This window comes from Streptomyces sp. A2-16 (assembly GCF_018128905.1).
In the GTDB taxonomy this organism is placed as follows: Bacteria; Actinomycetota; Actinomycetes; order Streptomycetales; family Streptomycetaceae; genus Streptomyces.
This window is the reverse complement of the sequence record NZ_CP063808.1, coordinates 4,215,153-4,330,495: the sequence shown is the minus strand read 5'-3', so window position 1 is coordinate 4,330,495 and position 115,343 is coordinate 4,215,153. Positions and strand designations below refer to the sequence as shown.

Here is a 115,343-nt window from a genome sequence, read left to right as displayed (position 1 = left end):
CGGGATTCGCCGCCGGCGGCGCTGCGGTCGTGGCCCGGGGCGAACCGGTCGTACCCGACGACCTCGGCGCCGCGGGCGGCCAGCCGCCAGGCGGCCTGGCTGCCCATCGTTCCCACGCCGACCACGGCGACGCGCTTCCTGGCAGCTGACACGGGGGTTTCCTTTCGTATCACCGAGGCGCATGCTGAGCCCCCGGCGTGAGGCTGTTCGATTCGAGATGATTTAGGCGGGAGCCGTGCCCTGTCGTGGGGCCTGCGGCTCACACCGCCGCTTCTCGCAGTCCGGCTCGCTTCGTCGGAACCCTTCGAAGGGCCGTGCCACATTGTGGAATGCTGTGCTAGAATCTGGCACAGAGAATGGCAGTGGCTTCAGAGGGAGTCAAGAGGGTGTCCAGCAGAAATTTCAGGGATTAACAGGGGGAAACCGGATGGAAATGAAGAGCGTCACCAGATCGCTGCGGGTCCTGGAGGCGGTCGCCCAGCATCAGCCCGTCACCGTCGGGGAGTTGACGAAACTGTTCGGCCTCCCGAAGTCCACGGTGCAGCGCACGCTGGTCACACTGGCCGAGGCCGGCTGGCTGCGCGCCAACCGCAGGGACACCACCCGCTGGGAGATCGGCGCCCGCGTCCTGGCCGTACGACCCGCCGCCCTCCAGGGCTCCAGCCTCTTCGCCGCCGCCCGGGAACCCATGGTTCGCCTGCGCGACGCAGTGAACGAGACCATCCACCTGTCCGTGCCGGACGCCCTCGACGGCATGGTCGTCGTCGACCGCGTCGACTGCGACCACCCCGTCCGCACCTTCCACACGATCGGCGACATCTCACCCCTGCACGCGACCGCCGTCGGGCGCGCCGTGCTCGCCCACCTGCCGAGACGGGACGTCGAGGAACTCATCACGGCGGGACTGGAGCGCTTCAGCGACACGACCCCCGTCGACCCCGCCGGGCTGCGCGCCGAACTGGACCGGGTCCGGACCGACGGCTACGCGGTCAACCGCAATCAGTTCCGGCCGGGCGTCTGCGCCCTGGCCGCCGCCATCCTCGACGAGGACGGCACACCGCTGGCCGCCGTGGCCATCTCCATGCCCGACTCCCGGTTCGACGCACAACAGGCCCCCAAGTGGGGTCGCCTCGTCGCCGACACGGCCGCGGAGATCACCCAGCGGCGCCTGGGCGCCTGAGGCGCGGGGCACCTCCGGATCCGCCACCACCGAGGGCCGGCTCACACGCATCGCCGCGAGAGCCGGCCCTCGGTGCGTCCGCCCAGTCATAGCGTATGCCGTATTGTGGAACGGCATGCTAGATTCCGGCACACCGATGTCTGCGGCTTCGAGCGGAGTCAAGAAGCGGGGACGACGAGTCCACCGAACCGAGGGGGCCACCCGATGGAAATGAAGAGCGTCACCAGGTCACTGCGGGTCCTGGAGGCGGTCGCCCAGCATCAGCCCGTCACCGTCGGGGAGTTGACGAAACTGTTCGGCCTCCCGAAGTCCACGGTGCAGCGCACGCTGGTCACACTGGCCGAGGCCGGCTGGCTGCGCGCCAACCGCAGGGACACCACCCGCTGGGAGATCGGCGCCCGCGTCCTGGCCGTACGACCCGCCGCCCTCCAGGGCTCCAGCCTCTTCGCCGCCGCCCGGGAACCCATGGTTCGCCTGCGCGACGCAGTGAACGAGACCATCCACCTGTCCGTGCCGGACGCCCTCGACGGCATGGTCGTCGTCGACCGCGTCGACTGCGACCACCCCGTCCGCACCTTCCACACGATCGGCGACACCACACCGCTGCACGCCACCGCCGCCGGCCACGCGGTCCTCGCCCACCTGCCGGCGTCCGAGGTCGACGAGGTCGCCGCGGGCACGCTGGAGGGGTACGGCGAGGAGACCATCACCGACCCGGAGAAGCTGCGCACGGAACTCGACCGCGTCAGAAGGCGTGGCTACGCGGTCAACCACAACCAGTACCTGCAGGGTGTCTGCGCCATCGCGGCGCCCGTGCTGGACGGCGAGGGCATCCCGTTGGCGGCCGTGGCCGTCTCCCTGCCCGACTCACGCTTCGAGCCGGACCGGCTCGACGAGCTGGGGAAGCTCGTGACCGACACCGCAGCGGAGATCACCGCGCGCCACCTGGGCTGACGAGGCCAGGGCGGCACCGAGGCCAGGGCCGAGCAGGGGCCCGCCGTCACCCCACCGGCACCGCGAGGTACTGGTACTCCAGGAACTCGTCGATGCCGACCCGGCCGCCCTCGCGGCCCAGCCCGGACTGCTTGACGCCGCCGAAGGGCGCGGCCGGGTTGGAGACGAGGCCGGTGTTGAGGCCGACCATGCCGGCCTCCAGGCGTTCGCTGACGCGCAGGGCGCGGTCCAGGCCCTCGGTGAAGACGTAGCCGACCAGGCCCCAGGGGGTGTCGTTGGCCCGCCGGAGCACCTCGTCCTCGTCGTCGAAGGTGAGGATCGCGGCGACGGGACCGAAGATCTCCGTGTCCATGAGGCGGCTCTCCGGGGACACGTCCGTGAGCACGGTCGGCGGGTAGAAGCAGCCCGGACCCTCCGGCGTACGGCCACCGACGAGGACGCGGGCACCGCGCTCCACCGCGTCGGCGACCAGCGCCTCCACCTTGGCACGCCCGGTCCTGTCGATCAGCGGGCCGACGTCGACGCCGTCCCGCGTGCCGGGGCCCACGACGAGCGCGCCCATGCGTTCGGCCAGGCGCCGCCCGAACTCCTCCGCCACCGAGCGGTGCACGAAGAAGCGGTTGGCGGCGGTGCACGCCTCGCCCATGTTGCGCATCTTGGCGACCATCGCGCCGTCCACGGCCTTGTCCAGGTCGGCGTCCTCGAAGACGATGAACGGCGCGTTGCCGCCCAGCTCCATCGAGGTCCGTACGACCGCCTCCGCGCTCTGGGCGAGCAGCAGCTGCCCGACGGCCGTGGAGCCGGTGAAGGAGAGCTTGCGAATCCGCCCGCCGCGCAGGAGCGGTTCGCAGACCTCCCCCGCACGGGAGGTCGTGACGACGTTCAGCACGCCGTCGGGCAGCCCGGCCTCCTTGAGGATCGCGGCGAGCGCCAGGCTGGAGAGGGGGGTCTGCGGGGCCGGCTTGAGCACCATCGTGCAGCCGGCCGCGACCGCCGGGCCGATCTTGCGGGTGCCCATGGCCAGCGGGAAGTTCCACGGGGTGATCAGCAGACAGGGTCCGACCGGGCGGCGGGAGAGCAGCATCCGGTTGCGGCCGTCGGGCAGGGTGCCGTAGCCGCCGTCGATACGGACGGCCTCCTCGGAGAACCAGCGGAAGAACTCGGCCGCGTACGCCACCTCTCCCCTGGCCTCGGCCAGCGGCTTGCCCATCTCGGACGTCATCAGGTGGGCGAGCTCGTCGGTGCGCTCGACAATGATCTCGTAGGCGCGGCGCAGGATCTCGCTGCGCACGCGGGGTGCCGTACGCGCCCACTCCTCCTGCGCCTGCACGGCCGCTTCCTCGGCGAGCTTCGCGTCCTTGGCGCCGGCGTCGGCGACATGGCACAGGACCTCACCGGTGGCGGGGTCGTCCACGGGCATGGTGGCGCCGTCCGCGGCGTCCACCCAGACGCCGCCGATGAACAGTTGCGTGGGTGTGTCGGTCATGAGTTCTCTCCTGGCTGTCCGGGCCGGTCGGCGGCGGGGTCGAGCAGTTCGGCCAGGTGCAGGGCGCGGATGCCCCGGTCACCGGCGAGGTGGTCGATCTGGGTGGCACAGCTGAAGCCGTCCGCCACGACCACGGCGGGCGCGTCCTGGTCGATGGCGTCGAGGCGCGGCTTCAGCGCCAGGTCGGCGACGGCCATCGAGGTGTCGTAGTGCTCTGCCTCGAAACCGAAGTTGCCGGCGAGTCCGCAGCAGCCCTCGGCCTCGTCGACGTTCGTCACGCCGAGGCGGCGCAGCAGGTCGCGGGGGTGGCGGCCCTTGAAGCCGGCGTACTCGTGGCAGTGGGTCTGGAGTACGACGTCGTCCGGCAGCTCGGGAGGCGTCCAGCCGGGCACGGCGAGGTCGGTGAGGGCCCCGGTGAGGGTGTGGACCCTGGCCGCGACGCGCCGGGCGGCGTCGGTGCCGAGGAGTTCGGGCACGTCCCGCTTCAAGGCGGCCGCGCAGCTGGGCTCGGCCACGACGACGGGCCGGTCGTCACCGTTGTCCAGGCGGGCGACGGTACGGGCCATGACGCGGCGCGCGACGGACAGCTGGCCGGTGCTGACCCAGGTCAGGCCGCAGCACAGGCCGTCCTCGGTCGTGCAGGGGAGGCCGGCGTCGGCGAGGACACGGCTCACCGATCCCGCCACGTCGGGGCGGAAAGCGCGGGTGAAGCTGTCCACGAACAGTACGGTCCTCGCCGGTTCACCGCTCCTCGCCGTGCGCAGGGCGCGGCGCAACGCCTGTCGGGAGGCGAAGGCCGGGATGCGGCGCCTGGTGGTCACGCCTCCGAGGCGGGCGAGCAGCTTGCCGAGCGGGCCGCGCAGCAGTGCGTTGACCGGGCGGGCGACGTGTCCGACGAGTGCGGAGGTCAGGGGCAGCCAGCCGAGCGAGTAGTGGGAACGGGGGCGGAGCCTGCCCTTGTAGTGGTGGTGCAGGAACTCCGCCTTGTACGTGGCCATGTCGACGCCGACCGGGCAGTCGCTGGAGCAGGCCTTGCAGGACAGGCACAGGTCGAGGGCGTCGCGCACCTCGGTGGAGCGCCAGCCGTCCTGCACGAGCTCGCCGCGCACCATCTCCTGGAGCAGGCGGGCCCGGCCGCGCGTGGAGTCGCTCTCCGCGCCCGTGGCCCGGTAGCTGGGACACATCACACCGCCCGCGTCGCTGCGGCAGCGGCCGACACCGACGCAGCGGCGTACCGCGCCCGCGAAGCCGTCCTCGTCGTGCGGGAAGGTGAACTCCGTCGCCAGGGGCTGGATCTGGTGCAGCGCGAGATCGGCGTCGAGCGGGGCCGGAGCCACGATGACCCCCGGGTTCAACAAACCCTCGGGATCGAAGACCTCCTTGAAGTCGGCGAACACCCGGATCAGCCGGTGGCTGTACATGACCTCCAGCAGCTCACCGCGCGCCCGCCCGTCACCGTGTTCGCCGGACAGGGTCCCGCCATGCGCGACGACCAGGGCGGCGGCCTCGTGCAGGAAGCTACGGGCGGCTGCCCGGCCGGCGTCCGTGGCGAGGTCGAAGTCGATGCGCACGTGGACGCATCCCGCGCCGAAGTGCCCGTACATCACGCCCGTCAGCCCGTGGTCGGCCAGCAGCTTGCGGAAGTCCCGCAGGTAGCCGGCGAGGTTCTCGGGCGCGACCGCCGAGTCCTCCCAGCCCGGCCACGACTCTCCGCCGTCGACGAGGCGGGCGGCCAGGCCGGCCCCGTCCTCGCGGACCCGCCACAGGGAGCGCCGTTCGGCCGCGCTCTCCACGACCCGCCCGCCGGTCGTCCGGCCCTGTGCCGTGAGCACGTCGAGGAGCTCGGTCGCGCGTGTGTCGACCGTGGCCTGGTCGTCGCCGTCCAGCTCGACGTACAACCAGGCGCGTCCCTGAGGGAGGCCGGTGACGGAGTCGGGGCCCCGCCGTGCGCGCATGGTGGCGACGATCGCCTCGTCCATGCCCTCCACGGCGGTGGGGTTCCAGCGCAGGATCTCCGGCACGTCCTCGGCCGCGTCGACGACGTCGTCGTAGCCGAGAGTGAGCAGTGCCGAAGCCTGTGCGGTCGCCACCAGGCGGACCGTCGCGGCGGTGACGACCGCACAGGAGCCCTCGGTGCCGACCAGGGCGCGGGCCATGTCGAAGCCGCGCTCGGGCAGCAGGTGGTGCAGTTGGTAGCCGGAGACCTGACGGGGGATCTGGCCCAGCTCGGTCCTGATCGGCTCCAGGTTTTCGCCGATCAGGCGTCGTACGTCCGCTTCGAGGCGGGCCACCTGGTCCGCGTCCGCAGGGTCCACCGGGTGCAGGCCGGTGCGGTCGGCGACGGCCCTCACGCCGTCGGCCGTAACGATCTCCAGCGCCTCGATGTGCGAGCTGGTGCGCCCGTGCCGCACGGACCGGTTGCCGCACGCGTCGTTGCCGATCATTCCGCCGAGGGTGCATCGGCTGTGCGAGGAGGGGTCGGGGCCGAAGGTGAGCCCGTGCATGGCGGTCGCGGAACGCAGCGCGTCCAGGATCACCCCCGCCTCCACGCGCGCGGTGCGGGCCACCGGGTCGATGTCCAGGATCCGGTTCAGATACCGGGAGAGGTCCAGGACGACACCGGGTCCGACGGCGTTGCCGGCCATGCTGGTGCCGCCGCCGCGCGCGGTGACGGGGATGCCGGTGTCCCGGCAGGCCCGCAGCACCGCGACGACGTCGTCGGCGCTGCGGGGGAAGACCACGGCCCGTGGGGGGACCCGGTAGTTGGAGGCGTCGTAGGCGTAGGGGCCGGTGGAGCCGGGGCCGGTCTCCACCCGCAGGCCGGGAGCGGTCTCGGTGAGCCGTGCGGCCAGCGACTCCAGGGCCGTGGTCGTGTCCGTCATCGCCGTGCCGCTCCCGATGTGCCGGCCTCGACCGCGCTCGCCCACGCCCGGAGCCCCTCGTCCACCGCCGACTCGTCGATGACGAGGGCCGGGATCATGCGGACGACCTGGTTCCAGGCCCCGCACAGCAGCAGGAGCAGGCCCTCGTCGACGGCGGCGCGCTGGACGCGGGCGGCGGTCTCCGGGTCGGGGCCACCGTCCTCGGTGACGAACTCGGTGGCCAGCATGAGGCCGAGGCCGCGGACGTCGCCGATGCCCGGGGTCCGGTCGGCCACCGTTTGCAGGCCGGCGCGCAGCCGCTCACCCATCGCCTCGGCGTTCTCGACGAGCTTCTCGTCGCGTACGACGTCCAGGGTGGCGCAGGCCGCGGCGCAGGCGACGGCGTTCGCGCCGTACGTGCCGCCCTGCGAACCGGGCCACGCCTTGGCCATCAGCTCCTCGGACGCGGCGATGCCCGACAGCGGGAAACCGCTGGCCAGGCCCTTGGCGGTGACGAGGATGTCCGGCGTGACGCCGAAGTGGTCGTGCCCCCAGAAGCGGCCGGTGCGGCCGACGCCGGTCTGCACCTCGTCGAGGATGAGCAGGAAGCCGTGCCGGTCCGCGCGCTCCCGCAGTCCCTCGAGGAAGGCACGGGTGGCGGGGACGTACCCGCCCTCGCCGAGTACCGGCTCGACGATGATCGCGGCCGTGTCGGCGGGCGAGGAGATCGTCTGGAGGGTGTAGTCCAGCTCCTGCAGCGCGAAGCGGGTCGCGGTCTCCTCGTCCCAGCCGTAGCGGTAGGCCGACGGGAACGGGGTGACGACGACACCGCTCATCAGCGGGGAGAAGCCGGAGCGGAAGCGGGTGCCGGACGTCGTCATGGATGCGGCGGCCACCGTGCGGCCGTGGAAGCCGCCGTGACAGACGATGACGTTGGGACGGCCTGTGGCCTGGCGGGCCAGCCGCAGTGCGGCCTCGACGGCCTCACTGCCGGAGTTGGTGAAGAACAGGCTGTCCAGACCGGCCGGAAGAACCTCGCCCAGCTTGTCGACGAGCCGCCGCAGGGGCTGGTGCATGACGGTCGTGTACTGGCCGTGGACGAGCGTGCCGACCTGCTCCTGTGCCGCTGCCACGACCTTGGGGTGGCAGTGCCCGGTGCTGGTGACGCCGATGCCGGCGGTGAAGTCGAGGTAGCGGCGGCCGTCCTCGCCATAGAGATGGACGCCCTCGCCTCGGACCGCCACGACGGGCGTGGCCTGGCGAAGGTGCGGCGACAGTGCGGTCATGTTCGTCTCCCGGCCGTTGTGTCGTGGTCTGTGCGACCCCTGCGGTTTTCCTCCGGCATCCCGAGCATCCCGGCCGTCCAGGAGTGCGACAACGCGTGATGTGTCCAGCCGGGACGCGATGTTCGGACGTTGTGTCAACGGCGCGGCCCGGGAATGAGGCGTTCACTCCCCCGTCGGACGGTGTGGATCACCTCTTGCGCAGGCCACAAGGGCTTGTCACAGTGACCGGGCACGCAGGGAGACCTCATGAACGACGACCACCCGACGGCGCGAGCGCTGGACGCGGGCGACCGGGACAGCAGCGCGCCCGGCCACGCCCTCACCATCGCCGACGTCCTGGCCCTGCCCGTGCTGGCCGCCGGCCAGCCCCAGGTCGTCACCGGCGTCACCCACCTCGACCGGCCCGTGCGGTGGGTGCACATCACCGAGCTGACAGACCCCGCTTCCTTCCTCAAGGGCGGCGAACTCGTCCTGACCACAGGCATGCCGCTGCCCGACGACACGACGGGCGTGCGCCGGTACGTCGACGAACTCGCCGGCATCGGAGCGGCGGCCCTGGTCATCGAACTCGTACGGCGCTACCACCGCCCGCCCGACGCCCTCGTCCATGCCTGCCGCGCCCGCGGTCTTCCCCTGATCACCCTCGCCAAGGACGTCAACTTCCTGGAGGTCACCCAGGTCGTCCACGCCCTCATCCTCGGCAACCAGGCGGAGGCGATGCGCCGGACGCAGCGGATCCACGAGGCGTTCACCGCGCTGACGCTGCGCGGCGCGGGAACGGAGGACGTGGTGCGCGCGGCGGCGGACATGAGCGGCCGCACGGTCGTCCTGGAGAACATGGTGCACCAGGCGCTGATCTGCGAACCGTCCGGAACCACGCTGGAAGAGGCACTCACCGACTGGGAGCAGCGATCCCGAGCGACGCCTCCCGGCGACCGCACGGACCTGCGCGGTCCGGAAGGCTGGCTGACCGCGCCCGTCGAGTACCAGGGCGAGCGCTGGGGCCGCGTGGCCATGCTGCCCGCCCCCACCGACAAGACGTTCGGCCCGGAGCACATCACCGTCCTGGAGAGAACGGCGATGGCCCTGACCGTGGCCCGCCTCATCCATTCCACCCCCTGGGAGCGCATCGCCCACCGCAACGCCCTCCGCGACCTCGTCGAGCAGCGCCACCGCTCCCCCCAGGACGCCCTCGCCCGTCTGACCGCGCTGGGCCTGCCCACGGAGAACAGCCGCTTCCTCGCGGTCGTGGTGGACCTCCCTGCGGCGGACACCACAGCGCAGCCGGAAATCCGGCTGTCCCAGGAACTGCGCACGACTGGAATCCCGGCACTCGTCGGAGAGCTGGCACCCGCCCGTCTGGGGGCCCTGCTCGCCCTGGGCCCGTCCCATCCGTGGAGGCCCACGGTCGAACAGCTGAGCCGCGCCATGCTCGACCTGGTCCCCCAGGCCGTCGTGAGCGTCGGCACCGAGGTCGACGACCTCACCGACGCCCCCCGTTCCTTCCACCAGGCAACACGCGTCGCCGAGGCCACCCCGCCCGACCAGCCTCTCCCCCAGGGCCGTTCCTTCCACGAACTCACCGACGTGGGCCTGCGCCGCCTGCTGTACGCGCTCCGCCAGGACACCCGGATCCAGGACTACACCGAACGACAACTCGGCCGGCTCATCGATCACGACACCCGCCACGGCACCGACCTGCTGACGACCCTTCGCCACTATCTGGACGCCGCCGGCAACAAGACCAGCGCCGCACGCCGCGGCGGTCTGTCCCGCGAGACGTTCTACCAACGCCTGCGCACGATCGAGCGCCTGCTGGGCTGCGACTTCGAGTCCGGCGAACAGCGCACCGCGCTGCATGTGGCGCTGACGGCGCTGGACGTCCTGAGGGTCCGCTGACGATTCGTGCGGGCACTTCTCAGCCGCCCCGGGTTGACGGCGTCGGCCCGAGTTGACGGCGTCGGCCCGGGTCGGGCGAGAGGCAGGCGCTCACCACGGTCTGCCGGCACAACCCACAGCGCCGCCGGCTTCTCCGTGGGAGGAAGCACTACGGCGCTGACGGTTCGGATCTGTGGACCTGTTCCCTACTCGGGTTCAGTGCCCGAATTCAGTGACCGAGTTCAGTGGCCGAGGGAAACAGGCGTGGGCGTCAACTCCTGGCCCACTGCTGGTTGGTGCCCCCGTTGCAGTACCAGACGTCGACCGACGTGCCGTTGCCGGTGCCCGCTCCGGCCGCGTCCAGGCAGAGCGCCGGGTTCGCGACACTGGTCACGGAGAGGTCCGCGTTCACGTTCCACTGCTGGGCCGCCGCGCCGGTGCAGTCGGTGATGATCACGGGGTCGCCCGCCGTGGCTCCGCTGCCGCCGACCGTCATGCACTTGTTGCCGTAGACGGTGAGCTGCTTGTCCGCGTTCCAGTTCCAGGACTGGTTGCCGCCGGCGTTGCAGTCCCAGAGGTCGAGCTGGGTCCCGTTGGCCGTGCTGAAACCGGGCACGTCGACGCAGCGATTGGAAGCCACTCCGCGCAGGACCTCACCGGGAGGTGCCGGCGGCAGGTTGTTGACGGGCGGGGTCTTGCCGAAGCCGTAGCCCCAGCGCAGCAGTGCGACGCCGGTGGCGCTGTTGTCGACCAGGTTGCCCTGGGAGTCCAGCGACTCGATCGAGTAGGCGTCACCGAAGCGCAGCCCCGGCCAGTACACCAGTCCCATTCCCTTGCTGCGGGCGGTGTTGGCGACCGCCGCGAGGTAGGAGGTGTAGATGTTGCCGTTCCACGCGCCGTAGTTCAGACCGATGGTCATCGGGGAACCGGCCTCGTCGATGATCGTCCGCCCGGCGTACTTGCCGATCCTGGCCTCGAGGTCGGCGGTCCAGTCCGACTGCTGGGTGTAGCTGTTCCAGAAGCCGTAGAAGTGCAGGGACAGCAGTGTTCCCCGCAGGGCGGGCGCCGCGCCGACACCGGTGACGTTGTCGTTGTAGCCGGTGCCGCTGATCACGACACGGCCGCGCGGGACGTCCTTGTGCTGGGCCAGCCAGCCGCTGGTGACGGACACCCACTGGTCCAGGGTGTAGCCGTGCGGCTCGTTCATGGGCTCGAAGTAGACCCGCGGGTTGTGCTTGTACTCCCGCACAACCGTGTTCCACATCTTCGTCCAGGCCGCCGTGTCGTCGACGAAGCCGTCCTTGCTCGAGTCGGCCTCCCAGTAGCTGACGATGACCTTGTCACCCTGGGCCGTGGCCGCGTCGATCGTCGCGCGGTACGACTTCCACCAAGTGGTGCCCACGCTTGCCGGGTTGATCGGCAGGCGCAGCGTGTTGGCGCCCAGGTTCTTCCTGAAGCCGCTCACCATCTTCTGCGTGGTGCGGTACACGGAGCGGTAGCTGTCGTTCACCGACAGCCCGCTGGGCACCACGGCGTCACTGGCGTAGTTGTCGCGCGGGTCCGCCCAGTTCACCCCGCGGAAGTCACTCGTACGCCCCTTCGTGGCAGGCTTCTCCGCCGCGTGTGAGGTGGTGGACGCCTCACCGGCCGACCGGTCGAGGGCGGGAGCGGGGGCGGCGGCACCCAGGAACATCAGCGTCGCGCCGAATCCGGCCAGGAGCACACTGGCCAGTCTTCTCGACCTCGTCGGGGTTTTCGTCATGTCGTCTCCAGTGACGGGGAAATCGTGGAGGGCGGAGTGCGGGTTCGTCACCTGAGCCGAGGCACTGATGAACCAGGGTCCGTATACAGCCACTTGGACCCTTTTTGTCGGGCCATGGTTACGTAACCATGGCCGGACATTGGCACGGCACCCGCACTGGTGACAAGACCCGTGACGCTTCTGAAATACGCCAGACCCATTCGCTGGACACTGTGGGACACGGGCGGCGGTCCTGCACGGGGGTGAAGATCGACGTGGCCGGATCGGCTCCTATGCCTGCCGCCTTGCCAGTCCGGTGAGTTGGCCACTTGGACGTAGGTTCTCGACTACGTTGATCGGCATGTCGTGGATCAGGCGCGCGGGACATGAGATTCGCCGAGGAGAGAACCTCGACGCCTACTTGACGATCACGGTTTCGATCGCCCTCGCTGTGCTCAACCTCGCGGGCATCGTCTCGACGGAGAAGGTCCTCGGCGCACTGCTCGCGGTGCTCGCGCTTCTGGCCACCGGGACCCTGGTCACCCGGGCAAGACTGGACGCACTCGCCGGTGCGAGGGAGTCCGCGCGGAGTCCCGTACTCCTCACGACGTTTCCGCCCTCCCATGAAGAGGATCTTCAGGGTGACGGCGACCTGTACTTGGGCGGCGTCTCCCTCACCAGCACGGTCCCCTCAATTCTTCACGCTTTGGAGAGGCGGCTGCGCTTCGGCAGTGTCGTGCGCATCCTTGTGGTTCAGCCGGCCTCGCCCGCCGAGGAGCTGGCTGAGAACCGGCTCGGCATCCAAGCGGACCATGCCCGTCGCACCGCGCAGACCCGTGGGACTCTCACGCACCTCGAACGGCTTCACTCCTCGGTGGGTGGACGCTTGGAGGTGCGGGTGACCACGGAGGAACTGAGCTTCGGATGGACACACATCGCGCCGGGAACTTCCCGGGCGTCGCTCTATCTTCAGTACTACGCGTACAAGATCCAAAGGTTGGAGAACATGAAGATGGTTCTTCGGCCCGCGGACGGGCAGTGGTACGACTTTCACGTGGACCAGTTGGAGGCGTTCTGGGACAACGCCGCATCCTGGGACACGGCTGCGTAGACAGCATTGCTCGATCTTGCAGGTCGGCCGCTTCGCCGGTTGGGTTGACCACGACAATCCGTAACCCGGCCGGATATGGTGTCGGTTCGTGTTCGGGGGCTGTGGGGGTCAGCGGTGACTGGTGGTTATGACGCCGTCCGCGAGGTGGCGGTGCCATCGCGCTTGGGAGCGGTCGCCGATCTGGCAGCGGTGAGCGACGGCGAGCAGCCGGTGTGGCTGGCGCTGGGCGAGGACGGCACGATCAGCCGTTGGGACATGGCAACCGGTCACCACGAGGCCGTCGCGACCACGACTGTTCCGGATGAACCCGACCATGATCCCTGGAACGACCGTCCGCTGCGCAGGCGCCTGCACGCCTCCCACGACGGCATGTTCGCCGCGGTGGTCAACGACTACGGTCGGTTCGGAGAGGTGATCGACCTGCGGACCGGCGAGGTCACGCTGGACCTGGAGAACGAGGGCTACGAGACGGAGACCGTGCCGTTCTCCCTGGCGTTCGGACAGAGCCAGGGGCGCTGCGTCGTGATCCACCGCACGGACTGGAACCGGCTGGACGTGTCGGACCCGCAAACCGGCTTGCTGCTGACCGATCGGTCCATTCCTGTGCCTCCAGAGGAAGGTCCCTTGCCGGAGCACTACCTCGACTACTTCCACGGCGCACTGTATGTGAGCCCTGATGGCAAGCGGATCCTGGACGACGGCTGGATATGGCATCCGATCGGCGTCCCCTCCGTGTGGGATCTGAGCCCATGGTTCGAGACCAACGTGTGGGAGTCCGAGGACGGTCCGAGCCGGGTCGATGTGTGCGACCGGGGGTACTACTGGAACAGCGCCATGACCTGGATCGACTCCGTCAGGGTCGCCGTGGAGGGAATCGGCGAGGACGACTCCGTCATGCGGCCCGGGGCACGGATCTTCGACACGAGTCGCACCGGCCAGTACGAGATGGCCGTAGAACTCCTCGCCATCGCAGGCCCGACCGGGCCTTTCTTCAGCGACGGCAGCCGCCTGTTCAGTTGCGGCGACGCGGGGCTGTCGATCTGGGATCCCGTCGAGGGGAAACTCCTGGGCGAAGTTCCCGGCCTCTCCCCCACACATCACCACCCAGACGCACGGCAGTTCCTGCAGCTGGGTGACGGCGTGGTCCGCCTGTGGACTGCGTGAACGGTTGAGACGCGACGGTCGACGGGGATCACATTCTGGCTGCGGCTGCGGCTGCGGCTGCGGCTGATCACGATGTCCAGCCGTTGTGCCAGCGCGATCGGGCGCCCGTCCGACGACCGCGGGCCACAAGCCGCAAGCCGCAAGCCGGGATGGACGGAACCCGGGCGCCGGAGAAGCCGCAGGCGCCCGACCTGGAAGCGATGCCCCTTGGCGTCACCCACTGAATGCCGCTGACGGGTCAGGGCGCCCGCGGTGTACACGACTTGCACGGAATCTGATGTCCGAGGGCTTGCCGAACCGCTGAGGTCAACATTTAAATCAAGACGTGAACTAAGCCGTGAAACAGCTTGGTTGCATGTTCGACGACCTCCCGCACCGCACGACGCTCACAGCACGGCCTTTCGTGACCATCCTTCATCCACCCCCAGGGGAACATGGCATGGGCCTCAGATCTCTCATTGCCGCGCTCGCCAGTACAGCGGCGCTGATCACTCTTCCTGTCGTCGCACCACCGTCGGCCCAAGCGGCCGACGCCAACCTGTCCCAGGGCAGGACAGCCACGTCGTCCTCGACGGAGAACGCGGCAACGCCCGCAGCCGCCGCGGTTGACGGCAACACGGGCACCCGCTGGTCCTCGGCCGCGACCGACGACCAGTGGTTCCAGGTCGACCTGGGAGCCACGGCCTCGATCAGCCAGGTCGTCCTCAACTGGGAAGCGGCCTACGCCGCGGACTACAAGATCCAGGTCTCGCCGGACGGCGGTTCCTGGAGCGATCTTCGGACCGTCACCGGCGGGGACGGCGGCACCGACACCCTCACCGTCTCGGGCCAGGGCCGCTACGTCCGTATGCAGGGCGTCCACAGGGCCACGCCATGGGGTTACTCGCTCTGGGAGTTCCAGGTGTTCGGGACCCCGGGCACGTCCCAGCCCGCCACCTGCTCCACCGCCAACTCGGCGCAGGGCAAGCCCACTTCGGCTTCCTCGACGGAGAACGCCGGCACCCCGGCGTCCGCGGCGTTCGACGGCAACGACTCCACCCGCTGGTCCAGCCAGGCCGCGGACCCGCAATGGCTGCGCGTCGATCTGGGCTCGTCCCAGGACATCTGCCGGATCGACCTGAACTGGGAGGCCGCGTACGGCAAGGACTTCCAGCTCCAGGCCTCCGCCGACGGCCAGACCTGGAACACCCTCAAGACCGTCACCGGCGCGACCGGCGGCCGCGCCTCCTATGACGTGAGCGGCACGGGTCGCTACGTACGCATGCTCGGGACGGCCCGCGGGACGGTCTACGGCTACTCGCTGTGGGAATTCGCCGTCCACACCACGTCCGGCGGCACCGGTGACCCGGTCGAGGGCGGCGGCGACCTGGGCCCGAACGTGATCGTCGTCGACCCCTCCACGCCCAACCTCCAGCAGAAGTTCGACCAGGTCTTCACCCAGCAGGAGTCCGCCCAGTTCGGCTCCGGTCGCTACCAGTTCCTCCTCAAGCCGGGCACCTACAACGGCATCAACGCCCAACTGGGCTTCTACACATCGATCTCAGGACTCGGGCTCAACCCCGACGACACCCAGATCAACGGCGACATCACCGTGGATGCAGGATGGTTCAACGGCAACGCCACGCAGAACTTCTGGCGTTCGGCGGAGAACCTCGCGATCACCCCGTCCAACGGCACCGACCGCTGGGCCGTCGCCCAGGCAGCGCCCTTCCGGCGCATCCACGTCAAGGGTGGCCTCAACCTGGCCCCCAACGGCTACGGTTGGGCCTCCGGAGGCTACATCGCCGACTCGAAGATCGACGGCACCGTGGGCCCGTACTCCCAGCAGCAGTGGTACACCCGCGACAGCTCGGTCGGCGGCTGGACCAACGGCGTGTGGAACATGACGTTCACCGGGGTCCAGGGCGCCCCCGCAACCAACTTCGACACCGGCCCGTACACCACGCTGGACACCACTCCGGTCTCGCGTGAGAAGCCGTTCCTCTACCTCGACGGCAACGACTACAAGGTCTTCGTCCCCGCCAAGCGCACCAACGCCCGCGGTGTGTCCTGGCCCGCCAACGCCGGGACCTCGCTGCCGCTCAGCCAGTTCTACGTCGTCAAGCCGGGAGCGACGGCGGCCACCATCAACACCGCGCTGGCCCAGGGCCTCAACCTGCTCTTCACCCCGGGCGTCTATCACCTCGACCAGACCATCAACGTCACCCGTTCCAACACCGTGGTGCTGGGTCTGGGCCTGGCCACGCTCGTGCCCGACGGCGGCATCGACGCCATGCACGTGGCGGACGTCGACGGCGTTCGGCTCGCCGGATTCCTCATCGACGCCGGCGCGAGCCGCTCCGACACCCTGCTCCAGCTCGGCCCCGCCGGAGCGGCAGCCGACCACTCCGCCAACCCGACCACCATGCAGGACGTGTTCATCCGCATCGGCGGCGCGGGCCCAGGGCTCGCGACCAACTCCGTGGTGGTCAACAGCGACGACGTCGTCATCGACCACACCTGGATCTGGCGCGCCGACCACGGCCAGGGCGTCGGCTGGGAGACCAACCGGGCCGACTACGGCCTGGTGGTGAACGGCGACGACGTCCTCACCACCGGCCTGTTCGTCGAACACTTCAACAAGTACGACGTGCTGTGGAACGGCGAACGGGGCCGCACGATCTTCTTCCAGAACGAGAAGGCCTATGACGCCCCCAACGCCGCCGCCATCACCCACGACGGCATCGTCGGCTACGCCGCCTACAAGGTGGCCGACACGGTCAACGTGCATGAGGCCTGGGGCCTGGGCAGCTACTGCAACTACACCTCGGACCCGTCCATCGTGCAGCACCACGGCTTCCAGGTGCCCGTCAAGACCGGCATCAAGCTGCACAGCATCCAGGTGATCTCCCTGGGCGGCAAGGGCCAGTACGCCCACGTCGTCAACGACACCGGCGCACCCACCTCCGGCACCGACACCATCCCGTCCAAGATCACCCAGTTCCCGTGACCGTGACAAGCGGCCGCTGACCCCCGGTCACCACCGACCGGAACACCGCCCTCGACATGCTGCGGACCGTCCTCACGGCCCGCAGCATGTCCTGCCGTGTCACCGGAGCCGTCCACCTCGCCGAGAGGCGCGAACCGCTGACCGGCAAAGGCGAGGCCGCGGTCGCCTCAGCCTGCGCGTCTCCTGGAAACCGTGCCGTTCGCAGCTATGTGCCCGCACTCGTGGAGCGCAGGGCCCGCCGTAGCCTGTGTGATCACACCGGCTGAACGCCCGCGCCGCCTGAAACCCGGACAGACCTGCCCGGTCCGGCCTAGGGTGCGTCCATGCTCGACGACGCCATCGTCCGCCAGGCCGAAGCCGACCTGCTCTCCGCGCCACGGAGCCTGGACACCGCAGTCACCGCCCTGCCGAGCACGGCGGGCCTGTACGCCTGGTGGGCACCGCCCGAGGCACTGGCCGTCTTCAACGGCCCCGCCAACTCGGGTGATGCCGAGCTGCGGCTTCTGTACCTGGGCAAGGCCAAGCGGCTGCGGTCCCGCATCGTCTCCAACCACCTGAGGGACTCCGGCCGCTCCACCCTGCGCCGCACCCTGGCCGGACTGCTGATGTCCGCAGAGGGCTACCGCACCTCCTGGACCGACCGCGTCGTCCTGCTGGGCGAGGACGAGCAGCGTCTCACCCAGTGGATGCACCGGCACCTCACCCTCACCTGGAGCGAGTGTCCCGATCCCGTCCCGCTGGAGACGGCACTGATTTCCCGGCTGCGTCCGCCGCTGAACGTCGACGGCGCCGCACACGGCACCGCTCTGGACCGCGTCAAGCAGGCCCGGGCCCTCTATTACGCCAGTGCCGGGCCCCGCCCCGACAAGTAGCACCTCCGGCTCCCGAAGGGGATCAGGGGGCGTCCAACAGCACTGCGGCTTCCGGACGGCTTTCCAACCAGGTCACCGCGTCGGGGTTCTCCCGGAGCCAGCGGGCACAGACGGCCCATTCCACGTGCTCGCTGCCGGCGTCGCTCAGCACCACATCGGCGATGAGGGGTGTGCACTTCGCCGAGACACCATGCGCGCTGCACGCCTTCTTGTCGTTCGCGTGCGGAGTGATGGAGACGATCCTGGACGACATGGTCCGGACATCTTCGGCATAGATGCGGTCGAACCAGTCGATGAACTCGCGAACCGTGCCGATCTTGGCGACGCGGTCATGGAGGGCCTTCTGGTCGTGCCCGGTCAGGAACCAGCCCAGGGTGACCGGCGCGCCGCAGCCGCAACCGCACAACCGGGCCGCGTGCGCAGACTCGAAGTACGTCACCGGGTTGCGGGTCGGCTCGACGGGTTGGGGCTTTCCGACGTACGCGTCGTGGACAGGGTGTCCGGCCCCGAGAAATCGGCCCTCGATCGCACGGCGGCCGCCGGACACCGGAACCAGCTGGTCGATCTCGATCGCCTGGCGCACGACGCCCCGAGAGGACAGCAGGGCGTACTTCTCCCGGTCGGCCCGTTCGCCCAGAACCCAGCATCCGCGGTTGGCGCGGAACAGTGCCTCGTCGTCCATGTTCGGGTCCCAGCCGACATGGTCACGGCCCAGTTGGTCCTCCTCCGGGTTGACGTAGCGCATCGCCCCGAGCGTGATGTGGATCATGAATCCCCCCAATAGATGGATAGCCCGGGCTACTTGCCCTGCGACTGTCCACACCCTGCTCCACGCATCCGATACTTGCACCCCCTGGACCCCTGTGGTTATCACCGTAATGTCGAAGCCGCTCCGGTCATGACTCCGTCAGATGGCTGGATGAACTGCGTGCGAATTCTGGCTCTTCCTCTGGTCAGGATCTGGCCAGGAACGCGGTCACGGCCCCTCCGACCTGCATAGGCTCATCTGCGCCGCCTCAATTTCGTACGACTTCCCGGAGGCCCGGCGTGCCCGAAGCCGCCCTCGACACCGCAGCCGAATCCCGCTCCGCCACACCCCCGCCCGGCACTCCCGCCCGGCGGCGCACCGCGCTGCTCACGGGCGGCGCCCTGGTGGCCGCAGCGGCCGTGACGGCGGGCGCGCTCGCCGCCGGAGGCTCCGGTGGCGGCACCCACAGGCCCGCCACGACCGACGGTCTGCGGCACACCACCGTCGACGTCGCCGCCTCGGGCTGCGGCCACGGCTGGACCCACCCGGAGCCCGGGCGGCAGGTGTTCGACCTGAGCAACACCTCCGGCACGGCGGCCGAGGTGTACCTGACCGACCCGCGGACCGGCGCCGTCTACGGCGAGATCGAGGGGCTCGCCCCCGGTACCGTCCGGCCGATGCCGGTGACCCTCGGCAACGGCTCGTACGCCTTCAAGTGCCTGCCCGACGACGCGGACGCCGTCACCGGCCCCACCGTCCGGATCACGGGCTCGACGGTGACGAACGGTCCGGCCGCCGTCCCCGTCTCCCAGCAGGAGCTCATCCCGCCCACACTGGCCTACCAGAAGTGGATCGGGGCCCGCACGGTCGAGCTGGCGGAGAAGACGGACGTGCTGCGTGCCGCCGTCGACCGCGGGGACCTCGCCGCGGCCCGTGCCGCCTGGCTGCCCGCGCATCTGGTGTACGAGCGGATGGGCGCGGCCTACGGCACCTTCGGCGACGCCGACGCGGAGATCAACGGGACCACGGCCGGACTGTCCGGCGGGGTGCGCGACAAGGACTTCGCCGGGTTCCACCGTCTTGAGTACGGGCTGTGGCACGGCGAGTCGGCGAGCGGTCTGCGCGGCCCGGCAGACCGGCTCGCCGCGGCCGTGCACGCGTTGCGCGACAGCTGGCCCGACGAGCGGATGGACCCGGCCGACGTCGGCCTGCGCGCGCACGAGATCCTGGAGAACACCGTGCAGTTCGAACTGACCGGCCGCACCGACTACGGCAGCGGCACCAACCTGGCCACCGCCCGCGCCAACCTCGACGGCACCCGCGTACTGCTCGGCTTTCTGCGCCCGCTGCTGAAGACCCGCGACAGCGGCCTCGCCGGGCTCGACTCCTGGATGGACCGCGCCCGGCACACTCTCGACGGCTTCAGCCACGGCGGCCATTGGACTCCGCTGTCGGGCCTCACCCTGGCCCAGCGGGAGAGGGTCGACGCGGACCTGGGCGAACTCGTCGAGCGGCTCGCGGACGTGGCCGCCCTCACCGACGTACGGAGGACCTCGTGAGCACCGTGGGCCGCAGGGGTTTCCTGGCGGGCGCGGCCGCCGTGGCCGGCACAGGGCTCGTGGCCGCCGACCACGGCACCGCCACCGCCGAGCGGACGAGCGCGAGTGTGCCCTTCCACGGCCGCCACCAGGCCGGGATCACCACCCCGGCGCAGCGTGCCACCGCCTTCGTCTCCTTCGACACCACCGCGGCCGACCGCCGTGAACTGACCGACCTGCTGCGCGCGCTCACCGACCGGGCCCGATTCCTCACCACCGGCGGCAGCCCGGAGCCACTCGGCATCACCGCTCCCCCGGCCGACTCCGGCACCCTGGGCACGGACGTCCCGGCCGACGGGCTGACCGTCACCGTCGGCGTCGGCGCCTCCCTCTTCGACGACCGCTACGGCCTCGCGAACCGCAAGCCGCACCGCCTCGCCGCCATGCCGTCCTTCCCGGACGACGACCTGGACGCGGCCTGGTGCCACGGCGACCTGAGCGTGCAGTTGTGCGCCGCGAGCACGGACACCGTGCTGCACGCCCTGCGCGACGTCACCCGGCACACCCGCGGCGGCATGCAGGCACGCTGGCGGATGGACGGCTTCGTCAGCCCGCCCCGTCCCTCCGGCACCCCGCGCAACCACCTGGGCTTCATGGACGGCACTGCCAACCCGAGCGTGCGGGACGCCCGTGCGATGGACCGACTGGTGTGGGTGGGCACCGACAGCGGCGAACCCGGCTGGGCGACCGGCGGCAGCTATCAGGTCGTACGGCTGATCCGGATGCTGGTGGAGTTCTGGGACCGGGTCTCCCTCACCGAGCAGGAGCGCATGTTCGGCCGCGCCCGCGACACCGGCGCGCCGCTGGACGGGCGGCACGAGAAGGACGTCCCCCAGTACGCCCAGGACCCCAAAGGCGACATCATCCCGCTGGACAGCCACATCCGGCTGGCCAACCCACGCACCCCGGCCACCGAGGACCAGCGCATCCTGCGCCGCGGCTACAACTACGACCGGGGCCTGGACTCCAACGGCAACCTCGACATGGGCCTGCTGTTCTGTTGCTACCAGCAGGACCTCTCCCGCCAGTTCGAGACCGTGCAGAAGAGGCTGGCCGGTGAGCCGCTGGTCGACTACGTCTCCCCGTTCGGCGGCGGCTACTTCTTCGCCCTGCCCGGAGTGCGGGACGCGTCCGACTGGCTGGGACGCGGACTCCTGGCTTGATCTCGCCGCCCGATACCGGTCAAGAACAGCCCAAAGAACCATGAGGACTTCCTGACCCAACATTCGCCCACCCGTCGTTGTCGCTCCCCCGTCCGTCGACACGATGACCCAGGATCCCGTTGTGGATGCCATGGCCACGGATGTCGTGGCAGCGGAACGCAGTGCTCTCGAAAGGCCAGACAGCATGATCGGCACAGGTAGAACTCCCGGCGCGCGAGGCCGGCTGGCCCGCGTGGGCGCCCTGCTCGGCGCCGCCGCCCTGGCGACCGCGGGAGGTACGGCCCCCGCCTTCGCGGCCTCGGCGCACGGTGGCCCCGGCCACTCCGCGACGCGCACCGCGACACCGATCAAGCACGTGGTGGTGATCTACGACGAGAACGTGTCGTTCGACCACTACTTCGCCACCTACCCGCAGGCCGCGAACACCGACGGCACGAAGTTCAAGGCGGCGGCGCACACCTCGAAGGCGAACAACCTCCTCAACTCCGGGCTGCTGAAGAAGAACCCGAACCTCTACGCGCCCAAGCGGCTGGCCGGTTCACAGGCGATGACCTGCGACCAGAACCACTCCTACGGTCCCGAGCAGTACGCGGCCGACGGCGGCAGGGCCGACAAGTACGTCGAGAACACCGAGGTCAGCAAGTGCACCGGGCTCTTCGGCGAGCCCGGCCTGGTGATGGACTACTACGACGGCAACACCGTCACCGGCCTGTGGAACTACGCCCAGCACTACGCGCTCAACGACAAGTCGTTCAGCTCGGTCTACGGCCCTTCCACCCCCGGTGCGCTCAATCTGGTCTCCGGCCAGACCCACGGTGTGATCTCCGTCGACCCGGCCTCCGGCACGGAGAACCCGAAGCAGACCTCGAAGCCCGACTCGTACACCGTCGTCTCCCCCAACGCCAAGGGTGTCGGCACCGTCATCAACGACCCCGACCCGGCCTACGACGACTGCGCGGACAAGGACCACACCGCCACCAGCGCGCTCGCGTCGATGCAGGGCAAGAACATCGGTGACCTCCTCAACGCCAAGGGCGTGAGCTGGGGTTGGTTCCAGGGCGGCTTCCGTCCGTCCACCGCCTGGAACGGCACGAGCGACGACTACGCGAAGTGCGCCGGCACCACCCACACCAACGTCGGCGGCGCGGCGGTGGAGGACTACAGCCCCCATCACAACCCGTTCGCCTACTACAAGTCGACGGCCAACCCGCACCACCTCGCCCCGAAGAGCATCGCCGAGATCGGGCACAACGGCCGGGCCAACCACAACTACGACCTCACCGACTTCGACGCCGTCCTCAAGGCCGGGAACCTGCCCGCGGTGAGCTTCCTGAAGGCCGCCGAGTACCAGGACGGCCACGCCGGCTACTCCGACCCGGTCGACGAGCAGCACTTCCTGGTCAAGGAGATCAACGCGCTCCAGCAGTCCCCGGAGTGGAAGTCCACCGCGGTCATGGTCGCCTACGACGACTCAGACGGCTGGTACGACCACGCCACCTCGAAGGTACTCAACGGCTCCAAGGACTCCACCCTCGGCTCCAACGGCAAGGCCCTCGACAGCGCCGCCTGCCAGGCGGGCCCGGCCGCCAAGGGCGGCTACGCGGACCGCTGCGGTCCCGGCACCCGCCAGCCCCTGCTGGCCATCTCCCCCTACAGCAAGGTCAACAAGATCGACCACACCGCCACCGAGCAGACGTCGATCACGAAGTTCATCGAGAACAATTGGCACACCGGCCGCATCGGCGACGCCTCCTTCGACCAGCGGGCGGGCAGCCTGACCGGCATGTTCGACTTCAAGCACCCCAACAACAAGCAGGTGCTGCTGAACTCGGACGGCTCCGTCAAGTCCGTGAAGCCGATCCCGCACCACTACGGCCGTACGGCGACGTCCGCCTCCACACACGCCCCGTACCCGGCCTACGTCCAGGACCTCAAGGCGCAGAACGTCGCAGACAGCAGCTCCACCTCCCCGGCCCTGCCGATCGCCATCAGCGCGGGTGTCCTGACCGCGGGAGCCATGACCACCGCGTTCGCGCTGCGCCGGCGCCGGACGCGTGCCGGAGCCCCACCGGCCGCCGTGTAAGTACCTCCGCTCCGACGAGAACCGACGGTCCCGGCCGGGCACAGGCCGGGACCGTCTCCTTTGCGCCACTGCTCGTCCTGCTCGTCGGCGGTCCAGTGCTCGAACGCCGTTACTGATCTCTTCGGATTGTTGTCGGGTGCTGCCGGCGGGACTGTGCACGTAGTCCGTGGTGCCGTCGGAAAGCAGGTTGGGGATTGCCTCGGCGTCCCAGGTGCAGGATGTCGTGATCCACCGACGGTCTTGGAGGTGTGCAGCCCGTCACCGTTGTAGACGTAGGTCGCCATGGCGGAGCCGGTGTTCGCCGTAGTCAGGCGGTCGGACTGCCCGTAGGCGTAGGTGGTGGTGTTGCTTCCGCCGGTGCTCTTGGTGCACACCCCCGTTCCCCTTGACCAAAGACATGGGGGCACCCCCGGGATGGCAGGCATTCGGCGGTGGGCGACCGCTGCGGTGACCGGTGACGCTCTCCGCGCAGGCTTGAACCGGGTCGCCATGATTACCATCCCGTCAGCAGCAGGTGGTTGAGGACCAGGGCGAGGGTGGCCTGGGCGGTGAGCCAGGCGCGGGGTCGGGTCAGGAAGGCGCATGCCGGGAGCAACCACATGGCGAACGGCAGCCAGATGCGCTCTGTTTCCGCTTTGCTCATGCCGGAGAGGTCGGCGGCGAGGAGCGCGAGCAGGGTGGCGAGGACGAGCAGGGCAAGACGGGGTTCGGCGGTGGAGCGGCGCAGGCACGTGCGAAGACCCTGGCGGATGGAAGTCCCGACGGACCGTCGCAGCCCGGCCACCGTCGCCGGGCCCACGACGAGTGCCGTGCACGCGAGGTTGGCCCACACCCAGTAGCCGTAGGGCCTGATACCGCCGGCCCCTAGGTAGTAGCGGGTGACCAGCAGGTGGTACGCCTCCCACCAGTTGAAGCCCGCGAGCGTGAACAAAGCCGGGACGACGACGAATCCGGTGATTACGTAGGGGAGGGGGCGGAGCCGTCGGGCGCCGAGCAGGAGGACGCCACCGGCGATCACCGCGAACAGTGTCAGCCCGTACGAGAGATACGCGGTGAGCCCGAAGAGGAGCCCGGAGGCGAGACCAGCCGACCGAGGCCGGAGTCCCGTGACCGCGAGGGCGAAGAACGCGACGGCCCAGGCGGCCACCGCCGCGAAGTACCCGTCCGCGGAGGTACCCATCCACACTGCGGCCGGGGCCAGGACCAGGAAGGGCGCGACGCGGCGGGCGAGCGCCTCCCCGGACAGTGCTCGTACGGTGATGAGGACCGCAACTGCCGCAGTCGCGCCGACGGTGATGCACCAGACGCCCGCCCAGGCCCCGCCGCCCAGCCCGATGCGGTCGAGAAGGACGAAGGTGAGGGTGGCGGCGGGGGGATGTCCGGCGACGTGCGCGGGCCAGGCGTCGGGTGAGTGGATCAGGATGTGGTGGGTGAAATCCCGCAGGGCGGCGGGGATGTCGTGGAAGCGGTTGACGGGGTCGATGACCTGGAGGTACTCGTACTTGGTCGTGAGTCGCCGGGCGATTCCTCGCTGCCATCCGTCGACCAGGGCGAGCGAGAACGTCCACGCCATGGCGGTGCCCCAGGCAGTGCACAGCAGCGCGCGCCAGGGCAGCCGGGCGGCGAGGAGCGGCCCGTACGCGACGACTGCGAGGGCCACCGTGATCGCGGCGGGGGTGCCGGGGCCGACATGCGGCTCCCAATGGCCGTACAGCGGCGGCCAGCTGACATGAAGGTTTCCGTAACGGTGTTCTAGGACGGTGCCGATCACAGCCGCCGTCGTGACGAGCAGCGCTGCGGCCAGGGCCGCGGAGAGGTCGCGGAGAAGATCGCGGTTCACACCGGCACGCTAGGCCGGGGAGGGCGGGGGGAGGCTCCGTTGAGCCTGGACGTCAGCATTTCGTCATGAGTTGCGGGCCCCGTCCTCGGCCCGTACCGACCTGCGGTCGGGACATGCGCGACCATCGACTCCCCACCTCTCCCGGTTTCTGGCGCAGTCCGCTGCGCAGCCCCTGGTTCACCTCCGTGCTCGGTATCGTGCTGCTCGGCGGGATCACGGTGCTCTTCACAACTGGCCTTGTGTCGTACGCCGCCACGCAGATCGAACACGACCGGCTCGTCCCCCGTACGGTCATCGCCTCGACGACATGACACCCGATGAACCCGGATCCGCCAGTCAGCAGTACTCGCATACGCGAACGCCAGGAGCACGAGCTCCCCACACGGGAGCACCGCGCCCGCCGTCCTGCTCGTGATGTATGCGACGAGATACAGCCGCGTGACAGGCGCCGGTCACGGCTCCTGTCTCCCGCACGGCGAACTTGGCCAGCCTGTACGCGCAGTAGCCGAAGCCCCCGGTCAGACCGGCCGTCGTCGACAGGGCGACCACAGCTCCCCCGGCCGCACTCCACCATGCCGGGTCTTCTCGCCGCTGGATGAGCAGCTAGGGTGCCAGGCGAGCCGAAGGCCGGACCGGCACCAAGTTCTCCGGGGCAAGCGGAAGTTCTTACGGGAAGCTGACGCGGGACCGAAACACCTTCATCCCACCCGCCCCACACGCAACTCTGACTCTGCACGTCACCGACCGGCGGTGGCACCGAAGTACGAGGAGTCAGACGTGAGCAGGCATAACAGGCGCAGGTCGAAGTCGCAGGTCCGGATGGCCATCGCCGGGACCGCCATCCTCGCGTCGGCGGCGGTCGCGACGACGGTGGCCATCGCCTCGGCGGGGGAAGTCCCCCGCGCACACGAGGGCGCGACAACGAAGAGCGCCAAGGCGGGAGCCGACCACGCCGTCTTCGTACAGGGCAACGAGCTCGCCGGGAACACCATCCACGTCTTCAAGCGCGGCGAGGACGGAAAGCTCACCGCCGCGGGCACCTACGCGACCGGCGGCAAGGGCGGCGACCAGGTCGACGCACCCACCGACTCCCTCGCCTCCCAGGGCTCACTCGTCTACGACCGCGGCTCGCATCTGCTGCTGGCAGTCAACGCGGGAAGCGGCACCGTGACCTCGTTCCGGGTCGAGGGACGGAAACTGACGGACCGGCGCGTGGTGCGCTCGGGCGGGGACTTCCCTTCGTCCATCGCGGTGTCCGGCGATCTCGCCTACGTCATGAACGCGGGCGGCGCGGGAAGCGTCCAGGGCTTCAGGATCACGGCCACCGGACTCAAGCCGCTCAGCGGGTCGTATCGCTCCCTGGGGCTGAAGAATGACAAGGTGCCGCTGTTCAGCAGTTCGCCGGGCCAGGTCGCGTTCACGCCGGGTGGCCGTGAGCTGGTCGTCACCACGAAGTCGGCCAACACCATCGAGGTGTTCCCCATGCGGCGCGACGGACGTCCCGCACACCGGGCGAAGGTCAACGACTCGGCCGGCGGCGTGCCGTTCGCGATCACCTTCGACAAGGCGGGCCGGATGCTGGTGGCCGAGGCCGAGAAGTCCACGGTCAGTACATACAAAGTGCTCGCCGACGGCCGCCTCAAGGTCGTCCAGAAGCCCCTGGCCAACGGTCAGAACACGCTGTGCTGGCTGGAGCGCGCCGGTGACTTCTTCTACGGCGGCAACACCGGCAACTCGACCGTCACCGGATACCGCACCGACCGCCACGGTCGGCTCGCGCTCACCAACGAGGTCGGCATCGCCACCCCGCCGTCAGCCATGTCCCAGGGTGTCATCGACCTGGCGGTGACGCAGGACGAGAGGTTCCTGTACGTACAGAACGGGACCTCCGGCACCGTCGACGGCTTCCGCATCGGCAGGAACGGCTCCCTCACTAAGGTCACCACGGCCACCGGACTGCCTCCCTTCGCCGAATCCGGCATGGAGGGAATAGTCGCGGTGTAAGAGGCTGCCATCGCGGTCCGGCGCCCTGGAGACTCCTCTCCGGGGCGCCGAACCCGTTCCGACGTGGCAGAAGTGCTCGACGTCGGTCACCGCTTCCGTCGCCGTGAGTCGCGCGGGCCGGACGTGTCCGGCAGGTTTGGGCACCCGGCTTGGGCGGCACCAGTGAGCCCGCCAGGACAATTGCATGAAGATCTGCCGTGCCACGAACTCGGTGGCGGCCTCGGCCCGTGCATACCGGACAGCAGCTGCGGCGCCATGCGGGCGGCGAGCGGCGAGCGAACGGCAATTCAGACGCGGAGTCACCCAGTCCGCGAACGGCGGACCGTCAAACCCGACCGCACTGACGTCGTCCGGAAGGCGCAGTCCGGGCGACGCAGCCACACCATTGATCCCCAGTGTCTGACGGTTGCCGCCAGTAAAGGCCGCCATCGTGCGGTCGGCGAGGCCGACAGCTCCAGAGCGTGTTGGTCGCGAGGCAGTGTGTGACACACTCCCGGCCCCGAGACCTCAAGCCATTGACGGAAGACGCCATCCGTCCACGAGGCTCATGAAGGTCCTCTGCACCGGCTCGCGCATGAGCGGCTGGGCCGGAGTCGCGCCAGAGGGAAGTCACCACCGCGGCGGGCCCCTTCCAGCGGTTCCACGCCACCACCCAAGATCTTACGAAGCCCTTACGCAGCCGTCTAAGGTCACGTGACGGTCCTACGATCACAGCGTGCCGACCATCCGAAACATCACTCTCGCCACTGTCGCGCCACTCGTGCTGGCTGCGGCGGGGGCCACGCACCCTCATGGCCTGTCGAGGGCGACAGCCACGGACTGGACGCAGTTGCACATCATGCTCCTGCCGATCTTCCCACTGCTTACGCTCGGCCTCCTCGTCCCTCTGTGGCACCGCCCCCGCCCAGACCTCGCGGGCTTCGCCACGGCGGTGGCCTGGGCGAGTGCGTTCACCTACGCGGCCTTCTACACCGGTCTCGACGCGGTGGCCGGCATCGCGGCGGGCACCGCCGTCGAGCACGCTGCCCGAACAGCCGCCATAGGGCCGATCAAGTACCCGCTCTACCACACGGGTGAGTTGCTCGGGCAGGTCGGCGCCTACGCCCTCCTCGTAGCTGTCGTGGCCACAGCCATCGCGCTCTTCCCGAAACACGGCGCGCGAGTCATTCCCGGCACGGTCGTTCTCCTGGTGGCCGGCTGGTCCTTCACAGACAGCCACATCTTCTGGCCCCGCGGCGTATGGACAATGCTCGGCTTCGCACTGGGCTTCGCTCTGCTCGCCACCGGGACCAGAAGGAGCCAATCCGCTCCACCCCGCGTCTGAGCGAGCCGGGCCTCCTCCCTCACCCCATCGCCCTCTTCCTGTTGCACTGCCCTGTCGCCCGCCGGATCCGGTCGCACGCCTTACGTGGCCGTTCGATCAAAACGTGCCGACGGCTGGAGCACCCGCCCGGCGTTCCGGCACGGCCTTGCGAGCGGGCTGACAAATGTTTCACCCAAGTAGATCCTCCATCGGGGAAGCCCCAGTCGCCGCAACATGCCTCTGGGGCGTGGGAGTTTCAGACGATGGTCCGCGGGTTCGACCACTGTGAGCGCCTTGAATCGGAGCGGCAGGCAACCCGAAAGCGCCACTGTCTCGGCTCCTCGGCGCTACTCGCCGGACTCGGCCGGGTGGTCGAAGACACCAATCGAATATCTCCGCATCGTGCACTCAACCCGTATCCACCGGCTCCATGCCAGTGGATGGTTCAGCCAGAAACGAAGAAGTGCCTTGCGACCTGCGATGATGGAGCTTCTCTCGGACCACATCACGCACGATTGGCAAGGCATTTCCGAGATGCAATTCACCCATGCCGCAGCGGCGGTCTCATCCGCGTTCGGTGATCCGAACCTGATCGCGTACGGCCGGCTGGAGCCGGTGGTGCGGCACGAGCGCCGATCGGCAGACGGTCAGGCTCTCGGAGGCTTCCAGTGGCGCGAGTTGCGCTGTCAGAGACGCCGAGCCGCCCGTCAGCGGCGCGGTTGAGACGGGAGGGCATCGGGGTTGGCGCCCTCGGCCTCGGCTGTACCGGCGAAGATCCAGGTGACGATCGCGATCCGCAACACCTGGCAGGTGGCCCAGACGCGGCCGTCGAGGACGTTCTTCTGCGGCACTGGAAGGAAGGTCTCCATTGCGGCGTTGTCGCCGACGGCCCCGACCCGGCCCATTGCGCCGACCGGGCCGTGCCGGGTAAGAACGGCGGCGACCCTGCGGGACCGGAATTGCGATCCGCGGTCGGAGTGCACGATGCATCCCGCGGCGGGGCCGCCTCGGGCAACGGCGGACTCCAGCGCGGCCACCGCGAGGTCGGACCTCATCCGGGCATCGATGGAGTAGCTCACGATGCGGCCGGAGTACACACCCTTGACGGCGCACAGATACAGCTTGCCCTCGCCGGTCGCGTGCTCGGTGATGTCCGTGGGCCGCAACCGGTTCGGCCCGTCCGCGGTGAAGCTCCGACGCACCAGGTCCTCGTGGACCGGCCAGCTTTGGCATTCTTCCCGCCGCCCTTGCGTTTGCCGAAGGCACTCCACCAGCCGTCGTCCCGGCAGTTCCGCCAGGCGGTCCGCTCGGCCATCGCCTCACCGGCAGCGCGGGCCAGGTCGCATCCGATCGCAGGAATGGCCGGCGCCGGGGAGGGGCAGATGTGCGGGCCGGCGGGGCGTGCTTCCGTTTGAGCGACGCTGATCAAGTCGCGTGTGTTGCTCGGCCAAGTGCCGGGCCCCGGGCGTCGCTGCCCGTCATGGAACGGAATCGGCTCACGCACGGCTCCCGAACTCCTATCGAATCTCTTCACCGTAAAGACCTCTCCACGCTTGTGGAACGCGCCGTTCAACCTCTTGACGGCGATGGGGCGTTCGTCGATAGTCATGCCTTGATCCGGCCGACCCAGTATCGGGTGGATCACTTCCCGCATTGTTAGCGCTAACAATCAGGGCGAGCACGCGCCGCCAGACCGCTCGCCATACATGTCCATCCACCCCTGTTCTTCAGCGGTGACCACCTCGCCCTCAAATTGTTAGCGCTAACAACCTGAGCCCTCATCCCTTCTCAGCCCACCCCAGAGCCCAAGGTGCACCGCGCTGGGGCGTGGCCTGCCGCTCCGCACCGACGACCAAGGGAGTTCCAGGTGCCTGCCCTGCTCATTTTCCGCCGACTGCGCCGAGGGGTGATCGTCTCCCTGGCGTCGCTGGCGCTCGCCTTCGCCGGCCTGATCGCCTTCAGCGGCGCGTCGCACGCCGCCACTCAAGGACCCTGTGACATCTACGCGGCGGGTGGCACTCCGTGCGTCGCCGCGCACAGCACCACACGCGCACTCTTCGCCTCGTACAACGGCCCCCTGTACCAGGTGCAGCGAGCATCGGACAGCGCGTTGCAGAACATCGGGGTGCTGTCCGCCGGAGGCGTCGCGGACGCCGCGGCACAGGACTCTTTCTGCGCGGGGACCACCTGCGTCATCACCCGCCTCTACGACCAGACCGGCCGCGGCAACACCCTGGTCTACCAGGGCCCCGGCGGGACGGGCGGCGCCGACACGGCGGCCAATGCGACCACCGAAACGGTCAGTGTGGGCGGCCAGAAGGCGTACGCGCTGTACATCAACCCGGGCAACAGCTACTTCGCCTACAACTCCACCGGGGGCGTGCCGACCGGCAGCGCACCCGAGGGCGAGTACATGATCACCAGCGGTACCCACGCCAACAACGGCTGCTGCTTCGACTACGGCAACACCGAGACGGACCACCACGCCGACGGCAACGGCGCCATGGACGCGATCAACTTCAGCACCGAATGCTGGTTCGGCGGCTGCAGCGGAACCGGCCCGTGGGTGCAAGCCGACCTGGAGAACGGCCTGTTCACCGGTGGCAGCAAGGCATGGAACCCCAACCAGGTCTCCGAGACGAGCCACTTCGTCACCGCGATGCTCAAGAACAACGGCACCACACAGATGGCCCTCAAGGGTGCGAGCGCCGCCTCCGGGAGTCTGACCCAGTTCTACAGCGGCGCACTGCCCAGCGGATACAACCCGATGCACAAGCAGGGCGCCGTCATCCTCGGCAGCGGCGGCGACTGCTGCCAGACCAACCACAACGCCAGCGCGGGCACTTTCTACGAGGGCGCCATGGTCAGCGGCTACCCCTCCGACGCCACCGACGCAGCGGTCCAGGCCAACATCGCCGCGGCCGGATACAGCACCTCCACCCCCTTCACCCCTGGCGCCAGGCTGGCCCTGCAGGCCACCTCCCCCTGCTGCACCAGCGACTACCTGCAGCACGACACCAGTGACGACAAGGTCGTCATCGCGCCGGTCACCGCCGGCAGCACGGCCACCGACAAGGGCGACGCCACCTGGATCGTCCACGCCGGCCTGGCCAACAGCAACTGCGTCTCCTTCGAGGCGGCCAACGCACCCGGCAGGTACATCAGGCACTGGGCGTTCCAGCTCCACCTCCAAACCGACGACGGCACCGGCCAGTTCGCGGCCGACGCCACCTTCTGCCCCAAGTCAGGCAACAGCGGCACGGGTTACTCACTGCAATCCTTCAACTACCCGGCCAAATACATTCGCCACTACCGCTTCACCGGCTACGTCGCCGGCGACGGTGGCACCAACGCCTGGGACACCTCCTCGCTGTGGACCCAGGACACCAGCTGGCTCACCGCCTCCCCCTGGAGCTGACCAGCACCAAGCCCCGGGTCCGTTGCCGATGAGGACCGACATCGCTACGTACCCGGAGGCGTCCACGCGGCCCACTCAGTCCGCCCACGCGGGCATCGGGACCGTCGACGCGCACATCACCCCCCTGTGAAGGAGTTCCACATGATCAAGCCACGGTGGATACGCAGAGTCAGACGCGCTCTCCTCGCGGCAGGTGCCACCGCCGCCCTGGCCGCAGGTTTCCTCTCCGCCACGACGACCGCCTCTCAGGCCGCCACCCAGGGGCCGTGCGACATCTACGCGGCGGGTGGCACGCCGTGCGTCGCCGCGCACAGCACCACACGCGCCCTGTACGGGACGTACAACGGGCCGCTCTACCAGGTCAGGCGCGCCTCGGACAGCACCACCTTGAACATCGGCCTGCTGAGCGCCGGCGGATATGCGAACGCCGCCGCCCAGGACACCTTCTGCGCCAACACCAGCTGTGTCATCACCGTCATCTACGACCAGTCCGGCAAGGGCAACAACCTCACCCAGGCACCCGCGGGCGGAGCCGCCGGCGGACCGGACAACCTCGCCAACGCCTTCGAGGCGCCGGTCACCGTCGGCGGGCACGAGGCGTACGGCGTCTACGTCGCCCCCGGCACCGGATACCGCAACAACAACACCAACGGCATCGCCACCGGAGACCAGCCCGAGGGCATGTACGCGATCTTCGACGGCACGCACTTCAACGGCGGCTGCTGTTTCGACTACGGCAACGCCGAGACCAGCAGCACCGACACCGGCAACGGCCACATGGAGGCCATCTACTTCGGCAACAGCAAGGCGTGGGGCTATGGCAGCGGCAACGGCCCCTGGGTCATGGCCGACCTCGAGAACGGCCTGTTCTCCGGCGTAAACCGCACCCTCAACTCCGGCGACCCCACCGTCAACAACCGCTTCCTGACCGCCATGGTCAAGGGCGGCCCGAACCAGTGGGCCATCCGCGGCGGTGACGCCCGGTCGGGCGGCCTGTCCACCTACTACAGCGGCGTACGACCCAACGTCTCCGGATACAACCCGATGCACAAAGAAGGCGCCATCATCCTCGGCATCGGCGGCGACAACAGCAAGGGCGCCCAAGGCACCTTCTACGAAGGCGTCATGACCTCCGGCTACCCCTCGGACGCCACCGAGAACGCCGTGCAGGCCAACATCACCGCCGCCGGCTACAACAGCGGCTCGACCGGCACCGGCGCACTGACGCCCGGCTCGCGGATCTCCTTGCAGGCCACCACGTCCCCCTGCTGCACCTCGGACTACCTCCGCCACGACGACGCCGACACCAAGGTCGTCATCTCCGGCATCAACTCCTCCAGCTCGGCCACCGACAAGGCCGACGCAACCTGGATCGTCCGCGCGGGCCTGGCCAACAGCTCGTGCCTGTCCTTCGAGTCCGCCAACAACCCCGGCCAATACCTGCGCCACTACAACTACGAGCTCTACCTGAACACCGACGACGGCGGCGGAGCGTTCGCTCAGGACGCCACCTTCTGCCCCACGACGGGCAACAGCGGGGTCGGCCACTCCTTCCAGTCCGTCAACTACCCGACGAAATACCTCCGCCACTACAACTACACGGCCTACATAGCCAGCAACGGCGGATCCAACGCCTGGGACTCCACGTCCTCATGGGCCCAGGACACCAGCTGGCTCACCGCCTCCCCCTGGAGCTGACCGGCAACCGGCTCCTCTGAGCACCTCCGGTCGTGAGCACGGCAGCCCGACAGAATTCCCGGGAGGCCGTGCTCACCCGGACACCGCAATTCGGTCGACCGCTGCACCTGGGCCGGTGTACCCGGCCAACCCCGCTGTGTCCCCCGCCCCTTGCCAGGCATGAAATCATTACGAGCGATCCGCAGACCGGCATGGTGAGCGAAGTACGCGCAGTGGTGCACTATCCGCGGCACCTCACCAGCCCGGCCGACTCACCGGGCCCAGTTCGACGACAAGCCGCGAGCCGCAAGGAAGCAGCCCGCCTGTGCGAGCAGATCGCCCAGCTCAGTAAGCAACTCGCCGCCTTGGAGCACCGGCTGGAGCGCCTGGAAATCACCCGGAATCGCTGCCGTCCACATACATACCGCTACATCCTCACCCGGTTACGAGGACGACGAACACAGCCCACAAGCCAAGGACATCCGCGAAAGCCTGGGAACCGGCACCGAGAACCGCCACGTCAAAGGCGCCCGGGCCAAGCTCAAACGCCTCGTGAGCGCGCCCACTCACTGGCGATGCTGCTCGGCCATCCACTCCCAGACGTGCGTTCCGTCGATGCTGGGGTCGTTGCGGGCGACGTAGATCCACGAGAAGTGGCCCGGGAACCGGTAGCCGTTCCAGACGACCTGGTCGTAGAGGGTCATCAGCGAGCCGGGGATCACGTCGTGCGCGTGGACGGTGTTGGCCTGTGGGTCCACGGTGGGGTCGTCGCGGGAGGTCACGAGCCAGGTGGGGGTGGTGATCCGTGCCAGCTCGCTGTCGGGGATCAGCGGCGCACCTCCGGCCGGGAATGCCTGGACAACGCCGCAGATCGGCACGGACGCGGCGAACAGTTCGGGATAGACGGTGGTCATCTTCATGCTCATGTAGCCGCCGTTGCTGCAGCCTGCGACGTAGATCCTGTTGGGGTCGACGTGGTTCCTGCGCGTGACGTCGCTGATGATCTCGTGGATGAGAGGGGCGTAGCGGGGGCCGTTCTCCATCCAGTAGGAGGTGCTTTGCGGGGCGAGGACGTAGGCGCCGTCGAAGATGCGCTGCGCCTGCGGGGTGGCGAAGCCCAGTGCGCCGCGGTTGGCTCGCAGCGTGGTCTCGTTGTCGTAGTAGTTGTCGGGTAATGAGGCACCCTCACCCGCGCCGTGCAGCCAGACGATCAGCGGGCGCCTGCGCCCTCGGGAGGAATGGGAACGCGCGGGTGAGTACAGCCGGTACTTCATTCCCGACCCGGAGATGTGGGAGCTGAACGCGTCCACCTCGGGGTCCGACAGGCGAGGGTTCTGGACGAAGCTGTCGATGGTGATCGACCGGTGATCGCACAAGGTGATCGGGGCGCGCTGGGTGAGGGTGTAGGTGAGGTCGAGCATCACGTTGCGGCTCTTGCCCGCGATGTAGCCGAGCGTGCCGGCCCCGGCCTGGCCCTCGCCGTGGCTCAGCTCGAGCACGATGTCGCCGCGGTCGTCGAGCCGAGCAGCGGTCACCGTGCGGTCCAGGTCGTACTCGCTGAAGATGACGTCGCCGGGGGCGATGGGGATCGGGCTCGTGGCTTTCGCGTGGACGCCGAAGGTGCCGGTGGTCAGACTGGCTGGATCGATCGGGCCGAGTCCGGCCGTCCTGAGGGTGATCGAGGTGACCTGTTCGCCGCCGTCGAGCACTTGGGCGTTGAGGGTGAATCTCACTCTGGTGGTCCCGCGGTCGTCGGCGTACGCGGCGACGCCGGGCAGGGAGAGGCCGGCAGCGCCCGCTCCGGCGGCGAGAATGGTGCGACGGCGGATTCGTGTTGCCATGCGGACTCCTTGTGGGGTGCGGAGGCATCACTGCGGCCAATGCGCCGAACTCGGCGGTCCCGCCGCCGAGGAGAGGAAACGGTGACCTCGGCTGCCGAAGCTTCCGCAACCGGACCCGCCTCGGTGCGGGCCGTCAAAGAACTCTCTGACGGACAGTGGATCGCACTGAATCTCCTGAAAGGTAGGAGTGATAAGCGCGCCATCATGAGCCTTGCGCGGCAGCCGGGCGACCACACGACCACGTCCCCTGCTCGTGCGCCACCCACCCTCGATCACCCTGCCCCGGCTCGTCGGCAGCTTCAAAGCCCGCACCCGAGGGGGCGGGCGAGCACTCGCTGGTTCAGGCCAACAGCATAGATCCCATGAATCCGCCCGGCTCCCGCCTGATCCAGACAAGCTCCCGCCTTGATCCGGACACGCTCCTCCCCTGGATCTGAACACCCGGGGCCCCACTGGGGCAGGCGGTCCCGTCCTCCGGGTCGCCGCCATCACGACGGCGACCCGGGTTCACGTTCCATGCATCAGGCCCGGGTCCAGCGCTGGTTGCTGCCGCTCGAGCAGGCGTACAACTGGACCAGCGTGCCGTTGGCGGTCCCGGCCGAGGCGGCGTCGAGGCAGAGGCCGGACTGGACGCCGACGACGGTTCCGTCGGAGTTCAGGCGCCATTTCTGGTTGTCGCCGCCCCAGCAGCTGTAGATCTGGACCTTGGTGCCGTTGCCGGTGCCGGCGGCGTCCAGGCACTTGTTGCCGTAGACCCTGAGCTCACCGGCGGCGGTGTACGTCCACTGCTGGTTGGTGCCGCTGTGGCAGTCCCACAGCTGGAGCTGAGTGCCGTCGGTAGTGCTGGAGTTGGGGACGTCGAGGCAGCGGCCCGAACCGACACCCTTGATCGTTCCGCCGTCCGACGGGGGCGGCGTGGAGGTGCCGCCGTTGAGTGCGTTGAGTACGGAGGTGTAGGCAGGCTTCTTGCTGCCGTTGCCGTTGAACAGCAGCGGTGTCTGCTCCGATCGCCAGGAGTCGGTGTCGCGCACACCCCAGACGGTGATGCCGAGGCAGCGCGAGACGGCCAGGCAGTCGTTGGTCACGTTGGCGTAGGTCGCGGCGGAGGCGCCCTGGATGTCCAGTTCGGTGATGGCCACGTCGACGCCGAGGGCGGCGAAGCTCTGGAGGGTGGTGCGGAAGTTGCTGTTGTACGGGCTGTCGTTGTTGAAGTGCGACTGGAAGCCGACGCAGTCGATCGGCACGCCGCGCTGCTTGAAGTCCCGGACCATGGCGTACACGCCCTGGGTCTTGGCCCAGGTCCAGTTCTCGATGTTGTAGTCGTTGTAGCAGAGCTTGGCGGCCGGGTCGGCGGCGCGCGCGGTGCGGAAGGCGACCTCGATCCAGTCATTGCCGGTGCGCTGCAGGTTGGAGTCGCGCCGACCGCCCGAACTGCCGTCGGCGAAGGCCTCGTTCACGACGTCCCACTGGGCGATCTTGCCCTTGTAGTGGTTCATCACGCCGTTGATGTGGTCGATCATCGCCTGGCGCAGGGTGCTGCCGCTGAGGCTCTGCATCCAGCCGGGCTGCTGGGAGTGCCAGGCCAGGGTGTGTCCGCGGACCTGCTTGCCGTTCTGCACGGCCCAGTTGTAGACGCGGTCGCCGGCGGTGAAGTTGAACTGTCCCCGCTGCGGTTCGGTGGCGTCGATCTTCATCTCGTTCTCGGCCGTCACCGAGTTGAACTCACGTGCCGCGATCGATGTGTAGGCGGAGTCGCCGAGCCTGCCTGAGGCGATGGCGGTGCCGAAGTAGCGGCCGCTCTGCGCCGCCGCGGCGCCCAGCGTGCTTTCGGCAGCGTGCGCGGCAGGCGGCGAAACCAGTGCGGCGACCGTGCTGAGGACGCCGATGAGCAGCGCGAGAAGCAGACTGCGGCTCCTTCGGTGGACTACGGGTCCGGGACGGGCGTACAAACCCATGACTGTGCCTCCAAAGTGGACATCACGGAATGACGGGAGCGCAGGGGAAGAGCGCCGGCCGTGGCGCAGGTGCCGTGGTGCTGTGGTGCGCGGGCACCCTGTGCGGTGGCGCCTGGTTCCGGCGTGCGGCACGGGGTGCGTATGGCCAATGCGGTTCGAAATCTCGAAACTTGGTCGCCCCTCGGAGAAGGGATGATTGACGCGTTGACGGTGGATCGTCAATACATCCCGCAGAGAAAGTTTCACTTTCCTGTTCGAAACATTCGATGATGTGCAGCCTCCGGCACCACTGCAGACGGACACCTCTGAGCCTGAGCCTCGACCAGGGAAAGTGCGCCCACGTGCACCTTTCTCAACTGCCCGCGATCGGTGCACCACTCGGCCACGCCCCAGGGGGAGCAACTGTTTGCAGACAGAACAGTGAGAGACCTTGACCGCGGGACATCACATTTCTAGCTTGTGGCATCGAAGCATCCGGGGAGTTCCCGAATGTTTCGATCGATCCTCGTTCCCGGTACGCCCGCTCCATCATTCGCCGACGCCACCTCGCCCCGTCCCCAAGGAGGCCCTCAGATGTGGTTACGCCACCCGTCCACGGTGCCGATCAGACGCCTGCTCGCCGTCCTTTCGCCGCTGCTCCTCGTGGCAGCCTTCCTCGGCGCTCAGCCCGCCAGCGCGGCGACAGTGGACCCCAACGCGTCGTATGTGCTGGTCAACCGCAACAGCGGCAAAGCCCTCGACGTCTACAACATGGCCACCAACGACGGCGCCCGCATCACCCAGTGGGCCAGGAACGACCAGAACCAGCAGCAGTGGCAGTTCGTCGACTCCGGGGGCGGCTACTACCGCCTCAAGTCCCGCCACTCGGGCAAGGTGCTGGACCTCTACAACTGGTCCACCGCGAACGGCGGCTCCATCGTGCAGTGGGCCGACCTCAACGCCACCAACCAGCAATGGCGGCTGGCCGACAGCTCGGACGGCTACGTGAGGCTCATCTCGCGGCACAGCAACAAGGCGCTCGAAGTGCAGGGTGCCTCCACCGCCGACAACGCGAACATCGTCCAGTACGACGACTGGGGCGGCACCAACCAGCAGTGGCAGCTCGTCAAGGCGGGCAGCGACACCCCCGGGGCGTGTGATCTTCCCTCGACCTACCGCTGGACCTCCACGGGCGCGCTGGCGCAGCCCAAGTCCGGGTGGGTCTCGCTCAAGGACTTCACCGTCGTCCCGTACAACGGCAGGCAACTCGTCTATGCGACGACCCACGACACGGGGACGCGTTGGGGTTCGATGAACTTCGGCCTGTTCACCAACTGGTCGGAGATGGGCTCGGCCAGCCAGAACACGATGTCGTCGTCCACGGTCGCGCCCACGCTCTTCTACTTCGCACCGAAGAACATCTGGGTGCTCGCCTACCAGTGGGGCGGGACCGCGTTCTCCTACCGCACGTCGAGCGACCCCACCAACCCGAACGGCTGGTCATCGCCTCAGGTGCTCTTCTCCGGCAGCATCTCCGGATCCGGCACGGGCCCCATCGACCAGACCGTCATCGGTGACGGGACGAACATGTACCTGTTCTTCGCCGGTGACAACGGCAAGATCTACCGCGCCAGCATGCCGATCGGGAACTTCCCCGGCAGCTTCGGCGCGACCTCCACAGTGGTCATGAGCGATACGACGAACAACCTGTTCGAAGCCCCGCAGGTCTACAAGCTGCAGGGTCAGAACCGCTACCTCATGATCGTCGAGGCGATCGGTTCTCAGGGCCGCTACTTCCGCTCGTTCACGGCCACCAGCCTCAACGGCTCGTGGACACCCCAGGCCGCGACCGAGAGCAACCCCTTCGCCGGCAAGGCCAACAGCGGCGCCACCTGGACCAACGACATCAGCCACGGCGAACTGATCCGCACCAGCGCCGACCAGACCATGACCGTCGATCCCTGCAATCTGCAGCTGCTCTACCAGGGCCGCAGCCCCAACTCCGGAGGCGACTACGGCCTCCTGCCCTACCGTCCGGGTCTGCTGACGCTGCAGCGCTGACGGCCGACTCCCGTACGACCGCGGCCCGGGCGGGCTCGGTGGAAGGCCGAGCCCGCCCGAGTCAGGAGACAAACGTCGACTCACGATGCCGGCGCAGCAGTTCGCCTGGTGCACGGCGGACTGGCCCTGCGTCGGCTGGTCGTGTGTTCCGCCCGAGCAACGGCGGTGCCGCTTCCCCCACTTGAGGTCGATGGCCGCCAGGCCCCACCGCTGGGTCGAGGCCGTAGGACACCTTGATCTCAGTTCGCCATCATGATCTCAGCGCGACTGCCGACTGGCACGATGGCGGCTTCGCCGGTCCAGGCTCGGCGGGCCGGAACTCGGCCGGATCCGGATGGAGCCGGTGACCGGCCATCCGATGCCGGGGCGACTGCCCCCACGTCCATGCCGATGGACTGCGGCGAGAGAGCCGAAGACGCTCCGATGACAGCCTGCTCGGAGCCCGCACGTGCTACCGCAGCCGCGAGCGCGCGAGGCGGTAGGGCTCGTCGGGCCGGTTTGCGCCGCAGGCCCTCCAGGCCGACCGCCGCCCCCGAGAGCCAACTCCGCGCCCTGTCCCAGGCATCGACCCCCGCACACTGACGTTTCCGGCCTGTCACGGGAAATTTGGTGCAAGGCGTTGACAGTGAACCGGGCGACTCCTACCTTCACTTCACGCGAACCGGTTCGACGACCGAGAAGACGAACGGTTCCACCAACGAAGTCCATCCTGGCTCGTCAACTCGACTGACGAACCGGCGCCTGCCCCCCTCTCTCTGCAAAGAATCGAATCGGTTCGACAGCTCCACAAGGCGAGCGACTGACCCCCAGGCCCGACGAGCCGAAGACCCGCGATCCCCCACAGGGCACCTGCGCCGATCCGACGAGACACCTGCGCCAGAAACCTCCGCCTGCTCCGCCGCCGTTCAGTCCCCTCCCCCACGGGTTTCCCCTCACCCTGTTAGGAGTCGCACGATGACGTCGCTCTCCGCACCGACCAGGCGCACACCCCGTACCAGACGCCGAGCCCTCTCCTCCGCCGCCGTCCTCCTGGCCACCCTGGCCGCCACCCTGATGCCCGCCGTCTCGTCACGCGCTGCCGACACCTCGGTCGCCGTCGACTTCTCCGTGGCCGGGGGCGCCCCCACTTACCACGCCTCCGGCACCCTCTACGGGATGACCGAGGACGGCTCACTCCCCCAGGACCACTTCTACAAGGACATCAAGTGGAAGCTGGAGCGGGCCGGCGGCGCCCAGCTGGACAGCCCGGGAGGCTGGGTCGCCGGCAAGTACGACCGCCGGTGGAACTCCACCCTGGCTCAGTACAAGCGCACCAAGGCGCTGGGCGGAACCTTCGTCATCCTGCCGCACGACCTGTGGGGCGCCGACGGCACCACCAGCCCCACCTTCCCCGGCGACAACGGCAACTGGTCCAGCTTCGACGCCTTCTACGACCGCCTGCTCTCCGACGTGAAGGCAGCCGGCATGACCGACATCGAGTGGGACATCTGGAACGAGCCCGACTGTCCCGGGTTCTGGAATTCCGGCATGCCCCAGTACCTGGAGATGTGGAAGCGCGCCTACCAGAAGATCCGGGCCGCCATCCCCGGTGCCGTCGTCGTCGGCGCGAGCACCTGCGGCCATCCCAACGTGGACAACGGCTGGTGGACCACGTACCTCGACTACGTGAAGGCGAACAACGTCGAGCCGAACATCTACAGCTGGCACGACCTCCCCGGCGACCCGGTCGCCCACAGCAACTCCCTCAAGACCCTGCTGTCGGCGCGGTCGATGACGACGAGCCGCCCCTTCCAGGTCAACGAGTACGGCGCCAGCAGCGAGCAGAACCCCGGTCGCGGCGGCTGGTACATCTCCCGTCTGGAGCGGGCCGGAGCGGACGGCCTGCGCGCCAACTGGGCGTGGGGGGCCAACCTGCACGACTTCGAGGCGAATCTGCTCACCAAGACCGGCAGCCAGTATCTGCCGCTCGGCGAGTGGTTCCTGTACCGCTACTACGGCTCCCAGAGCGGGAACATCGTGAACCTCACGCCCGGTACGAACACCGACGGGCTGGCAACCAAGGACAACTCCGCGCGCAACGCGAAGATCCTGCTGGGCAGCAACGGAAACACCGGGAACGTCACCGTCAACCTCAACCGTCTCGACACCACCTCGGTCGTGGAGAACGGCCGGGTGCGCGCGACAGTCCAGCGCATACCGAACAACGGCGGCGGCGCGGTGACAGGTCCGGTGACGGTGTCCGACCAGACCCTGACGGTCAGCAACAACTCGGCTTCGGTGAGCGTGCCGTGGACGGACGCCGCCGACGGCTACACCGTGACGCTGCTGCCACCGTCCAACACGACCGTGTCCACGGTTGCGGTCGTTCAGCACAGCGGTCAGTGCCTTGACGACACCAATCTCAGCACCGCCGACGGCACGCAGTACCAGCAGTACTACTGCGAGGGCGGCTACCAGCAGATGCTCGACTTCAAGCCGGTCGCCGGCCGGGCGAACACCTACACCATCGTCAACGAGCACAGTGGCAAGTGCCTGGACGTCTCGGGCGCTTCCACGGCCGACGGCGCCGCCGTCATCCAGTGGACCTGCGGCGGCGGCACGAACCAGATGTTCACCCTCAGCCCTGTCAGCGCGCTCGGCAACAGCAAGGACTACCAACTGGTCGCGGTCCACAGCGGCAAGTGCGTCGACGTCAGCGCCGTCTCCACCGCGCCCGGCGCACTCATCCACCAATGGACATGCGACGCGCCCGGCGCCCTGGCCACGAAGAAGAACCAGATCTGGCGCCTGCTCGGCAAGGCCTGACCGCATTCGGCACCACAAAGCCACGACAACAGCGGGCGAAAGCCCCCGGCGGGACAGGGGGGGATGTCCCGCCGGGGGCGGCTCGGGGTGCGGCCGGGTGTCAGAACGCGGGGATCGCGCTCGCGGCCCTGGAGTCGGCCTCCCTGGCCTTGTTGATGTTGCTCTGGAGGTTGCCGGTCAGCGGGAAGTTGGCCCGGCCCCACTGGGAGTTCCACAGGGCGTTGCGCGGGGCGTCGGCCATCCGCTCCATGGTGACCAGGGCCGGCTCGTCCCAGCCGCCGTTGCCCCAGGCCTCCGGGGTCTCGCCCCACTTGGCGAAGCGGAAGGCGTGGGTGCTCGCGCCGTCCTTGTGGTAAACGATCTCCACGCGGTTGCCGTTCATCGGCACCTCGTTGATCGGGTGGGTGCTGTAGCCGCCGTGCCGGGAGGCGGCCAGGAACGCGGGGCGCTCCTCGCCCTGCTTCTGGAAGACCACCACCGACTCCCAGTCGTGGCGGTGCCCGAAGGCGTCGGCACCGTTGAGGGTCTGGTCCTTCTCGAAGTAGAGCGCGTAGACGTACGCGCACCAGCCGTTCTTGCACCACCCCTGGGAGTAGGTGTTGGCTCTGCCGAGGTGGTTGTCACGGCACCCCCCGGTGATCGATCCGGAGTTGTTCAGACCTCCGTTGAGGTTGCCGTTCGCGTCGACCGCGGCGGCGGGGAAACAACCGTCCCCGTCGTAGTCGAACAGCGGCATGTACTTCTGCTGGAACGTGTCCGCGTTCCACGGCAGCGGGTTCAGGACGGCGGCGTCGGCACTGCCGGCCAGGCCGGCGGTCAGCGCGACGACGCTGCCCGCGACGAGCACGGCCTTGCTCAGACGGGACGATCTGCTGATCTTGCTCTTCACTGCCTGGGACATGCGGGGCTTCTCCAAGTCGCTCGGCCCGCCTGGATTCCGGCGGGACGGGATCAAGACTGCGGAAGGCGAGATTGATCCGCAGGCCCCTCTGATCAGCGCAATCAATTGCCTTCGCGCGTTCACGGCCCGCCCTCGACGCGGTCCTGACGCAGGCCGGGGCCTCCCCGCACTGCTGCGGAGAGGCCCCGGCCTGCCGGCCGTACCGGTGAGGGTGTTTGTCAGTTCTCCAGGCGCCAGTACTGGTTCGCGCCGCCCGAGCAGCTCCACAGCTGGATCTTCGTACCGTTGCCGTTTGCCTGGCCGACGGCGTCCAGGCAGAGCCCCGACTGCGCCGCCGTGATCGTGCCGTCGGGGTTGATGTTCCACTGCTGGTCCGCCTGGCCGTTGCAGTCCCAGATCGCCGCAGGGGTGCCGTTGCCCGCTGACTGGCCGACACCCAGACACTTGTTGCCGTACACAACCAGCTGCTTTCCGGTGGTGGGGGTCCACCGCTGGTTGGCGCCGCCGTTGCAGTCCCACAGCTGGGCCTGTGTGCCGTTGGCCGTGGTGGAGTTGTTGATGTCGACGCAGCGTCCGGACTGCCGGCCGACGATCTTCTGATTGCCGGAGGGCTGCTGCGGTGGCTGGTTCGAGCCGAACTGCGTGAAGAACTGCCACACCGCCGCCGACGTCCAGGTGCGCCAGCCGTCGCCGGTGGAGCCGTCGATGGGGCCGGGCGAGTGGCCCGCTCCGTCGAACGCGGCCCAGACGACGGGATATCCCGACCTGCATCCGGAGTAGGTGGTGATGGTGTGCGTCAGGCTCCCGTTGGCGGGCTCGGGCGGGTTCTGCGGGGTGCAGCCGTTGGTCCGGACGAAGGTGTCCCGCAGCTGCCGTCCCGACGCGATGGGCAGCACGTTGTCCCTGAGGCCGTGCAGTCCCATGTAGGCGATGGGCTGGTTGCCGCCGTTGCAGCCGCTGAGGTTCGCGCCGGAGTAGACCGCGACCGCGCGGAAGACCGTCGCCCGGGAGCAGGCGAGGGCGTACGACATCCCGCCGCCGTAGCTGAAGCCGCCGGCGAACAGCTGGGTGGTGTCGACGCACAGACCCGCTTCGATCTGGTTGACCATGGCGTCGACGAAGGCCACGTCCTGGCCGCCGGGGTTGGCCCAGCCGTTCCCGTTGCCCTGGGGGGCGACGAAGATCGTGCTGTTGTTCGCGTTGTCGGCCAGGCGCCGGAGGCCGTAGTAGGACCAGTTGTATCCGTCCGTGCCGCCCGAGTCGACGTCGTTCGCCGTGCCGCCCCGCCAGTGGAAACTGAAGATCAGCCGGTAGGGGCGGTTGCTGTCGTAGCCGGCGGGGACCCGCAGGATGTAGCTGCGGTTCTGGCCGCCGCTCTGAATCGTGTGGTTGCCGCTGTTCAGCGTCGGAGCCTTGCCGCAGCCGGCGCTGGCCGCGGCGGCGGACCTCGTGGCCGGCGCGGGGGTGCCGAGGGCACCGCTGAACGACGTGCCCGCGGTGGTCAGGACGAGCAGCAGGGCGGCCGCGAGGGACATTAAGAGCGGTTTGCGTTTCATGCTCTCCTTCTTCCGTGCTCGGGTGAGGGACTGAGGGACAGGGAGCGCCGGCGGAACGTCGGTGGTCAGACGGCCGTGATGGTCCACGCGTTGTTGGTGCTGGAGTTCGGTGTCCACAGGACCGTGGTGGAGCCGGCCGTGGTGGAGCCGCTGCCGTCGAGCGCGGTGCCGGTGCCCCGGTTGACGATCTGGTAGCGGTCGCCGCCGAGGCCGGTCAGCGACCACTGCTGGTTGTTGCCGCCGTTCCAGGCCTGCTGGCGGGCGGGGGCGCCGTTGGCGGTGTTGCCGTAACTGTCGGCGACCAGACCGTTGGTGCGGTTCACGATCCGGTGGTAGCCGTTGCCGAGGCTGATCAGCTGCCACTGCAGGTTGGTGCTGCCGTCGTAGTTCCACTGCTTGAGGTTGGATCCGGCGGCGACGTTGCCCCCGCTGTCGAGCGCGAGACCGCTGGTCGCGTTGGCGATCCTGACCCAGGTCGTGGGGCCACCCGGCGCGCCCAGGACGGGTATCTCACCGGAGAACGTGAGCTTGACCGTGTACGCCAGGGCGTTGAACGGCGGGTTGGACGAGGGCATGGTCAGGTGCAGTCCGGACGCGTCCTGGGTCGGGGTGGGCAGGTCGACGTAGGTTCCGGCGGTGTTGTTGAGCAGTTTGGCGCCGGTCAGACTGCTGAGGTTGATCTGGTTGGAGTTCAGCGTGGCGATGGTCATGGTGGCGCCCTGCCAGCCCAGCGCGGTGGCGTAGAGGACCTTGTTGTCCTTGCTGCGGGTGAACCGGATGTCCTGCGGTTTGCCGGCCACCGGTCCGCTGAACGAACCTCCGCCCATCTTGGTGGGGCCCTCGCCGTAACTGGACCAGGAGCGCGTGGAGTAGACGGCCTCCCCGAAGCGGCCGAGCCAGTCGCCCATAGCGAGCAGGATGGACTGCTGCCCGGAGGGGATGGTGCCATCGGCCATCGGGGCGATGTTCAGCAGCATGTTGCCGCCCTTGCTGACCCGGTCGAGCAGCGAGTGCAGCATGGCCTGCGTCGAGTAGTAGCCGATGCCTTCCGTGTAGCACCAGCTGGAGGAGGAGATGCTGTCGTCGGTCAGCCAGTAGGGGGTGAGCAGTCCCGCCGGGCCGCCGCGCTCGAAGTCGAATACCTCACCCTTGTTGTTGAGGCCGTCCTTGTAGGTCGCGACCACGTCCTTGTTCCACGCGACCGCCTGGTTGTAGTAGTGCGCGAGGAACTGGAGCCGGTAGGACTCCTGCACCCGGTCCAGGGCGAAGTCCTGCCAGACCAGGTCCGGCTGGTAGCCGTCGATGACCTCGACGAGCTTGTCGTACCAGAGCTTGTTCTCCGCCGCCGAGCCCAGCTGGCCGTAGAGGGTGCGCAGGTTCGGGTCCGACTGGGACGGCACGTGGTCGTAGTAGCCGTTGAAGTTGTAGGCGTGGTGCAGCGAGGCCATGAACTTCAGCCCCTGCCCGCGGATGGCCTGCGCGTGCAGCCCCACCAGGTCGAGTCGGGGGCCGTGCTGGACCGAGTTCCACGGGTTGGAGCGGCTGTTCCACATGGAGAAGCCGTCGTGGTGCTCGGCGACCGGTCCGGCGAATCTGGCGCCCGCGGCCTTGAACAGCCGCGCCCATGCCTCCGGGTCCCACCGTCCGCCCTGGGAGACGAGTCTGGGGGCGAACTGCACGAAGGTGCCCGCCTTGTCGCGGGCTCCGTCGATGAAGTTGTGGTACGGCCATGCCGAGGGATCGCCGTAGGTGGCGATGTGGTGCCGGTTCTCGGCCGAGCCGCCGATGTACATGTTGCGCGGATACCACTCGTTCCCGAACGCGGGAACGCTGAAGGCACCCCAGTGGTAGTAGATGCCGAACTTGGCGTCCTGGAACCAGGCCGGTGCCGGGGGGTGCTGGTCCACGGAGGACCAGCTGGGGGTGTAGCTGCTGGGACCGTCGGTCGCGGCGGCCTCGGGGGCGAACCGCAGCAGGCCGAGCGCCGTCGACGCGCCGGCCGCCGCCAGCAGTCGGCGCCGGCTGAGCGGCCGGGGGGAGGAGGACATGTGGGGGCCTTTCGGGAGAGGGAACGGAGGTGCTGCGGGAGTGGGTGCGCGTCGTTCAGTCGCGCGTCCACTTCTGGTTGCTGCCTCCGGAGCAGGTCCACAGCTGCAGCAGGGTGCCGTTGGCCGTGCCCGCGCCGGTGGCGTCCAGGCACAGGCCGGACTGGTCACCGGTGATGGTGCCGTCGGTGTGGACGGTCCACTTCTGGTTGGCGCCGCCTGTGCAGTCCCAGATGTCCACCTTGGTACCGGGGCTGGTGCCCTGGCCTGCCGCGTCCAGGCAGGAGCTGCCGTAGACGCGCAGCTCACCCGTGGAGGTGTTGGTCCACTGCTGGTTGCTGCCGCCGTTGCAGTCCCACAGCGCCACCTGGGTGCCGGCCGTCTGCGACTGGTTCGGTACGTCCACGCACCGGCCGGAGCCCGCCCCGACGATCGCGCCGGTCGTGCCGCCGTCGTTCCCGCCGTTGCCGGGGGTGACGGACAGGTTGTCGAACTGCGCCGTCTCGCCCTGGCTGGTCCCGTAGCCGATCTGGCCGGCGGCCCAGGTGCGGTCGCTCACGGAGCCGACGGTAGTGCCGTCGACGGCGGCGGTGATGGTGGTGCCGGAGAAGGTGAGGGCCAGCGTGTGCCAGCGGTTGGTGCCCAGGGCCGCGGTCGTGCCGCGGGCCAGGGTGGAGACATTGCCGGCGGTGTTCGAGTTCAGGACGGACCAGGCGCCGGTGTCGCTCACCCGCAGGCGGTAGGCGTTCTGCCCGCCGGTACGGTCGTAGTCGTGCCCGCCCGCACGGCCGATCAGTTCGACGTATCCGGGCTGTTCGAGCAGCACGTCGGACGAGACCGTGTAGTTGCCCCAGCCCACGTCACCGAGCAGGGCGTGGGGATCGGTCAGCGCGTCCCAGGTGATCGGCCTCTGCGGGCTCATCTGGCGTACGCATGTGCCGCCCCGGCCGCCGCCGCACCCCACCACCTCGAAGGCACCCTGCCAGTCCATCAGGTACTTCGCCTCTGCGCCGGTGCGGTAGCCGTCGAAGGAGTCGCTGTACGGCAGCTTCAGCGCGGCCTTGGCGGGGCCGGTCGCGGTGCCCTTGCCCTGGCCGGTCGTGGTGGTGAGGGTGTAGAGGTGGCCGGGCTGCACGGTCAGGCTGAAGGTGCCGCCGGACGGGGTGATGTCCGTGGCGTGCACGAAGTGGTCGGCCGGGTTGGCGGACCTGAGGTCGGTGGACCAGACGTGGACGGGCCCGTTGGACAGCCCGCCGGTGACGTTGAGGTTCAGGGTCTGGGCACTGCCGGCGTCGATCGTCTCGATGACCGTGGAGTAGTCGGAGTTGTTGGTCGACTTCAGTGAGACATAGCTGCCGTTGTTCCGGTTGCCGCCGAGATAGCCGCTGGAGGCGTCGAGGTAGTGCCAGCCCGGGGCGGTGAACTGGCTGGTGTGGGCCATCACCCAGGTGTTCCTGCCGATCGGGTAGGAGCCCGACCAGGGCTGCGCGGCCAGGGCGAGGCCCATCGTCGGATACGGCAGATTGGGGGTGAGCGCGGCGACGACCGGCCAGTTGAGATACGCGGTCATGCGTCCGTCGATGTATCCGCGGTTGATTCCGCGGGCCATGGCCTGCGCTCCCCCGTTGTAGTCGTCCGAGCCGTTCTCGCTCGCCCACAGGGGCTTGCCGGAGGACAGGGCGGCCGCCGGTACCGAGCAGTTGGACTGGGAGGACCGGTAGCCGCAGGGATAGTGCGTGCCGATGGCGCTGACCGCGGAGGCGAAGGCCGGGTTGGAGTTGACGTCGTTCGCCACGGCCCAGTCCGAGTCGGCCGCGACGATCCTGACGTTGCCGTACCCGTTGCTGTTGAGTGCGCCGCGCAACTGCTGGTACCAGGAGACGTTGTACCCGCGCTCGTTCCAGCCGCCGAGGTAGTCGATGCTCAGTCCGTGCTGCTTGGCGCAACCCAGCCACGAGATGAGGTAGTTGACCATGTCGGTGGACCAGAAGTTGCCGTTGCCGATCCAGCCGGGCGCGCCCCAGGCGAGCCCGTACAGCTTGATGCCGGGGTTGCGGGCCCTGGCCTGTTCCATCAGCCACCATTCGTAGCCCCGGTCGCAGTTCAGGTCGGAGCGGGTGTGCTGGTGACTCGGCTCGGCCCCGGAGGTGGAGTTGGTGTCGCCGCCGATCTCCGCCTTGAGGATCTGCAGGGAGGCGCCGTAGCCGGGCCGGAACAGGTAGTCGAGGACCTGGCCGCGCTGGGGCTCGGGGTAGTCGATCAGGAGTCTGCTGTTGCCGCCTCCGCCGCTGATCGCGCCGACGCCGTCGAAGGTCCGGCCGCCGGACGTGCCGTTGATCGTGAGGGCGGTGGCGGCCCGGGCGGGCGCGGCGGCCGTGCCCACGAGACCGCCGGCGGTCAGGAGGAGGCCCACGAGTACGGCCGTCGCGAGGCGCAGTCGCCGCAACGGCCGTCCGAGTACTGACACGGTGGGTTCCTTTCACAGGTCAGGGGTGCCCCGTGGCCGGGCGTGGCGGGGTGCGGCCGCGGAAGCGCTGGGTGTGCGGTCGGTGGACGATGAAGTCCTGGTGCCTGGCGCGTTCTTGCACGGCCACTGGTCGAAGTGCCGGTCCGGTGTGGCCGGTTCGGCGAGGGCTGCGTCGGCCACGGTCCCTCAGGCGGCGGCCAGGACCGGACCGGACCCCGGGGCCGAGAGTTGGGAATGCTGAGGGGGTCAGCGGTAGCCGGCGGCTGTGATGTCGGCCTGCACCGCGTCGTCGGTCGCGTCGGAGGGATAGCCGGCGACCATGGCTCCCTCGTAGAAGGTGCCGGCGCTCAGATTGGCGCCGCCGCCGGGCTTGCAGCAGTCCCCGCCGCTGCCCAGGACGATGGCGCCCTGCTTCTTCATGGGGCTGTATCCGCCGGGGAGTGCGCCGTCCCACAGGGTGGTCAGGCCGCCGGTCTGCGCGTCGGCGCCCTTGAGGGCGAACCTCGACGTGCCGTTGTTCTTCAGCATCGCGGTGACGAACTTGCTGGTGAACGCCCGCTGTCGGGGGTTCCAGGACTGGCTGCCGCCGGAGTAGAGGCCCCACTCGAGATCGGCCTGCACCCAGGGACCGCTTCCTGAGCAGCCGCCGAACCAGCACTGGGTTCCGAAGTTGATCGCGTCCATCGCGCCGGCGGCGTCGGCCTTGCGGGTCGTCTCGCTGTTGCCGTAATCGAAGCAGCAACCGCTGTTGACGTGGGTACCGCTGGTCACCATGTAGGCCGCCTCGGGCGCGGCGCCGGTCGGTACGCCCGTCAGGTGGCCGTCCCGCCAGTAGCTGTTGCCGGGGTTGATGTACAGCGAGTACGCCTTGGTGCCCCCGGCGGTCAGCGACTCGGAGGTCGCCTTCGCGGGGCTGCTCTGGTTCGATCCCGGGACCTGGGCCGAGCCCTGGTACCACAGGTCGTTGCCGTGTCCGGACTGGTCGCGGACGACCGTGATCACACACGAGGTGCCGGCGCAGAAGGAGTCCTGCGCCGCCGCGTCGGCGAAGCCTCCGCGCGCCAACAGGCCGATGTCCCTGGTCGCGTTGTCCGAGGAGCGCCTGACCTGGTACAGGGTGCCGTTGTAGGAGCCGTAGAGAGCGCGCACCGTGCTGTGCGCGGCCACGCACGGAGTGCCGCCGGTGGCGTAGATGTCGCACGGGCCCGAGCCGTCGGGCTCGGGCGGGCCCGTCGGGGTGCTCCACTTCTGGTTGCTTCGGCCGTTGCAGGTCCACAGGATCACGGCCGTGCCGTTGGCCGTGCTCGCTCCGTTGACGTCCAGACAGAAACCGGACCGGACGGCGGTGACGGACCCGTCGGAGTTCTGTCGCCACACCTGGGTGGCCCGCCCGTCGCACGCCTGGATGACCGCCGGGGCGCCGGGAGCGGTGCGGTCGTCGTAGGCGTCCACGCACCGGGTGCCGGCCATCGTTCGCAGCTCACCCGCCGCCGTCATCTCGAACGCCTGGTTCACCTGGCCGTTGCAGTCCCAGATGTCCAGCGTGGTGCCGGGGGCGTCGACATTGCCCTTGACGTCAAGACACCGCCCGGACGCGGAGCTCGTCAGGGGCGCCGCGAGGGCCGAGGCCGGCCGGGCCGACGCGGTCGCCAGCAACACGGTCAGCAGCGCCATGGCGCACACGACGGCGGTCGCGGATAAGCGCGGCACACGGACGGGGCTGCGGGGCGGAGCGGATGAAGGCTGCATTCTGTTCCTCGACTAAGTGGGGGAAGACTCACAGAGAAACACTCAGACATCCCATGTCGCTTAGTGATCCCACAGGCTCAATGGGCTGTCAAGAGACCTCTCACCACGTATCGACGACCGATCCATCCCATGTATTTCGGCTGATGGAGGCCAGAAGGGCATGCCGAAACCCGCGTCCGGCGACACCTGTCATGCCTTCGGACGCGGGTGTTCTTTCCGGTCATCTCACCCGCGCGCGGGGACCGGCGGTTTGATCCAGCCCGCGGCGTCCGCGGCCTGCACCCCGGCGTTGAACGCGTCCGCCATCTTGCGATAGCCGTTGTCGTTGGGGTGCAGGGAGTCGGCCAGGTCCGCTCTGGTCAGAGCGCTCATGTCCACCAGGCGTACGTGCTTGCCGGCGGCCTGCGCGGCCTGGACGATGCCGGGCAGCTTGGCGTTGAACCCCGGCCGGTGGGCCTCCTCGGTACCGCTGGTGGAGACGATCACGGTACCGACGAGCACGGTCGCGTCGGGGGCGTCGCGGGTGATCCGGTCGATGAGGGCGCGGAGCCGGTCGGGGGCGGTCGGGACCTGGTAGTTGCCGTTCAGGTCGTTGGTGCCGATCTCCAGGGTGACCACGTTCGGGCGGTAGCGGGCCAGCACGGAGTCCGCGATGCCGGTGATCTGGTCGATCCGCCAGCCGGAGTGGCCTTCGTTGTCCCGGTCGGACATGGTGCCGTTGCGTCCCGAGCCGACGAAGTCGAGGGCGTGCCCCTCCGCCGACAGCCGGTTCCACAGGAAGCCCCGGTAGCCGTTCCCGGAGGGGCTGCCAACACCCCAGGTGATCGAGTCGCCCAGCGGCATCAGCCGCAGGGCGGCGGGTGCGGCGGAGGACGTCGGGGCGGAGGACGGCGGCTCGGTGCCGGGCAGAGCCGCCGCGGGTAACGCGGCGCCGAGGACGAGGACGGCCGCGATCGCGGCGGTCAGGGGTGCCGAACACTTCTTCATCAGCGTTTCCTCACTGGTGCGGGACAGTGGGTGGGGATGTGCGGGCCCGTGAGCCGGTCAGCGGGGGGTGAAGTCCTGGTTGCTGCCGCTCGTGTTCTTGCAGGGCCATTGGTCGAGCTGCCGGCCGAGGTCGCCGCTGCCGCCGGGGACGTCGAGGCACAGGCCGCTGTTCTCGTTCTTGAAGGAGTACGAGCCGTCGGACTGCCGTACCGGCAGCCACAGGCTGCCTGCCGCTCCGGCCGGCTGCTGCACGATGTTGGGCGTACCGGCGGTGGTGGAGCCTCCCGACACGGCCACGACGTGTCCGGAGTGCTGCGCCCGCAGTTGCCCGTAGCCGCCCGAGGCCGGCACGAACTGGAACCGCTGGTTGGCCTGGCCGTTGCAGGTCCACTGGTCGATCGCGGCGCCGGCCGCGGTGGAGTTGCCGTACACGTCCAGGCACAGGCCGTTGCTGCCGATCACCAACTGGTGGTAGCCGGTGGGGAAGCCCCCGCCGTCGCCCGCCGGCTGAAGGCCCGCCTGCTCGATGACCTGCCTGGCGCCCTGGGGCCAGTTGGTGCCGCTGACCGGGACGTTTCCGGTGAGGACGTTGTTGTGCGGAGGACCGGTGGCCACGTAGGTGTTGCCGCCGTTGTACCAGTTGCCGGAGAAGGTGCTGTCGTCGGTGTGGTTGTCGGCGTTGGCGTTGGTGAGCGCCCAGTTGCCGGCGTCCTGCACCACGTTCCCGGAGACCTTCAGGTACCGGGACCCCTCGTCGAGGTACAGCGCGGTGGTCCGGTTGTTGTCGTACATGTAGTTCTCGGAGATCACCGAGCCGGGGCTCGCCGACAGGCTGTAGATGCTGCCGCCGTCGAACATCGCGTTCTTGGTGTCGAAGACCAGGTTGTGGGAGACGGTGTTGTTCTTCAGCGTGGTGGGAGTGGTGTGGACGGGTTGGTAGTTGTACGTGCCCCGCTTGACGTAGTCCTGGCTGCCGCCGGGGTCGTTGATCCCCCAGCCCCAGCCGATGTCGATCCCGTCGTAGGGCAGGTGGTCGCACTGGTTGTGGGTGATCGTCGCGTTGGTGACGTAGGTGGACAGGATGCCCGCGGTCTCCTTGTAGTCGGTGCCCACGCCGCTGACCCGGTTGTTGCTGATGGTGATGTTCTGGTTGGTCATCTGCGGGTTGCCGGGGTGGTGGGCGTCCGGCTGGATGCCGCCGACCTGGATACCGCTGCCGGCGAGGTCGGTGAACGTGTTGCCGGTGACCGTGACACCGTTCGCTCCGAGTCCGGTGCCGGAGGCCGTGGCGACGCCGTCGTTGCCCACGCCCAGCCCGGCCTGCCCGAGTTCGGAGAACGTGTTGCCGGAGAAGGTGATGCCGGTGGCGGCGGAGACCTGGACGGCCGCGGGCATCTGCGCCCAGCGGTTACGGGTGGCCTCGAACTGTGTGCAGCCCGACTTGCAGGTGCTCAGCCAGTTGGCGGGCATCGCGTAGGAACCGGTGATGTGTGCGCCGCTCTGCTGGTCCGCGTAACCGTCGGGTCCGCTCGGGCCGAGCCAGGAGGTCCCGGTGAACCGGATCCCGGCGAACGCGAGTCCGGTCACCGGTGAGCCGTAGCTGCCGCTGATGCCGAGCAGGCTCTGCAGCCGGGGCAGTTGCACGTCGAGGCTGTTCGGGTTCTGTCCCGGCCGGGCCCGGTAGTAGAGGTCGCCGGTGGACGTGTCGAGGTACCACTGTCCGGCCTGCTTCAGGAACGCGTAGTTGTTCTCCAGGTACATCGTCCCGCCGGCGAACGGCGCGTTGATGGTGTCGTAGCCCCAGGAGTTGTTGTTCCACGCGGGCTGCTGCATGGTGATGGCCCGGCCGCTGATCGACCTGACCGGGGCGTAGCGGTCGGTGAAGGAGTTGACGCTCTCGACTTCCATGTGGGCCTGGTCGGAGAGGCCGGCGAGGTAGTCGAGGGAGGAGTCGGTGACGGTCAGACCGGTCTGCGTGAAGGTGAAGGCGGAGCGGGGCACCTGGATCGCCGCCCGCGGTGCCTGCTTGCCGTTCACGTACAGCTGACGTGTGTTGACTCCGGTGCCGACGTGAGCCGACCAGATGTTGCTGGTCTGATCATGCACCTGCCAACCTGTGATCTGTCGGGCGCCGCTGACGACCGGCTGCTGCCCGGGTACCGCCTGGTAGGTGATGATGTGGCCGTTCTGCCCGCTGTCGCCGGAGCCGAAGGTCAGCGGCCGGGCCAGCGAGTAGGTCCCACCGGCCAGCTGCACCACCACGTCCGCGTCGGCCGAGAGCCGGTGCGCCGGCTGCTGCGCCTGGTCGATCGTCGCGAACGGCCGCTCCGGCGTACCGTCCCCACCGGGAGGCGCGCCGGGCGACACGTACAGGGCGACGGTCGCCGCCGGGCGCGCGGCGGGAACGGCGGACGCGACTCCGGCCGTGGCCAGGCTCTGGGCCAGCAGGGCGAGCAGGGCCACGGGGGCGGCCCAGAGGCCGCGGAACGCTCTGGCTCTGGACATCGTCATCCTTCGGTCGGGGTGCCCGTACGGTGCCGTGCGGATCGGGAGAGGGTCCACCGGTGGTTGGACCGGCCGTTGCACGACCAGAGTTCGGACCGGGTGCCGGTTCCGATACTCCGGGTGGTGGTGTCCGAGACACGCCACACCTGGTGGAGCGGCCCGCCGCAGGAGCCGTACGACGCTCGTGCGGTGCTGTGCGCCGCCACGCAGGGTGTGCCGCCCGCCGCGCAGAAATCGCACGGCCCGGAGGTGTCGGCGCGGGCCGTACCCGCCTCGACGTCGGCGCCGGACCGCGTTTCGGCGACGGGCAGGACCGCGGCTCGCGTACGGGCGAACACCGTCGGCGGGGAGCCGGACGAGCGCGCCGGTGAGGGCGTGTGCACACCGCCGGAATGGCGTCCGAGCCGTACGGTTCCCATCCGATCTCCCTAGCGGGCCGGCGCGACCCGTGCGGGCCGTGTGGGGGATGGCGCTGACAATCCGGAAGCGCTTCGAGGTGCTGTGTGTGCAGCGGATTGCGGAGAGGTTTCGGGGGGAGACGGTCCTCCCGGACCTGACGGGCTGTCAAGGGTGTTGCGGCTTCTGCCGCGAACCTTGTCGCGGAATCGGTTCGACGGCTGATTCCTGCGGGTCGCAGCTGATCCGCGCGCCGAAATGTTGCGATGCCGAGGGGACGCGGAAGCCGGTGTTTCCTCGCGGCGGGCGGGCGGGTGCGGCGGGCCGGGCCGGAACCTCCCATCACGCCGGTGAACTGGGAGGGAGTTGTTGCGACCCGGTGAGGGACGGCCGTTCCGTGAGGGGCGAGCCGACGCGTCGACGGTCGGCCCGCGAGGCGGCGTTCGTCTTCGTCGCGGGGCACGTCATGGCCCCCGGCTGCGGCGGCCTGCGTTTCGTCGAATCGCTTGCGTGCGAATCGGTTCGCCAAAGCCTGTTCGGTCAACGAGACGCGGCCGTGAACCCCTCCAACGGCCACGTCGACATCTCGTGGTTGATCGGAGTCCCCAGTGTCACCTCCGATTAACTCCGTCGTCATGACCGACCTCGTATGGTCATGGCTGCTGATGTCACCCGATGTCGCATTCGCCTGTTGCACGGAGGTATGAGCCCATGGGGCGGCCCGAGAGACCCGTGGACCCGTCCGCCGGACCGGTGGCGCGATTCGCCCACGACCTGCGACAGCTGCGGATCGCCGCAGGCAGCCCCTCGTACCGGACGATGGCCAAGGGAGCCGGCTGCGGAGCGACAACGCTGTCGCAGGCCGCCTCCGGTGAACGGCTGCCCGCACTCGCCGTCGTCGAGGCGTACGTCCGCGCCTGCGGAGGCGATCCGGCCCCCTGGCGGCTGCGCTGGAAGGAGACCGAACAGGAGGCCGACCGGGCCCGGGCCGCACAGGCCGCACCCTCCGAGTCGGCACCGGCCCCCTACCGCGGTCTCGCGCGGTTCGAGCCGGACGACCGGCACCTCTTCTTCGGCCGCGACAGGATGCTGGCCGAACTGGGAAAGCTGGTGTGCGGGCACCGGTTCGCCATGCTCTTCGGACCCTCAGGGAGCGGCAAGTCCTCCCTGTTGCGTGCCGGTCTGGTGCCGCGACTGCGCGAGGAGCTCGCCGGACGGCCGGCACCGGCCGCGCTGCGGATCCTCACCCCTGGCGCGAGCCCGGCGACAACATACGGCCACCTGTTCAACCCCGCCCCGGACGAGCCCGAGAGCTGGGTCATCGTGGACCAGTTCGAAGAGGTCTTCACACTCTGCGACGACCCGCGGGAGCGCTCCCGCTTCATCGAGATGCTCCTCGCCGCACGCGAACCGGGCAGCAGAGTGCGCGTGCTCGTCGCGGTACGCGCCGACTTCTACGCCCGCTGCGCCGAACACCCCGCGCTGGCACAGGCCCTCAACGAGTCCGGACTGCTGCTGTGCCCGATGACCGCCGAGGAACTGCGCGAGGCGGTCGTCCGACCGGCGCAGGCCGCCGGCCATCTCGTGGAACGCGCCCTGACCGCCCGGCTGGTCGAGGAGGTCCAGACCGAGCCGGGCGGCCTGCCGATGCTCTCGCACGTCCTGCTGGAGATCTGGCGCCGTCGCCGGGGCCGGATGCTGACCTTCGAGGGATACGAGGCGGCAGGCGGGCTGCACGGTGCGATCGCCGCGACCGCCGAGAAGGTGTACGGTGCCCTGTCGCCCGAGCAGGCGCGGTCAGCCCGGCACCTGCTGCTGCGGATGGTCGTACCGGGTCGGGACACACCCGACACCCGGCGCCCGCTCCCCCACGAGGAACTGTCGCAGTGCCCGGAAGCGCAGGTGGTACTGGAACGGCTGACCCGAGCGCGTCTGCTGACCGCGGACGAGGACGGCGTGCACCTCGCCCACGAGGCCCTCATCACCTGCTGGCCCCGGCTGCGCGACTGGATCGAGGAGGACCGCGAACGCCTGCGCCACCACCGGACCCTCACGGAAGCGGCCCGCCTGTGGCGAGAGCACGGACAGTGTCCCGGCACCCTGTACCGGGGCGCCCAGCTGGCCCGCGCGGCGGAGCACTTCCCGCAGCCCGCCGACCATCCGGCCCTGGCGGCACCGGAGCGCGCCTTCCTCACCGCCTCGCTGGAGGCGCGTGAGACGGAGCGCCTTGCCACCGCCCGGATCGACCGCCGCCACCGCTTGCTCACCCGGTCGCTGTCCGCCGTCCTGGCGGTGGCGTTGCTGACCGCCTTCGCCGTGTGGCGGGAGCACGACGACGTCCTGCGCCGGCGCACCCAGGAAGCGGCCCGCCGGGTGGCGGAGGTCGCCAACGGGCTGCGCAGCACCGCCCCCCGCACCGCGCGGCTGCTCGGCGCCGCCTCCTGGCGGATCGCCCAACTGCCCGAGACCCGCCGGGCCCTGCTCGGCTCCCTCGCCCAGCCGGAGTCCGACACCTTCACGGACCCGACACCGGGCGACACGCCCCAGCGGCACCTCACCGACGACGGGAGCACCCTGCTCAGCGTCACGGAAGGCACCTGGAGACGCTGGGACGTCACCACTCACCGGCGTACCGGCGCGGGCGGACTTCCGAAGGGCATGGTGACCGCCGTCGGCCCGCACGCCCGCGTGCTCGCGATCAGCCGCGCGGACGGAACACGGCTGTGGGACACCACCCTCGGCCGGTGGACCGCCGGCTCCGCCGCCCTTCCCGGACTCGGCGACGTGCACCTCACAGGCGACGGCCGCGCCTATCTCGTCACCGACGGCACACACCTGCGGCTGGGCTCGATGACGGACGGCCGGGCACTGTTCGAGGCGCCGGCGCCGAAGTCGACGGCCGGCGCCGTCAGCGCGGACGGGCGCTACGTGGCGGCCTGCCCCGCGGGACGCTCGCCGCGCCTGTGGGACACCACGGCGAACCGCGTGCTGACGGGCGGCTGGCAGCAGGATCGGCTGTGCCACGTCGGCGATACGGAGCTCACCGTCGGCGCGGGGCGGCTGGCCGCCGTCACCGGCGGAGGAGTCCGGGTCTGGGACCTGCGCTCCGGCCGCCGGATCGCAGACCTGAACGCCTCCGGGGCACACGAGGTGTCGTTCAGCGCGGGCGACGCCTTCCTGGCCCTGGCCACGCCCCAGGAGGTGCAGGTGTGGCGGCTGAGCGCGCCCGACAAGCCCGTGTTCCGGGCACCCCTGAACAACCAGGAGCTCGGCTTGTCCCCGGCCCTGGCCGTCGAGGGCCACTTCCTGCGGTATCTCGAGGGGGGAACGGTCCACAGCCTCGACCTCGGCGCCGCCGTCACCGCCGACTGGCGTCCGGCCGCGCAGGCGGACGTCGTCCTCAGCCCCGACGGCCGTACCTTCGCCACCGCCGAGCTCGCCGATGACCGGTTCCTCATCCGCCTGTGCGGCACCGCCGACGGACGTGTCCTGCACTCCCTGCCACCGCTCCCGGCCACCATGCCGTCGGTTCCACCGCGCGACATCGACGTACTCCTCGCCTTCAGCACGGACGGCACCCGCCTGGGCTACGGCGTCACCGCGGCCGGACACACGCTCGGCAGCCAGTCCTTCACCATCTGGGACGTACCGCACGAACGCGCCGTCACCACTCTCGCCCTGCCCGGCGCCTCGGTGGCCGAGGCCGCGCTCGGCCCCCGGGGCCGCAGCCTCCACCTCACGCGCCTGGGCGACGACGACCGGATGTTCGGTGAGGTGTGGGACACCCGCAGCCGACGACGTACCAAGGTGCCCGCCGGGCCGGCCGCGCACGATCCGACGCTGCGCGGCGACGGGCGGCTGCTCGCAGGCGACGGCGTCGTGGCCCGGCCGCCGTCCTGGCGGTCGAGCACGCTGGACCTCCTCGAGGGCAGCCCGCTGGGCGCACTTGCGTTCTCCCCCGACGGCTCCCGGCTGGCGGCCGGCGACATGACCGGCCGCGTCACCTTGTGGGACGGCGCCCTCCGCCACCGGACCCCCGCCCTGCCCAGCACCTTCCGGCCCGCCGGCGGACCCCGGCTCGAAGCGGTCTCGGCCCTCGCGTTCAGCCCCGACGGACACACCCTGGCAGTCGGCGGGGACAGCGGCGGACTGCAATTGTGGGACGTGCCGACCGGGCAGCCGATCGGCGGGCTGCTCACCACCCCCGGGGACGCGGTCCACACCCTGGCGTTCAGCCCCGACGGCACCACGCTGTACGCGGGCAGCGCCCACGTTCCGCTCCAGCGCTACGACCTCGACCCGGCCCATGCCCTCGCGCGGGTGTGCGCCGGCCTGGGCGGGCCCGGCCTGAGCCGGGCCCAGTGGCAGACCTACGTTCCCGACGCCCCGTACCGGCGGGTATGCCCGGCGGCGTGAGGACCAGGGGCCCCGGGGTCCCGAACGCACCGGTCGGGACGCCTCGCGGCGGCAGCAGCTCTAGGCTGGAAGAGGCCGCTGGAGACCAGCCCGGCGGACACCGCTGTCCGGACGGAGGTGTGGCGCGTGGCCATGGCCGACGATCAGGACGCCCCGACCGCCGTCGTCGTGGTCGACCCGGACGGCCGGGTCGGCGGCTGGAGCGAGGGAGGGTGTCAGCTGCTCGGCTGGACGGCGGAGGACACCGTCGGAAGACCGCTGACCGATCTGTTGGCCGAGCCCGCGCCGCCAGGATTCCCCGCGAGCCACGACGCCGACCTCTCCGGGCCCATCGCCCTGCGTCACCGGGACGGTCACACGGTGGACGCCGTGCTCACGGCGCAGCCGTTGGGCGGCCCCCACGGGCGCGTGCAGGGCCAGGTGGTGACCGTCCAGCGGTGGGACCGCCGGCCGGTCATCGCCGACCGGGCCTTCGAGCAGTGCCCCTTCGCGTTGGGGGTGTACGACCCCGAGCTGCGGTTCCTGTGGATCAACGCGTCCTCGGGCCGGGTGATCGCGCACTCCGAGGCGCAGGTGCTCGGCAAGAAGTACCGCGAGGTGCTGCCCGAGTTCGACCGCTCCCTGTTTCCCGAACGGGACGACAAGCCCTACACCGACCAGCTCGCCGAGGTGGCGAGGACGGGCGAACCCGCGCGGCTGATCACCGTCTTCCGCCCGCTCGGCAGCAACTACGCCAACGCCTGGGCCACCAGCATCTGGCCCGTCCGGGATGCCGAGGGCAAGGTGCGCGCGGTCGCCAACTGGGGCTTCGACATGAGCGCCGAGTACTGGGCCCGGCAACGCCTGCTCATCCTCAACGAGGCCAGCAGCGGCATCGGGCGCACGCTCGACGTCATCGGCACCGCGCGGGAGCTGGCCACGACCTCCGTGCCCGGGTTCACCGACCTCGTCACCGTGGACCTCTTCGACGAGGTGCTGCGCGGGGAGGAACCGCCCTCTCCACCCACGATCAGCCGCGGCGAACCCCTCACGCTCAGCCGTGCCGCCCGGCACAGCGCCACGAAGGGCACCGATCGGCCCGCCGGGCCCGCGGTGCCGGTCACACATGCTGCCGGTTCCGTGGCCGCCGTCTGCATGGCCACCGGAAGGTCCACCGTCGAACTCGCCGTCGATCCCGGCGTGGGCGGTGAATGGGCCTTCGGTCCGGGGCTCGCCGCCGACCCGGCCCACTGGCCGCCGGGCAATCCGGTGGTCGACAAGGCCATCACGGCGGAGGGGCTGACCGGCCGCATCACCGTGCCGCTGCGGGCCCGCGGCGCGCTGCTCGGCGTCGTCACCTTCTCCCGGCTCGACCGGCCCGAGTCCTTCACCGCCGACGACCTGATCCTCGCCGAGCAACTCACCGCCAAGGCGGCCGTCGCCATCGACAACGCCCGCCGGTACGCCCACCAGAGCGCCACCGCGCTGACCCTGCAACGCAGTCTGCTTCCCCAGCGGTTGCCCAGCCAGGAAGCGGTCGAGGTGGCCTCGCGCTACCTGCCCGCCGGGACCGACGCGGAGGTGGGGGGCGACTGGTTCGACGTCATCCCCCTGTCCGGCGCCCGGGTCGCGCTGATCGTCGGCGATGTCGTCGGCCACGGCCTGCACGCCTCGGCCAGCATGGGCCGGCTGCGCACGGCGGTGCGCACTCTCGCCGACGTCGACCTGCCGCCGGACGAGCTGCTGACCCATCTCGACGACCTGGTCCTCCACTTCGCCAGCGACCTCCAGCCCACCAGTCATTTCCAGACGACCGCCGAGACCGGGGCGACCTGCCTGTACAGCGTCTACGACCCGGTCTCGCGCCGTCTGACGCTGGCGAGCGCCGGTCATCCGCTCCCGCTGGTCATCGCCCCGGACGGCACCAGGACGCCGGTGTCCGCACAGCCGGGGCCGCCGCTCGGGATCGGTGGTCTGCCGTTCGAGGCGGCCGAGCTCGAACTGCCCGAGGGCAGCCTGCTGGCGCTCTACACCGACGGGCTGGTGGAGAACCGCGAGCGCGACGTCGACCAGGGCATCGCCGAACTGCTGGGCGTCCTGGACCACACGGCTCCGTCACTGGACACCCTGTGCGACACGGTGATGGAGGCCCTGCTCCCCGAGCACCGCACGGACGACGCCGCGCTGCTGCTCGCGCGCACCCGTGCGCTGGATCCCCAGCACGTCGCCGACTGGGACGTCGACCCGGACTTCGCGGAGGTGTCGCGTGCCCGGCAGTTCGCCAGTGACAAGGTGGCGGCCTGGGGGCTGGAGGAGACGACGTTCATCACCGAACTGGTCGTCAGCGAACTGGTGACCAACGCCATCAGATACGGCGAGCCCCCGATCAAGCTCCGGCTGATCCGCGACACCGCCCTGATCTGCGAGGTGTCGGACTCCAGCAGCACCGCACCGCACCTGCGCCGGGCGCGCGCCTTCGACGAGGGCGGCCGGGGCCTGTTGCTGGTCGCCCAGCTCACCCAGGGGTGGGGCACCCGGCACACTCCTCACGGCAAGACCATCTGGTGCGCCCAGTCCCTGGCACACACCTCCACCGAGACACCGACGCCCACTTCGGGTGAGTGATGTGCGTGGTGGCCGGGACCGGTACGGCAACCTCAGCCCGGCGCCACCGATGTCTTCGTACGGCACCGTGACGGGGCGCCCCGACAAAGCGGCGCCCCGTCACGGTGTCGTGTTTGCCGGTCAGTCGGCCGGTGTCAGGGCCACCTCGGCGCTGCCCGAGAGGGACGGCAGGCCGGCCGGGGGCGTGTCGGTGTAGGAGGCGTTGAAGACCGCCTTGAGGTTGTCCGAACCGGAGTGACCGCCGTCCACGAACGTCTTGAACGACCCGGAGCAGCCGTTGCTCGTCGACAGCGGGTGACCGTGCGAGTCATGGCCGAGGATGAACGAGACGCTGACCTTCGCGCAGTCCACCGGCTGGTCGTCGGTGACGGTGACCTGCCAGGTGACCGTGTCACCCCAGTGGAACGGGGTGCCGCCGTGCGGAGCCGGGTCGGTGGTGAGCGAGACGACCGGCGCCTTGTTGCCGACGACGACGGGGACGGACGCGGAGGCCGAACGCCCGGTGCTGTCGGTGACCTTCAGCGTGGCGTCGTAGACCCCGTTCTTGGTGAACGTGTGCTTCGGGTTGGCCTCCCTGGAGTCGACCGTGCCGTCGGCGTCGAAGTCCCAGGCGTAGCGCAGGGCGTCGCCGTCGGCGTCCTTCGTGCCGGCGCTGGAGAACTGGACGGTGAGCGGGCTGGTGCCGTTGACCACGTCCGCGGCGACCTTGGGCTCCGGCGTGCGGTTGCCGCGGGTGAAGTCGATGCGGGAGAGCTGGGCCTCGGGCAGCTCCGCGAAGTACCCGGTGCCGTACTCGAGGACGTACAACGCGCCGTCCGGGCCGAACTCGGCGTCGATCGGGCCGTCCGTCGTGATCGTGGGGATCGCGTCCTCGATCTTGAGGACCTCGTTCTTCTTGCCGAGGGTGATGGCCTTCATCTGGTCACGGGTCCACTCGTAGAAGAGCGGCTTGCCGTCGAAGTACTGGGGCCAGCGGTTCTGCGCCTTGTTGCGCTTGTCGTACTGGTACACCGGGCCGCCCATGGGTCCGATGCCGCCCGTGCCGAGCTCCGGGAACTCCGCCGACGCCCCGTAGCCGTACACGATCTCCGCGTCCTCGACCGGGGGCAGCACGCTGCGGCCGGTGTTGTGACGCGAGTCGTTGACGGGCTTGGCGCAGTCGAAGGCGCCGTTCGACTTCTGGGTCGCGAAGTCGTAGTCCTGGTACGGCATGTCCTGGGTCACGCAGAAGGGCCAGCCGTAGTTGGCAGGTCGGTCGATGACCATCCAGCGGCCCTGGCCGGCGGGGCCGCGGCCCGGGTTGGCGCTCTGGGCGTCGGGCGAGTAGTCGCCGACGTAGACCTCGCCGGTCTTGTCGTCGACCCCGAAGCGGAACGGGTTGCGCAGACCCATGGCGTAGATCTCGGGGCGGGTCTTGGCGGTGCCCGGCGCGAAGAGGTTGCCGCGCGGTATCTGGTATCCGCCGCCGGGCTTGACCTGGATGCGCAGGACCTTGCCGCGCAGGTCGTTGGTGTTGCCCGCGGTGCGTCGCGCGTCGTAGGCCGGGTTGCGGTCGGGGCGGTCGTCGAGCGGGGCGTAGCCGTCGGAGGAGAACGGGTTGGAGTCGTCGCCGGTCGACAGGAACAGGGTGCCCTTGCGGTCGAAGTCGATCTTGCCGCCGACGTGGCAGCAGATGCCGCGGTCGGCCGGTACGTCGATGACCTTCTGCTCGGTGCCGAAGTCGAGCTTGTTGCCCACGAGTTTGAACCGCGACAGGCGGGTGACGCCCTTGTACTTGGCGAAGTCCGCGTCGGTGCCGAACTGCGGTGCGTCCCCTTCGTTGACCCCCGGAGTGGCCGGGTCGTCCATGGGGGTGTCGAGGCGGGGCGAGTAGTAGAGGTAGACCCAGTGGTTCTTGGCGAAGCCGGGGTCGACGGCGATGCCCTGCACGCCTTCCTCGTCGTGCTGGTAGAGCCCCGCGGGGCTCTTCTTCATGTCGGCGGCGAGGAAATTCACGCCGCTCTTGGGGTCGTGGATGCGGACCTCTCCCGTGCGCGCCGTGTGCAGCACCCGCCGGTCGGGAAGGACGGCGAGCGCCATGGGCTCGCCCGGGCGGTCGTTGAGCGTGACCTTCTGGAAGTTCGACGAGGCCGGCGGTGCGGGATCCGCCGGTGGGGCGGCCTGGGCTGCGGGGAGGGGCAGGAGCCCGACGGCTCCGGCCAGGGCGGCGGCCCCGAGGAGGGTGACGATCCGTCTGTTGCGCACTCAGAACTCCTTCGGTCTGGTCGGCGGCCGCGAAGAGGGTCCGCGGCCGCCGGTCGCTGCAGGGTGGAGGCGGATCAAGAACCAGGCGCGCTCCGTGCGTTGGGCATCGGAGCGCCCTGGGGGAAAGTCGGGGTGACGCCCCGTCAGTGGCGGGCGCGCAGGGCGGCGAGGTTCTGGTAGCCGATGCGGGCGAAGTCCAGGGACTGGCCGGGCACGGTCGTGCTGGGGGCGTTGTCCTGCTCGACCATCGGGTTGCGGTAGTTCTTCGCCCCCACCCGGGTGAAGAACCGCCGGTAGTCGATGTCACCCGTGCCGAACGGCACCATGTCGTAGCCCAGGCCGCTCTGGGGGTTGAGGACACCGTCCTTGGCGTGGAAGAGCGGGAAACGGGTGCTGTTGCGTTCCACGAGTGCCGCCGGGTCGAAGACGCGCTCGCGCTGGGAGCCGTCGTGGGCGGTGTACGTGTGGAACTTGTACTGGGCCACGTGCGCCCAGAAGACGTCCAGCTCCAGATAGACGCTCTTGCGGTCGGTCACCTTCAGGAAGTACTCCAGCTTCCGGATGCCGGAGCTGCGGGTCGGTCGGCCCTGTGCGTCGAGCGGGCCGCCGTCGAGCAGGAAGTCGTAGGCGCTGTCGTGGTTGTGGGTGTAGAGCTTGATGCCCTCGCGGCATGCGATGGCGCCGAGGGTGTTCCACTTCTGCGCGGCGACGTCCCAGTCGGCGCGGTAGGGGGTGTTGGTGGGATCGGCGCCGGTGCCCATGTGCTCCATGCCGAGGATGTTCGCGATCTCCAGCCAGCGCTTGAAGGTGTCCCGGTCGGCCGCCGTCAGCGGCCAGGACGGCGGGATGTAGCCGTGGCTGCCCTGCGCCCGCAGTCCGTAGTCGTCGAGCCAGGAGCGCAGAAGCCTCGCGCCCTGGACGGTGCCCAGATCGGCGCCACCGGGCGCGTTGGCGTGCTGGCCGTAGCCGGCGAACTCCACCTGGCGATAGCCGTAGCGCGACAGCTGCTTGAACACCTCGCGGAAGCCGGAGGGAAGGTCGGAGGCGAGCGGGTCGCGGCCGACGGCGTCGCGGACGGTGTAGAGGATGATGCCGCGCTTGTGCGGCGGGACCAGGGCGGAACGGCCGTGGTCATGGCCGCCGGCTGGTGATCTGTCCTGGGCCAGTGCGGGCGCGGCGCCGAAGACCGGGGCCGCGATCGCCGCCCCGGTGACGGCCGTGCAGGTGCTGAGGAAGCGGCGGCGGCTGACGCCGAGTGTGCGGCGCAGGGCGTCGCCGGTGACGGCTTCGTCGTTGAACGCGGTCACAGTGGATCTCTCTTTCGTCGTCGCGGTGCTGCGGGTGCCTTACGGCATTCGCCTCCGGCGAGGCCGGCGTGCCGCAGGGGAAGGAACGGACTTCACTTCGGTGGCCGCTCCACGGCCGGATACTGCGCGGGGGGTGGAGAACAGGACGAGCGGACGGCCGTCGTCGCTCGTGGGAGGCGGCCGCGGGGGCCGCGAACAGGAAGGCCGGTCACGCTCCGGGAGCCGTGGATGCCGTGGATGCCGTGGCGTAGTCGCGGGCGGCGGCTCATGTGGGGCTCACCCTGCGGGCGAGCGCGCGGGCCATGGGTACGAGCCCCACCACGGCCACAGGGGTCAGGCGTGCACCGGATCGGGCGGCGAGCGCGGCCTGGAGCGGGATCATGGCGCGGATCCCGCCGCCGACGGCTCGCTGCGTGAGCGGCGCGGACGGGTTGAGGGCGGCGTGCAGACAGGGAAGGGCGGCGGTACGGACGTAGGCGGCGGCCGTCAGTGCCGCAAGGGGCCCCGCTGTCGGGTGCGTGCGTGCCAGCAGCAGACCGAGCGTGGTCGTCGCTCCGAGGGCGGCGAGGGGCGTGAGCGTGGAACCGCCGTAGGCCTCGTGTCTGGAGACGGCGGTGACCGCGTAGGTGTGCGCGGCCAGCGCGAGGGCGGGCGCCCCGACGCGGAGAGCGGTTCCGGGCGCGCCGGACTGCCCCGCACCCTGGCCCTGACGGGACGTCAGGGACTTCGCCTCCGGTCCCCCGGCCGCCGGGCGCCTCGGCAGCGCCCGGTCGGCGGGTGGTGCGGTAGCGAACGCCTTGTGCCCGGAGGGGGCCGTGCCGGCCGCGGTCCGCCCGAAGGGCGCCACGCCGGCTGTCTTCCGGGAGGGCCCCGACATGGTGGCCGTGGCTCCGAGCACGAGGTCCAGGGCGCGGGCCGTGGCCATCGCCGCCGGGGCCGCGGGGGTGTGCTTCAGCCGGAGGTCGTACGCCCAGACCGTGGCGGTCAGTGCCGAGGCCACCGCGAGTGCGGGGCGCCCGGCGCGGGCGGCGAGCGCGAGTCCGGCCGCGGTCAGGAGTCCGGCCGCGGTCAGCGCCGCCGCAGGAGTGATACGGCCGGAGGGGATGGGCCTTTGGGGGCGCTCGACGGCGTCCTCGTCGCGGTCGGCCCAGTCGTTGAGCGCCATGCCCGCCTCGTAGAGGCAGAGCGAGGCGCCCACTGCGTACGCCGTGCCCCGGCCGGGCCGCAGACCGGTGGCGGCCGCACCGGCGACCGCGTCGCCTGGGACGGAGAACAGCGCGGAGACGCGCAGCAGTTCGGCCCAGTCCCGCAGGCGTGCCCGTCGGCCGCGCTTGGCCGGGGAGCCGGCGGGGGCCCGCTTCACCTGGGGGCTCGCGGGGGCCTGGTCCTCACCCGGTGGGGCGGGCTTCAGGGTGCGCGCCGCCGCGGGTGGTACGAAGGTCGCCAGGAGGGAGCGGATCACCGGGCCTCCCGCAGTCGGTCGGCGAACGACAGCAGCGCGGAGAACTGCTCGGAGAGACCGGACGGGCCCCCGTCGGGGTCCTTGAAGTAGAAGCCCAGCTCGGGGAGCGGACCGGACAGGCCCGCCTCGTGGGCGCGGGCTACCAGACGGGCCAGGTCCAGGACGAGCGGTGCGGCCAGGGCCGAGTCGCAGCCCTGCCAGATGGTCTGCAGGACCATGCGCGAGCCGAGGAAGCCCTCGAAGGCGATGTGGTCCCAGGCGGTCTTCCAGTCGCCGAGCACCGGGACGTCGTCGATGTGCACCTCGCCCTGCGGTGTGTATCCGAGCGTGTCGGCCAGGACGCGTTCCTTGCCGGCGTTCTTCGCCGCGGCCGCGCCCGGGTCGGCCAGGGCCGCCCCGTCACCGCCGCCCAGCAGATTGCTGCCGGACCAGGCGCGGACCTCGAGGGCGCGCTGGACGAACATCGGGGCGAGCGCGGCGCGCAGCAGGGTCTGGCCGGTCTTGCCGTCACGGCCCGCGTGGGGCAGTGCGCCGGCCGCGGCGGCGTCCGTGAGGGCCGGGGTGCGCAACCCGGTGGACGGCGTGAAGTTGACGTAGGGGCAGCCGGCTCGCACGGCGGCGGCCGCGTAGAGAGAGCTGGGCGGCAGTCGTACGGCGTCGGGCGCGGACAGCGGCTCAGTGGAGGAGACGTTGACGACGACCACGCGTGCCAGGGCGTTGCGCACGCGGAACGAGATGAGGTCGGCCGCGAAGTCCGCGATGAGTTCCTCGTCGCTTCGCGTGTCGTCCGGGAGCGGGCCGCCGAGCCGTATCTCCTCGTCCGCGGCCTGGAGTTCGGCGCGTACGGCGGGGGCGAGCCCGTGCGGCAGGACGCCCGCGTCGGTGAGGTGTTCGGCCCGCTTGGGCAGCGGGCTGTGCGCGGTGTCGTGGCCGCCGAAGACGAGTGAGGGCAGGGGCGGCAGACCTGTGCCGTCGAAGGGGGCGGTCTCGGTCACCATGCCGGTCGGCGGCCGCAGTTGGGCGGTGACCGCCGCGCATCCGGCGACGGCGGTGGTGGCGACCGATCCGCGGGCTCCGACGAACCAGACACCGGTGCGTGCGGTCCGCCCGCCGGTCCGGGGCTCCGATGCGTTCCCGTCGTGGTTCACGGGCTGCCTCCCTGCCATGTCGATGTTCCGATGTGGTTGGACGACGGCGGGCAGGGGCTCGATGGCCTCCCGCCCACCGTCGGCATTGGGACGGCTTCGGCCGCGGCCCGGAGGTCTGCTCCGTGATGCGCGCGGTTGCGGCTGCGAGGGGGCGGCGCTGGGCCGCCGCTGAGAAGTGCGCGGTGCCTGAAGGTCCTTGGCCCTGCGCCGTGCAGGGTGGTCCTCGGTTGGCCGGTCGACCGAGACGGGCGCGGTACGGCCTTAACGGGTCGTCAGTTTCGAACCACTGTGGGGTTCTTGTGCACGAAGGGACCGTAGCCCCGTTCGTCCTTGGCCGGAACCCCTCGCGCAGGGAAACGGCGAACTTCTTCCAGAGCCAGGACAAAGCCGCGTTCGGGCAGCCCGGATCGGCCCGGCGGCTCCCACGTCACGGTGTGTCGGCGCACCGCCCGCCGAGCGGACGGTTCCGGTTTGCGCCTCCTGCTGCGAAGTGCCTAGTCGCCGCCGCCGAACGCAGCGTCGAAGGAGGCCGACGGGGGCTCGAAGTCGTACGCCTTGAGCCGCTTCAGTGCTTCGGGCGCGCCCTGGAGCCGGTCCATGCCGGCGTCCTCCCACTCGACCGAGACCGGGCCCCGGTAGCCGATGGAGCCCAGCATGCGGAAGACGTCCTCCCAGGGCACGTCGCCGTGCCCGGCCGAGACGAAGTCCCAGCCCCGGCGCGGGTCCCCCCAGGCCAGGTGGGAGCCCAGGCGGCCGTTGCGGCCGTCCAGACGCCTGCGGGCCTCCTTGCAGTCCACGTGATAGATCCGCTCACGGAAGTCGTACAGGAAACCCACCGGATCCAGGTCCTGCCACACGAAGTGCGACGGATCGAAGTTCAGCCCGAACGCCGGCCGATGCCCCACCGCCTCCAGCGCCCGCTGCGTGGTCCAGTAGTCATAGGCGATCTCACTGGGATGCACCTCGTGCGCGAACCGCACCCCCTGCTCGTCGAAGACGTCCAGGATCGGGTTCCAGCGCTCGGCGAAATCCTCGTAACCACGGTCGATCATCGCCTGCGGGGCGGGCGGGAACATCGCCACCAGATGCCAGATCGCCGAGCCGGTGAAACCGATGACCGTCTGCACACCGAAGGCCGCCGCCGCACGCGCGGTGTCCTTCATCCGCTCCGCGGCCCGCCGCCGGACCCCCTCGGGATCGCCGTCGCCCCACACCTGGCCGGGCAGAATGGCTTGGTGGCGTTCGTCGATGATGGCATCGCACACGGCCTGCCCCACCAGATGGTTGGAGATCGCCCAGCACTTGAGGCCGTACTTGTCGAGCAGCGCATGCCGGGAATCCAGGTACGACGGGTCCGCCAGGGCCTTGTCGACCTCGAAGTGATCCCCCCAGCAGGCGAGTTCGAGTCCGTCGTAGCCGAAGTCACGGGCCAGACGGCACACCTCCTCCAACGGCAGATCGGCCCACTGACCGGTGAAGAGCGTGAACTGACGCGGCATCTTCCGGAACCTCCTCAGACGGCTGTCGGGGTGTAGACGGAGTTCTTCTCGGCACTCTCCTCCACCGCCGCGAGCACCCGCTGCACCTGCAGCCCGTCGGCGAAGGAGGGCTCGGGGCGACGGCCCTCGGCAATCGCATGCACGAGGTCACGGGCCTGATGGACGAACGTGTGCTCATAGCCCAGGCCATGACCGGGCGGCCACCACGCGTCCAGATAGGGGTGATCGGGCTCGGTGACGAGAATGCGGCGGAAACCCGCGGTGGCGGCGGGCTCCCGATGGTCGTGGTAGGAGAGCTCGTTGAGCCGCTCCAGATCGAACGCGAGCGAACCGAACTCACCGTTGATCTCCAGATGCAGGGCGTTCTTGCGCCCGGACGCCATCCGGGTCGCCTCGAACGTGGCGAGCGCTCCCGAGGCGAGCCGGCCCGTGAAGACGGCCGCGTCGTCGACCGTCACCGGCCCGCGCTCGACGCCCCCGGACGCGGTCAGGCCGGAGGAGGCACCGTCGAGGAGGGGGCGTTCCTTGACGAAGGTCTCCATCTGGGCGGAGACGCCGACCAGCACCTCGCCCGCCAGGTACTGGGCGAGATCGACGATGTGCGCGCCGAGGTCGCCGAGCACCCCCGATCCTGCGTGCTCCCGCTGGAGCCGCCATGTCAGCGGGAACTCGGGGTCGACCAGCCAGTCCTGGAGGTAGCTGACCCGTACGTGGCGCAGGGTGCCGAGCCGTCCGTCCGCGATGAGGCGGCGTGCGAAGGCGAGGGCGGGCACGCGCCGGTAGTTGAAGCCGACCATCGCCAACTGCCCGCGCGCACGGGCCGCTTCGGCGGCCGTGACCATGGCCTCCGCCTCGGCGACCGAATTGGCCAGCGGCTTCTCGCACAGCACGTGCTTGCCCGCCTCGAGCGCCGCGATCGCGATCTCCGCATGGCTGTCGCCCGGTGTGCAGATGTCGACGAGTTGTACGTCGTCGCGGGCTATGAGGGCGCGCCAGTCGGTCTCCGTCGCGGCCCAGCCGTGCTTGTCGGCCGCTGCCCGCACACCGTGCGCGTCGCGGCCGGCGATCGCGGCCATGACCGGCCGCAACGGCAGGTCGAACACGTGCCCAACGGTCCGCCAGCCCTGGGAGTGCGCGGCGCCCATGAACGCGTAACCGACCATTCCCACGCCGAGTGTCGGCGGTGCGGTCCGACCGTCCCTCTGTTCCATACGGATTCCTCCTCGTCGGAGTGTCATTGACTCATCGTGATGTGCGCGGGGCCCGTGGCCCGGTCCGGTCAGATGAAGCCGGTCGGCAGGTACTGGTCGACGTTGTCCTTGGTGACCACGGCCGAGTAGAGGGTGAGCGAGGACGGGATCTCGAACTCGGCGAGGCCGCCGATGCCCTTGGACTGGCCGAGCGCGCGGGCGAGGTCGATCGCGGAGGCGGCCATGGTCGGCGGGTACAGCACGGTCGCCTTCAGCACGCTGTTGCCGGCCTTGATGGCGTCCATCGCGGACTTGGCGCCGGCACCGCCGACCATGAGGAAGTCGTCGCGTCCGGCCTGGTCGATGGCGCGCAGCGCGCCTACGCCCTGGTCGTCGTCGTGGTTCCACAGCGCGTCGAAATTCGACTGGGCCTGGAGCAGTTGGGCCATCTTGGCCTGCCCGGACTCGACGGTGAAGTCGGCCGCCTGGCGGGCCACCTTGCGGATGTTGGGGTAGTTCTTCAGGGCGTCGTCGAAGCCCTTGGTGCGCTGCTGGGTCAGTTCGAGGTTGTCGAGGCCGGCGAGTTCGACGACCTTGGCGTTCTTCTTGCCCTTGAGCTGCTCGCCGATGTAGTGGCCGGCGTTGAGGCCCATGCCGTAGTTGTCGCCGCCGATCCAGCAGCGGTACGCCTGCGGGGAGGCGAACACGCGGTCCAGGTTCACGACGGGGATGCCCGCCCGCATGGCCTGCAGGCCGACCTGGGTCAGGGCCTTGCCGTCGGCCGGCAGGATCACCAGGACGTCGACCTTCTTGTTGATCAGTGTCTGGACCTGGCCGATCTGCTGGGCGGTGTCGTTGGAGCCCTCGGTGATCTCCAGCGTGACGTCCGAGTACTTCTTCGCCCGCGACTTGGCGTTGGAGTTGATGGCGTTGAGCCAGCCGTGGTCGGCCTGCGGTCCGGCGAAGCCGATGGTGACGGCCTTGCCCGGCTTGTCGTCCGCGACCGGGGCGGCCTTGTCGGCGTCCTGTGCCTGCTCCTTGGGCTCATTGCTGGTGCAGGCCGTGAGCAGCGCGCCGGCGGAGACGGCGGCGGTGCCGAACAGCAGTGCTCTGCGGCTGGTGGCGGGGGTTCTTGCCATGGCGGATCGACCCTTCGACTGGGCGGTGTGCGTCAGATGGAGTCCGACCGGACGGTGTGCGTCCGACGGAGGGAGGTGTCGTGCCGGAGATGCCGGAGGTGGGGTGCCGGACGGCGGTGTCAGGAGCCGCCGTCCGGCGAGCGCTGCACGGCGTCAGGTGTCGCCGTGCAGCGAGCGGCGCTGGACCAGGACGGCGGCGACGATGATGGCGCCCTTCGCGATCTGCTGGACAGCGGTCTCGAGGTTGTTCAGGGCGAAGATGTTGGTGATCGTGGTGAAGACCAGAACGCCGAGGACGGAGCCGATGATGGTGCCGCGGCCGCCGCTGAGCAGGGTTCCGCCGATGATCGCGGCGGCGATGGCGTCCAGCTCGTAGAGGTTGCCGTTGGTGTTCTGACCCGAGCCGGCGAGCACGATCAGCATGAACGCGGCGATACCGCAGCACAGCCCGGACAGCAGGTACAGGTACAGGCGCTGGCGGCGCACGTCGATACCGGCGAGCCGGGCCGCCTCCGCATTGCCGCCGACCGCGACGGTGCGGCGGCCGAACGTGGTGCGGTTCAGCACCAGCCAGCCGATGACGGTGACGGCGGCGAAGATCAGGACGAGGGGCGGGATGCCCAGGACGTAGGAGTCCCTGGCACCCAGGTCGAGGACCGATTCGACGCTCACGATCTGCGTGCTGCCGTCCGTGATCTGCAGCGCGAGACCCCGGGCCGAGGCGAGCATGGCCAGCGTCGCGATGAACGGCACCATCCTGCCGTAGGCGATCAGCAGACCGTTCACGAGACCACAGCCCACACCGACGATCACCGCGGTGAACAGGATGCCCGCGAAGCCGAACTCCTGGGTGGCCACGGTCGTCGCCCACACCGAGGCGAGTGCCACGATCGCGCCGACCGACAGGTCGATGCCGCCGGAGGTGATGACGAACGTCATGCCGACGGTGACGACGCCGATCACGGACGCCTGGGTGAGGACGAGTTGGAGATTGCTCGTCGCGAGGAACTCGTCGGGTGCGGTGATCCCACCGACCGCCACGAGGACGGCGAGGACTCCGAGCAGGGACAGGGTGCGCACGTCCCACCCCCACCGCGGACCCGATCGGCGTGAACTCTCATGCTCCCCCGCGGACTTGGCGGCGGACGTCGGCGCATCCTCGTGCGCCGCAGCGGTCGGCTGCGTCATGGCGTCGGGCTCCCTTCCATCACAAGATCGAGTACGCGGTGCTCGTCGAGCTCCCGGGCGTCCGCCGTGTGCACGACGCTGCCTTCGCGGAGCACCAGCACCCGGTCGGCGAGCCCCAGGACCTCGGGCACCTCACTGGACACGAGAAGTACGGCCAGGCCCTCGTCGGCCAGCCGGCGAATCACCGCGTAGAGCTCCGCCCGGGCGCCGATGTCGACACCTCTGGTCGGCTCGTCCAGCAGCAGCACCTTGCAGCCGCGCAACAGCCAGCGTGCGAGCACAGCTTTCTGCTGGTTGCCGCCGGACAGGGTCCTGATCGCGGCGTCGGGATTGTCGGGCCGCAGCGAGAGTTCCCGCACCGCCTGGTGCGTCGCGGTCCGCTCGGTGCGACGGTCGAGCCAGCCCGCGCGGGCGAACCGGGACAGCGTGGAGATCGAGACGTTGCTGCTGACGGACTCCAGCATCAGCAGGCCCTGCGCCTTGCGTTCCTCGGGCGCGAGACCGATGCCTGCGCCGACGGCGGCGCGGACGCTTCCGGGGCGCAGGGGTGTGCCGTCGACGAGGACACGGCCCTCGTCGGGCTTGCGGGCGCCGTAGATCGTCTCCAGGATCTCGCTGCGCCCGGACCCGACGAGCCCGGCCAGACCGACGATCTCTCCGGGCCGCAGCTCCAGGTCGACGGGGGCGAACTCGCCTCGCCTGCTGAGCCCTTCGACCTTCAGCACGGGCTCCCTCTCTGCGGCGAACCCGGCCTCGGGCCGCTCGGGGAAGACGTACTCCACGTTCCGCCCGGTCATCAGGGCCACGACCTCATGGGTCGGGGTGCTCTTGGCGGGCAGGCCGCCCGCGACCGACCGGCCCTCCTTGAGGACCGTGACCCGGTCGCCGATGCGCCGGATCTCCTCAAGGCGGTGGGAGATGTAGATGACGGCGACGCCGTCGGCCGTCAGATCGCCCACGATCCTGAACAGGTTGTCGACCTCTTCGGGGTCGAGGGCCGCCGACGGCTCGTCCATCACGATCAACCGCACCTCGTGGGACAGGGCGCGGGCCATCGAGACGATCTGCTGCTGCGCCGCGGACAGCTCACCGACGAGCCGTGTCGGATCGATCTCCGCGTGCCCCAGGCGTTTCAGCAGCTCCGCGGTCGCCGTACGGGCGGCGGAGCCACGCACCACGAACCCGGCCGAGGTGGGTTCATGGCCGAGAAAGACGTTCTCGGCGACGGAGAGCCCCTCGATCAGATCGAGTTCCTGGTAGATGGTGGCGATGCCCAGCCGCATGGCGGCGATCGGCGACCCCAGGGTCACGGGCTCACCCCTCCAGGTGATCTCACCGCTGTCCGGCTGGTGGGCGCCGGCCAGCACCTTGATGAGGGTGGACTTTCCGGCCCCGTTCTGGCCGAGCAGGCAGTGCACCTCACCGGCCTGGACGTCGAGGTCGACGCCGTCGAGGGCCCGGACTCCGGGGAACGACTTGGTGATGCCGGACATGCTGAGCAGCGGTGGTTGTGGTGCCATGAGGAATCCCCTCGGCGGATGCGGGCCGTGAGTGGGCAGGGCTGGGCTGGGCTTGCTGTCTCGGATACGCGGACGGCTGTGGGAGCCGTGTCGTCGTGGGCGGTGCGCAGTGTGCGGTGTGCGTCGTGCCGGCGCGGAGGTCGAGCGGCGGCAGGGCAGGCTTGATCGCCCCTGCGGGGGGGGTGACGGCCGCCGACGCTTCATGGGCGGTTACGGCGGTGCTGTCGCTGGTGCTACGGCGGTGCTGTGCCTGTCGCTACGGCGGTGATGCGGGTGTTGCTACGGCAGTGCTGTCCTGTTGTTACGGCAGTGATGTGCGCTGTCGACGGGGTGGTGTCGGGCGGCGCTCAGGCCGGTGAGAAGACGTGGTCGCTGATGAGCCGGGCCGCGCCGATGGCTCCGGCAGCCGGCCCCAACTCCCCCAGGACGATCGGCAGGTTGCCCGTGGCCAGTGGCAACGACTGCCGGTACACCTGGGTCCGGACACTGGCCAGCAGCGTGTGCCCGAGTCCGGTCACGCCGCCACCGATCACCACCAGTCCCGGGTTGAAGAAACTGACGAGCCCTGCGATGACCTGCCCAAGGCGTTTCCCGCCCTCGCGGATCAGCTCCAGAGCGACCGGGTCCCCGGCCGCCGCGGCGGCGGACACGTCCTCTGCCGTCAGACGTTCGGCTGTCCCCAACCGGGCGGCGAGGTGCTCCGAGCGGCCCTCACGCGCGGCCTGCTCCGCGTCAGCGGCCAGGGCGGCACCGCTGAAGTGGGCTTCCAGACAGCCTTGGTTGCCGCACACGCACGCGCGGCCTTCCGGTTCCACCTGGATGTGGCCGATGTCGCCGGCACTGCCGGTGGTCCCCCGGTGGACCTCACCGCCGACGACGATGCCGCAGCCGATGCCGGTACCGATCTTGACGCAGAGGAAGTCGCCCACGGAACGTGCGACACCCGCGTGCATCTCCCCCATCGCCATCAGGTTCACGTCGTTGTCGACCATGACAGGACAGCCGAGTTCCTGACTGAGCGCCTCCCGTACGGGAAAGCCGTCCCAGCCCGGCATGATCGGCGGAGCCACCGGAACACCCTCGGGAAAGCGGACCGGCCCCGGGACACCGATGCCGGCGCCGTCGAAACCCTCCGCGAGCCCCGAGGCCCTCAACTTCGCTGCCATGGACAGGACCTGCTCGAAGACCGCGACCGGGCCCTCGCGAACGTCCATCGGCTGGTTCAGATGCCCGAGGACCTCCAACTCCGCATTGGTCACGGCGACATCGATCGACGTGGCACCGATGTCGACGCCGAGGAACCGCAGCGTCGGAGCGAGCCGGATGTTGTGCGACCGGCGGCCGCCCCGGGAAGGGGCCAGCCCGTCCGCGACGACCAGCCCCGTCTCCAGCAACCGGTCGACCTCGACCGCCAGCTTCGAACGGGACAGGTCCACCAGATCACCCAGCTGGGCACGAGAGTTGGACCCGTGGTCACGCAGCAGACGAAGCAGTCGCGCCTGATGGGTGTTCTCAGGACGAGCAGTCATCCGTCTCACGATCCCTCCCCTCACCCACGACCGGGTCTCCGGACGCCTGTCGTCGCCGACCGCGTCGTCAGGCTGCCGGAGAGGAACGTAACAACGATTTTCCAGGCTGGGAAGTACTTGTGCAGCAGTCCGGCGTTCTTTCTCCACACTCAGGACAAAGTAGCGGACAGGCCGAGAGAGCACTGGAGTCGAGGGGGTCGCGACCCTCGCCCCGGACCACCCGCAGGGCTAATCTCGGTCAAATGAGCACAGACGATGCGAACCGGCGGTGGACACGGTCCATGCCCGAGGCCTACGAGCGTCACCTGGTGCCGGTCTTCTTCCGCCCCTTCGCCACCGACCTGGCCTCCAGGGCGGCTGCGCTGCGACCGGACGCGGTCCTGGAACTCGCCGCCGGAACCGGGGCGTTGACATCGGCCCTGCTCGACGCGGTGCCCACGGCCTCGGTGGTGGCGAGCGACCTCAACGAGGCGATGGTCACGGCAGGTTCGGCTCGCGAACCCCGCGCCGACTGGCGCCAGGCCGACGCCCAGAAGCTGCCCTTCGAGGACGGCGTTTTCGACCTCGTGCTGTGCCAGTTCGGAGTGATGTTCTTTCCCGACAGGCCGTCCGCCTACGCCGAGGTGCGCAGGGTGCTGGCCCCGCAGGGGCGTTTCCTGTTCAGCAGCTGGGGTCCGCTGGCCTCGCACGGCTTCGGGGCCGCTTTCCAGACCGCCCTGGAGCAGTCCATGCCCGGCGGAGCACCCTCGTTCCTCGAGGACGTGCCCCACGGCTACACCGATCCGGCCGTGGTCGCCGCGGATCTCGCCGCCGCCGGACTGGCTCTGACCAGCACGGAGGAGGTCACGCTGGAGGGCGTCGCGCAGTCGGCCGCATCCGTCGCCACGGGGCTGCTGACCGGCACACCGGTGAGCGCCGCCTTGCAGACCCGCGACGACGCACAGACCCTCCAGGCCACCGTCACCCAGAAGATGACGGACCGTCTCGGCAACGGCTCCGTGACGGCGCCGATGACCGCGACTGTCTATCTGGCACAGCACCAGGCGTGACGCCCGTACCCGGGTAGCGTTCGCGAAGGCCGTTGATCAGCGCAACGAGTTCGTCAAGCGCTCCCCCGGCGCCTCGAACTCGTCGAGGATGACTCCTGACCTGACATCCCTCGATGATCCCTTGCGGAGAACTCGATGAAACTCCTCCTCACCGACTCCGGCATCAAGAACAAGAGCATCCAGGATGCGCTGCTCGACCTCTTGGGCAAGCCGATCGCCGAAGCCGACGCCCTCTGCATCCCCACCGCGGGGTACGGGGCGCCCGACGCCGACCCGGGTGGGCCGTGGCGGTTCATCAGCGGACAGTCCCAGCACCCCATGACCGGGCTGGGTTGGAGATCGGTGGGCGTCCTGGAGCTCACCGCGCTGCCCAGCATCGACAGGGCGCACTGGGTGTCATGGGTCCAGGAGACCGACGTACTGCTGGTCAATGGCGGTGACGCGCTGTACCTGTGCCACTGGATGCGGGAGTCCGGGCTGGCCGACCTCCTGCCCTCACTGTCCGACACGGTCTATGTGGGACTCAGCGCCGGGAGCATGGTGGTGACCCCCCGCATCGGGGACGACTTCGTGGGCTGGAAGCCGCCCGCCGGCGGCGACAGCGCGCTGGGCCTGGTCGATTTCTCGATCTTCCCGCACCTGGATCATCCGGCCTGTCCGGAGAACACGACGGCCGCGGCAGAACGGTGGGCGGCCCAGATCGCGGGTCCGGCGTACGCCATTGACGATCAGACCGCCATCAAGGTCACCGACGGCGCAGTGGAAGTGATCTCCGAGGGCCACTGGAAGGTGTTCGACTCGGCCTCGTGAACCCCTGTGGCCGGGTGAGGATCTGCGGGACGCCGTCTGCCGAACTGGTCACCTGAAGCAGGTGAGAGTGATCGTTTCGTGGGTACTGTGACGCGGCAGCCGTCCCGGTGCCGGGCGCAGTCGCCCCGCGGCCTTTCATGCCGGATTTCCTTCCCGGTTGCGAAGAATGGGGTGTGCCGAAGTGTCTCGTTCGGAAGGTGCGGGCGAGGCCGTGGTGACGCGACCACGGGCGGCCGGTTCGGTGTGGGTGATCGCGTTGCGCGGGGAATTCGACTTCGAGAGCAGCCCCGGCGTCGACGAAGCCATCACGCAGGCACTGCGAACCGATTCGTCACCCATTGTCTTCGATGTGACTGAAGTCGGTTTCTGTGACTCCCAACTGCTGGGCAGTCTGCTGCGGGCAGCCAGGGAGAGACAGGTCGGCCTGATCGGGGCGGGCTCACTCATGCGGCGTCTGACGGAAGTCACCGGAACCGGCCACCTGTTGGTGCACTACGCCGACTTGGATTCGGCGTGCGCCGCTCTGGCCGACGGCCCGCAGCGAGGGTGAGCCGACGCGAGGCCGACGCCTCCGTACAGGGGGCGCGGGTTGCGGCTGTGGGGCCGATGCGAGACGGTTGCCGTTCGGCAATTGTTTCCCAATGGCAGGAAGGTGGTGGGGTGCGCACGACGCGTGCCTCCGGTTGTGACCTTTTCCCGTGGTTCGTCCGCCCGTCCGTCCGTGCGTGATCTCCGAGTCGATCCGACCCGCGCCGAGGCCCCCTACCCCATGCTGGCCATAGACGAGAACGGCGGCCTGGTGGGGCTCAACACGGCGGCCCGGCTGCTCGTGCCCGAAGCCGACGACGGCACCCCGCTGAATCGGCAGGCACCGTCCTGGCTCACGGAACCCCGTAGCGACGCCGGTGACGGACTGCCCGCTGCCGCCGACCCCCGGACCGGCTACCTCAACGGCCGTTTCTACGAGGCTCACCCCACCCCCGGGGACGAGGGCGAGGCCATGTGGTGGCTGGTCGACTGCACGGACCGGCACCTGGCCGAAGCCGCGCTGCGGGAGGCGCAGTCACGTTCCGAGGTCCTCTCGGAGGTCTCCAGCGCGCTGCTGTCCACGCTGAACGTGTCCCGCTGCATGGAGGTGGCCGCCGCCATGGCCGCCGAGCACCTCGCCGAGGCCGCCGTCCTCGTCGCCCCGCCCCAGGGACGACGCTATCCCCTGACCCACGCCCACCGGGGCGGACCCGTCACACAGACACTGCGCAACGTCGACGTCTCGGGCGTGCCGGGCCTGAGTGAGGCACTCCAGGGGTTCCCCCCGGTGCCGGCCCGCTGGATCGACCCGAGTCACCTCCCCTCGTGGGTGGTCCCGGACGGCTTCGCGGGATCCGTCGGCTCCGTCATCGTCACCCCGCTGCCCGGCCATGGCGTGCCCGCCGGAGCGCTGATCCTGTTGCGCTCCGGCACCGAGCGCGCCTTCACCACGGGCGAGGAGGTGTTCGCGCGCCTGTTCGCGGCCCGCGCCGGTGCTGCTCTGTCGGCGGCGCGCCTGTACACCGAGCAGACGGCCATCACCGCCACGCTGATGCGCGACCTGTTGCCGCCCGTGCTCCAGCACGTCCACGGCGTCGAGTACGCCGGCCGGTACCGGGCGTCGAAGGACCACGAGCAGATCGGGGGCGACTTCTACGACGTCCATCCCGGCACCGGTCCCTCGCAGGAGACCCTGGTCGTGCTGGGGGACGTCGCGGGCAAGGGTCTGGAAGCGGCCGTCCTCACCGGCAAGATCCGCAACACGCTCCAGGCACTGTTGCCCCTGGCCGACGACCACGAGCAGGTCCTGGGCCTCCTGAACGGTTCGCTGCTCTCCTCGCACCACACCCGCTTCGCCACCCTGGTGCTGGCCTCCGTACGACGCCGATCCGACCGGGTGGAGGTGCGGCTGACCAGCGCCGGGCATCCCCCGCCGCTGATCGTCCGCGTCGACAGCACGGTGGAGGAGACGCCCACGCGCGGCACTCTGGTCGGCGCCGTGCCCAAGATCCAGGCACTCACCGTGGAGACGGCTCTCGCGCCGGGAGAGACGTGCCTGCTCTACACCGACGGCGTCATCGAGGCCCGCGGCGGCCCCCTGGGCGACGACTTCTTCGGCGAACACCGGCTCAAGAGGGCACTGGCCGACTGCGCGGGCATGCCGGCGGAGGCCGTCGTCGAGCGGATTCAGATGCTGGCCACCCAGTGGGTCGGCAACGGCCGGCACGACGACATGGCGGTGGTTGCCATCAGCGCGCCCAAGCCCAGTTCGTTGACGGTGGCCGACGCTTACGGAGACGGTACGAGCAGCGGGAGGCGCGGATGAGCCGGTCCGCCACGACGGCGGCCGTGGCGGAACGCCTGTGGGAGGCCGTCGCCGAGGGCGACGAACGCACTGCGGCCTCGGCCGTCCACCAGGCGTTGAGCGAGGGTATGGACGAGGAGACGCTGCTGCTCGAAGTGGTCGCCCCGGTCCAGACGAAGGTCGGCACCGAATGGGCCGCGGACCGCATCACCGTGGCGCAGGAACACGCCGCCACCGCCATCAACGAGCGCGTGGTCGCCTCCCTGGCCCACCGACGGCACCGCGACGCCGGCACCGGCCGTACGGCGGCTCGCGGCAGGGTCACCGTGAGCTGCGTGGACGGTGAATGGCACGCCTTTCCCGCCAGGCTCGTCGCCGAGGTCCTGTCGCTCAGGGGCTGGCAGGTCGACTTCCTCGGGGCGCAGACGCCCGCCCTGCACCTCGTCGCCCATCTCCACCGGACCAACCCGGAAGCCGTCCTGCTGTCCGGGTCGATCCCCATCAGGCTGCCGGCCGCCCACGCCGCCATCACGGCCTGCCAGGCCGTCGGTGTTCCGGTCCTGGCGGGCGGCCGCGCCTTCGGGCCCGACGGCCGCTACGCCCGCAGCCTGCGCGCCGACCGGTGGGCGACCGACGCGCGGGGCGCCGTCGCCGTACTGGAGGAGGGGATGCCACGCCCCGACCCCTCGGCGAGCCGGCAGGCGGTGGACGATCTCCCGCATCTGGCCGACCAGGAGTACACCATGGTCGTCCAGTCGCGTCCGCAACTCGTCAAACAGGCTCTGGTCGACCTGGAGACCCGCTTTCCCGCTCTGCGCGGATACAGCGAGGAACAGCGGGAGCGGACGGTCGAGGACCTCGCTCACATCGTCGACTTCCTGGGTGCCGCGCTCTACGTCGACGACGCCGAACTGTTCACCGCGTTCCTCACCTGGACGGCCCACATCCTCCAGGTCCGCAACGTCCCCGCCCACTCCCTGTCCATGGGTCTGGAGGTCCTCGCCGGCCGGCTCACGGACTTCCCCCGGGCCCTGAAACTGATCGAGCAGGGCGCCGCCGCCCTGGCCGAGTGTCCCGCACCCGGCTCCGAGACTCCCGTATGAGCGACCTTTCACCTGCCGAGTTCACCGTCACCGTCCATCGTGAGCCCGCGAGCCTGATCGTCCGTGTGGGCGGGGAGCTCGACTACGACACGAGCGACGACCTCGTCGCCACGGTCACCGAGATCCTGACCGGCGACGAAGCACCGCCACGCGCCGTCCGCCTCGACTTCAGCGACCTGACGTGGATCGACTCCTCGGGTCTGTCCGCCCTCCTGATGGTCCACCGACGCACCCGCGCACTCGGTGCCGCCCTTCACCTCGACAACCGCCCCGACGTGCTGGAACGCATGCTCCGCATGACCAACGTCCTGGACCATCTGCTCGGCTGCGGCCCCCCGGAAGCCGTATCGACCGCAGAGGGCAACGGCGCCCCCTCGGCGGACGTCACCTGACCGCCACCTCGCTGCGGGCGCGGCCACTTCGAAGGGGAAAACGCAACTTCGACATGACCCGCAGAGGCGGCTACCTTCACCTGGTCCTCGGCGATCGGCCACGGTCGCGCAGGAGTTCCTTCCGACTGAGCCACCTGCAACGGGTAGGCCACCGAACCGGGTCCACACCCGGCACCCCGACCAGGGAGACACGCATGCCCCGTCTTGCGCTGTACACGTTCGGCGTCCTGAAGTCACCTCTCACCGATCCCGGACCCCTCACGCGCGAGTTCTACGCCAGTGGTGAGGCCATCTACGGGAACATCAGCCGGCACCCCGGGCACCTCGCGCACGCCGAAGCGGCGGACGGCGACCGGGGCGGGCTCTTCGACGCGGACTGGGGTGCATGGGGAGAGTTCGCCGTACCGACCTGGTACGGCAAGGGCCGCACGGTCGAGACCACCGCCCTGGCCGCGACCCTCTCACTCTGGACCGACCTGCGCCCCGCCTTCGACGCCGTCTACACCGGCCTGCACCGTGAGGCGCTGAACAGGCGCTACGACTGGTTCGAGAGGACAGGACACCCGAATCACGTGTTCTGGTGGGTCTCCGACGACCCGACACCCACCTGGCAGGACGGGGTTTCCAGGCTGGAAGACCTCCACGACAACGGCTCCACGCCGGACGCCTTCACCTTCCACCAGTCGTTCACCCCGGACGGAACTCCGACCGGCCCGGCGATGTCGACCCAGCCGTAAGGGATTCTCCAGTAGCGGCCCCGTGTCACCAGTACGACAATGGAGTTGCGTTCAGCGACGATGCGGGCTTACGGCCATGCCCGGTTGCTCATCACTCATTTCCGCGATTCACCCTCCGCTCCGGGCACAGTCTGTTGGCTGTTTCGTTCGGCCCAGCATCTCGGCCCCGCATGGAGGTGTTTCGGTGATGACCAAACCCAGTGAACAGCAAGCCCCGGCAGGGCCCCGCTCCCACCCCACATGGGATGTGTACTGTCCGAACGAAGGCCTCAACGTCATCGTGGGATTCCCCAGCGAAGCGGGCGCCGAGCAGGGCGCAGCCGAACACAACGCCCAGTTCAATCCACCACACGCGGCTGGGGCCGTGAATCACACGCCCAGTGGTGACGATCCGCCGCACCTCAACGAAGTACAGCGCGAAGCGTTCAAACAGAATGAGGCAGACTTCGCCGAACTGGAGAAGCACAGGCGCTTGGTACGCCAGGCTGCCGAAGTCCGCCTGCGTGACGCGGACTACGATCCCGGGGGTCCTCTGTACTGCTACATCTGCACGTGCAGCAGCTTCCTCGCACCCGACAACGATGGCGGTCTTGACGCCAAGTGCCAACGCCAATTCTGTCGGCACACGTCGATGGAGCATGCCTGAACAGCAGAGGAGTAGTCCCGGCTCCTTGCCCGCGACAGCGCCCCGGTCGCGTCGCGGAGGTCCGTCGATGAGTTTGCGGCGGGTGTGCGGTCTATCCCTCGAGGAAGGGAGCGCACCATGCGCAAGATCATCGTTTGTACGTTCCTGACGCTGGACGGCGTCATGCAGGCGCCGGGCGGTCCGGACGAGGACACGCAGAGCGGCTTCGAGCACGGCGGCTGGCAGAAGCCGGTGACCGACGACGAGGTCGGCGCGGCCATCGCGGGCTGGTACGAACCCGCCGACGCGATGCTGCTCGGCCGGAAGACGTATGACATCTTCGCGTCGTACTGGCCGACCGCCGATCCCGACAACCCGTTCACCGACCGGATGAACAGCATGCACAAGTACGTGGCGTCTCGAACCCTGACGTCCGTCGAGTGGGAGAACTCCACACTGCTGGAGGGGGACGTCGGCGACGCCGTACTCGCGCTGAAGGAGTCGGACGGGGGCGACATCAACGTCGTCGGCAGCGGCGATCTCGCCCAGACGCTCATGCGGCACGGCCTCGTCGACGAGTACCGGCTGACCATCCATCCGGTGATCATCGGCACCGGCAAGCGACTGTTCGCCGACGGAGCGATCCCCACCGCGCTGGAGCCGGTCAGCGTCTCGACGACGAAGAACGGCACCGTCGTCGGCGTCTACCGGCCGAACGGCAAGCCCCGGTACGACAGTTACTAGGCGGACGCCCTCGGCATGGCAGTCCTGGCCGACACCGAAGCGACAGCGATCGCTGCGCGTCAAGGGTGTTCGACGCGGGCTCCGTGGGGATCCCCGTCCTGACGAACCATCACCCGGCGAACGGAGTCGACATGGACTACCCGGACCTTTCCGCGCTGCCCGCGGAGCTGCGGGAGGAGGTGACCGCTCGCGGTTCGCTCAACGTCTTCCGGATGCTGATGCACTCCCCCGCGCTGGCGCCCGGTGTGCTGGCGCTGGGGGACGCGGTCCTGGGGCGGAACTCGCTGCCGGACCCCTTGCGCGAACTCGCCATCGTGCGGGTCGGCCACGTCTACCGGGCGGCGTACGAGGTCCACCACCACGAGAACATCGCCCGGCTCGTCGGCCTCGGCGAGGAGGCGATCGCGGCCGCCGCGACCGGTTCCTCCGAGAACCTGTCCGCGGCCGAGGCCGCCGTCCTCTCCGCGACCGACCGACTGCTGGCCCGGCATTCTCTCGACGACGCCGAACGCAAGGAACTGCTGGCGTTCCTGACGGTCAATCAGCTCGCCGACCTTGTGATCACCGTCGGCTTCTACCAGTTGATCTGCGACTTCCTCAACACCTTCGAGGTGACGACCGCGGGTGAGGGTGCGCCACCCTATGGCGAGACGCCGCCCGGCGGCAGTGACGAGGGCCGTTGAGAGTTCCGTTCACGGGGGCGTGGCACGGCGTCACCGCGGCGCGAGCGCGGTCCCCGTCTCCTCGGCCAGAATTCGCAGGAGTCGGTCCTGGAACCCCTCGTCGTGGACCGCGCGATGCGGCCGCTGCCGCCGACGGTGGTACCAGTAGCCGCCGGTGGTGAGCGCCTCCGGATCGTCGCCGGCGGCCAGCCACTGCTGTGTCCGGTGGCCCAGTTCGAGATCGTCGGGGGCTCCGGGTCCGCCCATCCTGGTGGGAACCCAGCCCGGGTCCACGGCGTTGCTCAGCACGTCCGGGTACAGGCGGGCCACCGCGGCAGCCAGGGTGGTGACGAACAGCTTGCTGTCCGCGTACGACCCTCCCGCGGACGATCCGCCCCCGTGCCCCCCGCTCTTCGTGCCGCGCCAGTCGACGCCGACCGCCGAGGGGTGGCCGTCGAAGTGAGAGCTGCTGCTCAGGTACACCAGGCGGCGCGGCCCTGGCACGAGCGCGGTGAGCAGGTACGGGGCAACGATGTTGACCGGCATGACGGCGGGCCCGCTCCAGACGCCGGCGTTGTGGACGACCGCGTCGAGGGGTGGCCCCTCGTTGAGCTCGCCGGCGAGGTGCCGTACGGCGTCACGGTCGGTGAGGTCGGCGATGACGAGGCCCGCTCCGCGGCCGACGAGCGGGTCGAGGGCCCCGGCGCGTTCGGGGTTGCGGGCGTGGACCACGACGTCGTGCCCGGCGGACTGCAGCGCGTCCGCCGTGGCGAGTCCGAGGCCGTCCGTGGAACCGGTGATCAGGATCCGACTCATGAACGTCCCGTGTGCTTCACAGAGGGGCTCCTTGGCTCAGTGCTGTCCGTCGTCGCGCTGAACGGTTCTCAGCGTGCCGGGGACCGTCGTGTGGGCGGATGGGATTCGCGGGTGGCCGCCCAGGAGGCGAGCAGACGCAGGCCGTCTTCCGAGGGGGAGCCGGGTTCGGCGGTGTAGATGGTCAGGGAGTGCGCCTCACGGGCGGACATGGGCAGGTCGAGGGGCTGGTAGGTGAGTTCCAGGTCCCCGGCCTCGGGATGGTGGAAGCGTTTGACGCCGCCGTGGTGGATGCGCACGTTGTGGGCGGCCCACCGGGTGCGGAACTCGCGGCTGACGGTGGACAGTTCACCGATGAGGTCGCGCAGGGCCTTGTCATCGGGGTAGCGGCCGGCCTCGGCGCGCAGGAGTGCGGCCGTGACGGTGGCGGCGCTGTCCCAGTCGGCGATGAAGTCCTGGGAGTCGTCGTCGAGGAACCAGAAGCGGGCGAAGTTGGGGCGGCCGCGCGCGTCGACGGTCGGGCTGGCGAGGATCGGCGCGAACAGGGCGCGTGCGAGTGCGTTCGTGGCCACGATGTCCAGACGGCCGTTGCAGACGAGGGCCGCGGACAGCGTCATGGAGTCGAGCAGCCATTGGACGCGGGGCGGAACGTCGACGGCTTTGCGGCGGCGCCGGGAGGCCGGGCTCGGCTGGGCGGCCCTGGCGAGGTCGAACAGGTAGGTGCGCTCGTCGTCGTCCAGCTGCAGGGTGCGGGCGACCGCGTCGAGGACGTCCTCCGACACACCGCCGATGTGGCCCTTCTCCAGGCGGGTGTACCACTCGGTGCTCACCCCGGCCAGGACCGCGACCTCCTCGCGGCGCAGCCCCGGGACCCGGCGCCGCCCGCTGGTGGGCAGTCCGACCTGCTCCGGGGTGAGCTGGGCGCGGCGGCGGGCGAGGAAGTCACGGATGTCGGCGCGGTTGTCGGAGCGGCGTTCCATGTCTCTCACGCTACGGCCACGGGGCCACGGGTGGGGGGTTGAGCTTGTACCCCCCATAAACGCAGCCTCCCGCCCACGCGACGGGGGCTGTTTCGTGGGGTGTGCACGTACTGCCGAACCCCTGCGGAGATCACGCATGCCCCTGCGAGGAGGAACCCTCCACGCCCCCGCCGACCTGCCGGTCGGTGACCGCGAGCGACCGCCCGCCCGGCTGCCGCTGGTCGTGTACGTGCTCGCCCTGGGCACGTTCCTGATGGGCACGACCGAGTTCGTGGTCGCCGGACTGCTGCCCGAGATCGCGACGGATGTACAGGTCAGTGTGTCCCGCGCCGGGCTGCTGATCACTGTGTTCGCCGTCGGGATGGTCGTCGGCGCGCCGCTGATGGCGATGCTGACCCTGCGGCTGCCCCGGCGATGGACGCTGGTTCTCGCCCTGGCCGTGTTCGCCGTCGGTCACGCCGTCGTCGCCATCGCTTCCGGCTTCGCGCTGCTGCTGGCGGCACGTTTCCTGACGGCGCTGGCGACCGGCGCGTTCTGGGCGGTGGCCAATGTGGTGGCCGCGGGCGCGGTCGGTCCCGCCGCGAGCTCCCGCGCTCTGGGTGTCGTGGGCTCCGGCGCGATGCTCGCGAACGTCGTCGGCGTGCCGCTGGGCGCCTTCGCCGGACAGCTCATGGGCTGGCGCGGACCGTTCTGGGCGCTCGCCGCGCTCGCGGTGGCCGCCATGGCACTGATCGCCCGGCACGTGCCGCACGACGGACCCGCGCAGGCGGCGGTCTCGATCCGGTCCGAGCTGTCCGCGCTGCGGTCGGGCCGCCTGTGGCTGGCCCTGGCGGCCTGTGCGACCACAACAGGCGGTGTGCTGTCGTCGTACTCCTACGTCTCGCCGCTGCTCACGGACCGGGCGGGGCTGGCCCCGGCCCTGGTGCCCCTGGTCCTGGTCGGTTTCGGGGCCGGAGCGCTGGCCGGTTTCCTCGTGGGAGGCCGTCTCGGCGACCGCCGCCCGTACGCGACGACGATCGCGGCCCCCGCGGTCACGACGATCCTGCTGCTGACCCTGTGCCTGCTGGGCGGCCATGCCGTGCCGACGATCGCGCTGATCGCCCTGCTGGGCCTGTTCGGGCTCGGCGCGAACCCTGTGCTCATCGCCCTGGCCGTTCGCTTCGCCGGCCGCGCCCCCACCCTCGGCTCCGCGCTGACCGTGTCGGCGTTCAACCTGGGCACCGCCGCTGGTTCCTGGGCGGCCGGGCTCGCCCTCGAATCGCCGCTGGGGACCACGGGGCCTGCCGCGGTCGGCACCGTCGTCGCCGGACTGACCCTGATCCCCACCAGCGCCATCGCGCTCACCCGGCGTCGTACGAAACCGTCGCCCGCCTGAACCACCGCGGGCTGCGGCCCGCCCATCGCGGAAGCCGCGGCAAGCCCGTGTCTTCCTGAACCAGAACCCGGCGCCCCATGGCGCCGGAAACACCAGCTAGGAGAACCACCATGCGTGGAGTAGTGATGCACACCGCCGGCGACGTCCGCGTGGAGGAGCGGGACGACCCGAAGATCGTCGAGCCGACCGACGCGATCGTGAAGCTGACCGCGACCTGCATCTGCGGCTCCGACCTGTGGCCGTACCGCGGGATCGAACCCGCCGACCGCACGCTCATGGGACACGAGTACGTGGGCGTGGTCGAGGAAGTCGGCTCCGAGGTGCGGACCGTCAGGCCCGGGGACTTCGTGGTCGGGTCGTTCGTCGTCTCCGACAACACCTGCGAGATCTGCCAGGCCGGTTTCCAGTCCAAGTGCGTGCACGCCGAGTTCGTCCACGCCGGGATCGGCACCCAGGCCGAGAAGGCCCGCATCCCGCTGGCCGACGGCACCCTGGTCGCCACCCCGGGACAGCCCGACCCCGAGCTGATCCCCGCCCTCCTGGCCGCCTCCGACGTGCTCGGCACCGGCTGGTACGCCGGCGTCGCCGCCGAGGCCGGGCCCGGCAAGACCGTCGCGGTCGTCGGCGACGGCGCGGTCGGACTCATGGCCGTGCTCGCCGCCGAGCAGCTCGGCGCCGAACGGATCATCGCCATGTCACGCCACCCCGAGCGGCAGAAGCTGGCCCGTTACTACGGCGCCACCGACATCGTCGAGGAGCGCGGCGACGAGGGCATCGCGAGGATCAAGGAACTGACCGGCGGGCTCGGCGCGCACTCGGTCGTCGAGGCGGTCGGCACCCAGGAGTCGTTCATGCAGGCCGTAGGCGCCACCCGCGGCGGCGGGCACCTGGGCTACGTGGGCGTGAACCACGACGTGTCCATCCCCGGCATCGAGCTGTTCTTCGCCGGAATCCACACCCTGGGCGGCCCGGCCCCGGTGCGCCGCTTCCTTCCCGACCTGATCCAGCTCATCTGGGACCGCAAGATCGACCCGGGCAAGGTCTTCGACCTCACCCTGCCCCTCGATCAGGCCCCTGAGGGCTACAAGGCCATGGACGAGCGCCGCGCCACCAAGGTCCTCCTCACTCTCTGATCGTCCTCCCTGTTCCGGTGCCGTCCCGTCCGGACGGCACCGGGCGATGAGTTCCGGTACGAGAAGGGGTCTTCCTGGGCGGACGGCCCGACTTGACGACCGGTGAGGAGACTCCAGCGTGAGCGACATCGTGGTCCGGAAGATCGCCCGACCCGAGCGCACGGTATCGGGCCCCTGGCTGGAGGTGATCGCCTCGAATCTCGATCATCACCGAGCGACCTTCTTGTGGAAGTGCGAGGGCCTCTCCGACGAACAACTGAGGCTACGTCCCGTGCCGTCCTCGGCGTTGACCCTGCTGGGGCTCATGCGCCATCTGCAAGGGGTCGAGCGCGCCTGGTTCCAGCGAACGCTGGCCGGCACGACGCCTCGCTTCTTCCCCTATCGGACCTACGTCACCGCGGACGGCGGCGAGTGGTACGACGAGACGGACCCCACGCCCGCCAAGGACGTCTACGAGGACTACCTCAAGGCGTGCGAGGAGTCACGGCGGGTCTTCGCGAAGGTGACCGCCGACGTCGCGCGCATCGTGCCGAACCCCGAGTTCGGTGACACCGATGTGCGGTTCGTCCTTGAGCACGTGATCGAGGAGTACGCCCGCCACGTCGGCCATGCGGATCTCCTCCGCGAGGCCATCGATGGCGTCACCGGTGAGTAGGCGACCGCTGAGCCCGCCTTGCGCACAGGCTGGACACCGACGGTCCTGCGGCTGCCTTCGGGCCGCGTCTGCATCATCGCGACCCGGTACCGCCGGCGGAGGCGGTCTCGTCCGTGGAGTGCGCCTTGACGCATTCCTCCGAGCCACCGGCGACGGGGCTGAAGCAGGCCTGCACGGGCGTTCGGGAGGTGACCAAGCTCATGAGGGTGTGGACGTAGGTGTCCGCCTCGTTGCGGGTGACGACCTGGGCACCGTGGCGGGAGGCGTGCGGGCCTCCCACCCGCATCTCGACGCGGTCCTTCACGGCCGCGCCCCACATCCGGACCCAGCTCGTCCCGCATTCCTGGCTGTAGCGGATCTGGATCCAGGCACCGGTGGCGGTCTCGTGTTCGGCCAGGGTCAGCGGATCGGCACCGCATCTCATCGCGATCGGGTCCTTGTTCTGACAGGCCGTGTGCCGACAGAGCGCCCCGGTGGGCGGGGCGGGCGTGAGGGAGGGCGCCGTCGCCTCGCGTTGCGTTGCGGGGAGGTGGGTGAGGACCAGCGCCCCGAGGGCGACGGCACAGGTCGACAGGAGGGCAGTGACGATGTTCGCGCGCCGGTGGCCGACCGGGAGGGACCAGAGGGACCGGGTGCGGTCGACGTCGCTCGGGACCGTCTCACTCGGGACCGTGTCTGTGCCGGGCCGGACGGTGGCGAGGCCTCCGGCCGGTGTGTCCGTCCCGGTGGCCGTGCGCTGTCGAGCCGATGTCCCGAGGTCCGGCCCGTCGTCGTGCGCCCGGTCGTCCGTGCGGGCGAAGTCCAACAGTGCCAGCGCATGGTCGGCGCGTTCGTCGGCGAGCCGGCACAGTTCCTTGACCGCGCTGCGCGGCGGCAGGCTCTTGCCGTTGAGGTAACGCTCCCAGGACGACTTGCTGTAGGTGGTCGCGTTCGCGAGCTGCGCCAGGCTCAGGCCGGTGCGCTGCCGCAACTCTCGCAGTACGGCGGCCAGTCGCGCGCCCGGCGGTGAGGGTGCGCCGGGTGTCATCCGCGCAGGGCCTTCCACGAGCGCGGCCCCAGCATGCCGTCGGCCGTGAGACCCGCGCGACCCTGGAACGTCTTGACCGCCCGCAGCGTCAGCGGGCCGAACATGCCGTCGATCCCGCCGGGCGAGATGCCTGCCCGGCGCAGCAGGCACTGCGCCTCGGCGACATCGGCGCCCGTGGAGCCGTAGCCGATCTCGGTGGTGCGGCCTTTGTTGATGCCGGCCGACCAGTGGCCGTCGACCCGGGTGATGTGGCAGGCGTAGGAGGGCGGTGAGGAGGCCGCGGTGGTGCGGGGTGGGGCGGTGACGGCTGCCTGGCTGACGTCGTCGTCAAGGCGCAGCACGAGCAGCAGCACCGCCGAGAGGGCTACGGCCAATGCGGCGATGCCCGCTGTGAGAGCGAGGTGCGGGAAGCGGCTGAAGGCCGGTTCGGTGGCCCGGGGCGGCGTGGGCGTGGCCGCTGCGGCGCGTACGGCCCGGGGTTCGGGATCGCGTTCGGGACGGGAGGTCGTCGGACCGGCCGGCTGCTCCTCGTCCCGTACGCGCCGTGCGTCCTGCTCCTGTGCGGCGGGGCGGGCGCGGCGGCCGTCCCGGGAGTCAGCGGCGATCTCGTGCAGAGCGAGCAGCGGGACGGGATCGGTGCCGGTGATCCGGGCCAGTGCCTCGACCGCCTCGCGCGGGGGCAGCGACTTGCCTCCGAGATATCGCTCCCACGACTTGGCGCTGTAGCCGGTCTTGGTCGCGAGCTGTCGCATCGTCAGCTCGCTGTGGTCCCTCAGCCGACGTAAGCGGGTCACCAACTCCCGCGCGCTGGGGTCGAGTTCCATGGGCAGCGTTTTCTGGCGCGGCATGTTTCCCCCACAGCGGTCGTCTGCATGGTCGTGTGCGTGAACAGCGGCCCCCACCGCTGCCCCGCATTCTGCATGAGCACGCCACATCTGTCACAGGTGTCCCACATCACCGTCCCACCGGGTGCTGTCGTCGCAGGTCAGTGGGGTGGTCGTCCCGAAAGACCGCCACCTGGGCCGTACCCGTGGCCACCGCACCCGGGCACCCCGCACCGTGGTCTCGCCACCTGGCCCGCTCGGCGTGCCGGGTGCCGACCCCACAACCGAAAGAGGAACGCATGCGACCGAACGCTCTGGGCAGGACCATCGCCGGACTCACCGCCGTTGTCGGCCTCGCCGCCGGCAGCGTGGCAACCGCGGGAACCAGCTTCGCGGCCCCCGCGACCACGGCGGGGACGACCGCGGTGGCCCAGCCCGCCGCCGTGGCCGCGACGCAGAACTTCGGTCTGACCGCGGCCGAGGCCAAGAACGTCCAGGACTTCCTCGCGGACCACTGGGGCTACACGGGCGCCATCGACGGTCAGCTGGGCACCAACAGCTGGAAGGCGTTCCAGCGGTGCCTCGCCACGTACTGGGGCTACACGGGCGACATCGACGGGGACCCGGGCCCCAACACCATCAAGGCGCTGCAGCGCCTGCTGAAGGACAGCTACGGCTACACGGGCGCCATCGACGGCATCGCCGGATCGGGCACCAAGGCGGCGTTCAAGCGCTTCGCCGCCTGACCGTCACGACGTGCCGGACCCGTGCGATCCGCCCGGCCGGGCGGATCGTGCAGTGACCGACCGCGGCCCGTCCTTGTCGGCAAGGGCGGGCCGCGGAAGTGTTCCCCCCCCCCCGCTCGCCTCAAGAAGGAGGACCTCGCCGCCATGGGAAGACTCACATTCCCCGTTCGCACCGACCCCGTTCGCACCGAGGACACGAATCCACCGCACCGGTCCGCGCACCGCACCGGGCAGGGCTGGCGGATCCGCGTCGGGACCTTCGCGGCCACCGCTGCGATGATCTCGGCCGGCATGCTGCTCGGTGCCGGCCCGGCGTCCGCGGCGCCGGCCCCGATCAGGCTGACGTCCGCTTCCTGCCCCAACGAGATCGTGCAGGGCCAGACGAGCGGCTGTGTCACGGAGTTGCAGAACCTGCTCAACGCGCACGGCGCCGGTCTGCAGGTGGACGGGCAGTTCGGCGCGGCCACGCTCTACGCGGTCCGCGAGTACCAGGCCGCCACCGCCATCGCGGTGGACGGGCGGGTGGGCCCCGCGACCAAGAGCAAGCTGTACGCGACCGGCGGCTCGGCACCCGCCCCCATCAACCTCAACTCCTCCTCGTGCCCAGCGAACCTCGTGCAGGGCGCCAAGGGCGGCTGCGTCACCGAGCTCCAGCGGCTGCTGATCCACCACGGCTACGTGGTCGACGTGGACGGCGACTTCGGCGCCGGGACCGCGAGTGCCGTCCGCAGCTTCCAGTCCGCCCACGGCCTCTCGGTCGACGGTCAGGTCGGCACCAACACCAAGCGCGAGTTGTACGACACCGACGAGTCACCGTCGACGGGCCTGGACCTGAGGTCGGCGTCCTGCCCGGCGAACATCGTCGAGGGGCAGAGCGGCGGGTGCGTCGCCACGCTGCAGTCCCTGCTGAACGGCAAGGGGTACCACCTCGACGTCGACGGCAGCTTCGGCCCGCAGACGCTGGCGGCCGTCAAGGCGTTCCAGTCCGCGAGCGGCCTCAGCGCCGACGGTCAGGTCGGCCCGAACACCAAGGCCGCCCTGTACGCGAACATCGGCGGTGGCGGCGGCAACGGCGCGCCCGCGCCGATCAACCTGAACTCCGCCTCCTGCCCGAACGAGATCGTGCAGGGCCAGCGCAGCGGCTGCGTCACCGAGTTGCAGAGCCTGCTCAACCACCATGGCGCCGATCTCGCCGTCGACGGCGACTTCGGTCCGCTCACCAACAGCGCCGTCAGGGACTTCCAGGCCGAGAAGGGCCTCTCCGTCGACGGTCAGGTGGGACCGAACACCAAGGCGGCCCTGTACGGCGCGGTCACCCCGCCGTCGTCGCCCGCGCCCGGTGGCGGTTACGCCAAGATCCTCGATGTGGCTGCGGCCGAGGCCGGTACGGTCGAGGGCAGCGCCCGTGCGAACAGCTACGGCTCGGCCGTGGGGCTTTCGCTGTCCACCAGCAACTACGCCTGGTGCGCGACCTTCGTGAGCTGGGTGGCCAAGCAGACCGGAGCCACCTCCTACCGCAACACCTACGTCTCGGGCTGGGTCAAGCAGGCGCGGGCCGGCAACTACCACCTCTCCGTGACGACCAGCCCGCAGCCGGGTGACATCGTGGCCTTCGACTGGGACGGCGGAAGCGACTTCACCGGCGGCCACGAGCACATAGGCATCGTGCGCACCGTGTCCGGGTCTTCGTTCACCACCGTCGAGGGCAACACGGGCAACCCCAACGGCGGCGGTGACGGCGTCTACGTCAAGTCCCGTTCCACGAACAGCGGTTACGACGTGGTCTTCATCCGCGTCCGCTGAGCCGATCCGCCGGAGTCCTCGGCCGCGTCCGCCGAGCCGATCCGCCGGAGTCCTCGGCAGGCAGGCCCCGCGCAGGGCCGCCTTCCGCGGACTCCGGCGTCGGCGCCTGCTTCGGCGGGCACCCAGAGATCCCGTGTGCCCACCGGCTACACCACGACGGGAAGCGCCGCGAGTCCGCGGACAAGGCGAGTGCGCCGCCATTGCAGTCGGTCGGACGGTACCGCGAGCCGGATGCCGGGGAAGCGCGTCAGCACCGCTCGCAGGGCGATCTCCGCCTCCGCCTTGGCCAGGGGCGCGCCGACGCAGCGGTGGATGCCGTGGCCGAAGCCGAGATGGGCGGCGGCGTCCCGGTCCAGGTCGAGCAGGTCCGGCGACGGGAACCGCACGGGGTCGCGGTTGGCCGCGCCGAGAGCGACCAGTACCGGCACCCCCGCAGGGATGTCGACACCGCCGAGCGTGACCGCCTCCGTCGTGTACCGGAATGTGGCCGTACTGACGGGGGAATCGAACCGGAGCAGCTCGTCCAGCACGGCCGGGACGTCGTCCGGATCCTGCCGAAGGCGGTCCAGCTCGGCGGGGCGCTGCAGCAGTGCCAGGGCGGCGTTGCCCAGGAAGTTGGTGGTGGTCTCGTGCCCGGCCACGAGCAGCAGTACCGCCAGGGAGACCAGTTCCTCCTCGCTCAGACGCTCCGCTCCGTCGCGCGCCGCGATGAGTCGGTCGAGGAAGCAGTCACCGGGGTCCAGGCGTTTGGCGGCGACGAGGCCCGTCATGTAGTCGGCCATGGAATGCGAGGCCGCGTCGATGACGTCGGGCCTGCCTGCCGCGAACAGCTCTCCGGACCAGCGCCGGACGGCGGGCCGATCTCCCGCAGGGACTCCGAGCAGTTCGCAGATCACGATGACCGGCAGCGGTACCGCCAGGGCGGCCACGAAGTCGAACCGTTCGCCGACGGGCCACTGATCCAGCAACTCGTCGGTGACGCGAGCGATGAACGGACGCAGCTGCGCGACGGCTCCGTTCGTGAACGCCTTGGTCACCAACTTGCGCAGCCGGGTGTGCCGGGGTGGATCGGTGGCCAGCATGGTGTGCGCCACCGCCGGGTGCAGACGACGGCGTGACTTTTTGCCCGCGAAGAACGCGGCCGTGTCCTTCGAGAGCCGAGCGTCGCCGAGGGCTTCCCGGGCTTCCGCGTAGCCGGTGACCACGTAGCCGGGGTGACCACCGGACCCGGTGGGCAGGGGCTGCACGGGGCAACTGGACCGCATGGCCGCATAGGTGGGGTAGGGGTCCTGCAGGAAGCGGGGGTCCTGAGTCGGGTCGGTCATGCTCTCAGGCTCCAACGCACTGTGCCCCACCACGGTCGGCGACACGCGCAACAAGGCACGTGCAAAAGCCAGTTGCTCGCAGGGTCCATTCTCGCCCCCGCGGTACCGGAACAACTGTCCGAGCTGCCCGACGGCGGCAGGGGTCGACCAGAGTCCACCGCGACGCACCGGGCGGTGACCGGATCGGCAGTGCGGTCGTGCTGACGCTCCCACCAGGCCTTTACGGTGGGCATCGTGGAACTCCTGCATCTGCGTTACTTCGTCGCCGTCGCCCAGGAACTGAACTTCTCCACCGCGGCCCGCAAGCTGCACATGGCGGCCTCCCCGCTGAGCAGACGGATCAAGGACCTCGAGAACGAACTCGGGCACCGGCTGTTCGACCGCGACACCCACCATGTGACGCTCACCCAGGCCGGCAGCACCTTGTTGCCCATCGCGCGGGGTGTGCTGGAGCAGGTCGACTCCATCCGGTGGCGTCTGGACGAGACGGCCCGGCCGCGTCGGACCACCCTGCTGCTCGGTGTGCCGAGCGGCATCCATCCGGACCTGCGCGAGCGGATGGATGCGCTGGCAGCGCGGGCGGGCGACCGGTTCGACATCAAGCGCTGGCCGGGAGGCACCGACCGCCTCGTCGACGCGGTGGTGGACGGCAGGCTCGCGATGACCCTGGCCCGCCTCCCGGCCGGCGGCGACCCCGCCCTGGAAGTGCTGCCGGTGATGTCGGAGCGGCTCGGCGCGGTCCTGCCCCGGGACCGCTTCGAGGGACGCGAGCGCGTCGCGCTGGCGGAACTGGCGGAACTCTCCTACGTCGCCTCCCCCACGGCCGCGACCACCGCGTACTTCCGCGGACTCGACCAGCAGCTCTCGGAACTCGGCATTAGGAAACGCATCGAAATCAGGGGATCAACCTTCGAGGGAATTTCCGAGATAGTGTCCAGCGGACTGGCATTCTCCATTTCCATGCTGGACCCCGGGAGCCCCACTCACAAATACCGTCTCGACAATGTGACCGTCCTGCCCTTCTCCGACTTCCATCCGAGGCTGGAGACCGGGCTGATCTGGCGAAAGGATCGAGGCCAGGGCGGCGACCTGGACGAAGTCGTGTCCGTGGCGCGCGAAGTGTTCGCTCAACCACTCCACTCATAACCGTCATAGAATCTGCACAATCGGCGGTATGACCACTGCGGTCATACCGCCTTTCTTTATTCGGTCACTCCATCGACTTTCCATTCACCGCCCCGCGGACTAATTTAGTTTCCAGATACACATATAGGGCGATGCAAGGAGTGAAGGAAAAGCCATGACGGATTTCACGGACACTGCCACCGGCCCTCTGGAAGGTCTGCGGGTGATCGACCTCTCGACCGTCGTGATGGGCCCCTACGCCGCCCAGATCCTCGGAGACCTGGGCGCCGACGTGATCAAGATCGAGTCCCCCGCCGACACCGTGCGCAACGGTCACTACCGCACCACGCCGGGCATGACCCCGCTGAACCTCAACGTCAACCGCAACAAGCGCAGCGTGTCCCTCAACCTCAAGGACGACACGGACCACGCGCGAGCCCTGCGGCTGATCGACACCGCGGACGTGCTGATCACCAACATGCGGCCCGGCGCACTGCACCGCCTGGGCCTGTCCTACGACGACATCGCCGACCGCAATCCCGGCCTCGTCTACGCACACGCCCAGGGCTTCCGCAGCGACTCCGACCGGGCCGGCAACGCCGCGTACGACGAGACCGTGCAGGCCGCCTCCGGTCTGGTCGACATCGCCGACCGCGCACTGGGCGAGCCCGTCTACCTGCCCACCATCATCGGCGACAAGGTCTCCTCACTGACCATCGCCTACAGCGTGCTCGCGGCGCTGCTGCACCGCGGCCGCACCGGCAAGGGCCAGCTCGTCGAGATCCCGATGACGGACACGTTGATCGCGTTCAACCTGGTCGAGCACCTGGCGGGCCACACCCATGTACCCGAGACGGGCCCCACCGGTTTCGGCCTGTCGATGCTCAAGGGCCACAAGGCCGTGCGCACCAAGGACGGCCTGGCCTGCGTCATGCCGTACAACCCGCACAACTACCGGGACTTCTTCACCGCCGCGGGACGCCCGGACCTCGCCGAGGACCCGAGGGTCAACGCGGACGCCATCGACAGCGCCGACCACGAGGACCTGGCCGCGCTGCTGGAGGCCTGCGCCCCGGCGCTGACCACCGAGGAGTGGGCGGAGGTGTGCGCCAAGCACAGCATCCCGATGGCCCCGGTACTGGAACTGGACCGCGCGCACGAGGACCCGTACGTCCAGGACGGCCACCTCCTCGACACCACCGAGCACCCGACCGAGGGCACCATCCGCACCGTCGGCATCCCGGTGCGCTTCTCCGCGACGCCCGGCTCGATCCGCCGTCTGGCACCGGTCATGGGCCAGGACACCGACGACGTCCTCGCCGAGCTCGCCGCCACCACCCGCTGAGCAGCGCAGGAGCAGCACCCATGAACAGCATCACACCTCCCCTCGTCCGCACCGAACGCATCGGCTCCACCCTTCTCATCACCCTCGACCGCCCCGAGGCCCGCAACGCCGTCGACGCGGCCGTCGCCGCCCAACTGGCAGCTGCTCTCGACGAGTTGGAGGCCGACCCCGACCTGCGGGCCGGCGTCCTGACCGGCGAGGGCGGCACGTTCAGCGCCGGAATGGACCTCAAGGCGGCCCTGCGCGGCGAGTCACCCGAGATCGAGGGCCGCGGCTTCGGCGGTCTGACCGAGGCCGCGCCCGGCAAGCCCCTGATCGCCGCCGTGGAGGGCTTCGCCATGGGCGGCGGCTTCGAACTGGCCCTGGCCTGCGATCTGATCGTCACCGCCGAGGACGCCCGGTTCGGCCTGCCCGAGGTCAAGCGCGGACTCATCGCCGCGGGCGGTGGCGTGATCCGACTGCCCAAGCGCATCCCCCACCACCTCGCCATGGAGTTCCTGCTCACCGGCGAGCCCGTCGACGGCCGTCGCGCCGGCGAACTGGGCCTCGCCAACCGGGTCACCGCGCGCGGACAGGCCGTCGCCGAGGCCCTGCGCCTTGCCCAGCGGCTGGCGGAGAACGCCCCGCTCGCCCTCGCCGCGGTCAAGCGGGTGGTCCGCGCCGCCGACGGCGCCCCCGACTCCGAGGCCTTCGCCTACCAGCGCACGCAGATGAAGACCCTGATGGCCTCCGACGACGTACGCGAGGGCATGACCGCCTTCGCCGAACGCCGCCCCGCGCAGTGGACGGGACGGTGAGGACATGAGGACCGAAGAGGTACGACAGCACCTCACCACCCCGCTCACCAGCCCCGCCTACGCGCCGACGGTCCCACGGTTCACCGACCGCGAGTACCTCAACATCGTCTACCGCACCGACCCCGACGCCCTGCGCGCCGTCGTCCCCGAACCCCTGCGTATCGACGAGCCGTTGGTGCGCTTCGAAGTGATGAAGATGGGCGACGTCAGCGGATACGGCCCCTACACGGAGGCGGGACAGGCCGTCCCGGTCGAGTTCGAGGGCGAGCGGGGCGAGTACCTGCACGCGATGTTCCTCGACAACTTCCCGGCGACCACCTCCGGCCGCGAGGTCTCCGCCTACCCGAAGGTCATCGGCTCCCCCGCGCTGTACATCGACTCCGGCGCTCTCGTCGGCACCCTCGACCACGGTGCACTGCGGGTCGCCACCGCCACCATGGGCTACAAGCACCACGAACTCGACCTGCGCGAGGCCGAGTCGCAGATCACCGTGCCGACGTTCATGCTCAAGACGATCCCCGGCTACGACGGTCTGCCGCGCGTGCAGGAACTCGTCCGCAGCCGCATCACCGACGTCACCGTCAAGCAGGCATGGACCGGCCCCGCCCGGCTGCAGCTGTTCCAGCACGTCCTCGCTCCCCTGGCCGACCTGCCGGTGCTGGAGGTCGTCGCCGCGAGCCACATCCTCACCGACCTGACGCTGGCGGGCGTCGAACCGGTCCACGACTACCTGAAGGGGGTCGCGTCATGACCCGCACCTTCCGTACGGCCGCCGTCGTCGGCGCCGGCACCATCGGACTGTCCTGGACGGCCCTGTTCGCCGCACACGGGCTGACCGTCCGGGTGAGCGACCCCCGGCCGGACCTCGCCGAGGCCGTGAAGGAGGCCCTGGCCCAGTACGCGCCCCACCTCGCCGCCCGCGGCCTGGACGTGGCCGCTCTGGACGAACGGGTACATGTGGCCGCCGACATCGCCGAAGCGGTCCGGGACGCGGACGTCGTCCAGGAGAACGGCCCGGAGCGGCTGGAGTTCAAGAAGGACCTGTTCGCCACCCTCACCCGCGAGGCACCCGCCCACGCGCTCCTGCTGAGCTCCTCGTCGGCGATCCCCTCGACCGCGTTCACCGGCGAGCTGTCCGACGGCGACGCCGCCCGTGTCCTGATCGGCCACCCCTTCAACCCGCCGCACCTCCTCCCGCTCGTGGAGGTGGTCCCCGGCGAACGCACCGGCGAGGAAACCGTGCGGGCGGCCCTCGACTTCTACACCTCGGTGGGACGCACCCCGGTCGTCGAGCGCAAGGAGATCCCCGGCTTCGTCGGCAACCGCCTCCAGAACGCGCTCAGCCGCGAGGCCGTGCATCTCGTCGAGCAGGGCGTCGTGACCCCCGAGGACCTCGACAAGGTCATGACCAACTCACTGGGCCTGCGCTGGGCCACCGTGGGCCCCTTCCTCGGCTCCCACCTCGGCGGCGGCCCCGGTGGCTACCGACACCTCGTCCAGCACATCGGCGCCTCGATGCAGCGGACGGGAGCGGGCCTCGGCACCCCGTCACAGAGCGAGGAACAGCAGGAACGGCTCATCGAAGCCGTAGAGAAGGCTTACGGCTCCTCCATGTACTCGCAACTCGCCGAGACGCGCGACCGCAAGCAACTCGCAGTCCTTTCCGCCCTGGACAGCACCGACAAGGACAGCACCGACAAGGACGCCACCTTCAAGGAGGAGAACTGAAATGACCACCGCACCCGTCGGCCCCCTCACCGGCGAACTGACCGCGGACTTCTACCACTACGAGTCGCTGCTCCCGGACGACGAGCGCAAGATCCTCCTCAAGGCCCGCGCCCTCATGCGCGACGAGGTCAAGCCGCTGGTCAACGACCACTGGGCCAGGGACCGGTTCCCCACCGAGCTCATCGGCCTGTTCCGTGACAGCGGACTCGCCGGCCTGCCCTACGAGGGCTACGGCGAGCACAAGCCCGCCGTCAGCAACCTCCTCTCCGGCACGCTCGCCATGGAGATGGCCCGCACCGACGCCTCGGTGTCCACCTTCTTCGGCGTCCACAACGGCCTGGCCATGTACTCCGTCCACTCCGGCGGCGGCCAGGAACAGCGCGACCGCTGGCTGCCCGCGATGGCCTCGATGGACAAGATCGGCGCGTTCGCGATGACCGAGCCCCTCGGCGGCTCCGACGTGGCGGGCGGCATGCGCACCACCGCACGGCGCGAGGGCGACACCTGGGTTCTGAACGGGGCCAAGAAGTGGATCGGCAACGCCACCTTCGCCGACCTTGTCGTGGTGTGGGCCCGGGACGTGGACGACAACCACGTCAAGGGCTTCGTCGTCGAGAAGGGCACGCCCGGCTTCGACCCGGTGAAGATCGAGGGCAAGGTCGCCTTCCGCATCGTGGAGAACGCGGAGATCACCCTGACCGACGTCCGGGTGCCGGAGGCCGACCGCCTGCAGAACATCAACTCCTTCCGCGATGTCGCGGAGATCCTGCGTGCCACCCGCAGCGGGGTCGCCTGGCAGGCACTGGGCGTCATGACCGGCGCCTACGAACTGGCCCTCGACTACGCCCGCGAGCGCCGCCAGTTCGGCCGCCCCATCGGGGGTTTCCAGCTCGTGCAGGACCTGCTGGTCAAGAGCCTCGGCAACATCACCGCGTCCTGGGGCATGCTCGTCCAGCTCGCCCGGCTCCAGGACGCTGGCATCTTCCGCGACGAACACTCCGCCCTGGCCAAGGCGTTCGTCACCTCCCGGATGCGGGAGGTCGTGGCCTTCAGCCGTGAGATCTTCGGCGGCAACGGAATCCTCCTCGACCACGACATCGCCCGCTTCTTCGCCGACGCCGAGGCGATCTACTCCTTCGAGGGCACCCGCGAGATGAACACCCTGATCGTGGGCAAGTCGATCACCGGCCAGAGCGCCTTCGTGTGAGGAACGGCGTCCCCCCACGGGTCGTCTGCTTGCTGGTCCGGCAACTTTGTGTGCGCACCGGCGCGGCTCCGGGCAGCATCGACAGCGCGCTCCCGCACGCCGGACAGGACAGGACGAGCAGCGGGGGCGACGGCATCACGAGCAACGGGAGGTATCCGGTGTCAGGACACCACGACCACGGTCCGAGCGGCGAACACGCCGAGCAGGCGGCCACCGAGATGTTCGAGCCGCCGGCCTGGGACGAGCGGTACGCGGGGCAGGGGCGGTACTGGAGCGGCGAGCCCAATCCGCAGCTGGTCGCCGCCGCCGGTGACCTCGCTCCGGGCACCGCGCTCGACGTGGGCTGCGGCGAGGGCGGTGACGTCGTCTGGCTCGCCGGGCAGGGCTGGCGGGTGACCGGCGCCGATTTCTCGGCCGAGGGCCTCGCCCGCGCCGCCGACCACGTGGAACAGGCCGGTGTGGCCGACCGGGTCGAGTGGTGGCGGGTGGACGCCAGGACCTTCGATGCCGGCGACCGCTCGTACGACCTGGTCACCAGCCACTATCTCCACGCGCCCGACGGCGGCATGGTCGAGGTGACCCGCCGTCTCGCCGAGGCCGTCGCCCCCGGCGGGTTGCTGCTGGTCGTGGGTCACGCGCCGTCCCACGAGTTCACGCATCTGTCGGAGAGCCACCGCAAGGCGATGTTCCTGGCCGCGGAACTCCTTCCCGGCCTGCCGGAGGACTTCGAGCCCCTGGTGGTGGAGCAGCGCAGCCGCACGCTCAAGCGGGACACCGGTCCGGTGGAGGCAGAGGACTCGGTGCTCCTGGCCCGCCGCGCGAAGAGCTGACCGCCCGAGGAGGCTCGGAGCGCACTCCCCGGCGCAGTGGCGCCGACGCCGTGCGCATCGCGCGAGACCGCCGTGCGGTGCGCACGGCGTCTCGTGCGGTGCGCACTGCATGAGGCTTCCGTGCCGTGCGCACGGCGGCACGTTCCTCACGCCGCCACCCGTGCCGTCCCCTCCGACGCCACCTGGCCCGCCACCACCCGTCGCCGTCGCGCCGGAACGCCCAGCGTCGGGTTGGCGACGCTCCAGGCCGCGCCCTTGCAGATCAGCTCCTTGTAGCGGGCCGCGAGGCGCCCGGTCAGGGCCCGGTCCACGGCGCGGTCGTCGGCGGTGACGAACTGGATCAGGCCCTCCTTGCGGCCGAGGGAAATGCACTGGTTGAAGTAGCGCAGCGGTACGTCGGGCAGCTTGCCGCCGGTCAGTCGGGCAGCGATGGAGTCGGCTGCCTGCCAGGCCATGGGGGTGCCCGAGGCGCAGGACATGCGCAGTGGCTTGTCGCCCTTGCCCAGGGCGTGACCGGCGTCGCCGACCGCGTACACGTCCGGGTGCGAGAGCGAACGCATCGTCGCGTCGACCACGATCCGGCCGTCGTCGGCGAGTTCGAGGCTCGTGCCCGCGGCCAGCGGGTGGACCGCGAAGCCCGTCGTCCAGACGGTGACGGCGGCCGGGATGGTGCGACCGTCCGCGGTGGTGACCCGGTCCGCCTCGACCGCGGTCACCGCGGTGTTCTCGTGCACGGTGATGCCGAGTCCGCCGACGACCTTGCGCAGGTGGGCGCGGCCCTTCGGGGACAGCCAGTCGCCCAGTTCAGCGCGCGCGGCGAGCACGACGTCGAGGTCGGGGCGGGCCTCGGCCACCTCCGTCACGAACTCCAGACCGGTCAGCCCGCCGCCCACGACGAGGACCGTCTCGCCCTCGGCCAGCCGGGACAGCCGCTCCCGCAGCCGGAGCGCTCCGGGGCGGCTCGCGATCTGGTGGGCGTGCTCGGCGACGCCCGGGACGCCATGGTCGTTCCAGGCGCTGCCGAGGGCGTAGACGAGGGTGTCGTACGGCAGTTCCGCCGTGCCCTCGGCGCTCTCCACCGCGACCGTCTTGCCGTCCACGTCGATCGAGGTGACCTTCGCGAGCTTCAGCTCGACACCCGTGCCGGCGAACATCTCACGCAGCGGGCGCGGCTTGAGGTCCTGGCCGACGGCCAGCTGGTGCATCCGGACCCGCTCGACGAAGTCGGGCTCGGCGTTGACGAGGGTGATGGCGACGTCCTCGCGGCGCAGCCGCTTGGCGAGCCGGCCGGCCGCGATCGCTCCGCTGTAGCCGGCGCCGAGGACGATGATCCGGTGCTGCATGCTCCTGCTCCTGTCTGTGCGGGTCCGGTGCCTTCTGGCCCGGTCACGCCCCTTGAACCGGGCAGCCCGCGGATTCCTGACAGAACAGGAGAGTGACCTGCGTCACACAAAGATTCAGAGGGCTTCGGCGATGACCGGAGGACCGAAATCGCCCGCCGCCCACCGCCGCGTCGCGCGCTCCAGCTTGTCCGGGTTGACCTGGCTGCGGATCGCGACGATGCCCTCCTGCGTCGGCTCCAGGCACATGATGCCGAAGACCCGCCCGTCGACGACCGCGACGACCGCGGGGCCGCCGTTGACCGTGGTGGCATAGAGGTCCGGCGAACCGCCGGCCAGGTCCCGCTTGGACTTGGCGGGCTTGAACATGCCGCGCATGAACGTGGCCACCGCGCGTGCGCCCTCGAAGGCGCTGGCCCGGGCGGGCACCTTCCCTCCGCCGTCACCGACCGCGATGGCGTCGGAGGTGAGCAGCTTGATCAGCGGCTCGGTCCGACCGCTGGTCGCCGCGGCGAGGAACTCCTCGACGATCCGGCGTGCGGCCGCCTCGTCGATCTCGCTCCCCACCGCGCCCGAGACACCACCGAGGACGGCTCCCTCGGCGAGGGCGCCACCAGCACCGCCTGAGCCGGAAGCGGACCTCGACCTGCCCTGCGCCACGTGCTTCTTCGCACGATGGAAGATCTGCTGGCTCGCCGCCTCGCTGAGGTCCATGATCTCGGCGATCTCCCGGTGGGAGTACGCGAACGCCTCGCGCAATACGTAGACGGCACGCTCGTTCGGCGAGAGCCGCTCCAGCAGGACCATCACGGCGTACGACACCGACTCGCGCTGCTCGGCCGTCTCCGCGGGGCCCAGCATCGGGTCCCCTGCGAGCAGCGGTTCCGGCAGCCACTGGCCGACGTAGGTCTCACGGCGCGCCCGGGCAGACGTGAGCTGGTTCAGGCACAGGTTGGTGAGCACCTTGGTCAGCCAGGCCTCGGGCACCTCGATGCGTCCGACATCGGTGGCCTGCCAGCGCAGATAGGTCTCCTGTACGGCGTCTTCCGCCTCGCTCGCCGAGCCGAGCATGCGGTAGGCGATGGCCTCCAGCCGCGGCCTGGCCGCCTCGAACCGGTCCACGTCACTGAAAGTCAGGGCCATGCGGAGATCTTAGTCCGACGGGGTGTGCGACAGCTGGTCGGAACCATGCGCTCCCTGCACCGATGTGTTGTGCTCCTGCCGAACAACCGCCGCCTCAGGCCGCGTTGGCCGCCTCGGCCAGGATCCGGCCCAGCTCATCCGGCTTGGAGACCATGGGCCAATGGCCGGAGTCGATGTCGGCGAAGTCGACGTGCTTGGCCCGGGCGAGCTCCGGGACGTCACCGGCGTCGATCCATTCCTGGGCCTGCGCGGGCGTGAACTCAGGGCACACCAGCACGACCGGGACGTCGAACCGCCGGTCGTCCGCCAGCCGCACCACCCCCTTGGCCACCCCCTCGGGCACCGGGATCGCGGCAGCCGCCAGCCCTCGCCTGGCCTCGTCGTCGAGGTCGGCGGTGTCCGGCCCCTCGAACGGGCCCCAACCGGGGAAGGGCACGACGCCGTCCGTCACCTCGAAGAGGTCGGCGTACAACTGCCCGTCGGAGGACGGGAAACCGCCGATGAGGGCGACCTTGGCCAGCCGCTCCGGCCGCCGGTCCGCGGCCAGCCAGGCCAGCGAGCAGGCGGCGGAATGCCCCACCACCATGAGCTTGCCGGGCGCCGCGTCCACGGCGGCGAGCACGGTCTCCACCTGGTCGTCGAGCGTGGCGGACGCGAAGCCGGCTCCCTGGCCCGGGAGGGTGAGCGGCACCGGGTGATGACCGAGCGCCTCCAGCGTGGAGGCGACACGGCCCCATACGGATCCGTTCAGCCACAGGCCGCCGATGAGCAGGATGTTCATGGTCAGTTCCCCTTCTTCTGCTTCACGGATGTCACCGTAGAAGGAGATCCGGACAATCCACTGCCGGTTTGTCCGGCGACCAGCCGACGCACCGGCGAAGTCCTCGCAGCGGTCAGGTCCGGGAGCCGGCCCGGCCGCTCTCACCACGGGGCCGGAACTCCCTCGGGCTCCCTCGGGCTCCTGCGCCCCTGCGCGCCTGTGCCCCTGTGCCCCTGGAGCTCAGCGGAGCGGACTAGCCTGCTTCCGTGCCCAACGATCTCAGCCCCACCGCGCGAGCCCTGCGCGCCCTGGAGATCATCCAGGCGCGCCCCGGAACGACGGCCGGTGAACTCGCCCTGCGGCTGGGCGTCACGGAGCGAGCCGCGCGCCGATACGTCGGGATCCTCCGCGAGGCCGACATCCCCGTGGAGTCGGCCCGAGGGCCGCACGGCGGATACCGGCTGGGGCGCGGGACAAGGCTGCCCGCCGTGCATTTCACGCAGGCCGAGGCCCTCGGCCTGGTGATGGCCGTGCTCAGCGGCCAGCCGGCGGCAGCCGATGCCGATGCCGATGACCTGGTCGGCACCGCCCTGGGAAAAGTCGTCAAGGCGTTGCCGGAGAGGGTCGGCCACCATGCGTCGATGCTGCGGGAATACGCGTCCGCCGCGCCGGACCCGTACTCGACCCGTCCGGATCCGGCCGTCACCAGCGAACTCGTCGATGCCGTCGCAGCCCGGCACACCGTGGTGGTCAGCTACCGCAGCGAGGCCGGCAAGGAGTGGCAGGCGGAGGTGGATCCCTGGTCCCTCGTCGTCCGCTACGGGCGCTGGTACCTGCTGTGCCACTCCCATCGCGCGGACGCCATCCGCACGTACCGGGTCGACCGGGTCCGCGCCGTCCAGCAAACCGGGCGCGGGTTCGAACCACCCGAGGATCTCGACCCGGTGGCGGTGCTGGAGGAGAACCTGGGCCTCGGATGGCAGTTCCCCACCCGCGTGGTGTTCGACCTCCCGCTGACCGAGGTGGCCCCCTGGATCCGGCCGCCCATGGGACGGCTCGAACCCCTCGGGGATGGTTGCGTGTTGGTCGGCAGCACTCGCAACCCCACCATGTACGCGCAGGAATGGCTGGCGGTGCTGCCGTTCGCCTTCCGTGTCGAGGGCGGGGAAGAGCTACGTGCCGCGGTCACGGCACTCGCGGCACGCTTCACCGCGGCCGCGTCCGACCAGCAGTAGCCGGTGCTCTCGCCGATAGGGCCTGCTGCCGTGAGTGCGGACCACGAGGAGGGTTGCGGTGCGGGAACCCCTCGCGGCCGGCTCGGATGCCCCCCACCCGGGCGAGGGGGCGGTCCCGTGGAGTCCGCCGCCCCGTCGCCCGGCCTGCGGTCAGATGTGGAGCAGGTCCCGCGTCCGCACCGGGCCTCCGGACTCGAAGGAACGGTTCGCGGCCAGCCCCGTGACCAGCGAGCGTGCCCCCGCGATCTCGTCGGCAGCCCGTCCGAGCGGGTCGGCCTCGGGCTCCCCGAAGAGATCGGCGAGCATCCGGACGTCTCCGCCACCGTGCCCACCCTCGCCGGTGTGGACCTTGATCTCACGCGGAGGTTCCCAGAACCGCCGCAGCGTCAGTTCCGTGCGCCCTGCCGTGTCAACCACCGCATCCCCGTGCAGCACGGCGGTGTCACCCTGGACCCGCACCTCGGACCGGGTCCAGGTGGACTCCTCCACGAGCAGCTCCAGACGCCCCTCGCTTCCGTTGAAGGACACCCGATATCCCTCCCAGGGGGCGTACGCGGTGAGGTGGTAGGTCAGCGTGGCTCCCGACGCGTAGCGCACCAGCACCGCCATGTCGTCCTCGATCGTCACCCCCGGACCGAAGACGTTCTGGTCGCGCCGGTATCCGTCCGCGGCCTCCGCCTCCAGGTAGAGGGCCGTGAGCAGCGGCGAGTCCGCCAGGCGTACGGCGAAGGGGTCGTCCTGTGCCGACGCGGCGCCGTGGGCCCGCGTGTAGTCACGGGCCAGCCCTCGGCGCCGGCCCGCTTCGTCGCCGTAGAAGAAGAGCCCGCCCTGCGCGTACACGGTCTCGGGCTCGGTGCCCAGCCACCAGTTGACCAGGTCGAAGTGGTGGGTGGCCTTGTGCACCATCAGGCCGCCGGAGTTGACCTTCTCCCGGTGCCAGCGGCGGAAGTAGTCGGCGCCGTGGCGAAGGTCGAGGAGCCATTCGAAGTGGACGGAGCCGACCTCTCCGATCTCGCCGGCCGCGATGGCCTCGCGAACGGCGCAGTGCACCGGGTTGTAGCGGTAGTTGAAGGCGACGCGGACCTCGCGGCCGCTGCGACGCCGGGCGTCGAGGATACGGCGGGCTCGGTCGGCGTCCGTCGTCATGGGCTTCTCGGTGACGACGTCGCAGCCGGCCTCCAGTGCCTCGACGATGTAGTGGTCGTGGGTGCGATCCACGGTGCACACGACGACGAGGTCGACGCGTTCGCGGCGCAGCATCTCGGTGAAGTCCTCGGCCGCGTATGCGGGTACCGAGGCGCCGATCCAGTCGTTGTGGACGGCCATGCGGTGCGGGTTGACATCGCAGAAGCCGACCAGGTCGACCCGGTCCGCGTAGGGACCGGCGAGTGCCTCGGTGAAGAGCCGGGCGCGGGCGCCCAGTCCCACCACGGCGCAGCGGCGGCGCGCGGTGTCGGAAGGCATGGGAACTCCGTTCGGTTCGGGGGCAGTTCGGGAGTGGTGAGGGGTAGGGCCCGCCACGCGTCGTCGGCCGTCGCGGCGAAGACCGACGGCCCGAGGGCGACGAGCGGCAGGACGGGAGGGCACGGCCACCAGTACGGCGGACGCGAACACGGACCCCGCCGGCAGCACCGGCACGAGCGGCTGCCGCCCGGGCATCGCGCGGAACGCCGAAGCCACGAACACCGAGGCGACGAACACCGGCGGCTATGACCGTCCGCCAGGCGATCCCGTCTCGCCGGCCGGCAGGTCGGCCGCGCACCGCAGACCCGTGGCCACCCCGAGCACGCCGACATCGGGGACGGCAGGCCCCGGGCCGCGCGCGTCGACGTCCACCGCGTCCAGCCACAGCAGGAGCAGTACCCCGGTGAGCACCTGGCAGACGTCGGGCACCGGGCGCAGCACGCGGCGCGGCTCGGCGCGGGCGGCAGGTACGACGGGGTCACGCCCGGAACGCCCCGGGCCTGTTCCCGTAGCACCGCGTAGGGGCGACGAGCGCCGGGAAGGCCGTGACCAAGGGTCATACCGCCCCGCCCTCTTATCCTTTGAGCCCGGCGTCTGGACGCTCTCGCCCAACTGCGGCCGGCTCCGGAGCCATCGCGGGCGGGATCGTGTTCCTCACCAGCGCGGAAGCCATCCCAAGCCTGGGAATCCTCGACCGCAGGGCTGCCCTGTATCCGAACCGTGACGATCAGGCTTCCCGGCGCCCTCACCTGCACTGTCGCACCCCCCGCAACGCACTGCACACTCGGTGTATACACATCGCGTATACACAGTATGTAGAGTGCGGGTCATGTCCATCGGTCACACCCTTTTAGGGCCCCTGGAATCCAGCCCGCGCCACGTCTACGACCGCACGCGGACCTTCGACGAAACCTTCGGTCATGCCCGGCCGCCGAAGAACGGTCTCGTCCAGGTCGACGGGATCGAGGCCGCCCGCGGTTCCGGGCGCAAGCGCTGCGCGATCACCGGCGCCGGCGTCACCGACGTACAGCGGTGCCTCACCCGGCGCGACGCCGCCGAGATCCTCGGCACCCAGCGCTCCGAGCAACTGCGCACCCCGCGTGCCGTGTTCCACGGGGGAGCCCACCTGGAATCCCCCGTGGAGGCCCACCCGCCCCGGCCGATACCGACGACCACCCGACTCGACCCACTCCGTGAGGCTGTGACCCGATGACGACATCTCCCCCCGGCTCCCTGCTCGTCGCGCGCGATCTGCGCAAGGCGTACGGCCCGACCCACGCGCTGGACGGCGCCGAGTTCTCCATACATCCCGGCGAGGTCGTCGCCGTCATGGGCCCCTCCGGGTCCGGCAAGTCCACGCTGTTGCACTGCCTCGCGGGGATCGTGCCGCCCGACTCCGGGTCGATCACCTACCAGGGGCGGGAACTGGCGAAGATGAGCGACGCCCAGCGCAGCGCGCTGCGCCGCTCCGAGTTCGGGTTCGTGTTCCAGTTCGGCCAGTTGGTGCCCGAGCTGACCTGTGTGGAGAACGTCGCCCTGCCGCTGCGACTGAACGGCACCTCCCGCAAGGACGCCGAGCGGACCGCGCTCGGCTGGATGGAGCGCCTGGAGGTCGACGACCTCGAGGGCAAGCGTCCCGGCGAGGTCTCCGGCGGTCAGGGCCAGCGCGTCGCCGTTGCCCGCTCGCTCGTCACCGGGCCGCGCCTGCTGTTCGCCGACGAACCCACCGGCGCGCTCGACTCCTCCAACGGCGAACGCGTGATGCACCTGCTGACCGAAGCTGCCCGCTCGACCAATGCCGCTGTCGTCCTGGTGACCCACGAGACACGCGTGGCCGCCTACGCCGACCGCGAGGTCGTCGTCCGCGACGGCAAGTCCCGTGACATGGAGCGCGCCGTATGAATTCTCGCCAGTGGGCCAAGGACCTGGCCCTGGGGGCCCGCTTCGCCGTCACCGGCGGACGCGAGAGCTGGGTACGGATGACGCTCACCGCCGTGGGCGTCGGCCTCGGCGTGGCTCTGCTCCTGCTGTGCACCGCCCTGCCCAGCGTGTTCGCCGCCCGCGACAAGGTGGAGGACGCCCGCTTCGACTACCCGTACGCCGAGAAGGTCCCCCCGAGGGCCGACGACACCTTCCTGATCGCCGACACCGACACCACCTGGCACGACGACGACATCCGCGGCCGGCTCCTGGAGCCCGAGGGCAAGCGGGCGGCGCTGCCGCCGGGGCTCGACAGCTTCCCCGGCAAGGGCGAGATGGTGGTCTCCCCCGCGCTCAGGGATCTCCTCGCCTCCGACGACGCCGAACTGCTGCGCGAGCGGCTGCCGTACAGGATCACCGGCACGATCGGCGAGAGCGGACTCATCGGCTCCCACGAACTGGCCTACTACGCGGGCGCCTCGGGGCTCGAACCCGCGGGCTTCTCGCCCGTGCACCGGCTGACCGAGTACGGCAATCCGGACTCGACACCCGAGAAGACCGACCCGGTGCTGCTGCTCATGGTCCTGGTCGTGTTCGTGGTGCTGCTGACGCCCGTCGCCGTGTTCATCGCCGCCGCGGTCCGCTTCGGCGGCGAGCGCCGCGACCGCCGGCTGGCCGCGCTGCGCCTGGTCGGCTCGGACAGCCACATGACCCGGCGGATCGCGGCGGGCGAAGCTCTCGCCGGAGCTCTGCTCGGCCTGGCCGTCGGCACGGGCTTCTTCCTTCTGGGCCGTCAGACACTGGGTTCCACCCAGGTGTTGGGCGTGAGCGTGTGGCCCAGCTACCTCGATCCCTCCCCCGTGCTCGCCGCGCTGGTCGCAGTGGCGATCCCGGTCGCCGCCGTACTCGTCACGCTGGCCGCGATGCGGGGCGTGGTGGTGGAACCGCTCGGCGTCGTACGGGCGACCAAGCAGCGCCCCCGTCGGCTGTGGTGGCGGCTGCTGCCACCGCTGGCCGGCCTCGCGATGCTCTACCCGATGATCGGCAAGGGCCGAAAGAACGGCGACTTCAACCAGTACCTCGTCATCGGCGGCGTGCTGCTCCTGCTGATCGGCATCACCGCGCTGCTTCCCTGGGTCGTGGAGGCGGTCGTCGTCCGCCTGGGCAAGGGCACACTGTCCTGGCAACTCGCGGTACGGCGGCTGCAGTTGAGCAGCGGAACGGCCGCACGCATGGTCAACGGCATCGCCGTCGCCGTGGCCGGCGCCATCGCCCTGCAGATGCTGTTCACGGGAACGCAGAGCCAGTACACGAAGGCCACCGGCCACGACCCCAGCCGGGTGCAGATGCAGGTCGACTTCAGCGACCGCAAGCCGCTGTCCGGCGTCGAGCGCGAGTTCACCGGCACCAAGGGAGTACGGGCCGCGGTGGCCCTGGCCATCTCCCAGTACGGGGACGCGCGTCGCGACCCGGAGAACACCAACGGACTGACCGTGGGCGACTGCACGGCCCTGCGCGAACTGGCCACGCTGCCCTCCTGCAAGGACGGCGACGTGTTCGTCACCCGGACCAGGAGCGGCTACGCCGACCCCGACAACGCCGCCGAAATCGCCGTGGTGAAACCCGGTCGGCAGCTCTACATCGACCCGTCGTACAGCGACGCCACCGAACGCGGCATCGAGGCGCCCTGGACCGTGCCGTCGAACATGCGGGTGGTGGACGCGCGCAAGGACTCGCTGGAGGACTCCAACAGTCTGCTGGTCACCCCCGCCGCCCTGCCCGCAGGGGCCGCGCCCGCGTTGTTCTCGGACGGGGTCTTCCTGCGCCTGGACCCCTCGGTGCCGGAGTCACGGGAGTACGTGCGCAACGCCGTCGCCCGGATCGACCCCCTGGCCTACACCTACAGCTGGTCGGCGACCCAGGAGGACGCCAAGTACACCTCCATCCGCACCGGTCTGTTCGTCGGCTCCGCGTTCGTGCTGGCACTGATCGGCGCGAGTCTGCTGGTCTCCCAGCTGGAGCAGCTGCGCGAGCGCCGAAAGCTGCTCTCGGCGCTGGTCGCCTTCGGCACCCGGCGCCGCACACTGAGCCTGTCGGTGCTGTGGCAGACGGCTCTCCCGGTCGGACTCGGCCTCGTACTGGCCACGACGGTGGGTGTCACCCTCGGTTCGGTGCTGCTGAAAATGACACGGACGCCGGTGACCATGGACTGGGCGAGCGTCCTGACCATGACCGGTGTGGGAGCGGCCGTGGTCGGCGTGGTCACGCTGCTCAGCCTGCCACCGCTGCTGCGCATGATGCGCCCGGACGGCCTGCGCACGGAGTGATCCCGCACTGTCCCCCCAAGTGGGCTCCTCCCGCCGGGAGGAGCCCACTCCGCACGCATCGGTCCGGTCATCACGCTCACCGGGAAAGGCGGAGCGGGGAAAGACGGACCGGGAAATGGCGGACCGGGGAAAAGCCTTCGCCCGACGTGCGGCCGGTCCGGCAGGCTCCGGGCCATGACCCCACCGCCCTTCATCCCCGGACTGGAACTCTCCCGCCGCTTCTACCACGAGGCCGTCCGGCCCCTGCTGGACGAGGTCGTCCCCGGCCTCCCCCACTCCGCCGCCCGTCTCGGCAGCGGCTCGGAGGTCCTGGGATTCGACACCGCCCGCTCCGCGGACCACGAGTGGGGACCGCGCCTCCTGCTGCTTCTGCGCCCGGAAGATGCCCTCCGCGACGGGGCTGCCGTCAAGGACCTGCTCTCCGCCCGCCTGCCGAAGACCTTCCACGGCTACCCCACGCACTTCGCCCCTACGGCCGAGGCCGGCATCCGAGTCATGCGAGCGACCGACGGGCCGGTGCACCACCGCGTCGACATCACCGACCCGACCACCTGGTTCACCGCACAACTGGGCTTCGACCCCGACGAGGGCGTCACCCTGACGGACTGGCTGGCCACGCCCACGCAGCGGCTCGCCGAAGTCACCGCCGGCGCCGTCGTCCATGACGGCCTCGACCGTCTCACCCCCGCCCGCGCACTCCTCGCCTGGTATCCCCACGATCTCTGGCTCCACGTGCTTGCCAGCCAGTGGCAGCGCATCTCCCAGGAGGAAGCCTTCGTCGGCCGGTGCGGCGAAGTGGGCGACGAACTCGGCTCCGCTGTCGTCGCCGCCCGCCTGGTGCGCGATCTGATGCGGCTCTGTCTGCTCATGGACCGCCGCTACCCGCCGTACGGCAAATGGCTCGGAAGCGCCTTCACCCGCACCCCGCAGGCAGCCGTTCTCGCACCCGCCCTTTCCGCGGCCCTCGCCGCCACCGAATGGCACACCCGCGAGCACCACCTGGCCCACGCCTACGAGATGGTCGCCGCCGCCCACAACCGGCTCGGCCTGACCGACCGGGTCGACCCCACCACGCGCGCCTACCACAGCCGGCCGTTCCAGGTCCTGCACGCCGAACGCCTCACCGCGGCGCTGACGGCCCGCATCACAGACCCGGCCGTCCGGGCACTGCCGCTGACCGGCACCGTCGACCAGTTCACCGACAGCACCGACCTCCTCAGCCTCCCGGAACGGACACGAGCGGTGGCCCGGGCTGCCACGTGCCGGGGCACCGCAGAGGAGGGCCCCGCATCGGTGCCGGACCCAACGCGGACGGACGGATGAGCCCACCCGGCCGCGCACCGCACGACCGCGCCGACGGATCGGAGGGTCCTCGGCATGGCATCCGGCTGCGCCCCCTCCCGGCCCGCGCCAAGGACCCGACGCGTGAACCCGCACGTCGAGCACTCTTTCCTCCGGTTGGGCAGGGCCTGCTCACCGGTGCGGAAAGCGAGATCGGCGGGCCCGTGGGTGGCCGCGGCATGTCGTACGTACTGGGGTGGGCACGGTGTGACGCTGCGCACAGTTCGCGGGAGAAGCTCGGCAGAGCGTCACGGTTGGCAGTCTGTTTCGCACTACATCCCGTCAGAACACATCAGCACTCCATCAGTTGGGGGTGCCGAGCGAAGGGGCCGACCTTGGACGCGATAGTGGTGGCGCCCCTGATCGCAGGAGTGATCGCCTGCGGGGGACGCGCGCTGTATGTGTGGCTGCGAGGACGGGCCGCGATCCAGATCGCCCAGCTGAACGACCGCGGTCTCACACGTCGTGTGCAGGTGCTTCCACCAGGGAGCCTGGTGATCGAACAGCGCGCCGACCGCAGCGAGGTGGTCATCGAAGTGGGCCGTCCTGCCGACAGGCGGGGCGGTGGATATGAGTGACCCCACCCCTCCACGAGAACAGCGGTCGGCGCTGGCGCAACGGGATCAACCGGTCACCGCCCCCTACCGGCCGCGGACTCCGGCCGATTCGGCGGCGCGCAGCGAGTTCGCCGGGTTCTACGAGAAGACGATGCCCCGCCTGGTGGTGTTCGTCCTGCGGCACGGCGCCGACATACATGAAGCCCGGGAGGCTGCGCAGGCCGCCTTCGCCCAGGCGTGGGAGCGCTGGGAAAGCATCGAGCACCCCCATGCCTGGCTGCGGACGGTCGCGTTCCGGCAGCTGGTGCGGGTGCGCGAGCGTCCCGAGGGCCCCCTCCAGGACACGGAAGGGCAGTCCGGCGGGGTGTGCCCCGTCGAACGGATCGAGCTCGGCGCGCAGGAGGAGCTCGTCCTGAAGGTGCTGGCCGGCCTGCCCATGCAGCAGCGGCGGGCCTTCGCCTGGACCTACGACGGGTTCACCCCGCAGGAAACCGCCGAAGCACTGCAGACGACCCCCGAGGCCGTGCGGCAGAACCTGGCTCGCGCTCGTAAGAGTCTCAAGCAGGCCTGGGAATCAATGAAGGAGGATCACCAGTGAGCGAGGCGGCACCGCGCCCGGACACCACCACCGGCGACGAAGCTGCGTTCGATGCCTGGCTCGCCGCCACCGACAGCGCCCTCCACCAGAAGGTGGCAGCCGCCGTGCACCTGGATGCCGGCCGGGCCCAGATCTTCGCGGCCGCCGTCGCCATGGAGACGGTGCCGGTGACAGCTGAGGAGCCTCCCGAACAATGGGCCCATCTGGAAGCCGTGCTGCGTGAGGCGGCCGACAGCATCGCCCACTGGGTCGTCCTCGCCGGCCCTCACACCCTGTCCCAGCAGCTCACCAAGGCCATCTCCACCACACGGACCATGACGGTCGTGGGTCGGGCTCTGCTGCCGGACAGCCTGAGTGCACCATGGGGACTCGCCGCGGACTTCCTCACCGAGAGCCACCTGCACCTCACCCAGCTCAGGGGCGGAATCATCCATCGCACCATCGGCCGGGACGAAGCTCTGGCGCTGCACGCCCGCTCCCATGGCGGCGTGAGCACCTTTCAGGCGGCGCTCCAGCACAGCGTCAACGCCACCGCACCCGGCTCCAAGGCACATGTGGTCATGACCCGACTGCTGGCCACCACCGAAATGCTCCTGGTTCTCCTGCGCTGGAACCGCGACAGCATCGAGCATCTCTTCGACG

85 protein-coding genes and 3 pseudogenes (2 of these 88 cut by a window edge) are annotated in these 115,343 nt (G+C 70.0%); 50 read left to right on the top strand and 38 right to left on the bottom strand.

Annotated features, from left to right (window positions below):
* Nucleotides 1-152: the 5' end (the start) of an N-methyl-L-tryptophan oxidase gene (gene solA, locus IOD14_RS19425; RefSeq protein WP_123993221.1), read on the bottom strand. Its footprint begins 985 nt before the window's first position; the window shows 152 of its 1,137 coding nt (coding positions 1-152); it begins with the start codon at nucleotides 150-152; its stop codon lies off the left edge, out of view.
* Nucleotides 153-433: 281 nt separating this feature from the next.
* Between solA and IOD14_RS19420 the strand changes: the two genes are divergently transcribed.
* The gene (locus IOD14_RS19420; RefSeq protein WP_123994807.1) at nucleotides 434-1,180 is read left to right on the top strand and encodes an IclR family transcriptional regulator; all 747 of its coding nucleotides are present in this window, start codon (nucleotides 434-436) and stop codon (nucleotides 1,178-1,180) included.
* Between the two features lie 210 nt (nucleotides 1,181-1,390).
* Nucleotides 1,391-2,134, top strand: a complete 744-nt coding sequence (locus IOD14_RS19415) for an IclR family transcriptional regulator (protein ID WP_212673319.1) — start codon at nucleotides 1,391-1,393, stop codon at nucleotides 2,132-2,134.
* Nucleotides 2,135-2,180: 46 nt separating this feature from the next.
* Here the strand turns inward: IOD14_RS19415 and IOD14_RS19410 are convergent, their stop codons facing one another.
* Genes IOD14_RS19410 through IOD14_RS19400 form a run of 3 tightly spaced genes read right to left on the bottom strand, consistent with a single transcriptional unit; the run spans nucleotide 2,181 to nucleotide 7,767 of the window.
* The gene (locus IOD14_RS19410) at nucleotides 2,181-3,620 is read right to left on the bottom strand and encodes an NAD-dependent succinate-semialdehyde dehydrogenase (protein WP_123993222.1); all 1,440 of its coding nucleotides are present in this window, start codon (nucleotides 3,618-3,620) and stop codon (nucleotides 2,181-2,183) included.
* The gene (locus tag IOD14_RS19405) at nucleotides 3,617-6,502 is read right to left on the bottom strand and encodes an FAD-binding and (Fe-S)-binding domain-containing protein (protein ID WP_212670906.1); all 2,886 of its coding nucleotides are present in this window, start codon (nucleotides 6,500-6,502) and stop codon (nucleotides 3,617-3,619) included. The genes IOD14_RS19410 and IOD14_RS19405 overlap by 4 nt, the downstream gene beginning before the upstream one ends.
* Nucleotides 6,499-7,767: an aminotransferase class III-fold pyridoxal phosphate-dependent enzyme gene (locus IOD14_RS19400; RefSeq protein ID WP_212670905.1), complete on the bottom strand. Its 1,269-nt coding sequence runs from the start codon at nucleotides 7,765-7,767 to the stop codon at nucleotides 6,499-6,501. Before IOD14_RS19400 ends, IOD14_RS19405 begins: the two co-directional genes overlap by 4 nt.
* A gap of 246 nt (nucleotides 7,768-8,013) precedes the next feature.
* On the opposite strand from IOD14_RS19400, the gene IOD14_RS19395 reads away from it, so the two are divergent.
* Nucleotides 8,014-9,666, top strand: coding sequence for a PucR family transcriptional regulator ligand-binding domain-containing protein (locus IOD14_RS19395; RefSeq protein WP_123993225.1), 1,653 nt, complete (start codon nucleotides 8,014-8,016; stop codon nucleotides 9,664-9,666).
* A 250-nt stretch (nucleotides 9,667-9,916) separates the two neighbouring features.
* Here IOD14_RS19395 and IOD14_RS19390 read toward each other — a convergent pair whose 3' ends face one another.
* On the bottom strand, nucleotides 9,917-11,407 hold the full coding sequence (locus tag IOD14_RS19390; protein ID WP_212670904.1) for a ricin-type beta-trefoil lectin domain protein: 1,491 nt from the start codon (nucleotides 11,405-11,407) through the stop codon (nucleotides 9,917-9,919).
* Between the two features lie 340 nt (nucleotides 11,408-11,747).
* On the opposite strand from IOD14_RS19390, the gene IOD14_RS19385 reads away from it, so the two are divergent.
* The 4 genes from IOD14_RS19385 (at nucleotide 11,748) to IOD14_RS19370 (ending at nucleotide 17,522) form a co-directional block, all read left to right on the top strand.
* Nucleotides 11,748-12,497, top strand: a complete 750-nt coding sequence (locus tag IOD14_RS19385; RefSeq protein ID WP_212670903.1) for a hypothetical protein — start codon at nucleotides 11,748-11,750, stop codon at nucleotides 12,495-12,497.
* Nucleotides 12,498-12,647: 150 nt separating this feature from the next.
* Entirely contained in the window at nucleotides 12,648-13,661 is a 1,014-nt protein-coding gene (locus IOD14_RS19380) for a hypothetical protein (protein WP_249125964.1), read from the top strand.
* A gap of 439 nt (nucleotides 13,662-14,100) precedes the next feature.
* Nucleotides 14,101-16,650 (top strand): discoidin domain-containing protein, encoded by a 2,550-nt coding sequence (locus tag IOD14_RS19375; RefSeq protein ID WP_123993228.1) that lies wholly within the window; start codon nucleotides 14,101-14,103, stop codon nucleotides 16,648-16,650.
* Between the two features lie 323 nt (nucleotides 16,651-16,973).
* Entirely contained in the window at nucleotides 16,974-17,522 is a 549-nt protein-coding gene (locus IOD14_RS19370) for a GIY-YIG nuclease family protein (protein ID WP_123993230.1), read from the top strand.
* Nucleotides 17,523-17,544: 22 nt separating this feature from the next.
* Here the strand turns inward: IOD14_RS19370 and IOD14_RS19365 are convergent, their stop codons facing one another.
* Entirely contained in the window at nucleotides 17,545-18,291 is a 747-nt protein-coding gene (locus IOD14_RS19365; protein ID WP_212670901.1) for a hypothetical protein, read from the bottom strand.
* A 362-nt stretch (nucleotides 18,292-18,653) separates the two neighbouring features.
* Between IOD14_RS19365 and IOD14_RS19360 the strand changes: the two genes are divergently transcribed.
* The 3 genes from IOD14_RS19360 to IOD14_RS19350 all read left to right on the top strand — a co-directional run bounded on the left by IOD14_RS19360 (nucleotide 18,654) and on the right by IOD14_RS19350 (nucleotide 23,114).
* The gene (locus tag IOD14_RS19360) at nucleotides 18,654-19,829 is read left to right on the top strand and encodes an EfeM/EfeO family lipoprotein (protein ID WP_212673318.1); all 1,176 of its coding nucleotides are present in this window, start codon (nucleotides 18,654-18,656) and stop codon (nucleotides 19,827-19,829) included.
* Nucleotides 19,826-21,031, top strand: a complete 1,206-nt coding sequence (gene efeB, locus IOD14_RS19355; protein ID WP_174269338.1) for an iron uptake transporter deferrochelatase/peroxidase subunit — start codon at nucleotides 19,826-19,828, stop codon at nucleotides 21,029-21,031. Before IOD14_RS19360 ends, efeB begins: the two co-directional genes overlap by 4 nt.
* 184 nt (nucleotides 21,032-21,215) lie before the next feature.
* A complete protein-coding gene (locus IOD14_RS19350; protein ID WP_212670900.1) occupies nucleotides 21,216-23,114 on the top strand; it encodes an alkaline phosphatase family protein in 1,899 nt (632 codons plus the stop codon).
* Between the two features lie 493 nt (nucleotides 23,115-23,607).
* Here the strand turns inward: IOD14_RS19350 and IOD14_RS19345 are convergent, their stop codons facing one another.
* A complete protein-coding gene (locus tag IOD14_RS19345) occupies nucleotides 23,608-24,954 on the bottom strand; it encodes a hypothetical protein (protein ID WP_212670899.1) in 1,347 nt (448 codons plus the stop codon).
* A 113-nt stretch (nucleotides 24,955-25,067) separates the two neighbouring features.
* Between IOD14_RS19345 and IOD14_RS19340 the strand changes: the two genes are divergently transcribed.
* The 4 genes from IOD14_RS19340 (at nucleotide 25,068) to IOD14_RS19325 (ending at nucleotide 28,984) form a co-directional block, all read left to right on the top strand.
* A complete protein-coding gene (locus tag IOD14_RS19340; RefSeq protein ID WP_212673533.1) occupies nucleotides 25,068-25,265 on the top strand; it encodes a hypothetical protein in 198 nt (65 codons plus the stop codon).
* 466 nt (nucleotides 25,266-25,731) lie between these two features.
* On the top strand, nucleotides 25,732-26,958 hold the full coding sequence (locus IOD14_RS19335) for a beta-propeller fold lactonase family protein (protein WP_249125963.1): 1,227 nt from the start codon (nucleotides 25,732-25,734) through the stop codon (nucleotides 26,956-26,958).
* A 715-nt stretch (nucleotides 26,959-27,673) separates the two neighbouring features.
* Nucleotides 27,674-28,282, top strand: coding sequence for a hypothetical protein (locus IOD14_RS19330; RefSeq protein WP_123993234.1), 609 nt, complete (start codon nucleotides 27,674-27,676; stop codon nucleotides 28,280-28,282).
* Between the two features lie 459 nt (nucleotides 28,283-28,741).
* Nucleotides 28,742-28,984 carry a hypothetical protein gene (locus IOD14_RS19325; RefSeq protein ID WP_212670898.1) on the top strand — a complete coding sequence of 81 codons (243 nt, stop codon included), beginning with the start codon at nucleotides 28,742-28,744 and terminating at the stop codon, nucleotides 28,982-28,984.
* A gap of 50 nt (nucleotides 28,985-29,034) precedes the next feature.
* On the opposite strand, the pseudogene IOD14_RS19320 reads toward IOD14_RS19325, so the two are convergent.
* A pseudogene (locus tag IOD14_RS19320) lies at nucleotides 29,035-29,555 on the bottom strand (DDE-type integrase/transposase/recombinase); the annotation flags it as partial.
* A 573-nt stretch (nucleotides 29,556-30,128) separates the two neighbouring features.
* Here IOD14_RS19320 and IOD14_RS19315 point away from each other — a divergent pair.
* Complete coding sequence (locus tag IOD14_RS19315) at nucleotides 30,129-31,679, top strand: alpha-L-arabinofuranosidase B (protein ID WP_249125962.1); 1,551 nt, start codon at nucleotides 30,129-30,131, stop codon at nucleotides 31,677-31,679.
* 141 nt (nucleotides 31,680-31,820) lie between these two features.
* Nucleotides 31,821-33,377 (top strand): alpha-L-arabinofuranosidase B, encoded by a 1,557-nt coding sequence (locus tag IOD14_RS19310; RefSeq protein ID WP_212670896.1) that lies wholly within the window; start codon nucleotides 31,821-31,823, stop codon nucleotides 33,375-33,377.
* A 545-nt stretch (nucleotides 33,378-33,922) separates the two neighbouring features.
* On the opposite strand, the gene IOD14_RS19305 is transcribed toward IOD14_RS19310, so the two are convergent.
* Nucleotides 33,923-35,197 carry a PHB depolymerase family esterase gene (locus tag IOD14_RS19305; protein ID WP_212670895.1) on the bottom strand — a complete coding sequence of 425 codons (1,275 nt, stop codon included), beginning with the start codon at nucleotides 35,195-35,197 and terminating at the stop codon, nucleotides 33,923-33,925.
* Nucleotides 35,198-35,718: 521 nt separating this feature from the next.
* On the bottom strand, nucleotides 35,719-37,152 hold the full coding sequence (locus IOD14_RS19300; RefSeq protein WP_212670894.1) for an endo-1,4-beta-xylanase: 1,434 nt from the start codon (nucleotides 37,150-37,152) through the stop codon (nucleotides 35,719-35,721).
* A 573-nt stretch (nucleotides 37,153-37,725) separates the two neighbouring features.
* Between IOD14_RS19300 and IOD14_RS19295 the strand changes: the two genes are divergently transcribed.
* The gene (locus IOD14_RS19295) at nucleotides 37,726-39,192 is read left to right on the top strand and encodes a non-reducing end alpha-L-arabinofuranosidase family hydrolase (protein WP_212670893.1); all 1,467 of its coding nucleotides are present in this window, start codon (nucleotides 37,726-37,728) and stop codon (nucleotides 39,190-39,192) included.
* A 954-nt stretch (nucleotides 39,193-40,146) separates the two neighbouring features.
* Nucleotides 40,147-41,997 (top strand): RICIN domain-containing protein, encoded by a 1,851-nt coding sequence (locus IOD14_RS19290; RefSeq protein WP_280846118.1) that lies wholly within the window; start codon nucleotides 40,147-40,149, stop codon nucleotides 41,995-41,997.
* A gap of 100 nt (nucleotides 41,998-42,097) precedes the next feature.
* Here IOD14_RS19290 and IOD14_RS19285 read toward each other — a convergent pair whose 3' ends face one another.
* The 8 genes and pseudogenes from IOD14_RS19285 to IOD14_RS44285 all read right to left on the bottom strand — a co-directional run.
* The gene (locus IOD14_RS19285) at nucleotides 42,098-42,898 is read right to left on the bottom strand and encodes an NPP1 family protein (protein ID WP_123993241.1); all 801 of its coding nucleotides are present in this window, start codon (nucleotides 42,896-42,898) and stop codon (nucleotides 42,098-42,100) included.
* Nucleotides 42,899-43,116: 218 nt separating this feature from the next.
* Nucleotides 43,117-44,433: a ricin-type beta-trefoil lectin domain protein gene (locus IOD14_RS19280; RefSeq protein WP_212670892.1), complete on the bottom strand. Its 1,317-nt coding sequence runs from the start codon at nucleotides 44,431-44,433 to the stop codon at nucleotides 43,117-43,119.
* Nucleotides 44,434-44,519: 86 nt separating this feature from the next.
* Complete coding sequence (locus tag IOD14_RS19275) at nucleotides 44,520-46,502, bottom strand: alpha-L-fucosidase (protein ID WP_212670891.1); 1,983 nt, start codon at nucleotides 46,500-46,502, stop codon at nucleotides 44,520-44,522.
* A gap of 55 nt (nucleotides 46,503-46,557) precedes the next feature.
* Entirely contained in the window at nucleotides 46,558-48,966 is a 2,409-nt protein-coding gene (locus IOD14_RS19270; RefSeq protein ID WP_212670890.1) for a ricin-type beta-trefoil lectin domain protein, read from the bottom strand.
* 246 nt (nucleotides 48,967-49,212) lie between these two features.
* On the bottom strand, nucleotides 49,213-50,640 hold the full coding sequence (locus IOD14_RS19265) for an arabinofuranosidase catalytic domain-containing protein (protein WP_212670889.1): 1,428 nt from the start codon (nucleotides 50,638-50,640) through the stop codon (nucleotides 49,213-49,215).
* 315 nt (nucleotides 50,641-50,955) lie between these two features.
* Nucleotides 50,956-51,702: pseudogene (locus IOD14_RS19260) on the bottom strand (SGNH/GDSL hydrolase family protein); the annotation flags it as partial.
* Nucleotides 51,703-51,759: 57 nt separating this feature from the next.
* Complete coding sequence (locus IOD14_RS19255; RefSeq protein WP_212670888.1) at nucleotides 51,760-54,207, bottom strand: RICIN domain-containing protein; 2,448 nt, start codon at nucleotides 54,205-54,207, stop codon at nucleotides 51,760-51,762.
* Between the two features lie 107 nt (nucleotides 54,208-54,314).
* Nucleotides 54,315-54,518 (bottom strand): annotated as a pseudogene (locus tag IOD14_RS44285) (arabinofuranosidase catalytic domain-containing protein); the annotation flags it as partial.
* A gap of 796 nt (nucleotides 54,519-55,314) precedes the next feature.
* Here IOD14_RS44285 and IOD14_RS19245 point away from each other — a divergent pair.
* Both IOD14_RS19245 and IOD14_RS19240 read left to right on the top strand, forming a co-directional pair.
* The gene (locus IOD14_RS19245; protein WP_212670886.1) at nucleotides 55,315-59,019 is read left to right on the top strand and encodes a PQQ-binding-like beta-propeller repeat protein; all 3,705 of its coding nucleotides are present in this window, start codon (nucleotides 55,315-55,317) and stop codon (nucleotides 59,017-59,019) included.
* A gap of 132 nt (nucleotides 59,020-59,151) precedes the next feature.
* Nucleotides 59,152-61,623, top strand: coding sequence for a SpoIIE family protein phosphatase (locus tag IOD14_RS19240; protein WP_212670885.1), 2,472 nt, complete (start codon nucleotides 59,152-59,154; stop codon nucleotides 61,621-61,623).
* Between the two features lie 120 nt (nucleotides 61,624-61,743).
* Here IOD14_RS19240 and IOD14_RS19235 read toward each other — a convergent pair whose 3' ends face one another.
* The 10 genes from IOD14_RS19235 to IOD14_RS19190 form a co-directional block, all read right to left on the bottom strand.
* Nucleotides 61,744-63,867: a PQQ-dependent sugar dehydrogenase gene (locus IOD14_RS19235; RefSeq protein ID WP_123993247.1), complete on the bottom strand. Its 2,124-nt coding sequence runs from the start codon at nucleotides 63,865-63,867 to the stop codon at nucleotides 61,744-61,746.
* 143 nt (nucleotides 63,868-64,010) lie between these two features.
* Nucleotides 64,011-65,174, bottom strand: coding sequence for a sugar phosphate isomerase/epimerase family protein (locus IOD14_RS19230; RefSeq protein ID WP_212670884.1), 1,164 nt, complete (start codon nucleotides 65,172-65,174; stop codon nucleotides 64,011-64,013).
* A gap of 265 nt (nucleotides 65,175-65,439) precedes the next feature.
* A complete protein-coding gene (locus IOD14_RS19225) occupies nucleotides 65,440-66,537 on the bottom strand; it encodes an SCO3242 family prenyltransferase (protein WP_249126280.1) in 1,098 nt (365 codons plus the stop codon).
* Nucleotides 66,538-66,632: 95 nt separating this feature from the next.
* The gene (locus IOD14_RS19220; RefSeq protein WP_212670882.1) at nucleotides 66,633-67,784 is read right to left on the bottom strand and encodes an inositol-3-phosphate synthase; all 1,152 of its coding nucleotides are present in this window, start codon (nucleotides 67,782-67,784) and stop codon (nucleotides 66,633-66,635) included.
* 494 nt (nucleotides 67,785-68,278) lie between these two features.
* Nucleotides 68,279-69,283, bottom strand: a complete 1,005-nt coding sequence (locus IOD14_RS19215; protein WP_123994333.1) for a sugar phosphate isomerase/epimerase family protein — start codon at nucleotides 69,281-69,283, stop codon at nucleotides 68,279-68,281.
* Between the two features lie 14 nt (nucleotides 69,284-69,297).
* Nucleotides 69,298-70,494 carry a Gfo/Idh/MocA family oxidoreductase gene (locus IOD14_RS19210; RefSeq protein WP_212670881.1) on the bottom strand — a complete coding sequence of 399 codons (1,197 nt, stop codon included), beginning with the start codon at nucleotides 70,492-70,494 and terminating at the stop codon, nucleotides 69,298-69,300.
* Nucleotides 70,495-70,562: 68 nt separating this feature from the next.
* Nucleotides 70,563-71,612, bottom strand: coding sequence for a substrate-binding domain-containing protein (locus IOD14_RS19205; RefSeq protein WP_123993253.1), 1,050 nt, complete (start codon nucleotides 71,610-71,612; stop codon nucleotides 70,563-70,565).
* 153 nt (nucleotides 71,613-71,765) lie between these two features.
* On the bottom strand, nucleotides 71,766-72,800 hold the full coding sequence (locus IOD14_RS19200; protein ID WP_123993254.1) for an ABC transporter permease: 1,035 nt from the start codon (nucleotides 72,798-72,800) through the stop codon (nucleotides 71,766-71,768).
* Complete coding sequence (locus IOD14_RS19195; protein ID WP_123993255.1) at nucleotides 72,797-74,320, bottom strand: sugar ABC transporter ATP-binding protein; 1,524 nt, start codon at nucleotides 74,318-74,320, stop codon at nucleotides 72,797-72,799. The genes IOD14_RS19200 and IOD14_RS19195 overlap by 4 nt, the downstream gene beginning before the upstream one ends.
* Before the next feature lie 347 nt (nucleotides 74,321-74,667).
* The gene (locus IOD14_RS19190; protein WP_123993256.1) at nucleotides 74,668-75,849 is read right to left on the bottom strand and encodes an ROK family transcriptional regulator; all 1,182 of its coding nucleotides are present in this window, start codon (nucleotides 75,847-75,849) and stop codon (nucleotides 74,668-74,670) included.
* Nucleotides 75,850-76,091: 242 nt separating this feature from the next.
* Between IOD14_RS19190 and IOD14_RS19185 the strand changes: the two genes are divergently transcribed.
* The 10 genes from IOD14_RS19185 to IOD14_RS19140 all read left to right on the top strand — a co-directional run bounded on the left by IOD14_RS19185 (nucleotide 76,092) and on the right by IOD14_RS19140 (nucleotide 84,324).
* Entirely contained in the window at nucleotides 76,092-76,898 is an 807-nt protein-coding gene (locus tag IOD14_RS19185) for a class I SAM-dependent methyltransferase (RefSeq protein ID WP_249125961.1), read from the top strand.
* 135 nt (nucleotides 76,899-77,033) lie between these two features.
* Nucleotides 77,034-77,708 (top strand): Type 1 glutamine amidotransferase-like domain-containing protein, encoded by a 675-nt coding sequence (locus IOD14_RS19180; protein WP_212670880.1) that lies wholly within the window; start codon nucleotides 77,034-77,036, stop codon nucleotides 77,706-77,708.
* 211 nt (nucleotides 77,709-77,919) lie between these two features.
* Nucleotides 77,920-78,258: an STAS domain-containing protein gene (locus IOD14_RS19175; protein WP_249125960.1), complete on the top strand. Its 339-nt coding sequence runs from the start codon at nucleotides 77,920-77,922 to the stop codon at nucleotides 78,256-78,258.
* Between the two features lie 219 nt (nucleotides 78,259-78,477).
* A complete protein-coding gene (locus tag IOD14_RS19170) occupies nucleotides 78,478-80,061 on the top strand; it encodes a PP2C family protein-serine/threonine phosphatase (protein ID WP_212673314.1) in 1,584 nt (527 codons plus the stop codon).
* Nucleotides 80,058-81,143, top strand: coding sequence for a B12-binding domain-containing protein (locus IOD14_RS19165; protein ID WP_212670879.1), 1,086 nt, complete (start codon nucleotides 80,058-80,060; stop codon nucleotides 81,141-81,143). The genes IOD14_RS19170 and IOD14_RS19165 overlap by 4 nt, the downstream gene beginning before the upstream one ends.
* The gene (locus IOD14_RS19160) at nucleotides 81,140-81,535 is read left to right on the top strand and encodes an STAS domain-containing protein (protein WP_123993260.1); all 396 of its coding nucleotides are present in this window, start codon (nucleotides 81,140-81,142) and stop codon (nucleotides 81,533-81,535) included. The genes IOD14_RS19165 and IOD14_RS19160 overlap by 4 nt, the downstream gene beginning before the upstream one ends.
* 194 nt (nucleotides 81,536-81,729) lie before the next feature.
* Nucleotides 81,730-82,272: a DUF3291 domain-containing protein gene (locus IOD14_RS19155; RefSeq protein ID WP_212670878.1), complete on the top strand. Its 543-nt coding sequence runs from the start codon at nucleotides 81,730-81,732 to the stop codon at nucleotides 82,270-82,272.
* Nucleotides 82,273-82,459: 187 nt separating this feature from the next.
* Nucleotides 82,460-82,918 (top strand): hypothetical protein, encoded by a 459-nt coding sequence (locus IOD14_RS19150; protein WP_212670877.1) that lies wholly within the window; start codon nucleotides 82,460-82,462, stop codon nucleotides 82,916-82,918.
* Between the two features lie 117 nt (nucleotides 82,919-83,035).
* Nucleotides 83,036-83,641 (top strand): dihydrofolate reductase family protein, encoded by a 606-nt coding sequence (locus tag IOD14_RS19145; RefSeq protein ID WP_212670876.1) that lies wholly within the window; start codon nucleotides 83,036-83,038, stop codon nucleotides 83,639-83,641.
* A 131-nt stretch (nucleotides 83,642-83,772) separates the two neighbouring features.
* Nucleotides 83,773-84,324 carry a carboxymuconolactone decarboxylase family protein gene (locus IOD14_RS19140; RefSeq protein ID WP_212670875.1) on the top strand — a complete coding sequence of 184 codons (552 nt, stop codon included), beginning with the start codon at nucleotides 83,773-83,775 and terminating at the stop codon, nucleotides 84,322-84,324.
* A gap of 30 nt (nucleotides 84,325-84,354) precedes the next feature.
* Here IOD14_RS19140 and IOD14_RS19135 read toward each other — a convergent pair whose 3' ends face one another.
* Complete coding sequence (locus IOD14_RS19135) at nucleotides 84,355-85,119, bottom strand: SDR family NAD(P)-dependent oxidoreductase (protein WP_212670874.1); 765 nt, start codon at nucleotides 85,117-85,119, stop codon at nucleotides 84,355-84,357.
* 68 nt (nucleotides 85,120-85,187) lie between these two features.
* On the bottom strand, nucleotides 85,188-86,096 hold the full coding sequence (locus IOD14_RS19130) for a helix-turn-helix transcriptional regulator (protein WP_123993266.1): 909 nt from the start codon (nucleotides 86,094-86,096) through the stop codon (nucleotides 85,188-85,190).
* Nucleotides 86,097-86,232: 136 nt separating this feature from the next.
* On the opposite strand from IOD14_RS19130, the gene IOD14_RS19125 reads away from it, so the two are divergent.
* The 3 genes from IOD14_RS19125 (at nucleotide 86,233) to IOD14_RS19115 (ending at nucleotide 89,259) form a co-directional block, all read left to right on the top strand.
* On the top strand, nucleotides 86,233-87,471 hold the full coding sequence (locus tag IOD14_RS19125; RefSeq protein ID WP_212670873.1) for an MFS transporter: 1,239 nt from the start codon (nucleotides 86,233-86,235) through the stop codon (nucleotides 87,469-87,471).
* A 110-nt stretch (nucleotides 87,472-87,581) separates the two neighbouring features.
* Nucleotides 87,582-88,604 carry a zinc-dependent alcohol dehydrogenase family protein gene (locus tag IOD14_RS19120; RefSeq protein ID WP_212670872.1) on the top strand — a complete coding sequence of 341 codons (1,023 nt, stop codon included), beginning with the start codon at nucleotides 87,582-87,584 and terminating at the stop codon, nucleotides 88,602-88,604.
* A 118-nt stretch (nucleotides 88,605-88,722) separates the two neighbouring features.
* Nucleotides 88,723-89,259, top strand: a complete 537-nt coding sequence (locus IOD14_RS19115) for a DinB family protein (RefSeq protein ID WP_123993268.1) — start codon at nucleotides 88,723-88,725, stop codon at nucleotides 89,257-89,259.
* Nucleotides 89,260-89,332: 73 nt separating this feature from the next.
* Here IOD14_RS19115 and IOD14_RS19110 read toward each other — a convergent pair whose 3' ends face one another.
* Together IOD14_RS19110 and IOD14_RS19105 are read right to left on the bottom strand one after the other, a co-directional pair.
* Entirely contained in the window at nucleotides 89,333-90,286 is a 954-nt protein-coding gene (locus IOD14_RS19110) for an XRE family transcriptional regulator (protein ID WP_212670871.1), read from the bottom strand.
* A complete protein-coding gene (locus tag IOD14_RS19105) occupies nucleotides 90,283-91,134 on the bottom strand; it encodes a peptidoglycan-binding protein (RefSeq protein ID WP_212670870.1) in 852 nt (283 codons plus the stop codon). Before IOD14_RS19105 ends, IOD14_RS19110 begins: the two co-directional genes overlap by 4 nt.
* Before the next feature lie 275 nt (nucleotides 91,135-91,409).
* Between IOD14_RS19105 and IOD14_RS19100 the strand changes: the two genes are divergently transcribed.
* Together IOD14_RS19100 and IOD14_RS19095 are read left to right on the top strand one after the other, a co-directional pair.
* Nucleotides 91,410-91,856 (top strand): peptidoglycan-binding domain-containing protein, encoded by a 447-nt coding sequence (locus tag IOD14_RS19100; RefSeq protein ID WP_212670869.1) that lies wholly within the window; start codon nucleotides 91,410-91,412, stop codon nucleotides 91,854-91,856.
* 144 nt (nucleotides 91,857-92,000) lie between these two features.
* Nucleotides 92,001-93,659 (top strand): peptidoglycan-binding protein, encoded by a 1,659-nt coding sequence (locus tag IOD14_RS19095; RefSeq protein ID WP_212670868.1) that lies wholly within the window; start codon nucleotides 92,001-92,003, stop codon nucleotides 93,657-93,659.
* 146 nt (nucleotides 93,660-93,805) lie between these two features.
* Here IOD14_RS19095 and IOD14_RS19090 read toward each other — a convergent pair whose 3' ends face one another.
* On the bottom strand, nucleotides 93,806-94,984 hold the full coding sequence (locus IOD14_RS19090; protein WP_212670867.1) for a cytochrome P450: 1,179 nt from the start codon (nucleotides 94,982-94,984) through the stop codon (nucleotides 93,806-93,808).
* Between the two features lie 234 nt (nucleotides 94,985-95,218).
* Between IOD14_RS19090 and IOD14_RS19085 the strand changes: the two genes are divergently transcribed.
* From IOD14_RS19085 to IOD14_RS19055, 7 genes are all read left to right on the top strand, one after another.
* Nucleotides 95,219-96,130: a LysR family transcriptional regulator gene (locus IOD14_RS19085; protein WP_212670866.1), complete on the top strand. Its 912-nt coding sequence runs from the start codon at nucleotides 95,219-95,221 to the stop codon at nucleotides 96,128-96,130.
* Nucleotides 96,131-96,284: 154 nt separating this feature from the next.
* Complete coding sequence (locus IOD14_RS19080; RefSeq protein WP_212670865.1) at nucleotides 96,285-97,454, top strand: CoA transferase; 1,170 nt, start codon at nucleotides 96,285-96,287, stop codon at nucleotides 97,452-97,454.
* Between the two features lie 20 nt (nucleotides 97,455-97,474).
* Nucleotides 97,475-98,251, top strand: coding sequence for a crotonase/enoyl-CoA hydratase family protein (locus IOD14_RS19075; protein WP_123993276.1), 777 nt, complete (start codon nucleotides 97,475-97,477; stop codon nucleotides 98,249-98,251).
* Between the two features lie 4 nt (nucleotides 98,252-98,255).
* The gene (locus IOD14_RS19070) at nucleotides 98,256-99,002 is read left to right on the top strand and encodes an acetoacetate decarboxylase (protein ID WP_123993277.1); all 747 of its coding nucleotides are present in this window, start codon (nucleotides 98,256-98,258) and stop codon (nucleotides 99,000-99,002) included.
* Nucleotides 98,999-99,979 (top strand): 3-hydroxyacyl-CoA dehydrogenase NAD-binding domain-containing protein, encoded by a 981-nt coding sequence (locus tag IOD14_RS19065; protein ID WP_212670864.1) that lies wholly within the window; start codon nucleotides 98,999-99,001, stop codon nucleotides 99,977-99,979. Before IOD14_RS19070 ends, IOD14_RS19065 begins: the two co-directional genes overlap by 4 nt.
* A 1-nt stretch (nucleotide 99,980) precedes the next feature.
* Complete coding sequence (locus tag IOD14_RS19060) at nucleotides 99,981-101,186, top strand: acyl-CoA dehydrogenase family protein (RefSeq protein WP_212670863.1); 1,206 nt, start codon at nucleotides 99,981-99,983, stop codon at nucleotides 101,184-101,186.
* A gap of 158 nt (nucleotides 101,187-101,344) precedes the next feature.
* On the top strand, nucleotides 101,345-102,016 hold the full coding sequence (locus IOD14_RS19055) for a class I SAM-dependent methyltransferase (RefSeq protein ID WP_123993280.1): 672 nt from the start codon (nucleotides 101,345-101,347) through the stop codon (nucleotides 102,014-102,016).
* A 146-nt stretch (nucleotides 102,017-102,162) separates the two neighbouring features.
* On the opposite strand, the gene IOD14_RS19050 is transcribed toward IOD14_RS19055, so the two are convergent.
* The 3 genes from IOD14_RS19050 to IOD14_RS19040 form a co-directional block, all read right to left on the bottom strand.
* Nucleotides 102,163-103,359: an FAD-dependent oxidoreductase gene (locus tag IOD14_RS19050; protein ID WP_212670862.1), complete on the bottom strand. Its 1,197-nt coding sequence runs from the start codon at nucleotides 103,357-103,359 to the stop codon at nucleotides 102,163-102,165.
* A 114-nt stretch (nucleotides 103,360-103,473) separates the two neighbouring features.
* A complete protein-coding gene (locus IOD14_RS19045) occupies nucleotides 103,474-104,499 on the bottom strand; it encodes a sigma-70 family RNA polymerase sigma factor (protein ID WP_123993282.1) in 1,026 nt (341 codons plus the stop codon).
* Between the two features lie 94 nt (nucleotides 104,500-104,593).
* A complete protein-coding gene (locus IOD14_RS19040; RefSeq protein WP_212670861.1) occupies nucleotides 104,594-105,280 on the bottom strand; it encodes an alpha/beta hydrolase in 687 nt (228 codons plus the stop codon).
* Nucleotides 105,281-105,525: 245 nt separating this feature from the next.
* Between IOD14_RS19040 and IOD14_RS19035 the strand changes: the two genes are divergently transcribed.
* On the top strand, nucleotides 105,526-106,494 hold the full coding sequence (locus IOD14_RS19035; protein ID WP_123993284.1) for a WYL domain-containing protein: 969 nt from the start codon (nucleotides 105,526-105,528) through the stop codon (nucleotides 106,492-106,494).
* Nucleotides 106,495-106,644: 150 nt separating this feature from the next.
* On the opposite strand, the gene IOD14_RS19030 is transcribed toward IOD14_RS19035, so the two are convergent.
* Together IOD14_RS19030 and IOD14_RS19025 are read right to left on the bottom strand one after the other, a co-directional pair.
* Nucleotides 106,645-107,958, bottom strand: coding sequence for a Gfo/Idh/MocA family oxidoreductase (locus IOD14_RS19030; RefSeq protein WP_212670860.1), 1,314 nt, complete (start codon nucleotides 107,956-107,958; stop codon nucleotides 106,645-106,647).
* Nucleotides 107,959-108,201: 243 nt separating this feature from the next.
* Nucleotides 108,202-108,399 (bottom strand): hypothetical protein, encoded by a 198-nt coding sequence (locus IOD14_RS19025; protein WP_212670859.1) that lies wholly within the window; start codon nucleotides 108,397-108,399, stop codon nucleotides 108,202-108,204.
* A gap of 388 nt (nucleotides 108,400-108,787) precedes the next feature.
* Here IOD14_RS19025 and IOD14_RS19020 point away from each other — a divergent pair, with 388 nt between their 5' ends.
* From IOD14_RS19020 to IOD14_RS18990, 7 genes are all read left to right on the top strand, one after another.
* A complete protein-coding gene (locus IOD14_RS19020; RefSeq protein WP_249125959.1) occupies nucleotides 108,788-109,171 on the top strand; it encodes a PadR family transcriptional regulator in 384 nt (127 codons plus the stop codon).
* Nucleotides 109,168-109,860 carry an ABC transporter ATP-binding protein gene (locus tag IOD14_RS19015; protein WP_123993286.1) on the top strand — a complete coding sequence of 231 codons (693 nt, stop codon included), beginning with the start codon at nucleotides 109,168-109,170 and terminating at the stop codon, nucleotides 109,858-109,860. The genes IOD14_RS19020 and IOD14_RS19015 overlap by 4 nt, the downstream gene beginning before the upstream one ends.
* Nucleotides 109,857-112,205, top strand: coding sequence for an FtsX-like permease family protein (locus tag IOD14_RS19010; RefSeq protein WP_212670858.1), 2,349 nt, complete (start codon nucleotides 109,857-109,859; stop codon nucleotides 112,203-112,205). The genes IOD14_RS19015 and IOD14_RS19010 overlap by 4 nt, the downstream gene beginning before the upstream one ends.
* Nucleotides 112,206-112,379: 174 nt before the next feature.
* On the top strand, nucleotides 112,380-113,528 hold the full coding sequence (locus IOD14_RS19005; RefSeq protein WP_123993288.1) for a DUF4037 domain-containing protein: 1,149 nt from the start codon (nucleotides 112,380-112,382) through the stop codon (nucleotides 113,526-113,528).
* Nucleotides 113,529-113,881: 353 nt separating this feature from the next.
* The gene (locus IOD14_RS19000) at nucleotides 113,882-114,124 is read left to right on the top strand and encodes a hypothetical protein (protein WP_123993289.1); all 243 of its coding nucleotides are present in this window, start codon (nucleotides 113,882-113,884) and stop codon (nucleotides 114,122-114,124) included.
* On the top strand, nucleotides 114,117-114,701 hold the full coding sequence (locus tag IOD14_RS18995; protein WP_123993290.1) for a sigma-70 family RNA polymerase sigma factor: 585 nt from the start codon (nucleotides 114,117-114,119) through the stop codon (nucleotides 114,699-114,701). The genes IOD14_RS19000 and IOD14_RS18995 overlap by 8 nt, the downstream gene beginning before the upstream one ends.
* Nucleotides 114,698-115,343 carry the 5' portion of a hypothetical protein gene (locus IOD14_RS18990; RefSeq protein WP_123993291.1) on the top strand. It continues 44 nt past the right edge of the window, so 646 of the gene's 690 nt are visible here — the first part of the coding sequence; its start codon is at nucleotides 114,698-114,700; its stop codon lies beyond the right edge, outside the window. Before IOD14_RS18995 ends, IOD14_RS18990 begins: the two co-directional genes overlap by 4 nt.

Bases quoted from the DNA above. Each gene is read 5' to 3' on its own strand.
- IOD14_RS19420 (WP_123994807.1), top strand. From the start codon at position 434: ATGAAGAGCGTCACCAGATCGCTGCGGGTCCTGGAGGCGGTCGCCCAG.
- IOD14_RS19415 (WP_212673319.1), top strand. From the start codon at position 1,391: ATGAAGAGCGTCACCAGGTCACTGCGGGTCCTGGAGGCGGTCGCCCAG.
- IOD14_RS19410 (WP_123993222.1), bottom strand. From the start codon at position 3,620: ATGACCGACACACCCACGCAACTGTTCATCGGCGGCGTCTGGGTGGAC.
- IOD14_RS19405 (WP_212670906.1), bottom strand. From the start codon at position 6,502: ATGACGGACACGACCACGGCCCTGGAGTCGCTGGCCGCACGGCTCACC.
- IOD14_RS19400 (WP_212670905.1), bottom strand. From the start codon at position 7,767: ATGACCGCACTGTCGCCGCACCTTCGCCAGGCCACGCCCGTCGTGGCG.
- IOD14_RS19395 (WP_123993225.1), top strand. From the start codon at position 8,014: ATGAACGACGACCACCCGACGGCGCGAGCGCTGGACGCGGGCGACCGG.
- IOD14_RS19390 (WP_212670904.1), bottom strand. From the start codon at position 11,407: ATGACGAAAACCCCGACGAGGTCGAGAAGACTGGCCAGTGTGCTCCTG.
- IOD14_RS19385 (WP_212670903.1), top strand. From the start codon at position 11,748: ATGTCGTGGATCAGGCGCGCGGGACATGAGATTCGCCGAGGAGAGAAC.
- IOD14_RS19375 (WP_123993228.1), top strand. From the start codon at position 14,101: ATGGGCCTCAGATCTCTCATTGCCGCGCTCGCCAGTACAGCGGCGCTG.
- IOD14_RS19370 (WP_123993230.1), top strand. From the start codon at position 16,974: ATGCTCGACGACGCCATCGTCCGCCAGGCCGAAGCCGACCTGCTCTCC.
- IOD14_RS19365 (WP_212670901.1), bottom strand. From the start codon at position 18,291: ATGATCCACATCACGCTCGGGGCGATGCGCTACGTCAACCCGGAGGAG.
- IOD14_RS19350 (WP_212670900.1), top strand. From the start codon at position 21,216: ATGATCGGCACAGGTAGAACTCCCGGCGCGCGAGGCCGGCTGGCCCGC.
- IOD14_RS19340 (WP_212673533.1), top strand. From the start codon at position 25,068: ATGCGCGACCATCGACTCCCCACCTCTCCCGGTTTCTGGCGCAGTCCG.
- IOD14_RS19325 (WP_212670898.1), top strand. From the start codon at position 28,742: ATGATGGAGCTTCTCTCGGACCACATCACGCACGATTGGCAAGGCATT.
- IOD14_RS19310 (WP_212670896.1), top strand. From the start codon at position 31,821: ATGATCAAGCCACGGTGGATACGCAGAGTCAGACGCGCTCTCCTCGCG.
- IOD14_RS19305 (WP_212670895.1), bottom strand. From the start codon at position 35,197: ATGGCAACACGAATCCGCCGTCGCACCATTCTCGCCGCCGGAGCGGGC.
- IOD14_RS19300 (WP_212670894.1), bottom strand. From the start codon at position 37,152: ATGGGTTTGTACGCCCGTCCCGGACCCGTAGTCCACCGAAGGAGCCGC.
- IOD14_RS19295 (WP_212670893.1), top strand. From the start codon at position 37,726: ATGTGGTTACGCCACCCGTCCACGGTGCCGATCAGACGCCTGCTCGCC.
- IOD14_RS19290 (WP_280846118.1), top strand. From the start codon at position 40,147: ATGACGTCGCTCTCCGCACCGACCAGGCGCACACCCCGTACCAGACGC.
- IOD14_RS19285 (WP_123993241.1), bottom strand. From the start codon at position 42,898: ATGTCCCAGGCAGTGAAGAGCAAGATCAGCAGATCGTCCCGTCTGAGC.
- IOD14_RS19280 (WP_212670892.1), bottom strand. From the start codon at position 44,433: ATGTCCCTCGCGGCCGCCCTGCTGCTCGTCCTGACCACCGCGGGCACG.
- IOD14_RS19275 (WP_212670891.1), bottom strand. From the start codon at position 46,502: ATGTCCTCCTCCCCCCGGCCGCTCAGCCGGCGCCGACTGCTGGCGGCG.
- IOD14_RS19265 (WP_212670889.1), bottom strand. From the start codon at position 50,640: ATGGCGCTGCTGACCGTGTTGCTGGCGACCGCGTCGGCCCGGCCGGCC.
- IOD14_RS19255 (WP_212670888.1), bottom strand. From the start codon at position 54,207: ATGTCCAGAGCCAGAGCGTTCCGCGGCCTCTGGGCCGCCCCCGTGGCC.
- IOD14_RS19245 (WP_212670886.1), top strand. From the start codon at position 55,315: ATGGGGCGGCCCGAGAGACCCGTGGACCCGTCCGCCGGACCGGTGGCG.
- IOD14_RS19240 (WP_212670885.1), top strand. From the start codon at position 59,152: ATGGCCGACGATCAGGACGCCCCGACCGCCGTCGTCGTGGTCGACCCG.
- IOD14_RS19215 (WP_123994333.1), bottom strand. From the start codon at position 69,283: ATGCCGCGTCAGTTCACGCTCTTCACCGGTCAGTGGGCCGATCTGCCG.
- IOD14_RS19210 (WP_212670881.1), bottom strand. From the start codon at position 70,494: ATGGAACAGAGGGACGGTCGGACCGCACCGCCGACACTCGGCGTGGGA.
- IOD14_RS19205 (WP_123993253.1), bottom strand. From the start codon at position 71,612: ATGGCAAGAACCCCCGCCACCAGCCGCAGAGCACTGCTGTTCGGCACC.
- IOD14_RS19200 (WP_123993254.1), bottom strand. From the start codon at position 72,800: ATGACGCAGCCGACCGCTGCGGCGCACGAGGATGCGCCGACGTCCGCC.
- IOD14_RS19195 (WP_123993255.1), bottom strand. From the start codon at position 74,320: ATGGCACCACAACCACCGCTGCTCAGCATGTCCGGCATCACCAAGTCG.
- IOD14_RS19190 (WP_123993256.1), bottom strand. From the start codon at position 75,849: ATGACTGCTCGTCCTGAGAACACCCATCAGGCGCGACTGCTTCGTCTG.
- IOD14_RS19185 (WP_249125961.1), top strand. From the start codon at position 76,092: ATGAGCACAGACGATGCGAACCGGCGGTGGACACGGTCCATGCCCGAG.
- IOD14_RS19180 (WP_212670880.1), top strand. From the start codon at position 77,034: ATGAAACTCCTCCTCACCGACTCCGGCATCAAGAACAAGAGCATCCAG.
- IOD14_RS19170 (WP_212673314.1), top strand. From the start codon at position 78,478: ATGCTGGCCATAGACGAGAACGGCGGCCTGGTGGGGCTCAACACGGCG.
- IOD14_RS19165 (WP_212670879.1), top strand. From the start codon at position 80,058: ATGAGCCGGTCCGCCACGACGGCGGCCGTGGCGGAACGCCTGTGGGAG.
- IOD14_RS19160 (WP_123993260.1), top strand. From the start codon at position 81,140: ATGAGCGACCTTTCACCTGCCGAGTTCACCGTCACCGTCCATCGTGAG.
- IOD14_RS19155 (WP_212670878.1), top strand. From the start codon at position 81,730: ATGCCCCGTCTTGCGCTGTACACGTTCGGCGTCCTGAAGTCACCTCTC.
- IOD14_RS19150 (WP_212670877.1), top strand. From the start codon at position 82,460: ATGACCAAACCCAGTGAACAGCAAGCCCCGGCAGGGCCCCGCTCCCAC.
- IOD14_RS19145 (WP_212670876.1), top strand. From the start codon at position 83,036: ATGCGCAAGATCATCGTTTGTACGTTCCTGACGCTGGACGGCGTCATG.
- IOD14_RS19140 (WP_212670875.1), top strand. From the start codon at position 83,773: ATGGACTACCCGGACCTTTCCGCGCTGCCCGCGGAGCTGCGGGAGGAG.
- IOD14_RS19135 (WP_212670874.1), bottom strand. From the start codon at position 85,119: ATGAGTCGGATCCTGATCACCGGTTCCACGGACGGCCTCGGACTCGCC.
- IOD14_RS19130 (WP_123993266.1), bottom strand. From the start codon at position 86,096: ATGGAACGCCGCTCCGACAACCGCGCCGACATCCGTGACTTCCTCGCC.
- IOD14_RS19125 (WP_212670873.1), top strand. From the start codon at position 86,233: ATGCCCCTGCGAGGAGGAACCCTCCACGCCCCCGCCGACCTGCCGGTC.
- IOD14_RS19120 (WP_212670872.1), top strand. From the start codon at position 87,582: ATGCGTGGAGTAGTGATGCACACCGCCGGCGACGTCCGCGTGGAGGAG.
- IOD14_RS19110 (WP_212670871.1), bottom strand. From the start codon at position 90,286: ATGACACCCGGCGCACCCTCACCGCCGGGCGCGCGACTGGCCGCCGTA.
- IOD14_RS19105 (WP_212670870.1), bottom strand. From the start codon at position 91,134: ATGCCGCGCCAGAAAACGCTGCCCATGGAACTCGACCCCAGCGCGCGG.
- IOD14_RS19100 (WP_212670869.1), top strand. From the start codon at position 91,410: ATGCGACCGAACGCTCTGGGCAGGACCATCGCCGGACTCACCGCCGTT.
- IOD14_RS19095 (WP_212670868.1), top strand. From the start codon at position 92,001: ATGGGAAGACTCACATTCCCCGTTCGCACCGACCCCGTTCGCACCGAG.
- IOD14_RS19090 (WP_212670867.1), bottom strand. From the start codon at position 94,984: ATGACCGACCCGACTCAGGACCCCCGCTTCCTGCAGGACCCCTACCCC.
- IOD14_RS19080 (WP_212670865.1), top strand. From the start codon at position 96,285: ATGACGGATTTCACGGACACTGCCACCGGCCCTCTGGAAGGTCTGCGG.
- IOD14_RS19075 (WP_123993276.1), top strand. From the start codon at position 97,475: ATGAACAGCATCACACCTCCCCTCGTCCGCACCGAACGCATCGGCTCC.
- IOD14_RS19070 (WP_123993277.1), top strand. From the start codon at position 98,256: ATGAGGACCGAAGAGGTACGACAGCACCTCACCACCCCGCTCACCAGC.
- IOD14_RS19065 (WP_212670864.1), top strand. From the start codon at position 98,999: ATGACCCGCACCTTCCGTACGGCCGCCGTCGTCGGCGCCGGCACCATC.
- IOD14_RS19060 (WP_212670863.1), top strand. From the start codon at position 99,981: ATGACCACCGCACCCGTCGGCCCCCTCACCGGCGAACTGACCGCGGAC.
- IOD14_RS19050 (WP_212670862.1), bottom strand. From the start codon at position 103,359: ATGCAGCACCGGATCATCGTCCTCGGCGCCGGCTACAGCGGAGCGATC.
- IOD14_RS19045 (WP_123993282.1), bottom strand. From the start codon at position 104,499: ATGGCCCTGACTTTCAGTGACGTGGACCGGTTCGAGGCGGCCAGGCCG.
- IOD14_RS19040 (WP_212670861.1), bottom strand. From the start codon at position 105,280: ATGAACATCCTGCTCATCGGCGGCCTGTGGCTGAACGGATCCGTATGG.
- IOD14_RS19030 (WP_212670860.1), bottom strand. From the start codon at position 107,958: ATGCCTTCCGACACCGCGCGCCGCCGCTGCGCCGTGGTGGGACTGGGC.
- IOD14_RS19020 (WP_249125959.1), top strand. From the start codon at position 108,788: ATGTCCATCGGTCACACCCTTTTAGGGCCCCTGGAATCCAGCCCGCGC.
- IOD14_RS19015 (WP_123993286.1), top strand. From the start codon at position 109,168: ATGACGACATCTCCCCCCGGCTCCCTGCTCGTCGCGCGCGATCTGCGC.
- IOD14_RS19010 (WP_212670858.1), top strand. From the start codon at position 109,857: ATGAATTCTCGCCAGTGGGCCAAGGACCTGGCCCTGGGGGCCCGCTTC.
- IOD14_RS19005 (WP_123993288.1), top strand. From the start codon at position 112,380: ATGACCCCACCGCCCTTCATCCCCGGACTGGAACTCTCCCGCCGCTTC.
- IOD14_RS18995 (WP_123993290.1), top strand. From the start codon at position 114,117: ATGAGTGACCCCACCCCTCCACGAGAACAGCGGTCGGCGCTGGCGCAA.